We start from the raw sequence: 115343 nt of genomic DNA, 5'->3' as shown, positions 1-115343 counted from the left end.
AGACCTCCATCGCGCAAGGCAACGACTAGGCAAATTTTTACTCCGACATCACATTCATCATCCGTCCCATATGAAGAAGCGTTGGACAAAGATGTATCGGAAGTGGTTAGGAACACTTACCTTCGAGCGGAAGACGGAGCAAACCACATTTAACGAGTATCTGCATGCCATTTATGAAGTGGAACAACGGCAGCAACGCTTAGAAACCGCTATGTTAGAACAAGCCACTACCGGGACCAAAGCAGAGCTTGTCAAATTCGTACAGACGCTGCGCGGGATAGCTCGCATTACAGCGATTACGCTTGTCGCAGAAATCGGAAGTTTTGCGCGGTTTCCATCACCTACCCCGCTTATGGCTTATCTTGGACTGGTTCCCCGTGAGTATTCAAGCGGTCAATCCGTCAAACGTGGCAAAATGACGAAAGCTGGAAATAAGCTAATGCGGAAATCCATCATTGAATCCGCGTGGAGTTACCGTCACAAGCCTGCCATTAAAGGTGATTTAGCAAAGCGACTGGAAGGCATGCCTGCAGAAATCCAGGTAATATCTTGGAGGGCTCAAGAGCGATTGCATCGCAAATATATGCGAATGGTGCATAAAGGAAAGCCTGCCACTGTTGCGATCGGTGCTGTAGCCCGTGAGTTAGTCGGATTCTTATGGGCCGCTGCAATGGTTTCAGAGCGACCTGCTACAACTTAACCCCTTCCGTCCCCAAAGGGGATACGCAGGGGACTTGCCCCCTGCACCCCGACACTCGCCGTTTGGCGCCCCCCCAGCAAGCTGGAGGGAGTATTGAGTGTGTTACCTACCAGTCGCTTGTCAAGGAAACTGCTTGACAAGCTTACGCTAGAGCTTTGTGCCCGGAGGCAAAGGATAGGTATGAAGGTGAACCCACGGAATCGATATGCACTAGGGATGACTCCCAAACGTGCGCAGTTAGTTCGCGGACATCCTTCTGACGAAAGGCTTACCCTGTGGTATCCAACCCACGTATAGCAGTGTGCCAACCGTCGTTGACATTTTGCTTCCGTGCAGAGCGCTCTACAACTACCTTCGAATGCGAGAAATGACGAGGGCTTGACTTGTCACGTTCATAGCAGTCGATAAAATCGACTATTTCGCCAACAGGACACGGAAAGGCATCAAACGCCCCCCCCAACTTCTTCAGCCGATATTCCTTTGGAATCGAAACAAAAAAAGAAATTTTCCGTCTAAGTAAAAAAGGAGGGACTGACGATGAAAAAACCTTTTAAAGGCGGGATCCTCATGCTACTGGTAGTCTTAATTTTAATCAACTTAACCCTGAATGGTTGCAGTAATCAAGAAGGCCAGAGTAATACTAGTGAAGATGTTGTCGCTGGAGATACGTTGTATGTACCCGAAGGATATCAAAATAAATTAGCGTCTCTACAATTAAAGGAAGTAGTTGCCATGCCGTATTTTAGAAGCCCCTTTATTTCTGTAGCTCAAGATAGCAATGGAACCCAGTTTGCTGTGATATTTCGTGAATCTGGAGAAATTGATCGTCAACAACTACCCGTAACATACATAGAAATTATAAATCTAATTAAAAGCAAAGTAGGGTATAAAGTTTATCTTCCAGACGGAAATTTTAAAAATCTCCACCTATTTGAGATTAATGAAAATCTTGTTTGGAGCTATTATGACGGAAAAAATAAATTATATGTAGATAAAGAGGGTCGCGAAATCGAACCATTTATCAAGAAAAATTGAAGTTTTTTAGGCGTCAAAGTATTGTCTTGACTCTAGTTTTAGCGCTGATAAGTGCCATTCAGGCTGAATTGGTAGGAAGTGCATATGAGGATATGCTCACTTCCGAACCGACTTGCCAACCTAGCGGATTCGTCGTGCATACGTTTAGTTGGGTTATGCCTATTTTGTTAACGTCATCCGATTTTAGTGAAGTTGTCCAAAGGGCAGCCAATTTGGGCGGAGACTCCGACACGATCGGTGCCATTGCTGCCGGGTTGGCAGGTGGCATTTAAACTAACGAGTTTATAGTTGTATCACTGAAGGGGTGCGCGTGGCACCCCTTTCTTACGCTTTTTATGAAGTAAATCCACCATAAATAAAACTTTATTTCCAATCTATGTGTCTAATTTGTAAGACCTATTCTACAAATCAGTGCATGGGAGTGACCATGGTAATGGAGACCTATTGGAATCACAATACAGCATTTCACAACGAGTTAGTGGAAAGCGTGAAGATGCGCGGCGGGCGAGTACTCGACATTGGGTGTGGTGACGGACTGCTACTTCAGCGCATCGCGCCTTTTGCTCAAAGAGTTGTCGGTATTGATCCCGATTCGGAAGCTATTAAGCGCGCGCAAACGCGACTTGCTGGAGTATCGAATGTGTCGCCCGTTAGCGATGACTTCCTCGCCATGCCAGTCCCTTCGCAAGAGGATCGTTATTCTACAATTATCTGTGTAGCGACTTTGCACCATATGGAATTGCGAAGCGCACTTTCCAACATGGACCATTTTCTCGCGCCAGGCGGTCGGCTCCTCGTCGTTGGTTTAGCAGCGGACAAATCGATGATGGATAAAGTCATTTCGGGCCTACTGGTTCTCCCCATTCGTTTGATGGACCTACTTCATGGCGGCATGCAAGATCCAGCTGTTCGGATCGCAGAGCCGAAGGAGTCTTTATCAGAGATTCGCCAAGCGGCAAGTGAGGTGCTTCCAGGGGCCAAAGTCCGACGCCGTTTCTATTTCCGTTATGTCATGATTTGGGATAAACCGAGGGTTGAGCAGGCAATTCAGTTGTAATGGAAAGGAGGAGTAAACCATGCTAAAGGTACTTCGGGGAGTGCTGTTACTGGTCATAATGCTTCATATTTCAACCGCTTGTTCAAAGGATGCCTCATCAACCACAGAAAGTATGATGTATGAAAATAAGAAGTATAAATTCAGCCTTACGTTACCATCTAATTGGCGAGACAATTATGATGTCATTGAGCTCAAGCATGAAGAGATCATGGCGTTCAGATTTATTACAAAGGTTGGAAAAGGCGAATTGTTTAGAGTTGAGGTTTGGCCTAAAGATCAATGGGAAACCAAAGGGACGGAATTAGCCCAAATTATTCACATTTCTAAAATTGGTGAACTTGGCGATAATGTTTATGCATATGACACCCCAACGGACGTGCAATACGATCCCAATAATCAGAAGGATAAAGAGCAATACACCTTGTTAGCGAGGGATGTCGAACAGATAAAAGCTAGTTTTGAGGTTAAAAAGTAAACCTTGAGAATCGTTACTCGCCAGATGTAAAGGAAGAAATCATTGTGGCTATTGTCTACAAACTGGAAGAACAATAGCCACCTGATCTTTAGGAAATGGGAGGCGAGATGGACTGTGTGGAAGAACGAACAATGAGTTCCGATGGCAGCATAATTCTGCGAGACTCGTTGCTAACGTTTCCTTCTATGCGTTCTATCAGAAGCTGCATCCCAAGCTGGCCAAACTGATAGGCAGGTTGTGCAGCAACCGTGAGGAACGGGTTAATCGCACCAGCAGGTCCGAAGTCGTCGAAGCATACGACACTAATATCACCTGGTACTTGTAAGCCGCGCCGGCGTAGGGATTGAATGACTCCGAAGGCCAACATGTTGTTAGCTGCGAAAATAGCCGTAGGCGGATCTTCAAGCGAGAGCAGATCATCTAAGGCAGCGTCATCATGAAAATCGCGATAACCTAGATGAATAACGAGCGAATCGTCCACAGGTAGGCTATTCAGCAGAAGTGCCTCGCAATAGCCTTTGTACCGTAGGCGTGCTGTCGAGACGTCTTGCGAACCGTTCACTAATGCTATGCGTTGATGTCCTAACGAAAACAAGTGTTCAACGAGATTGCGCGCACCTTCCTTACTGTCACCCAGCACGACATCCGCATCAATGCCTGGAATTTCACGATCCAAGACAACGAATGGAATGTTATGCTTTTGCAGCTGCTGCAAATTTTCGAGGGAATGATCACCTGCAGGTGCAAATAAAACGCCGTCCACCCGTGTGGAGAGAATCATTTCGACGTAATCTTTTTCTTTCGCATAATCTTCATCACTATTAGCAAAAAGCAAGCGATAGCCCGCCTTTTTGGCAGCATCTTCGGCGCCTCGGGCTAAAGTTGTATAGAACGGATTCGTGATATCCGTAATAAGCAGGGACAATAGGTTCGTCTTCTGTGAAACTAAGCTGCGTGCCAATGCATTTGGGATGTAATGGAGCTCTTCCATGACTTTCCGCACTCGCTTACGCGTCTCTTCACTGATCCGGCCTGTATTATTGATCACTCTGGAAACCGTCATAGCGGAAACACCAGCCTTTTCGGCGATGTCATAGATGGTTATCACGTGGTATTCTCCTTTATGTGCTAGTTCGGTGTTCAACGTGTAGTCGTTTATTTTGTATTGTATAGAATTAAATGGTTGACAGCAAGATAAAAAATTGTTTATTTTGAGTTATCGGTAACGTATAATAAATATAAAATGATATAGGAGATGTTAATGATGTTAAGAGGGATACCTTCGATCCTTTCCCCTGAGCTTCTTAAAATATTGATGGAGATGGGGCATGGCGATGAAATCGTCTTAGCAGATGGCAATTTCCCTGCGGCGAGTCACGCGAACCAGTTGCTGCGTTGTGATGGTCATGGTGTTCCTGAATTATTGAAAGCGATTTTATCTTTATTTCCACTGGATACTTATAGCGAGCAGCCTGTTTCACTCATGGCTGTCGTTCCTGGTGACCCGGTTGCAACGCCCATTTGGGGGGAGTATGAGGGGATCATTAGTGAATACGCAACACCAGCCATTGAGTACGTGGAACGGTTCGCTTTCTATGAGCGGGCGAAAAAGGCATATGCAATTGTAGCAACGAGTGAAAAGGCGCTTTATGCCAATATTATTTTAAAAAAAGGCGTAATTTAATAGAAATTAATTTATCGATAACTCCAATTAATAAGCATGTAAAACTCAATCAATGAGAAGCGAGGACACTTATGTCAACTACATCCCTTTACTCGAATCGGCCAATTGGTCAAACAGGTCTGCTTGTATCTCCGCTTTGTGTTGGTGGAGCTCCATTCGGTGATATGCCGGAAGTTTTTAATTTTGGTGTACCAGAAGAAACCGCGCTGGATACAATTCGCACTGCGTTCGCAAGCCCGATTAACTTCCTCGATACGGCTGCAGCCTATGGCGAAGGCGAGAGTGAGCGCCGCATAGGCAAGGTAATTAAAGAGAACGGCGGACTCCCATCGGGTTTTGTGCTCGCCACCAAGGCAGACCGGTGTTTACGTACAGGCGACTTCAGCGGGGAGCAAATCAAACGATCGATTGAAGGAAGTCTAATCCGGTTAGGGCTAGATCGTCTGCAATATGTCTATATCCATGACCCAGAACATTCAACTTTTGAGAATGTCATGGGAGCAGGCGGGCCGCTTGAGGTGCTGAAAAATTTCAAGGATCAGGGCGTCATTGACCACATCGGAATATCTGGCGGGCCCATCGACTTGCTAATTCGTTATGTAGAGACAGGGGAATTTAGCGCAGTTGAGACCCATAACCGCTATACACTGCTCAATCGATCAGCTGAGCCTTTGCTTGATATCGCCAATCAATTGGGGGTTGCTGTCATTAACGCAGCGCCTTATGGCAGCGGCATATTGGCAAAAGGTCCAGATGCTTACGCACGATATGCGTATAGTGACGCACCTCCTTTGCTGCTTGAACGTGCACGCTCCTTAATGAACGTCTGCCAGGCATATAATGTGCCCTTAGCCGCTGCTGCACTCCAATTCTCCATGCGTGACCCACGCGTCACGAGCACTGTTGTTGGAATGAGCAAGCCGGAACGAGTAGCACAGACGTTGGAGCTTGCCAATTATCCAATTCCTCCAGAGCTTTGGACTGAGCTGGAAGACATTGAATATTCTACAGATGATCCCGAAGCAGAAAGATTCGAAGGGAGATAGATAGCGATGGGCGACATTTACCAATTTGATGAAATTGCTAGACTCCCTTTACCTGGGGATAACTGCGCCGTAGCGACGCGTAATTTGGACGCCGGCACCGTCATTCAATATGAAGGCCAAACCTTGATAGTAGATTATACGGTTATGGAAGGTCATCGTTTTGCTGTGAAGACAATTGATCCCGGTGTAGAACTGCTTTCTTGGGAAATGCCGTTTGGCGTGGCCCTGCAAGAGATTCAGCCTGGTCAATACGTGATAAATGAGGCGGTATTGGACGCACTTCGCGTGCGTCAGCTGAAGTTTGCTCTGCCAGAGGCGCCTAATTTTGCGGATCAAGTTCATCCTTACGTACTTGATGAGGAAAATTTTCAGCCTGCCCCAGCATCGCCGGCATACTCGGAAACTCGTACTTTTATGGGGTATCGCCGCCATGAAGCCCGCGGGGTAGGCACCCGCAACCACATCGTTCTGCTAGGAACCACCTCCCGAACAGGCAGCTATGTGAAGCAGCTTGCAGCCCGTTTGCAAGGCGAGCTGAACAATTACCCTAATGTGGAAGGGATTGTTCCAGCAGCGCACACGGAGGGCAGCACGGAAAATCCGAATAACTTGGAATTATTGTTGCGGACGCTCGCCGGATTTATGGTAAACCCCAACGTCGGTGCGGTTCTGGCTGTCGATTATGGCAATGAACCAGTAACCAACAAGATGGTTGAAGCTTATTTGCGCGAACATGACTACCCGATCGATGAAGTGCTGCATAAGTTTGTGTCCCTCCAAGGCAGCTTTGAAGAAAATCTGGTTCAATGCGAAGCGATTGTACGAGAATGGCTGCCTACGGTCAATGCGATGCAACGTACGCCAGAATCCATCAGCCACCTAAAGATCGGACTGCAGTGCGGTGGTTCGGACGCTTTTTCCGGTATTTCAGCGAACCCGCTGCTTGGCTGGATCTCAGAAGAATTAGTACGCTACGGCGGGGCTGCCAGTCTGGCGGAGACCGATGAATTGATTGGCGCGGAAGCCTTTGTCCTCTCGAAAGTACGTAACGTGGAAACCGCCCGTAAGTTTTTGGAGCTTGTGCAACGTTTCAGGGAACGCACGTCCTGGCATGGTGCCAGTGCGGAAGGAAATCCATCTGGCGGCAACATCTATCGCGGCCTTTATAACATTTATCTCAAATCCATTGGTGCTGCCCAGAAGAAAGATCCGATCACTCGCCTCGATTACGCCACAGAGTATGGGGAGCTCATGAAAGACGGCGGATTTTATTTCATGGACAGCCCAGGCAATGACCTCGAGAGCATCGCTGGTCAGGTGGCTGCAGGCTGCAATATGATTTTCTTTACGACAGGCAACGGCTCGATTACTAATTTCCCTTACCTGCCGACTGTTAAGGTTGTTACGACGACTCGTCGCTTCCAATTATTGTCCAATGATATGGATGTTAACGCGGGGCAGTATCTGGAAGGCAAGTCAATGGATGAGCTCGGCAAAGAGGTCTTCGATCTTACGATCCAAATTGCCTCCGGTCAGCGGAGTGTGGGGGAGAAGGCCGGTCATGCTCAGGTTCAGATTTGGCGGAACTGGCAGCAAAATGATGCGAGCCAGCTGGAGACATTACTTCATCCCCCTGTGCCGACGGGAGAGCCAATTGACATCCAAGAGGACGCTGAAGCGACGGTAAGCTCTATTCAATTCAGTCTTACTCGTCATCAGAACCGCATGGCTAGTGACAGCATTGGCTTGATCCTGCCGACCAGTCTTTGCGCTGGACAGGTGGCCAATATGATGACGAAGCAGTTAAATAACCAGGGTGCCGGACAACCCGAGGTCTCGCGATTTGTGGCATTGGCTCACACGGAAGGCTGCGGGAATTCGGGGGGACAAGCCGAGCAGATGCTTGCCCGAACGATGATCGGCTATATCACTCATCCGATGGTGAAACATTGTTTGCTGTTGGAGCACGGCTGCGAGAAAACCCACAACGATTTTATGCGCCATCAGATGGAAGAGAGCGGTGTGGACGCGAGTCGTCTTGGTTTTGCCAGCATTCAGCTTGACGGCGGAATTACGAAGGTGACGCAGAAGGTAGAAGCATGGTTTGCTGAACAATTGGCAGCGGCTGGAGCAGGTGAGAAGGTGACAGTCGGTCTGGCAGGACTGCGTATTGGCATCGTAAGCGATGGTTCCATCTCCGACGATGAAGGAGAGCAGCTCGCGAAGTTGACCAAAATGATAGTTAAAGCAGGCGGCTTAGTGGTTGTTCCTGCGAACAGCGGTCTACTTTCTACGGCTTCTTATAGCCAAAATTTATTTACTTCATCGAATGTCCTGCCATCCATTGCCTATGGAGAGCATGTCCGTCGCAATGGTTTCCACATTATGGAGACTCCAACCGAGCATTGGGTGGAAACAGTTACGGGCCTTGCTGCCACGGGCGTAGAGTTAATCATCGCGCTAGTCGGGAATCGTCCGATGCAGACGCATCCGTTCGTTCCTATGATGCAAATAGCATCGGATTCGGGCATGCTGCGCAACTATGAAAATGATTTGGATTTGCTGCTTAACGGTGATCCAGATGCGTGGACGAACACAATTCTCGAGCGCGTCAAGCAAATCATTGAGCATACCTATACACCTCGTCTCTACCAGAAAGGCAATGATGATTTCCAATTAACACGTGGCTTCTTGGGTGTTTCGTTGTGAGTAAAATTTCTATTCTATAAGACAGATCAACAAAGCAGGCGCTTCGGCGGCCTGCTTTTGTTTATTGATTCAATTTATGCTGCAAGTATGCTCAATCCTCTGGTACTATTAGAACTAAATAGTGACGATACAGAAAGTGGGGGGAAAGGTCCATATGATCTCTAGAAGACAGTTTGTCCAAAGATTACTTGCGGCCGCGTTTGCATTAACGGGTGGCGGAGCCCTGATCATGCAAATTTTGAAGAAAAGAGAGTCGAATGAAACTGTAGTCGAGGCCGCGGGACAGAAAGAGATCCCCCAAGCATCCGTTCAACCCGAAACGGTCGCTTCTGGCGGCAAAAGACTAGTGCTATCCTTTTTCCTGCTCAGCGATGTGCATATTTCAGACAATGGTACTACTACGATTACTGATAAGCTTCATTCGGCGTTGAAAGATATTAGTCGTTTCGAATCCCCGGTAGATACGATTGTTTTCGGTGGAGACATCACCGATGTTGGTCGCGAAGTCGATTACAAACTTTTTCGAAAAGTATTGGATAAATATAAACTGCCGCCTATGTACGCAAATATGGGCAATCACGACTTTTACGACATTTGGATCAACAGTAAGGGAGAATGGTCCGATGAAACGATGCCCAACGGCAAAACCGATGCGATGTCCCGCGAACGGTTCATGAAGTTTTTCGGTTATAAGGATAAGCCCTACATGGATGTCTGGATCAATGGTGTTCATCTAATTATGATGTCCCAAGAGGCCTATGTGCAGGAGAAACCAGAGGTAGGGGAGGGGGCGTGGTATTCGGATGAGCAGCTTGCTTGGCTTGAGAGTCTGATGAAATCACATGAGGATGGAAAGCCTGCTTTCGTCTTCATCCACCAGCCGCTGCCAGCGCCGGATATGGACGGAAAACCGCCGCAGTTGCTCAGGGCCAAGGAGTTTCGGGCCATTTTAGCGCCGTATAAAAATGTATTTGTACTGTCCGGGCATACGCATCGTAACTTTGCGACGGAGAATCACTATAATACGCAGAACTCATTTCACTGGTTCAATAATGCCTCTGTCGGCAAAACCCGAAGCGCTGACAATCCCAATGTAGCACAAGGCATGTATGTTCAGATCTACAACAACGAAGTGGTGGTTCGTGGCCGAGAGTTCTCCAATCAGACCTGGATTGAATCGGCTAAGTACAATGTAGCGTTAATCTGATGAAATAAGGAGAAGTTACGATGTCAGTAGAAGAGGTAGTACGGCTATTTTTTGAGAAGGTTCGATCAGGTCAAGAACCGGATGCCGCATTCAGTTTGATGGCGGAGCGTGTTCTAGCGCATCAGATTACATCGGAAAATGAAGTGACCGTCGAGCGATCTCCTGCCAATTACGTGGATCACGTTCATGAAATGCTAGAAGCATACGGAGCTTTCAGTTTAACTATACAGGAGTTGTTGGTACAAGGAGATCGAGTGTATGTGCGTTGGAAACAATCTGGCGTCCATATCGGAGAAGTAGACGGGTATTCGCCAACGAATAAACCAGTTGTAGAGATTGCAAGCGCCGTCTATCGTGTTGAAAATGAGAAAATCGTAGAATATTGGATACAAATTGATCGTGAAGGAATCCGTATTCAATTGGAGCGTAATAAGGTTATGTAGTTGAGGTTAAGGACTAAACATAGAAGGTCACCAATCGGGAGTACGATTGGTGACCTTTTTGACTGCGGTCACGCGTGGTGACTTTTTTATTTTTCCATTAAAAGGAACTTTTTATGCTGTCGAGGTGTCTAATCATTTACGGGAAAGAAATGGACGCTGTTTATTGAAAGGTTGGTTTTCGTTGTGAACCCATTGTTATCTGTAACACAGAAAGTGACTTCTATCCTGATCAGCAGCCTGTTGATCCTCAGTATGCCAAATTGTATTTCTGACGAAGCGAAGATGACAGCGTCATTACCTTCAACATCGATACCTTCAAATGTGAAAACAGAGTTTGAGACGATGGCTCCTCCATTTGCTGTTCGCTATATTCGTTCAGTGATGAGGCCAAGTATGCTTCCAGAGGATGTCGTGCAACTTCTTGGGAATACGTATAAAGAGGTTCAAACTCAATCTGAAATGAAATCAGTGACCTTATGGCGATATGATATTGGGGTAAAAGAAGGGTTCACTCCGACTGCAACACGGGATGATCAGGACTGGGCTGATGAAACAGGTATACAAGAGGGCAGCCTATACGCTCAATTCTTAATCCGTTGGGTAGACGGTAAGGCTGAAAATTACTGGTTAGCTTATCGCGGGGCTGATCATGAACGCAAATTTGAAGAAGTAACAGGGGAGTTTCAAGTGTCAGCATGGGCACTGGCTCCAAAAGAGCCACCAGAATCTTTTAATAAAGATATTTTTGGCTATAGCTATATGACTGATACCAGAAGCGGTTGGGCAGCTGGGAGAAAAGTATGGAACACAATGGATGGAGGCTTAACATGGGTCGATCATACACCTCCTAAGGAAGGGGGATCCTTCAATATTTTTGGTGTTGTGGATCAAAACACGTTGTGGACCCTCTTTCAACCGAAAGAGCTTGGCATGGAGATCTCAAATGCTAATGCTGAATCGGAGCTGAGTCAACAACCCGTTTATCTCACTTCAGACGGTGGGGATACCTGGGAGCAAGTAGAGCATCCACTAAAAGGTCATTGGGGCTATCACCCCGCGATTACTTTATACGATACACAATTTGTAGATAAGAATGTTGGCTACCTCTATGCATATGCCGAACCGGGTATGGTAAAGGAACGTAAAAGTTTATTTATGATGACCTCAGATAGCGGACGACATTGGACTGAAGTCAGCACAGATATAACGAATCAAGAGGATATCGGGTTTGCTATGCCTAACGGTATGGTGCTCCGAGATCTCAAAGAACCTTGGATTACTTACACCAACACGGGTAACGGAAAACCTACGGTATTTAAATCCATGACCAATGGTCGTTCTTGGGAACGAGTTAGATTGGAGATACCCTTGCAGGCAGTAGACACAACCACCTATCCGTTGACAAGACCCATGTTCTGGGGACCTCATCATAGCAATGGACTTATGACCTTTTCATTCAGCAAAGACAATGACTTGGAAGGGATCATATGGTATAAAACCACGGATGGCGGGATTAGCTGGACAAGTCAAGTATCGACTATTGAAAGTATACTAGGCAAGCAGCCTTCAGTGGGGCAGAAAAGTGGAACTTTTTCAATGTTCGCCTATGATCTTAATACCCTATGGCTCCTTCTGATTGAGTCAGGTGAATTGTATCGTTCTACCGATGGCGGTGAGAAATGGCAGTTTATTAGTTCATCTCCATCTTTTCAAAATGTTCAAGGGATCATTTTTACAAGTCCAGAGGAAGGAAGGGCTTATTCCCGCTTAATCAACCTATACACCAAGGATGGCGGAGTAACTTGGACGGAACAACGTTAGTGGATACATAAGAAAAAGTGAGATCACATGACGTTTGGTACGAGTTAATACTTTGTTAATAAACCATTTAGATGGATTCAATAGCCATATAGTAATATGAGTAGTAAGGAAACGTTTCCCGAATAAGGTGGTTAAGGAGAATTGAGATGAAACTTAGCAAAAAATCATTGACTGTACTTTCATTTACGGTAGGTGCTTGTCTTTTCGTATCTACGGCTTTCGCCGATGCGCTGCTGGGATCAGGGTATGACGGTTTGAAGAGTTCAGCCAAAAATACGGCAGCTCTCATGGAAAAGGATTTACATAGCTTCACGGCCGAGATGCTGTATACATTGAAGGATAATGATCAAACCTTGCTTCAATCGTCCAGCATCAACAAAACGGATACAGATAACCATGTAACAGAAGAGACCGAAGTGACGACAAACGCCAAGGGCGAAACGAACACCGGTTATTCGTATTACGACACGAAGCAAACGATTACTAGAAACAGTTCAGATAATACCTATTACGTCATGGAACGTCCAGCTGATGTGAACCGTAAAGGTCCGTCTGAATTCAGCAACCCGTTTAAAGAAAAGGGAGCAGCCGAGGTTGAGAAGATTGTTGACGCTGTAGTTGGCTCATTGAAAGATAGTGTACAAGTCGAGGAAGGAACGGACGGCGGCAAAGTGTTTACGGGAAGCTTGTCTGAAGCGCAAGTACCTGCGCTAGTGAATGCGGTCACCTCCTTTGGTATCAAGCGGATGCTGGGTAGGGAAAGAGATTTACCAGACATCGAGAGCGATATTTTTGTGAAAAAGGTTGTAGGCCAAGCTATTGAAAATAAAGCTGGCTACCTAGAGAATGTGACAGGAGAGGTCACGCTTTCAGGAAAAGATAAAAACGGTGTTCAGCACGACTTGAACCTTAATGTGATCGTCAAGCTGACGGCTATTGGCAGTACGAAGATCATTAAGCCGGATCTAACGAACGCTAAGGTAGAGAAGGTCAATCAATTCGGCGGTTTCAGCAGTAAATATGTGGGAACCTATGAGAATGATATCGTGATGGACAAAGACGGTAAGTTCGTGAAGATTGGCGAACGAAAAGTTGTAATCGCAAGCATTGAGGGCAGTAAAGTGACAGGAACCTATACAGAAACCGTTAATCCTGGTTTTGAGAGCGATTATCCGAACAAGGACGCCTTTAGCTTCGCATACAACCTGGCGGAATCACCTACATTTACTTACACCGATGCGAAGGGTGAGCAGAAGTATGGCATGATTCATCCTGGAGCTGCGGGCAAAATTTATTTTGATATGAACGTACAGGTGTCAGTGTCAGAGAGAAGTGTGTTCAAATCTAGCAGCAGCATAAAACCTTTCTTTGACGGTGAATTTAGCCGCGTATTTGAATAAAAAGATTCTCACTCAGGGGGCTGCAGATAGCAGCTTCCTGAGTATGTTTAGGGAGATGATGAATTGACAGTCAAGGCGATTGAAGTCACCAACTTAACGAAGTCCTTTAAGAACGGCCGCGGAATCAGCGATTTGAATTTAGACGTGGATCAAGGGGATATTTTCGGTTTCCTAGGACCCAACGGCGCTGGGAAAACAACAGCTATGAAGATGATCACAGGACTGATGAAGCCGGATCACGGCGATGTGAACATTTTCGGGGCGAGCATATCGGAAGACTATGTGAATGCGATGAAACATGTAGGCTGTTTGATTGAGACAGCGGAATCGTACCCTTATTTGACGGCGAATGACAACCTGAAACTATTTTCGAGGTTCTATCCAGAGGTGGATCAGCGAAGAATCGATGAATGTCTTGCGATCACGGGGATGCTGAAATATAAAAATGAGAAATCACAAAAGTTTTCACTCGGGATGAAACAAAGACTAGGGATCGCCGCGGCAATTCTGTCGAAGCCAAGGCTTTTAATTTTGGACGAGCCTTTAAACGGATTGGATGTCGAGGGGATGCTGGAGATGAGGAAGTTGATTAAGCAGCTTTCCCAGGAAGGCACGACTTTTTTTATTTCCAGCCACTTGATTCACGATGTGGAATTAACGTGCACACGAATCGGGATCATTTACGGAGGCAAGCTAGTTAACGTCGAATATACCCAAAATATCCTTTCGTATTATTCGTCGCTGGAGAATTATTTCGTTAGTGAGGTGGACAGGAATGGCAGGGTTTAAAGCCGCATTTATGAATGAAGCCGTGAAGCTGCTCAAAAAGAAAAAAATCATGGCAGCCGCGATATTGTCCATTCTTGCCGTTATGATTGGCCAAATTGCTGTAACGACAATCAAGCATGGCCTTGGATTACGTATTGTCGGGAGTGCCCAATTTCCCATCGCCGTATTGACGTTTGTTGCGTATACGATCTTACCTCTGTTTGCAGTATTTGTAGCGATCGATATGTTTAACGGAGAATCCGCATCGAATACGATGAAAATCACACTGCTTCGACCCGTCTCCCGATTCGGTGTGTTCAGTGCCAAGGTTTTGAATTTAGCGCTATTTATTGTTGGAAATCTTTTGTTTATCATGGTGCTTTCGTTGCTGGCCGGTTTTATTTTCAATCCTTCATCCGCAAGCCTAGTTGGGATCTTGAAGGTCATTGTGTCCTATGGCTTAACTTTTTTTCCTGTATTTGTGTTTGCACTTATCGTTGTGCTGTTATCCAATGTGATTCAGGGCGGATTAGCTGTATTCTTCCTCTCCATTCTGGTGTATATCGGTTTCAACTTTCTGGGCATTGTGTTCTCGTCCTATTCGAGTTTTTTTATCACGTCGATGTTTGATTGGTACACCCTGTGGATTTCGGAATCGATTAATGTGTTTAAAATTTGCCGTCAGATTCTAATCATGTCCGGTTGTGGTATCATGTTATTTACGACGGGGTATTATTTTTTTGACAAGAAGGATATCTAGCTAAAGAGTTTAGCTTTTGCTAATGTGGTTGGCAATATGGTTATTTTTATTCCTCTTGGCGTGTTAAGATTGCGCCTCTAGAAAGGAATCGACATGCACTTAACGAAACGATTCTTCACGATGAATACGCTGGCTATGCTGTTTGCTATTGGTTTGACGATGCTGGCCGTCATCATTTTTGTTGCTGCGTATATGAAAGTTTTTGGCCGCGGAGCCGATCTGAAGGAGTTTCAGAAGGAGTTCGAGGTCAGAGCGGCGATCAACGAGATCAAACGGGAAGCGCTGACCTTGAAGTTCGAGAAACTCTTAGATCCGAACTATCAGCAGGAGCTCTCTGATCGTGTGAACGTTTTGGATGCGAGTGCGATTATAGTAGTCAACCGAGAGGTTATCTATGCCACGCATCATTTTAATCAAATCGATATGGAGAAAAGCCTCATGCTGTCCAGCCAGCCCGATCGTGATGAGATCGAGCTTGGTGGTCGTACCTATATGTTTAGCCGAGCAGATTACAAACTTCCGTCTGGCGATGCGGGCATTCTCTTACTGCTTGCGCCAATCCAAGTAAAAACAAGCTTTTTTGTGGTGCTTGGCATCTTCACGGTTTGTTTTTTTACCGTGGTTTTTATGCTCATGAATGCTTGGATATCCTACAGGTTCTCCCGCGGCATCATATTGCCAATCTCCAGACTTAAGGACGCCGCGCTGCAAATTAGGGCAGGGGATCTGGGAAACGAGATTGCCGAGGAAGGCGAAGGCGAAATTCGGGAATTAGGCAGAACCTTGGAGCTCATGCGGATCAAGTTGAAGGAATCTGTTTATTTACAGCAAAAATATGATGATAACCGGAAATTTTTAGTGTCGAGTATTTCTCATGACTTAAAGACGCCAGTGACGTCCATTAAAGGCTATATCGAAGGCATTATCGATGGGGTCGCCAAGACGCCTGAGAAAATGGAGGAGTATCTGGAAACCGCGAGATCCAAGGCTATTCTGGTTAACGCGATGATTGATGATCTCCTTTTATATTCAAAGCTGGATTTGAACCAATTGCCGTACCATTTTGAAAAGAGTGACTTGGCGAGTTATTTCGAGGATTGCGTGGCGGACCATAAATATGAGTGTGAAAAGGCTCATGTATCCATAGCATTAATCAATGAATTAAAGGAACCTGCTACGGTATTAATAGATCGCGAACGATTAAAGCGGGTCGTACAGAACATTTTCAACAATGCGATCACCTATGCGGACAAGCCAAATGGCCAGATCGACATCATTCTCAGGGAAACGCGGACGTCGGCGATTATCGAGATGAAGGACAATGGGAAAGGCATCCCCGAGGACAAGCTTCCCTATATTTTTGATCGATTTTATCAGGCAGACCCTTCAAGAATGAGCGGCAGTGGACTTGGGCTAGCGATAGCTAAGCAAATTATCGAGGGGCACGACGGGAAAATATGGGCCAAGAGCACTGTAGGTGAGGGAACCGGCATTATGATATCGCTGAAAAAATTATAAGGATGTCTGGAGGTTATGATGAAAAGGATTCTGATTGTCGAAGACGACCAAAGTATTGCCAATTTGCAAAGGGATTACCTGGAGCTCAGCGGTTACTCGGTTAAAATGGTGAACAACGGCTCCGCCGGCTTGCGTGCGCTCAAAGAGGATGCGTTTGAGCTGGTGATCCTGGATATCATGCTGCCAGACATGGATGGGTTCGAAGTGTTGCGAACCATTCGTGAGCAGGATGATATTCCCGTGCTTCTGGTATCGGCGAGGGCAGAGGAAATTTATAAAATTAACGGCCTAGGCCTCGGTGCGGACGATTATATTACGAAGCCATTCAGCTCAGGTGAGCTGGTGGCGCGGGTTGGCGCCCATTTGAAAAAGTTCGAGCGGATGAAAGAGCGCTTTGGTAAGGGCACCGAGGGAAGCACGATCCAGATTAGGGGTCTTGAGCTGCAGAAGGATGCGAGACGGGTATTCGTGAACGGCAATGAGGTCGTGCTGGCCCAGAAGGAATTCGACCTGCTACTGTTCCTTGCGCAATCGCCCAATCGGGTATTTGGCAAGGAAGAACTGTTTGAGCGGATCTGGGGCATGGATGCGATGAGCGACGCCTCAACAGTAACCGTTCATATTGCCAGAATCCGGGAGAAAATCGAGGAACTCCCGTCGAAACCGCAGTACATCGGTACGGTGTGGGGATCGGGGTATAGGTTTATGGTTTGAATGGGGTGGGTGCTGTACGTAGTACAACATGATTGGGGTATTGCTTTTTAGAAATGTTGTACGCAGTACAACTTCCAGGCCGCCGAGGCTTCTCGATGGGACAGGAAAACTATATTTTAATCCCAAAGGCGAGGTTGAAACGGACCCATTTGCTCTCTCCATCCAATAAAAGCCTTCAGTGTTCAAGTTGAGGGGAAAGGTAGTATTTGGGATTTCCATTGGGGAATGAATATTTAGTACCAAGTCATAATACCTTGTAATATAATAATGGGAGAAAGTACCATTAATTGGGGGAGGACTTGAGCATGAAGAATTTCGAAGAAAATCTTTATTTTACAAGAGAGCAATTGATAAGTGAGATTTCGCATTTACCAAATGAAGTATTCAATCGAAAAAGTGATACAAATAAGTGGAGTATCGCCCAGATTTGTCATCATTTATGGAAGACGGAAACTTTGTTTACTAAAGCAATTCTTTTCGGGCTTAAACAAAACAAACGAACTAAAACAGAACGCAAGCCGATTGAACATGTATTAGATAGATCAAAGTTTATTCGTGCACCAGAAATTGCAGAACCAGGTACGGGACCTTTTTACGTAGTTCAGCTGATTCAACTATTAAATGATTCAAGAATAGATTTATTGGGTGTTCTAAATAAGATGGATGACAAGTCCATTTTGGAGGAAATAGCTGTTAAGCATCCCATGTTTGACGACTTATCATTAGATCAATGGGTTGAATTGCTTTATTTACACGAGCAACGACATATTCAACAAATAAAAGATCATAAAAGTCGCCCCGACTTTAAAATATAAACTTAGGCCCTCAGCTCGTCGCTGAGGGTCTCTTTTTTTGAATATTAAACTTTTATCAAATGTCATAAGCCAGTTTATTCAAGTTGGTTTAAATATGTTTGTACGGGCTATTATTAGCCACAGTAGATTATATTTCATTTTCGTGAACATCTCCTATATAAAACACAACCCTACCTAGAATTATCCCTTGTCTATTAAAGGTAATTTGATTTTATAATGAAGTTGTTAACACGATTGTCAATTGTTAGCATTTACTTGGATAGAAAAAGGAGCTGAGTGAGAAGATTTATACAGCATAAAGTTGCAAGATGATTTGCTTTGACAACTAGAAAGCGCATACATAAGAGGAGGCTCATATTCATAACTTCAGGAAATGAACACTAAACTTAAGGAGTGAACGTAAATGAAAATCGTAAAGTCGAAAAAGATGATTCCTATAGCACTCAGTTGTATGCTGTCACTTCCTTTACTTCCACTTGCGACACCAGCGTTCGCAGCAACATTGCTAAGTGATAACTTCGAATCCTACAGCAGTTTCCCATCGGGGGCGTGGACGAATGCTTCAGGGAACGGAACTTGGAGTATTGCCACGGATGGAAGTAAGGTCGCCACACAAACTTCGTCCACTTCCAATACGTATATCATGACAAATGGGACCTCCACCTGGACCAATTATACCTATTCGGCCAAAGTAAAAGTGGGATCTACGAGCGTACGTAATGGGATTGTCGCCCGATACACAAATGGGAATAACTACTATTTTCTAATTTTGTATAATGGGAATTTACTTCTGAACAAAAAAGTAAGCGGTTCCACAACGACAATTCAGCAGGTTCCCTTCACTGCGAACACATCTACCTTTTATAATTTGCAACTGGAAGTGAATGGAACGTCGGTCAAAGGCTATGTAGACGGGGTTTTATTGGTACAAGGGACAGACAGCAGTTTAACAAACGGTGTTCCTGGTTTATATGCGAATGGGATAGCGGAATTTGACGATGTTTCCGTGACGGACAGTGCTGTAAGTGATACACAAGCTCCAACTGTACCAACTGGACTTTCGGCAACAGCGGCGTCCAGCAGCCAGATTAACTTGAGTTGGACGGCGTCTACGGATAACGTTGGCGTTACTGGCTACGATATTTATCGCGATGGCTCGCTTGTGGGATCATCGGCTACGACATCGTATTCGGATACAGGTTTGAACGCTTCTACAGCCTATTCCTATACGATAAAGGCGAAGGATGCCGCAGGCAACATCTCAGCTGCAAGCAGTACTGCAAGTGCTACAACCCAAGCGAGTTCAGGTGATACAACACCTCCGACAGCTCCGACAGGGCTTACAGCTAATGCAGTTTCGAGTAGTCAAATTAACCTCAGCTGGACGGCATCCACAGATAACGTTGGCGTTACTGGCTACGATATTTATCGCGGAGGCTCACTCGTGGGTTCATCGGCTACAACTTCGTATAACGATTCAGGTTTGAGTGCTTCAACTTCTTACAGCTACACGGTGAAAGCGAAGGATGCAGCTGGTAACGTTTCCGTCGCAAGCAGTTCAGCTTCAGCTACAACGCAAGCAAGTGGAGGCGGCACGGTTGTAAATGTGTCGACATCTGCTCAATTGACAGCAGCCATTAGCAGTGCAACAGCAGGCACAACAATCGTACTTGCAAATGGTACTTATACCAATGGCGGTAATTTCAGCGTTAGTGGCAAAACAGGAACGGCTGCGAATCCAATTACAATTAAAGCAGCTAATACTGGACAGGCTATCATATCGGGTGGAGCTTATTTTGTGGTAACGAATTCGTCTTATGTTACGATTGAAGGCCTGAAGTTTACGAACACAGGAAATACAGCTGTAAAATTAGATCAAAGCAACAATGTGCGTGTAACCCGAAACACGTTTGCATTAACGGAAAATGGAAATTCACTCAAATGGGTCTATATTGGAGGCGCCAATAGCCATCATAACCGTATCGATCATAATGAATTCGGACCTAAACATGATTTGGGTAACTTTATTACCGTTGATGGATCTTCGACCCAAATTTCGCAATACGATACCATTGAGTATAACTACTTCCACGATATCGGACCTCGTGCGGTCAATGAAATGGAAGCGATTCGCTTAGGTGTGAGCACATTATCGATGTCGGATGCCTTTGCAACGATCCAGTACAACCTTTTTGAAAACTGCGATGGCGATCCTGAATTTGTCTCGGTAAAAAGCGGTCAAAACACCGTTCGATATAATACATTCCGCAACTCGCAAGGTGTACTCTCTTCTAGGCATGGACATGGTCAGAGTTTCTATGGGAATTTCTTCCTAGGGGATGGCGTGAAATCGGGTATCGGCGGTATTCGTTTGTATGCCAACGATCATAAAGTGTTTAATAACTATTTTGAAAATTTAACAGGCAGTGGCTTCGCAGATGCGATTAACGTTGACGGCGGGGATTTCGATGGAGGAACGAACGGGTCAACGTTCACAAGCTCCGATTTAAGCAAACACTGGCGAGTTTACCGTGCGCAAATTGTAAATAATACAATTGTAAACAGTACAACAGGGATCGTTATCGGTGGGAACTACACGCTAGCGCCAGTAGACAGCATCATAGCGAATAATATCGTGAAAAATTCAACGGGTACCCTGTATAATCAGGTTAAAACAAGTAATACCACGTTCCAAGGTAATATTGGCTACGGCTCTACTTTAAGTAACGTCACTAGAACAAGTGCTGAAATCAACAACGTGAATCCACTCTTAACTTCATCTGGGGGCTTACAAAAGCTATCTAGCTCAAGCCCGGCTATCAACGCTTCGACAGGCTCTTATACGTTTGTAACAACAGACATGGATGGTCAAAGCCGTTCAGGAACGAACGACGTTGGCGCAGATGAATATGCAACGAGTTCGGTTATAAATTCACCTCTCACAACATCGGATGTAGGACCGCTTGCTCCGTAAGTCATACGTAACAGAAACCGTAACCCCTAAAGTTCTGACGAACCATAACGGGCGGCGGTTTCTTTGTATCCAACTCAAATACACGTAAACGCTTAACTTTTGTAGAATTATATATGTAGGAGGATACTATGAGCATGTATGTTAACCCTAAAAGGATAACCCACTTATTATGTTTATCACTGCTCTTTTCATTTATTACTTATTTTCAATTACATGACGCATATGCCACCGGTCTAAGCTATTCATTGCAAGAAAGCTTTGAATCCTATGGTACAGCTGGTCAGCCTGGATCTACTGCACCTATCGGCTCCCCCGTCAACGAAACACAGCCTTGGAAAAACGATTTCGGCAGCGGGCTCTGGTCAATTGATGAGGAAATCATTCCAAGTACGACAACCAAGAATCATTTTATGAAACAAACCGCTCTAACCCCAACCGTGAGCACAAATGATTATTGGGGACAATCTTTGCCTGAAATCATAACTAGTAATATCACAATCTCAGCAAAGGTCAAAGTACTTGGTAGTAGCGGTACTTATGCTGGTCTCGCTGCAAGATATGCACCCGATGGCAGTAGTCATGAATATTACAGGTTTATGGTGAAAAAGAATTCCGCTAGCTATCAATTTTATATCGAGAAGGCATTCGGCAGCACGGGCAATTCCAAATCAGCAATCCCCCTAAATAGTAATTCTCCAAATACAAGCGGTGTCACCATTCCGAATACAACATTGGCTCAAGCCATGGACAACTTAGGTTACTTGCCGTTGAAGATGAACATTATTAATAATCTCGATTCAAGCGTAACGCTGGAATGTTATTACGGAACTACACTCGTTCTGTCCGCTACGGATCCTGCCAGCTCAGCACCGTATGTCTCAGGACAAGCTGGCGTATATAGTAATGCAGGCGCTACTGCGTTTGATGATTTTCAGGTTACTCCCTATTATCATCCTGTCATTACTCCTCTGGTCATCAACGATGACAAGGATAGTGCAGCTGATTTGAAATGGACAGTTGCTATAGACAACAGCTATGATATACGACGCCAAGGGCCCGGCGAGTCAACCTATACAGTCATTGCCACGAATGTTGCGCAAAATGCATTACCAGGACCGTTCACCTATACGGCGACTGGCTTATCAAATAGCTCCACCTACAACTTTATCGTTACTGCACGTAATGTTCCAGGCCAAACGTCTGATTCAGCACCCATTGCCGTGTCGCCTCATCCAATTGTAACGATACCTGCTGCTCCCACTTCCGTAACCACATCACAGACAAACAATACCGTACTGGTAAGATGGCCTAGTGTGAACGGTGCCCAAACTTACAATGTGTATCGCAGTACTTCATCAAGCGGACCCTTCACATCCCCAATTGCAACAGGGCTCGGTCTTGGAGATACAAGTCCTACCCTTGCTTATACCGACAACGGTCTGGTTCAAGGAACTTATTATTATGCAGTAACGGGGGTCAATTCGATCGGAGAAGGCCCCCTATCACCTATTACATCAATTCAAGTGAATCCTCCCGCACCGCCCGAATTAACCGCCATAGGTGGAACTCGTGAGGTGTTCTTGACTTGGACGGATGTAAATGACGCCTCGAGCTATAACATTTTGCGCAGCACGAACAGTGGCAGCGGATATACGTTTATAGGTACAAGTCCAACAACAACGTACACTGACACGACCGTTGCTAACGGGACAATGTACTATTACGTTGCACAATCAGCTAACGCTGTTGGCTCAAGTCCGAATTCAGCTGAAGTCAGTGCATCTACACAAGTACCTCCTAGTACGAATTTTGATCTTTCTCACTGGAAACTGACCATTCCGGATTCAACCGCTTCGGAAATCTCAGTGGCCCAGCTTGCAAATGGCTATACCAGCCCTTACTTTTACACAGATCCAAGTGATGGCTCGATGACATTCTGGGCTCCCGTAAACGGCGGCACAACGAGCGGCTCAAGCTTCCCGCGCTCCGAATTAAGAGAAATGTTAGTTCCTAATGACAATACGACCAACTGGATGTGGTCAGGCATTCATACGATGACGGCTACGGAAAAAGTAACTGTGGTTCCATCTACGGGGAAAGTGATTGCCCTACAGATTCATGGTGTTTCCCCTACGGGCGGAAATGCGAATCCACTTGTAAAAATGCAATACGACAGCAATAAGCATGCCGTAGACTTCCTTGCAAAGAATGCTTCCGTAGGCGGCAGCGACACCCACTTTGTTTTTGGCGGGATTCATGTAGGCGATACCTATAATGCCCAAATACAAGTTATAGATGGGGTTCTTTACATGACGGTCAATGGGGTTACTCAGTCCTATGACTTTATCGCGGCTGACCCAGGTTGGAAGGATCTTCAATTTTACTTTAAAGCAGGTGCATATACACAGGATAACGTAGGTCCCAGCACCGAAGGCGGTGTCGTCAAAATTTACAGTCTCCATGTTACTCACCAAGCCCAATCCATTAGCACCCCAACTGGTTTGACTGGGGCTGAAGGGATTTCTGGCGTGACCTTGGACTGGAATCCTGTAAATAGAGCCACGAGCTATAACATTCTGCGCAGCACGACAAGCGGCAGCGGCTATGTACCCATAGGTACTACGACTGGAACAAGCTTCACAGATTCTACGACTTCTGACGGCATAACGTATTCCTATGTGGTGACTGCCGAGAATGTTGGTGGTGTAAGCGGTACTTCCAATGAAGTATCAGTAACCATTGATCTCACACCACCTACGACAACAGATAACGCTCCACTAGATTGGGTTAACCATAACGTCGTTGTGAACCTCACGGCAGTAGATACTGTCTCCGGTGTAGCAGCAACTTATTATGAGTTGGATGATTCGGGACCCCTTATTGGAAACACGGTTGCCATTTCATCAGAAGGAATCCATACTTTGCGCTACTGGAGCGTAGATGTAGCAGGCAATGTAGAGACAGACAAATCCTTGACGATTAAGCTGGATAAGACAGCGCCGACGACACAACTAACCTTAGATACGGCTTCTCTATGGCCAGCCAACCATAAGCTTGTCACGGTTACAGCTACCTTAAATGCGATAGACAGCTTAAGCTCAATGGATCATATTGTTTTGACCTCCATTACATGTAACGATCCCAGCTTGGAGGCTACTGATATTCAGGATGCAGATTATGGTTCTTTGGATCTTACTTTTAAACTGCGGGCAGACAAAGCAAATCTAGATATAGAAAGGATCTACACCATAACTTACACGGCTACGGATAGAGCAGGAAACAACAAGTCCGTTTCGGCTACGGTCAAAGTGCCACACGATCATTCTGATACCAAGCCGCAATGATAAAGAATGAAAGTAAAAAGATCTCCAAGATCAGGAGATCTTTTTGCTTTGCGGTGAGTTCATAAAATTATGATTTGAATGCATGTCTCCTTTTTCATTGTGGATATTCGTTTCCAATACTTGTAATAACACAAGTGAACCTAAAGAAAACGTTAACGGGAAAAGGAAATTATTTACTATACTATTTTTGTAAAGCGCTTACAAAATTGATGCATAAAGAGGAGGTTTTTATCAAATCGTAATTGTTTAATCGCCAGAATTTGAAATGCAGCTGCATAAGTCAGAAGAATGGCCAACCTTATTTTATACTAGGAGGATAATAGGATGAAATTGAATTTGAAAAACTGGAAGCCGATTCATTCCATTGCGATACTTTCCTTGGTTGTAACCTCAACCTTCATTTTCACAGGAATTACTTCTGTACAGGCTGCGCCGATTACAATTACAAATCCAGGCTTTGAAAGCAATGCAACTGGCTGGACCAAAGTTGGATCTGTTTCGATTTCTTCAAGCGATACACATACTGGTGGATATTCTGCAAAGGCTTCTGCAGTTGGAGGAGAGTTCAAACAAGCCATATCTGGTTTGACTGCGAATACGTCATATACCTTAAAGGCTTGGATACATGGCAGTGGTATTATTGGCGCCAATACGTATGGTGGCAGTGAAGTATCCGCAGGCGGTAATGCCGCCACATGGACACAATATACCGTTACCTTTACCACAGGAGCTTCGAATACGTCCGCTGTTATTTTTGCAAGAGGAACAACTTCTAGTGATGTCCGTTTCGATGACTTTACGCTGGATAGCGGTGCAGGGACAGCAACTCCGACGCCTACAGCAAGTAGTTCACCATCCCCTTCACCTACAGCTAGCCCTTCACCAACGCCAACGCCACCAGCTAATCCAACTCTGCCATCAGATATCCTATATTTGAAAAATTGGAAGATCACGCTTCCGATTCCTAAGCAGTCCGGCTCCACAAGCCCGCTTGAAGTGCTGCAACCTGCTTTAGATACATATTCCATAGATCCATGGTTTAAGGTTGTTCATGATGCAGATGGTGATGCCGTACAATTCCGTGCGAATCATGGCGCGGTGTCAACGTCAGGATCCAATAATCCGAGAAGTGAACTGCGTGAGATGAAGGATAATTACACGGCTGGAACTACAGCGGATCAAGCGTCCTGGGGCACGAATGATGGGAAAACACATACGATGTTTATTAAGCAAAAGGTGACGCATTTGACCACGATTAAGCCGCATACCGTCGTTGGACAAATCCATGATGCCGGTGATGATGTAACGGTGTTTCGTGTAGAAGGAAATAATCCAGGCGGTGTTTCGACGACTGCCAAAATTTATATCACAGATGGCGATAACACGCATGGGTATTTACTGGATAGCAATTATACGTTAGGTACAGTATTCACGGTTAAAATCATTGTAGCTAATGGTGTCATTCACTATGAGTATAATGGGCAGACTGTCCCATACACACAAACCAAAAATACAACAGGCTGTTTTTTCAAAATCGGAAATTACACACAATCCAATGACTCAACAGCACCTGGAGAAAGCCCGGATGCTTATGCCGAGAATTTGGTGTATGCGTATTCCGTTACACATCAATAAGTTTCTTACAAGGGACTTAGCCAAAGGGCTAAGTTCTTTTTGTCACGTGGAAATATGTCAATGCCTAAAAAAAACACTCCAACTGCTAAAATTACTCCATAGTGTCCCATTATCAGTATGCATTATGATAAAGGCAACACATATTGATAGCGCTTACAATTAAAAAATCATGGGATGAGGGATTTCTATGAGAAAGTGGAAATGGATGGCGAGTACAATGGCGGTTGTATTTAGCATTGGCGTGATCGGTTGCTCGAATGACACTGACACTAGCAAGCCGGCTAATACGAACCCTGCAGAGTCGGCTAAGTCCGCAGCAGAGACGCCGAAAGCGCAGCAAGGCCCAACGAAGTTTAGTATCTCGTTGCGTACGCTTAACTTTGACTATGTAGAAAAAGCGGCCAACCTGAACGAGGACAAATGGGTGAAAGAACTTGAGAAAAAAACGAATACCGACCTTGATATTCAACTGGTCCCTCATGCCGAATTCGAAAAGAAAATGGTCCAAATGTTTGCCACAGGCGACATTCCGGATGTTGTGCAAGCTGGCGCCGGCACCAGCGGGAAAGAGCTAGCAGGCTCCGTGCAAGCAGGCGTATTTCTGGAGCTGAACGATCTGATTAAGCAGTATGCGCCGAATTTGCTGAAGGTAATTCCGCAAGCGGCTTGGGATGAAGTAACGCTTAACGGCAAAATCTATGCGATTCCGGAATTTATTTCTCAGCCATCCCGCAGAGCGACTTGGGTACGTGAAGATTTAATGAAGAAGGCAGGTATTACGAAGGATCCGAAAACGGTTGACGAATACCTCGAAATGCTGCGCGCCTTCAAGAAGATTGGCGTCGAGCACCCGTTCATGGGACGTCAGGATTTTAAATACGCCGATTTATTCTTCGGGGCTTATGACGTATATCCGTATTCGAGCCAATATGAAGTCGTTGACGGCAAAGTTCAGCCGAAATTTTTCGATACCGAGAATATGCAAAAAGCGTTGACAACGTATAAAACGATGTTTGACGAAGGCCTGATCAACAAAGAATTCGCAACAATCAATCCGACGAATTTCAAAAATATTATTTTGAGCGGTAAAGCAGGCATGTGGGAAATGAATGCTCAGGAGCTCATTCAATGGGAAACACAATTGAAGTCAGCTGTGCCTGATGCGAAAATTAAAATTATTCCTTCCCCAGTAGGAACAGACGGCAAGGGCGGCGGTTATTTATATTCCTCCGGAGCGCGTGCATACTTTATTAACTCCAAAATTAATAAAGACAAAATTCCGGGCATTCTGAAGTTCTTTGAATGGCAAGTATCGGAAGAAGCGGACAAATGGTTTGACACAACCCTTCCGATCAACCCGAAAACGGATGCGGAAGTTTCCGAGCAACGCTATTTGAGCGGATTCCTTCATATGGTGAAGGACGATGCTTACCGTAAGCAAATTTTGAATGCAACACCGGAAGGGCAATCCTTACTCAAAACGTTCGAAACGATTTTACCGAATGAAGGACGCGGAGGTCTAGAGTTCGATACGGCGCTTCCAGCTATGGTAAAAAACCCGGATATCGCCGCTTTGTCTGATACAGGAGCTCCACTACTAATTGGGCACATGGTCAAAATGGTGTATGGCAAAGAGCCGATCTCGGATTGGCCGAAGGTTATCGAAGAGTGGAAGTCGAAAGGCGGAAACGATGCATTGAAGGAAGCAAATGACGTTTACCAAAAGAAAAGCGGCTACAAGCTGCGCGGTCCAGAAGCGCAAAAGTGGAAGCAATAACATGGATAAAAGCCAGCAGGAGGGACCTCCGTCTTGCTGGCAAAAAAACCATAAACTTGTCCTGAAAAGTATAGTATCTTAGATTTACATATAGGAGGCAGCTTAGTGAAAGGGATTACGCAGCAAAATCCTCAACTGGCTTTGGCAGAAGACGGATTATACCGTGCGGGCGAAACTAGTCCGATTATCAATGCGTTGAAAAACGGGGCTTACTCCGTAGAAAAGTGCCAACAATAATACGATTTGAAAAGCCCATGCGAATGGGTTTTTATTTTATTTGTAGGAACTTTCTTATCTGATTTCCCTAAATTTAGTTCTTGATGCAAGGGTACATCCTGATACTGCTTACTTCCTAATCCCCTTTTTAGTATGTTCATACGGATTCTGTACTGCGTTTTCTGTTTCGTTATATCAAGCATATAAACTATTAACCTACATCGAAAAGAACATTGCTTTCTCTGACTTATCTCTTAAAGCTTTGAAGATTATTAAGAAATGTGCATTTGCCGTCATTTTCCTCATTGTGATAGCGATCGTGAGCTTGAGGGTGCTTGCTAGTGCTATAGATAGTGATGATCCAGCGGGTCCTACCTCATTATGTCTAATGGGTATTTTAGTAACAAGTATCTTCGCAGCCATTGTGGACGCGCTTCAAAAGCCATTAATAAATGCCCCAGATATACAGTCAAAAAATGAATGATGAACGAACCGAAGTTGCACTCCCCCTCAGAAAGGTATACATTATGAAGTTAAAAAGTAAGATAACATATAGCCCTATTCAATTCATTTGCATAAAAGGGGAATGACACCGATGACGTATACAACACAACGAAATAAGCTAACGGATGTAAGCCGCACCTTGGCCAAGGTGGCCTTGGGAGAATTGCCGGCTGACCTGGTGATCACGAACGGAACGCTCGTGAATGTGCACTCTGGCGAGCTCATCCCGCACATGGATGTCGCCATCTCGAGTGGTCGCATCGCCTACATCGGTCAGGCGCAGCATACGATTGGCGAGCAGACAAAGGTGATCGATGCCGCAGGCAAGTACATGACGCCCGGCTTATTGGACGGGCATATGCACGTGGAGAGCACGATGCTCTCCGTCACGGAGTTCGCGAAGGCAGGTCTCGCCAAAGGGACGACCGCGATCTTCATGGACCCGCACGAAATTGCCAACGTGTTTGGCGCGGAAGGTGTTCGCCTCATGCATGAAGAGGGGCAGGGGCTGCCGCTCAAGGTGTTTACGACTTTCCCATCCTGTGTGCCGGCAACGAGTGATTTGGAAGACGCGGGGGCGAGCCTGGAGGTAGCCGACATCGAAGCGGGCTTGCAATGGGACAATGTCAGCGGGCTCGGCGAAGTGATGAATTTCCCTGGCGTCGTATTCGGCGATCCGAAAATGTGCGGAGAAATCGCAGCGACGATCGCGAGCGGGAAGGCGGTTACAGGCCATTTTCCAAGTGAGGATGATCGCATGCTGCAGGCCTACCTCGCTTCTGGTGTAACGTCCGACCACGAAACGGTTACAAGGGAGCAAGGTCTGCATAAAGTTCGCATGGGCATGCACTTGATGATTCGTGAAGGGTCAGCTTGGCACGATGTGAAGGAAGTCATAAAGATTGTCACTGAGGATAAGGTCAAAACTGCGAATATTTCCCTCGTCACCGATGACGTTTCCCCGCAAACGCTGGTGGAGAAAGGACATCTAAACCATGTGGTGCGCCGCGCCATCGAGGAGGGGGTTGACCCCGTCACAGCGATCGAGATGGCGACCATTAACGTGGCCCGCTATTTCAGACTGGAGCAGGATCTTGGGAGCATCGCGCCAGGTAAATGTGCGGACATTGTGTTGATCGACGATTTGCAGAAGATGGAGCCGTCGACTGTTATCACAGATGGCACCGTAATTTACGAGGCAGGCCAGCTCACAGTGGAGTTCCCGACATTCGTTTACCCTGAGCACATCCGCAATTCCATGCACGTGAAGCGGGCTTTGACGCCTGAAGATTTCCGATTAGCGAGTCGCTCCACAGTAGAGACAACGACAGTGAACGTGATCAGCATCATTGAAAATAGCGCCAGAACGGCGAAAATGACTGCTGCACTTCCCATCCGCACAGGCATCATTCAACCCGATATCGCCCAGGATATCGTACGCCTGGCGTGCATCGATCGGCATCATGGCAGCGGCGATATTTCGTTGGCTTTCGCCCATGGCTTCCAAGTGAAGTCAGGTGCGGTTGCCTCGACGGTGGCGCACGACAGCCACAACTTGCTTGTGATGGGCATCAATGAGGATGACATGGCCTTCGCGGCAAATGAGCTGATCCGACTAGGCGGCGGAACGATCGTCGTTGAGAACGGCGTTGTGCTGGCGCAGGTGCCGCTCACCATCGCGGGCTTAATGTCAGAGAAAACATTGCCTGAAGTTGTAGCTGAAGTCGCCCAGCTGGATCAAGCCTGGAAGCACATTGGCTGCAACATTAACGCGCCGTTCATGACGTTCTCCCTAATTGCCTTGCCGGTCATCCCAGAAATTAGAATTTCTAACCGCGGACTGGTGGACGTGACGCAGTTCAAGCTCGTCGACGTAGAGTTAGTCTAGCAATCAATACAATTCAAACCTTTTCTGAACATTAGGTCATTATCCTAGTGTTCTTTTTTTATATAATTCGATTATTAAAGCGCTTCCATAACCAATGAGAAAGAGGGTAAATTATGCGAAAAAAACCTTGAGTCCCACGAACGTGGTTCTGAAGGCTTTTTGGCTACTGGAAGTCAGCTGACGGAGCGAGTTAGTCGGAAAAATCGACTAACTCTGCTGCACCCCAGCACAGCTACCTCACATTAACAAGTAAACGATTCGATGAACCGTAGATCCGTGCCGAAATACATCCACGAGAATCCTGTCCAGCGGTATCCAGCTACGGAGTGACGCCCAACGAAGATTGGGAAATACCAGAATTGCTGACCATTTCTCAGCCAAACATAGGTGAATCTAAATAAGCAGCGGGAGATGCCGCCTGGGTCAACCGCATACGCACCTGGCGCTTGAAGCGGCTTTTGCGGTGTAAAGGACGGCGGCGCCGATGTTGGCGGCTGCTGTCCGCCAGCTCCTGGAGGCGGTCCACCTGGTCCACCCGGGAACCCGCCTGGTCCACCAGGCATGCCCGGAAATCCACCTGGCCCGCCCGGGAACCCGCCTGGCATGCCAGGGAATCCACCAGGCCCGCCAGGGAATCCACCAGGCCCGCCCGGGAACCCGCCTGGTCCACCAGGGAACCCTCCTGGCATACCTGGGAACCCTCCTGGCATACCAGGGAAAAGACCGCGCGGATCATAAGCCGGCACCCATGCATACGCTTGCGGAACAGGGTATCCGTAAGGGTAAGGCACATTTTGTGGATAATGGGCATCGGATGACGCACTTTGTATAATTTCATTCTCAAGTTCTGCATCGCGCAATTCTTGTTTTTTATTTGTTGCCATTCAATGAAGTCCTCCTTAGGTAAATGCGGATTGTCGATACTTACTATATGCAAAGGAATAGACGGATGTCACGATCATGCCACACGAAAAATAATTTGATTTATGTAATATATTTACTACACAAATGGACGAATATAGGTTAATATTCCCATATGTTTATCGAATCTTGTCGTATATAATTAAAATTGGTACTATTTTCAAACAAACGGAGTTGGATTTCTTGAGAGAGCTGCTGGGTAAAACCTTAAAGTATGATGTGACAACAAGCTACGGGCTCGTCTTAGTTCCAAGCCGAACGGTGCTTAATCAAGAGCACCTGGATTTGTTTCGTCATCACCGCATTGATGCGATGGATATCGTAACAACATCACAAATTGATACGCCGCAAGGAACTGCTCTCTCTAATGATTCAACAGGGCGTCTTGTCCAGAAGGCGACACAATATGCCAAAGATTTATTTGAACGCATTCAAACGCAGAAGAAAATTCCGCTGCTGGAGATCAAGAATGATTTGATCCCCATCGTGCAGGAGGCAGCTGAAAATCCAGATTTATACAAGCTTTTCCAAGCTGTGAAAGCGAAGGATGAGTATACGCATCAGCACAATATTGGTGTGGGCATTCTTTCGACGCTGATTGGCAAATGGCTGGACTTAGCCGATCAGGAGGTTGCCTTGCTTTCGCTGGCAGCTACGATGCATGACGTTGGCAAGATTAAGGTATCCCAAGAAATTTTGTTGAAGCCAGGGAAGCTTACGACCGAAGAGTACGAGGAAATTAAGAAGCACACGATCCTAGGCTACAATATGCTCCGCGAGACTGTCGGCATTAACTACCGTGTCGCGCTTGTTGCGCTGCAGCATCACGAGCGGGCCGATGGCAAGGGCTATCCGCTCCAGCTGCAGGATCATCAATTGGATAAAATGAGTCGTATCGTCGCGGTGGCCGATGTTTTCCACGCCATGTCCTCCAAGCGGCCCTACCATGATGTAATGCCATTTTACGAAGTCGTCAGCCGATTAAGAAAAGGTTTCTTCGGAGAGCTGGATCCGAATATCGTGTCCGTTTTCCTTCAGAATATGATTTGCAATCTTGTCGGGCGCCAAGTCCTGCTCACGGACGGACGTTGGGGCGAAGTTGTCTACATCAACCCCACCGATGATACGCATCCGCTCGTAAAAATTGAGAATACATTCCTCGATCTCAGCAAGGAAAGACACATTCACATCAAAGAAGTGGTCACCTAACGTCTACGACCGCTAGAAGACAAGGATTTCGCCAAAGCAGATACGCCTCCAAGCGGGGGAAGGATCTGCTTTTTTTGGCGTTCTATTAAACGATTGTAACGATACGATTTGGAACCAAATTTAAAGAATAATATGTTGACATGATACAAAAAGTATCTTAAAGTAAGAGTAACAGGAAGATACAAATAGTATCAAACAGTTGGAGTTGCAAACAGTCAAGGAGGGAAATCATGGAGATTAATTTGAAGGAATATTTCATGCTAATAAAAAAACGTTGGTGGCTGATCGTACTCGTTGTTAGTGTATGTACGCTGTTAACAACGCTCTACTCGCGCTCGAATTATGTTCCCATTTATCAAGCTTCAACGAAATTAATAGTTAATAAAACGTCTGAGCAGGGGCAGTTGGGCAAAGAACAAATTGACTTCGGTGCCATAGGCGTGAACATGTCGCTCATCAATACATATAAAGAAATTATTAAAACCCCAGCCATTATGGATAAAGTCGTGCAACGAAACCCCGATTTACACGTAACCACCGATCAACTAATATCAATCGTTAATGTCACCAATTTAAATGAAACGCAAGTCATGTCCGTCGTAGTAAGGCACCTATCACATGAAAGAGCTGTTCGGATTGCGAACGCTGTCTCCGATGTCATTCAAACCGAAATCCCCAACATTATGAAAGTCGACAACATTACGATTTTGAATCGAGCGAAGGTTCAGGACAACCCTACCCCCGTGAATCAGAAATCCAATCAATATATTATTCTCAGCTTCGTTGGGTCATTGGCTGCTACAATCGGTATCATTCTGTTATTAGATGCGTTAGATGATACGTTGAAAACGGACGAGGATATTCGAGAGATTTTCGAACTGGCGCCGCTAGCTTATGTGCCGAAAATGAAGAGCAGCCTGCTCTATGCGAAGCGAAAAAGAAAAGTGAAAAACAGGGAAGAGGAATTAGCTTATGCGAAGACCATCTACTAATACGAGTCATGCGGTTATGACACCAATTCTTCCGAATTCCATGGCCTTAGAAGCATACCGCTCCTTGCGATTTAATATTGAATGTTCCGTATTTGGCCGCGATGCGAAGACGATTTCCATTACATCTTCCAGTCGCGGCGAAGGAAAAACAACAACAGCCGTTCATCTCGCTGTGGCCTATGCGCAAATTGGCAAAAAAGTGCTGCTGCTAGATGCGGATTTGCGCAATCCCTCGATTCACTTCGTTTTTGATATGGAGAATCGACGCGGATTGACGAATTACCTCGAGGGACAGGCGACGCGTCATGAAATTGTTCGAGAGACCATCGTGGATCATCTCTCCTTTATTTCAGGGGGGCCGCTTACCCAGAATCCTTCAGGCCTCTTGGCTTCACAGCGCATGGATACACTGCTTGCTGAGCTGAGCGAGGAATACGATGTGATTATCGTGGACACCCCTTCGCTGCTGACGATTTCGGATGCCAAGATTATGGCGACCAAGTGCGACGGTGTGCTCTTGATTATTGAACATGGACAATTGAAGCGCAATGTGGCGAAAAAAGTAAAAGAAGAGCTCGCCTTAGCGAATGCGAAGCTAATCGGGGTTGTTCTTAATGAAGTGACGAATCATCCAGCCAATGCCTATCTCTAGCAGGGTTAGTACGAAATCGAGTAAGGGGAGCGAGTTTATAGCGAATGAGACAAAAAAGACGAAAACCGCAAAGGCGAGCCTTAAAAATGGTCGGTATTTTGACACTTAGTGTGGTCATTCTTGCGGGTTGCTCCGATACAGCCCTCGAAAATTCCAATGCTAAGTCGGTCTATAATGATCAGGCTATGAAGAGTGTGAAAGTGTTCAAAGTCATTAAGCAAAAAATCGGTGATCCAGGGGAACGCGTGGCCGAAGTGCTGTCTTCCGCACAATTCAATGTCACGGCCAAGGCCAGCGGTGAAATTGAGCAAATTCTTAAGAAGCGCGGCGAAATGATTCGCGAGGGAGAACCGATCCTCAAATTGAAATCAGCCGATGTGCAAGCTCAGCGCGATGCGGCCGCGACGGCGCTGAAAAATGTGCAAGACGCCATGGATAAAGCCAAAGCGAAAGCCAAAAAGGAATCCGATATCCAAAAGTCCGAGATGAATAATTCGATACAGAAGATGGAATTAGGGATGACGACCCTTTTGCGCAGCTATAACAAAATGAAAAACGATTATGATATTGGCCTTGCAACCAAAGCGCAGCTGTTCCAAATGGAAACACAGCTGATGAACGCACGCTTAGATCTCGATCAAGCCAAACAGCGTCAGAGCATCTACGAACCCGTAGATGTTGCCGCGGAGTTCGAGACTCAGCTCAAAGGCGCGCAGCTAGCACTCCAACAAGCGGAACAAACGCTGCAAAACCTGGAAGTGAAAGCGACGGCTAGTGGTCTTTTGATGGACATGCCATTGGATACGGGAATGAGTGTACAAAATGGAACGCAAATTGCCACCATCCAAAGGCTCGATCCGATTAAAATTAAGGCGCAGCTCTCCGAAGAGGAGTCCAAGCTGGCTAGCAGTAAAACCGCGATGAACTATTTGCTGCCTAGCAGTAAAACAAAATTCAGCGGTCCGATCAGCTACTTGGCAAAGGTTGTTGATCCTCAAACCAAAGCGTATGAGATCAACCTGGAAGTGCCAAATAAAGATGCCGCCTTGCTGCCAGGCATGAAAATAAAGCTGCAGCTCTCCGACGAGAGCGATCAGATCGTGTTAACCGTCCCTACTTACAGTATCGTTAAAGAGGGCGATAATGCGTTCGTGTTCGTCCTTTCCGGCGATACGGTAGAGAAGCGCAGCATCAAGTTGGGCAGACTCAACGAGTCGAACCAAGAAGTGCTGACAGGGTTGAAAGAAGGGGATTTGGTTGTGAAAACGAATCCAAGTGCATTAATGGATAAAGAGCGAGTGCAAATGACGGCCATTGAAGAGCAATAAACGATAATGGAGTGACTTGACTTGAAAATAAATTGGAAAAAAACGACGATCATGTTCATTCTCGCAGCCTCTTTAGTAATTCCCTCTGCCACTTTCCAAGCTGCTGCGGATGCGAAATACACTCAGGCTTCGACACCAACGAAATATCAGCTTACGGATTCTCTTCAAGTAGAGGTTAAGAGCATCCTCAACGAACCAACAGCGAATGGAACACGATTAGGCGCCGTTGTTCGTTTATCAAATGTAGGCTCTCGTTTAGTTGGCGTCCCTGAGTATGAAGTACGTGTAAAAACGGATGAAGGCTTGGAATATATCATGCGTCCGAGTCAAGCGAATCCACGAAATATTCAGCCTAGAGAAACGATCGAGTTAAGCTACATGAATACGATTGATCGCTATGACGAGTTCTCGTTAAGTGAAATCTCTTGGTTAGATGTTGATGAATTCGTGTATCCGAAACAAGTTAATCGCGTAACGTCTGTTCCGATCGCTGATCAGGAATGGAAAGGCGATAAGGCGGACGTAACAGATCTCGAGCATATTAAAAAGTGGGACGAGTCGTTCACGATTCCAGCTTTATCGGACGCGATTGCGTATACGCCTGTAAGCCTTGGCGAACAGAACTCCGCGGAAGGCTTGGTAACTGTCGTCGGCATCATGGCCACGAACGTGGGCACGAAGAAAACAGCTTTGCCCGATTTTCGAGTAAATGGAAAGTCAGATGCCAAGGTTTTCAGTGGCAAACGACTGGAACAGGAGTCTGTCCTGCTAGGACCTGGGGAGAAAACGTATATTCACTATGCACTTCCCGTTAAGAATAAAGCGGATCTGAAGAGCTTGCTCATTTTGACACCAGAAACATTTGTCTCTGAAGATAAAACCGTCAGCTCCTTCCTCATTGGACGCTTGTCGATTGGACTTGGAGGCGTTGCGAGCACGCAGCGTTTTATGAATAGCTTGCCGTCGTATACATGGAATCGACCGATTCAATTTGACCCGTTAAGTGACTTCGTCCAGTCGGATGTTGAGGTCTCTCTGGTTGATTTGCGCATGAGTGAGAGCACTGGCGGTGGCTTCAAAGCAGTTGTTGCAAAGTTCAAAATGCTGAATAAAAGCGGTGGCCCTGTTCAAGTGCCTCATTTTGATTCCTTGCTAACGAGCAGCAGCGGCAAGAAATATGCAGGGATCCGGCAGGATACGAAGGTAGACACGTTGATCCCGAATATTGGGTATGTCATCTATTATTCGTATATCGTGCCTAACTCAGAAACGGGTGATGGGGTAGCGATGGAGATTCTGGATAGCTCCAAAGTGGCATCCTTTAAATTTGCCGTTGCCGCTTTCAAGACCAAGGTTGTCTCGGATGTTGGCGATTCTTCACTTGCCTTCTATCCGTTCGACGTGAAAGTGAACAACTGGACGATCGATTCTTCCTATAATAGTGGCAAAGGCAGCTCATATACCTACAAGTTGAATATCGATCTTGATGTTGGGATGGGGGATGAAGCGGTCGTTGATCAAAGCTACTCCAAACTTAGATTTGAAGCCGTTGATGGCAGCAATCGCGTCATGACGTCTAAGCTTCTAACGTTTACGGGCGATAATAAAGTCGTTAGCGGCATGCAGACGCTGAATTTTGATTTGGATCGCTATGAGAGCTCGGTAAGCCTTCGCATGTATGAGATTATGGATACACCTTTTGGAGAGGTGCGAAGACTAGTCCAAACATGGAAACGATAGGAGAGAGTTACAATGGATCATGAAATCACCACACAGCGTAAAGTATATACGCGTCCCATGGTCTTAAGTCAGCAGCCCGTCTCTGTAGACGGTGCTGCTGCAACCAAACGGAATCAGGCGGATTTATTTCGCATGAATGACTATGAGTCTATCCAGCTGGATAAAGAATGGATTATTTTGAACACCGATGCGTATAGCTTAACGAAGCTTAATGGCGTTGGGGGGTTCTGTTGGTCTATGCTTCATACAACCCAGACGGTGAGCTCGATTAGCGATGCTGTACGTAAAGAATTTCAATTTGTGGATGAAACCGTGGAAGCGGATATTGAGGCGTTTCTGCAGGATCTGATCGATCGCGGTCTGGTTCAACATACGTAAAAGCGGCAATGGTCAGGCTAAAAACTTCAAACAGAAAATACAAGATAAGTTGTTGACAGGCTGAAAAGAAGATGATATTCTAAAAATGTTCTTTATAAAGAACGTTTTCGAGAAATGACACACGTTAGCGTTTCCTTCAAAGAACGACGCGGAACAGAAGTCGGAGGATCTATGAGTGCGATAACCGGTATTTTTCAAATGAAAGATGCACCCGTTTCGATCGAGCATGGTGCACTCCTCATGAAGGCGCTAGAGAAGTTTCCTTCTGATGACAGTCGGGCATGGTGCGATGATCACGTTTTCCTAGGATGCCATGCGCAATGGATCACACCAGAATCGGTCGGGGAAATCGTACCTTTCTACGATCATGAAAGAGGGCTGGCCATTACGTCGGACGTCATCCTCGATAATCGCGATGAGCTGTTCAATCAGCTCCAGGTAGAACGAGGCAGGCGCTCAGGCATGACCGATAGTGAACTCCTTCTCCTTGCGTATCGCAAATGGGGAGGGGAAACACCGAAGCACTTAATCGGCGATTACGCCTTCATGATCTGGGATCAACGAAACGCGTTGTTATTCGGAGCTAGAGATTTTACAGGCAGCCGAACCCTCTATTACCACCAGAATCAAGATTACTTCACGTTCTGTACCACGATAGAGCCTCTGCTGACCTTGCCTTATATTGAGCGAAAATTAAATGAGGATTGGTTGGCCGAGTATTTGGCTATCCCCAATATCATTGATACGGTGGATGTTATGTCATCGGTGTACAAGGAAATTAAACAGATTCCGCCTGCACATAGCATCCTCGTTGCCAATGGATCTATAACGCTAACCAAATACAACTCTTTTACGAATGAAAAACCATTGCAGTTGAAATCCAATGAAGAATATGAGGAAGCATTTCGTGATGTCTTCCGAAGCGCAGTAACAGCGAGGCTGCGAACTCACCATAATGTGGGGTCTCAGCTAAGCGGTGGTCTGGATTCCGGCTCCGTTGTAAGCTTTGCGGCTAAAGCGTTGCAGAAGCAGAATAAGACGTTATATACGTACAGCTCAGTTCCGGAAGATTCATTCACAGACTGGACTCGTAAATATCGAGTGGCAAACGAGAGGCCATACATTCAATCAACAATCCATCATGTTGGCAATATATCCGATCAATATTTGGACTTTCCAGGTAAAAGCGCGCTGTCCGAACTGGATGAATGGCTTGATATTATGGAAATGCCCTATAAATTTTTCGAGAATTCGGTTTGGATCAAAGGGATTTACGAAAGAGCCCGTGAGCAGAACATTGGCATTCTTTTGAGCGGTGCGCGGGGAAACTTTACTGTTTCGTGGGGGCCAGCAATGGGCTACTATGCTTCACTTATGCGCAAGCTCAATTGGATTCACCTTTATGACGAAGTGAGCAAGTACAGTGAGAATATCGGCGTGGGCAGGGCACGAATTTTAAAAGTCACAGCCCAAAAAGCTTTCCCAGGCCTTCAAAGATTGTTTACGAATTCAAATTTAGTTGAACAAGAGACGCTGCCAGTGCTCATTAGTCCTGAGTTTGCTCGAAGAACAGGAGTCATGGATAAGCTTAAATCGCAAGGTTTAAGCACGGGAACACTGGAATCTCGTAATGTGCACGAGGAACGCGTGAAACATTTTCAACAGTTGAACTTGTGGAGTACAAGTACCACAAGCAGCTCAAAGCTCGCGCTGAGATACAAAATTCACGGACGGGACCCCACGAACGATCTAAGAGTTGTCCGTTTCTGCTTATCGCTTCCCCTCGAGCAATTCGTTCAAAAGGGATATGATCGTTCGATCATTCGCAGATCAATGAAACACCATCTGCCGGATAACATTCGATTAAATCAACGTACGCGAGGTGTTCAAGGAGCGGATGTGATCCATCGCATGCGGCCATCCTGGCGAGCCTTTATCGAGGAGATACAGCAGCTAAGCCATGATCCGCTGGCTTCCGAAGTCTTAAATGTGCCGTTGCTACAGAATGCTCTATCGAAGTATCAAGAGCCTAAGGCAGATTACGCCTTTGATGCAGATTTTAAAATTTTGATGAGAAGCCTTATTGTATATAGATTTCTCAGGAAACTTTCGTAAAGGAGGTGATAGTATGCAAAAAGTATGGTCGAAACCAGAATTAGAAACATTGGATTTGAGCATGACAATGGCAGGGCCTGGTCTTCAATTCTTAGATCAATTCGTATCTGATCCAGATGAGTTTGGTGAATTGCACCATAGCTAGTCAACTTTCCAAGTAGTTCGCAAGCGATCGATGAGCCCTTATACGAATTAAAAGTATAAGGGCTATTCTTACAAATTTGACAGAGCAGTTGGAGTGAGCTTAATGATAAAAACACAAGAAAGAGTCAAATTTCAGGCATTTGGGTTAAAAATTGTAAGCGACATTCATTTGCCAGAATTGCTGCCAGCCAGTGATATTCACGACGAGGAAGAAGTTATCATAACCTTCGGTGATTTAACCGAGCAATGGGCAGAACAAGTTGCTCCTCATCAAACTATTTGCATTACCGAGGATCGCGTGATGTTCCGAGTCGCGGATACTGCGATTTATGCCATTCAAGATGGGAAATATATAACCGTTTCTCCTGTCAAGGAAGCGGAAGAATCGAAGATTCGACTCTATCTCCTCGGCACTTGCATGGGAATTATTTTACTCCAGAAGCGTATTCTGCCCTTGCATGGCAGTGCGATAGCAATCAACGGCAAGGCCTATGCCTTCGTCGGACATTCAGGCGCTGGCAAATCGACACTGGCTTCAGCCTTTATTAACCAAGGCTATTCCCTTCTTAGCGATGATGTTATTCCAGTCTCATTCTCGTCTGCCTCAATACCATTCGTAACACCCTCCTATCCTCAGCAGAAATTATGGCAGGAAAGCTTGTCCCATTTCGGGATGGATGCGAGTCAATTCAGCCCCATTTACCAGAGAGAAACCAAATACACGGTGCCTGTAGTTTCGAGTTTTTCATCGGAACCTATTCCATTAGCGGCTGTATTTGAACTTGTGAAATCAACAGGCGATGGTGTTAACCTACGACCCATTCCACACTTAGAAGGCTTGTATCGGCTGTATAATCATACGTATCGTCAATCCTTACTAGGAAAGTTAGGATTAGTGGATTGGCATTTTAAAACATCTGCCAAACTATCCGAGTATGTGAAAATCTTTCAATTAGAACGCCCGGTTAACGGCTTTACTGCAGGGCAACTTGTCTCATTGGTACTAGACACCATTCAAAAGGGGGAATCATAATCATGCTTAAACAAGCCGCAATTACAATCGTTGATACCGTTGAGCAGGGTAAAGGAAACATCGTTAGCGATATGGGTGGAGAGAAAGTGATGTTACATGTGGCCAATAGCAAGTATTACAACTTAGGGGAAGTCGGGGGTCGCATCTGGGACCTCATTGAAACACCTATTGCTGTATCACAACTCGTATATGTTTTGACTGCGGAATATCAAGTTGAGAAAGAACAGTGTGAGGAGCATGTTCTTAGTTTTCTGAATCATCTGTTGAAAGAAGAACTTATTCATGTTGATGAAAAGTAGGAGATTATCCCTTCACAAATTTAAATTAATGTTTCAATTGGATACGACAACAATGCTTTTATTTATGGAAGCTTATATGTATCTGGGATGGGCTCGGATACTTAAATCATTGCCATTCGCAAGAGTGGTACAAGGAATGGGCCTGGAGATGGGTGAGTCCCCCTTAGAAGTGCCTTATTTGGATAAAAGAGTCGTTGCAAAAGTGGCAGTCGCTGTTCAGACGATGAGTTCGTATACGATTTGGGATAGTAAATGCCTAGTAAGGGCTCTGACAGGTATGAAAATGCTGAGCAAGCGTAAGATGCATAGTACATTGTATCTTGGCACAGCCAAGGATGAACATGGACGAATGATTGCGCATGCATGGCTGCGATGCGGTCCCTACTATGTCACGGGTGCTGAAGAAATGAAAAGGTTTACAGTGGTAGGTACATTTACGAAAAGGTGAATGGTAAAGGATAACCCTTGAATGGAGGTGATACGATGCAAAAAAATTGGCAAAAACCTGAGTTAGAAACATTAGATGTTGGTATGACGATGGCTGGTGAGGGCGGAAACGATGTTGATGGTTTTTACATAGATTGTCACTTTCCATTTTTACATTTAACGCACGATAGTTAGGAATTGCACGTTATGACATCAGCCCTTATACCTAACAACGTATAGGGGCTATATTCAGGTGAGCGAGGTTTGTATAGGGGGTCAGGAATTGAAGCAACTCTTACATTTTGCAAGAGAGCTGCATGTGTTTGCAGGGAAAATACTATATCTGAATGTCATTGGCATGGTCATAGTCAGTTTACTGGAAGGAGCGGGTATCCTTCTCTTACTTCCTCTAATTAGTATAAGCGGTGTTATTAGCATTAGTAACAGCTCGAACCCAATCTCAAAGCTAGCTGGCATTGTGCAGCATATGCCTGTTGCTTGGAGTCTTGCCATTCTATTAGCGGCTTATCTGCTCTTAATTACTTGTCAAACCCTGCTCCAGCAAAACTTAAATCATCGAAATTTACGCATCCTTATGGGATTTACCAATCATATTCGTATGGAGACCTATCGCTCCTTATTACAAGCGAATTGGGCTTTTTTTATGAGCAAAAGAAAATCGGACCTCATCAACGCCCTGACGGAAGAGCTAAGTCGCGTTGTGAGAGGGACGAATCTCCTTCTTCAGTTCATAACCGCTGTTATTTTTACAGGGATTCAAATTGGAATTGCTTTTTGGTTATCTCCATCGATTACGTTATTTGTCATCGTCGCTGGCACGATTCTCGCCTATTTCTCACGAAGATGGATTAAAAAATCAAGAATGGTTGGCACAGAAAGCACGGAAATTGCTCAAAGCTATCTCGGCGGCATATCGGATCATTTCAACGGCGTTAAGGATATTAAAAGCAATTCTTTAGAAGCATCACGAATTGCTTGGTTGCGTGATTGGTGCAAACGAATTGAAGCGGAACAACTTAAAATGAACGCCATTCGAAATCATTCGCAAACGTTTTATAAAATTACATCAACGTTTCTCATTGCATCCCTTATTTTCGTTTCTATTCAACTATTTAAGGCACAACCTAGTCAGTTGGTATTAATTATTTTAATTTTTTCGCGACTTTGGCCGCGGTTTACAGGCATTCAGTCCAATTTGGAGCAAATTGCCTCCTGTATCCCTGCGTTTCAGTCTATCCTTCTGTTACAGGAAGAGAGTGCAGGCGCAATGGAATATAACGAGAAAGAACTTGTGAAGCAATCAACGCCAATGCCAGTTCATCAAGGAATCTCGTGTCAGAATGTCTATTTCCGCTACAATAAGCAAGAATTGGCGTATCAACTTGAAAATATCCAAGTACACATTCCTGCGAACCAAACGACCGCGATTGTTGGACGTTCAGGTGCAGGGAAGAGTACCTTGATCGATATTGTGATGGGACTTTTACAGCCTGACCAAGGCCAGGTTTGTATCGATGGCGTTCCGCTGACCCGCGAAAACTTGCTGGCTTTTCGACGATCTATCTCCTATGTGCCGCAAGATCCTTTTCTTTTTAACGGAACGATTCGCGAGAATTTGCTTATGATTAAACCGCAGGCGACCGAAGAGGAACTGTGGGAAGCGCTGGAGTTCTCGATTTCAGCCGAATTCGTCAGACGCCTGCCGCAAGGCATGGATACGCTCATTGGTGATCGGGGCGTGCGGCTGTCCGGCGGTGAACGACAACGGCTGGTGTTGGCCAGAGCCATTCTGCGTAAGACGTCGATTCTCGTCCTGGATGAAGCGTCCAGCGCACTTGACACGGAGAATGAAGCGAAAATTCTTGCTGCCTTAGATCAATTAAAAGGTAAAATGACGATCATCGTCATTGCCCATCGCCTGTCGACAATTCGGAATGCCGATCAAGTGATCGTTGTAGATCGCGGAGTCGTTGTTCAGAACGGCAAGTTTGGGCAGTTAGCGACAGAGAAGAAGAGTCTGTTGAATCATTTGCTGGAGCAGCAGGTTATTGTGATGCCGCATGGGTAATCGAGGCTATAAAGTCTTTCGGATGAAGGAAGAGACGGAGGTTTGAGTGAGTCCTATGAACAATGATTTTCAGTTAGACTTATCGCAACTCCCGCAAGAGCTGCGCGTTATGTTATCGCTTCTAACCTGTGACGGCCATCTATCGCCTCTTGAGCAGGCGAGAATGGTGAATATCGATTGGGACCTGTTCATGAAACTAGCGATGCATCATCGCGTGTATCCTGATCTCTATCGGAAGATGAAGATGATGAAAGTACCTTGGGTACCTTCCCATGTCTTGGACGCATTGCGCAAGCACTATCAGAAGAATGCGTTTCAAATGCTGCATCTCAGCGCCGAAATGGAGCTGCTCAGCAAGGAAATGGCAGGCGGCGGCATTCCTTCCATTGTGCTGAAAGGACCCGTCTTGGCCGCAGACTTGTATGGGGATGTTTCGCTGAGAACTTCCAGAGATCTGGACATTCTTGTCCCTTTTCAGGATCTGGATCGCGTAGATGGTCTGCTTCGACGGATGCACTACGAGAAGATCGAATGTCCGCTCATGGTACTGGGCGATTGGAAATGGCGGCATCATCACATTACCTACTTTCATGCTGGCAAGCAAGCGACGGTAGAAATCCATTGGCGCCTAGGGCCTGGACCTGCCAAAGAGCCCAGCTTTCAAGAGCTGTGGGAGCGCAAACGCCTCTCCTCGATTACGAGCAGCCCTGTATACTATTTGGGCAAAGAGGATTTATTCGCGTTCCTGGCGATTCACGGCTCACGTCACGGCTGGTCAAGGCTGCGTTGGCTCGTCGATATGGACCAAATGGTGAAACAGAAGCTGGATGCGGCTGAGCTGATTCAAGCGTTCCACCGATATGGCAATCTACATATCGCCGCTCAAGCGCTGCTTCTCACCTCACAGCTGCTGCGCACATCCTTGCCGCCAGAGCTGTATGCCCTTACCGATGGCAAGCGTCCGCGCCAGTTAGCGAAAGACGCCCTATTCTACCTGCGCCAAATGGTCAATCTTCATACCGATCCCGTGCCTGTGGACGTATCAATCTATCATAAGCGTCATCTCTTCTCCCTGATGTCGACTTCGAACAAAGTATGGTTCATTCTGAGCTTTATGTACCCTTATCCAGAAGATGTCGAAACGTTGGCATTACCGAAATTTGCACAGTTCTTGTACTTCCCGTTAAGGCCTTTCTTATGGGCATGGAGAAGGACTAGGAAGCAAACGGTCACAACGTGAGCAGTAGAAAAGACATTGGTTGACATGTTCTCTATAAAGAACTATTATAGGGATATGAGTTGTTTGATTCTTTTTTTTCTATGTTTGTTCTTTATAAAGAATATTTCCGCTAATTTAACTGGGGCAAGGAGCACTTGCTTATGACAATTCCGAAAATCATTCACTATTGCTGGTTCGGAGGCAAAGACAAGCCAGATATCGTGCGACGGTGCCTGGCCAGCTGGAAGCAGCATCTCTCTGACTATCAAATCATTGAATGGAATGAAACGAATTTGGATATTATTGCACATCGTTATACGAGAGAAGCGTATGCTGCTGGAAAATTCGCATTCGTCAGCGACTATGCGAGAGTCTACGCGCTCTATCACCATGGCGGTATTTATCTGGACACGGATGTGGAAGTTTTCCAATCCTTTGACAATCTTCTGCACCACGAAACGTTCTGGGGCTTCGAGCAAGCGAATTATATTGCGACAAGCACGATTGGCGCACAGAAGGGAAGCAAGCTCATTCAGTTGTTTTTGGACTCCTATGAGGATAAACCATTTCTTAGAGCGGATGGCAGCTTCGACTCACTAACGAATGTAGCAATGATTACAAAGATGCTTATCGATCTTGGGCTTCAAGCCGACGGGCGATTTCAAGAGCTGCCGGGCATCGGGGCCTTTTACCCGCAAACGTATTTCTCCCCTTTCGACTACATCAATTGCCAAACCTTCATGACTTCACACACATACACCTTACATCATTTCTACAAAAGCTGGCTCCCACCGAAAGAGAGACGAAAGACACAACTGAAGATGATGCTGGCTAGACTGATCGGCGGACATAATATTGCCAGAATACGAGGGTATTTGAAATGACACTACTTCGGAAAATTGTGAACACGCTGGCCGCAGAGAGCCGCGGCAGAGGCTTATACTACACGTTTCTTATGTTTCTGTCGCATGCGGTAGGCATCTTGAGGGCCTATCTGAATAAGCTGGTTTATTTTCCAAATATACAATCGACGATCTTCTCCCTTGAATCGAACAGCCGAATCGTCGCATTCAGCAAGCATGCCAGAATCACTATTGGTAAATTCGTGTTCATTCGCAAGCATACAAGCATTCGTGTTGATCAACATGGCGAGCTGCGGATCGGAGATAAGGTATTCATCAATGACAGCTGCCATATCAACTGTGCGCATCGCATTTCGATCGGCAAGATGACAAAGATTGCTCCGCACGTCAGCATTAACGATCACGATCACAACTATCGGCACACCGCAGGTGATCATCTGATTCGTGGCGAGGTCATCATCGGTGACAACGTGTGGATCGGATCGAATGTCGTCATTCTGCGCGATACGTATATCGGCGATAACGCCGTCATTGCGGCAGGCAGCGTGGTGAAAGGGCATGTGCCAGCGAACACGGTCTTTCTAAATAAACGAGAAAAGAGTTATATCCCCTATGCGAACTAAACTATTCATTTCTGTTTTCGATATGGAGATTGGCGGCGTAGAGCGCAGTTTAATTAATATGCTGGAGGGATTGAATTATGAAAAGGTAGAGGTCGATCTCTTCATCTGCCATCATTCCGGTGACTTTATGAGTTTAATTCCGGCAGAAGTGAACGTTCTGCCCGAAATTCCAGCCTATACCGTCTTTCGCAAATCGGTTCGCCAATGTGTACGGGAAAGACGCTACTCGGCGCTGCTGATCCGAATGCTAAGCAAATCGGTTGCAGGGACGCAGGCGCGGAGACGCCGCCTCAAAGAAGGTCCTGGCTATATTCAGATGCAGCTGGATTTGAAGTGGACGACACGCATTTTGCCCCCAATTAAGAAGCATTATGATCTCGCGATCAGCTATGCATGGCCTCATGATATTGTCGCCAGCAAGGTATCGGCGAAGAAGAAGATCGCCTGGATTCATACCGATTATAGTGAGCTAGAAATCGACAATGGCATTGATCTAGCTGTATGGAACAAGTACGATGCGATTGCTTCCATCTCAGAAGCTTGCACGGATGCGTTCCTAACGACGTATCCGATGCTGCGCGAGAAGATCATGTTGATTGAGAATATTTCCTCACCAACGTTCATTAAGAACATGGCGAATGACGTTACTCCTCTTGCGGAGCAAGTGGATCAAGCGGACCAAGCAGCTTTTACACTCGTGTCGGTGGGCCGGTTGTCGTATGTCAAAGGATTTGATATGGCGATTGCCGCCTTACGCAAGCTGCATGATAAGGGCTACACCCATATTCGTTGGTTGGTCATCGGGTATGGCGGTTATGAGTCCGAGCTGCGCAAGCTGATTGCAGAGAACAAGCTGGAACGCAGTTTCCTGCTCGTAGGGAAGAAGACGAATCCGTATCCCTACATCCAGGCGTGCGATGTCTATGTGCAGCCTTCGCGTTATGAAGGGAAAGCCGTAACGGTGACCGAGGCCAAAATCTTAGGTAAACCGATACTGATTACGAATTATGCAACAGCTGGCAGTCAAATTATCGATGGCGTTGAAGGCATGATGTGTGAGTTGAGTGCTGATGGCATTGCCGATGGGATTGAGCGGTTGTATCGCGATGCAGCGTTAAGAGCGCAGTTCTCAACATATTTAAAGGAGCAAGACTTCAGTAATGTGAATGAGCTGGAGAAGCTGTATGGGGTGATGTAGCGAATGAAACCATGTCCACTAAGTGTCATCGTGCCAGTCTATAATGCTGAAAACTATATCATTGCTTGCTTGGATTCGATTGTGAATCAGAGTTTGCCAGCGATCGAGATTATTTGCGTAAACGATGGTTCCACCGATCGAAGCGAGGAACTGATTGAAACATATAGGCAAGATAAGCCTCAAATTACGTTGATCAATCAACCGAATCAAGGTGTGAGCGTGGCCAGAAACACCGGGATGCAGGCTGCAATTGGGGTGTATATCGGCTTCGTGGATGCGGACGACACGATTGATCAAGCGATGTTTCACACGCTTTATGAAGCAGCCGCGAAGAGCGATAGTGATGTGGTCATTTCCAATTTCGTCAGTGAGCTGGATGGCAGGCAAGTCCTGATGACGTTTCCTTTTCCCACAGATACCGTTCTCGATAAAGCCTATATGGAGGAAGAAATCATGGCCTATTTCTTAAAGTCCGATGATCTCAACTCCGTATGGAACAAGCTGTATAAACGCAGCATCATTGTGGAGCAGGATCTGAAGTTTCCACAACAAGTCGCTTTAGGCGAGGATGGCGTGTTTAATCGAAAGTTTTTTAGTCACGCATCGCGTGCCATGTATATGAACTACGCGGGCTACCATTACCGTGATGTTGTAGGGAGCGCAACGCGCAACTTACGAAATAAGGACTACTTCCAACGAGCTCTGGAAGTGTTTGCACAAGAGACCCCAGAGATTCGCACCAGCACGATGGATCCCGCAAAAATGATGCGGCTAAAATCGTTCAAGCTGATTCAAAGCGTGTTGGGCATCATCTCCATGTACGCGAGAGCTTCCAAGGAAATAAGCCTCATTCAAAGATTGCGTTACGTTCAGCACATGATTCGTAATCCACAAGTAAGAGAAGCCTTACCCTACTTCTGGGAGGAAGCGAACGGAACGTTAAACCGTTATGAGAAATTTATGATCGAAATGATTCGCAGACGATCCATACTAGGTCTGTATTGTGCGACAACGTATAGCAGGTTGAGAAATCACTTTTAGACTAAAGGAGTTTCGATGATGAGAATTATGATGTTCGCCCACAATGGCAGCTTAAACCGAGGCTGCGAAGCGATTGTACGATCTTCCACAAACATAATTAAAGAGAAAATGAAGGGCGCTCAAGTGTATCTGGCCTCTGCCAAACCGGAGACTGATCACATTTTAACGAAATTAGACGGGATTTATGATGGCTCCACCCAGCACATTCGGAAATATTCATTTGCCTGGCTTCGCTCTTCGCTGCAAGTGAAATTGTTCAAGGATGAATCCTATGCCCTCGGCAAGATGAACTCCAACATCGTGAAACATATTCCAACCATGGACGTGTGCCTATCGATCGGCGGAGACAACTACTGCTACGGTGAGCAGCCAGGGTGGTACGAAATTAACCGTAGAGTGAAGGCACAAGGGAAGAAGCTCGTTCTGTGGGGCTGCTCGATCGGTTCAGAGGATATGTCGGAACGCAAGCTGGAAGATTTAAAATTGTTCGACCTCATTCTGGCTAGAGAAACGCTAACCTATCATATGCTAAGAAGCCGCGGTCTCAAGAATGTTGAATTATGTGCAGATCCTGCTTTTACGATGGAAAAAGAGGAACTGGCACTGCCGCAAGGCTGGCAAGCCGGCAACACGGTTGGACTCAATTTCAGTCCCCTCGTCGCAGGCAAAAATCCACAAGCCGGGCAGGCGGTTCGCGATCTGATTCATCATATTCTCGCGACGACCGAGATGACGATTGCCCTAACGCCTCATGTCATCGAAGGAGGAAATAACGACTACGAGATTCTTGAGGAATATTGGAAAGCATTTAAACATACAGGACGTGTGATCCTGCTGCCTGGCAATCTGACAGCAATTCAGTATAAGGGGTATATCGCTAGGATGCGATTTTTTGTCGGAGCTAGAACGCACGCAACGATCGCGGCGTACTCGAACTTCGTTCCGACGCTTGTCTTAGGATATAGCGTCAAGTCAAAAGGCATTGCTAAGGATATCTTCGGCGAAGAGAAACTCGTTCTCAGCATTGATGACATCTCGGACAGTCGGAAGCTGATTCAAAGCTTCAACGAAATGGTGATCGAAGAGGAAGAAATCCAGACGACGCTGCGCAGTGCGATTCCTCGTATGAAGATGATGTCCTACAAAGCCGTCGAGTATTTACACGCATTAGCGAAATAAGATGTGAAGACCGATGAGGGATACCATGAAAAAAAACGTATTGTTTGTGATGCCAAGCTTACTAGCCGGCGGCGGTCAGAAGAGTCTCATTAATTTGTTGTCGCAAATTGATTACACTCGCTTTCACGTTGATTTACTCTTGTTCAGCCAAACCGGCGCCTTCATGAAATCGATCCCGCCCGGTGTACATATGGTGAACTTGCCTAATCTCCACCCTGCATTCTCGGAGCATATCGTACCTTCGATGTTAAAGTTGCTGGCTCAGCGGCAGTTCAAATTGGCGTATGCCAGGCTGATGTTCGCTGTAACGAACCGTTTGGTGAGAAATACAGCAAGCTCTGAGCAGTATTCCTGGGCCTATATGAAGCGATCCTTCGGTACAATGGAAAAGGAATACGATGTGGCGATTGGCTACCTCGAGAAATCCTCCATTTACTACATCGTGGATCGCGTGAAGGCGAAGAAGAAAATTGGTTGGATTCATACCAATTATTCGAATTCTGGCATGATTGCGAGGCTGGATGCGCCGTATTTCAAACAATTAGATAAGTTGGTGACAGTTTCCGATGAGTGTGCTAAATCGTTGAAAGAAACGTTTAGTGAGCTGACGGACAGAATTACGGTCATTCAGAACATTGTTTCTCCGCAGAGGATTCTGATGGAATCGCTTCGGGAAAGTGTCACTTCGTTACCCTTTGATAAGCGCTTTACGAATGTGGTGACGATCGCTAGATTGAGCAGCGAGAAGGGCATTGATCTTGCGATTAAAGCTTGCGCCTTATTGAAAAGTCAAGGTCATGTCATCAAGTGGTATGTGTTGGGTGACGGTGATGAACGGGAAGCACTGGAGAAGATGATCACCCAGTTGAATCTTCAAGATACTTTCATTCTGTTAGGCATTAAGGAGAATCCCTACCCCTTCATCAAGCATGCCGATATGTACGTGCAGCCCTCCAGATATGAGGGGAAATCGATCGCGATTGATGAGGCCAAAATCCTGCACAAGCCGATTGTCGTCACGAATTATGAATCAGCGAAGGATCAGATCACAGATGGCGTGAATGGGCTGATTGTGGACATGAATGAACAGGGCTTAGCTAACGGAATTATTGAACTTCTTCATCAGGGAGAATTAAGAGAAGCACTCATTCACAGCTTGTCGCAAGAGAAGATGGGCACAGAAGAAGAAGTCAATAAACTATACGAAATTATCTAGTAGGATGGTCGGATAATGAAGAAAAAAATTCTGTTTATTATGAACAATCTCAATTGTGGCGGAGCCGAAAAGGCGCTCATTTCGTTATTAGAGACACTCGATTACTCGCAGTATGAGGTCGATGTGTATCTCCTACGGCATTCGGGGTTATTCCTGTCCAAGCTGCCCCCTGAGGTCAGGCTGCTCCCAGAGCCTGCGGAGTATCGGTTTTTCGATATGTCGATGCGGAAAGCAGTGCTTCATTGCCTGAGGAGGGGCCAGTTTAAGATTGCCATTTTGCGATTGCTGGCAGGCAGTATTTATGTGAGTGAAAAAAATCGGGTGAGATGCGAGCAGCGCGTATGGAAGTACTTGGCGAACTCTTTAAAAAACATTGATACCAAGTATGATATCGCGGTCGGTTATCTGGAGAAGAACCCGATCTATTTCTGCATTGATAAGGTTCAAGCTACCAAGAAAATCGGCTTCATTCACAACGACTACGACAAGCTGGGCATGGATCCGAAATTGGATCAAGTGTACTTCAACAAACTGGATTATCTGGTCACAGTATCGGAAGAGTGCGGTCATATTCTGCGTGAACGATTCCCAAACCTCAGCGATCATATCGAAGTCATGCATAACATTGTCTCGCCTTCGGCAATTCAGAAGCTTGCGATGGAACAGGTGAATCTGAAGGATCGGGATATCACGATTGTATCCGTGGGACGATTGAATGTTCAGAAAGGGTTTGAGCTCGCGATTGAATCTTGCCAGCAGCTTGTTCAACAAGGCTACCCCGTAAAGTGGTATATCATCGGTGAAGGGGAGGAGCGAGAACGGCTAGAGAAGCTGATTGAGCAGCATAATCTCCAAGAGACGTTCATTCTCCTAGGTATCAAAGAGAATCCGTATCCCTACATTCGCGAAGCGGATATTTATGTGCAGCCTTCGAAATTCGAGGGTAAATCGATTGCGATTGATGAGGCGAAAATTCTTCAAAAGCCGATTGTTGTCACGAATTTCACGACCGCGAAAGACCAAATCAAAAATAAATTCAACGGCATCATCGTCGCAATGACACCCGCTGCTGTATGTGAAGGCATCAAAGAAATCATCGAGAACGAAGAATTACGGAAACAAATCGTCTTCAATCTCGGCAAGGAAATGCTAGGCACCGAATCCGAAATTTACAAACTATATCAGTTATTTATGTGATAGAGAGAGGAAGCGAAGGCGTGATGTTGCAATGGATAAGTGGAATTGTGGTGGTCATCATTGCCGTAGTTGCCTTGATCGATCTCGTGCCCAAAGGGCTGGACTGGGTCAACCGCATTCATATCGGCAGATATCAAGATAAACAGATCTGGAATCAATCAATCACGTCGATCGGGATCAAATGGTTGTCACGCACACCGAAAATCAAAGTCACGGATCAAACCAGGCTGATTGCCATTGATATGATGCAAGGAAACTATACCCGGACGTCCATTCAGCATTGGCAAGAAGCGGCGTTGCTTCTCGGGTTAGCGGAATATGTGAAACGCAACGACGCTCCTGCGGACACAACGAAGAAAATCAAGGATTTCCTTGCCAGCAAGATGGATGCCGAAGGCAACTGGCTTAAGAAGCCGGAGCATGTGGACACCGCGATTCTTGCGTATGCGATCATGAAGTTGGACTTCATCGATGTAGATCGTTATCGAGGCGCATTAGATGCTACCTGGGAGCTCATTCGCGCCCATATCGGGCAAGAGGGTTCTGTGCTTTATCGTACGTTTATGGGGAAATACCGCTATGTGGATACCATCGGTTTCATCTGTCCCTTCCTCGTCGCCTACGGGATCCGATATGGCAAGGAAGAATGCGTCGAGCTTGCCGTTCGTCAGATTAAACAATATGAGCAGTATGGCATGCTAGAAGGTCACCATATACCAAGTCACGCCTATCAAGTGGATAGCAAAATGCCGCTAGGGCTCTACGGATGGGGAAGAGGACTAGGATGGTTCGCAATCGGTCTGATCGACGCCTGGAACGAACTTCCAGAAGGCCACGAGAGAAAGCCGTTGCTGGAAGCGAGCATCATTCAATTCGCGAAGTCCGCCGTCGTGTTTCAGCAGAAGCAAGGCAATTGGAACTGGACCGTGACGCGGGAAGAAAGTATACCAGATTCTTCAACCACGGCCACACTTGGCTGGTTCATGTTGAATGCTTCGCAAATTCCAGCGATATCGGAAATGTGCAAGGCGAGCGCAAATCAAGCGATTCAGTACTTAATGAAAGCGACCCGAAGAAGCGGAGCCGTCGATTTCTCGCAAGGAGACACGAAGGATATTGGGGTGTACTCCATGTTGTTTAATGTGCTGCCTTTTACCCAAGGCTTCTGTATTCGCTTAATGAATGTCCAAGTTCATTCAAAGGTTGGGTGACGCTCGTGCTGAACAGATTGCTAACATCCGTGAGAGTTCGTGTGAAGAACAAATTATTTCCCAAAACTGAGCTAGAGCTGTTGAAGGAAAGAGGCTTGAAATACGGGAAAAATTTTGGCTTCTACAATAGCTTGATTGATCAGGGACACTGCTGGCTGGTTGAGATCGGAGATGATGTTACGATCACCAATAGCACCATTCTTGCGCATGATGCCAGCACCAAAGCGTACATTGGGAAATCGAAAATTGGGAAAGTGATCATTGGGGATCGCGTATTTATCGGTTTTAATAGTGTGGTGCTATGCAATGTGACCATCGGGAACGATGTGATCGTGGCTGCTGGCTCCATTGTGACGAAGTCGATTCCTGATAATTGCATCGTTGCGGGGAATCCAGCTCGTATCATCGGCAAAACGTCCGATTACATCGAGAAGCACCGCGCGAACCTACAGGTGAAGCCAGTCTTCGATACATATTGGCCGTACAAGACGCAAGAACAAATTAGTGAGATTCAAGCGCAATTGCAGAATGATTTTGGCTATGATGAATGAGTAGCAGTAGAAATATGATATAGAAACGCGGAGATCCTCATGAGAGTGAAAAATTCGATCATTAATATTTCAGTAGGCATCGGAAATCAACTGATCATTACGTTGTTAAGCTTTTTCTCCAGGACGGTGTTTATCCAAACCCTAGGTCTCGATTATCTGGGGATCAATGGGCTATTTACGAACATACTCGCGATGCTCTCCTTGGCAGAGGCAGGCATTGGCTCGAGTATTATTTATAGTTTGTATAAACCGGTAGCGGAAAATGATGAGCACAAAATTAACGTTCTGATGAAGTTGTATAAAAAGACGTATACAATCATTTCCTGTATTATTCTTCTGTTAGGTCTAATGGTGCTTCCTTTTCTTCATCTCTTTACGAAAGATACGAGCATACAGCATCTCTATGTCATTTATATCCTATTTTTACTAAACACAGCGATCCCTTACTTATTTACATATAGAACAAACTTGTTGAATGTTTATCAGAAAAGCTATATTGCAACAGGCATTTTCTCCGTTTCATCTATTTTGTCGACCTCATTGAAAATCGGCATTTTATATCGAACGCAAAATTATATTTTATTCCTCATCATCGACAGCACGATTACGGTCATTAATTCAGCCATTCTTTTTTATGTCGTTGGACGGATGTATCCTTTCTTGAAGCAGAAAGTAACCAGCAAGCTGGACCTAACATCCAAGCGTAGTATTCTCAAAAATGTCAAAGCAATCGTGCTCCAAAACATTGGCACTTATCTGATATACAGTACGGACAACCTCATCATTTCGTATTATGTGAATGTGGCGGCGGTCGGATTATATTCGAATTATTTCATGTTCATTGAGATCTGCCGGACGTTTATTAATCAGGTGTTCAATAATATCTACTATAGCATTGGCAACCTGGTGGCCAAGGAGAGCAAAGAAACCATTTTTCAAGTGTATAAGGTTACGATGCTGCTTAATTTCTGGCTGTATTCGATGTTTGCCATTGTGTTGTACGTGATCATGGAGCCTCTGATTACGATATGGATTGGGCCACAATTCCTCATGGACAACTTCGTCTTGCTTGTTCTTGTGGTTACCTTCTATGAACGAGGCATGAGAAATTCTATTAGCGCTGTAAAAACTACGGCAGGCATTTTCCATGAGGATCGTTATGTACCACTGCTGCAAGCGGCAATCAATCTCGTCTGTTCGATTGTGCTGGTGCAATACTTAGGGATTGCAGGTGTATTCATCGGCACCCTAATCAGTGCGATGCTCATACCGTTTTGGACAACGCCTTACTTCGTCTATAAACAAATTTTTCATAAGTCGATCTTTCATTATTTCTTTAGTTACGGGTATTACGCGCTCATCGGCGTTGGCACAAGTATCGTGACCTACTATGTGTCCAGTTTCATCGGTGGAGAGAGCTGGCGCTCATTTATACTGAAAGCAGCGGTCAGTCTCGTGCTTCCGAATCTGATCTACATCATTGTATTCTATAAAAGAACAGAGTTTAAATATCTATGGGGAATTTGCTTAGGGCTTTTGGGTAAATTCCATGTTAAGAAGAAGGTCGTGGTTGGATGAAATGTCGTTTGAATATAGCCAAACGTAAAGGTGATGGACATATCAGTCAGATCCTTGCTGGTTTCATCATGCTTCATGAACAGAAATTGATTGAGCTAGACATTCATCAATCGGACGAGTTCCCGTTCGTCTCCATTGTCGAAGCCACTATTAATAATGACATTAAGGTTTTATACGATATGGCGGATGGATATACGTTTGATCAAGAGCGTGTAGAAGCCTATGCTGCAAGAGCGGATTATTATTTTAAAAGAAGTTTTAATCAAGAACTGCATCACCAGTATCCTTTCGCTTCACGTATACATCCGTTAGGTCTAAATTATCACGTTACGGTAAAAAATAATATTTTGGATAAACCTCTTGACGGAAGTATACTAGAAAAGACAAAATGGTATTTAAAGGAAAAAATAGGAAAAAACTATCATCAGAAATTTTATGTCGAGCACTTTGAAGATCAACCCAAAGAGCAAACAGGTGAACCACGTATTTTATTTGCTACCCGTACCTGGAGTGAGGAGGTGGACGATCTTTCAATGGAAGAAACGAAAGTGATCGATGATAGACGAGCACAATGCATCCGCGAATTACGTAACCATTTTGGGCCTAGATTTATTGGTGGATTTTCACAAAGGGAGTATGCCAGAAAACATTACTCGGATTGCCTCCTAGACGATTCGAAGACGAACCGCACACACTTTATGAAGCTAGTGAAAGAATCGGACATTTGTCTTGCTACGATGGGTTTGTTCGGATCGAACGGCTGGAAATTAGGTGAATATGTAGCTGCGAGTAAAGGGATCGTTTCCGAACGACTGCGCTACCAGGTCCCTGGGTTCAAATCGAATGACCATTATTTGGAATTCACAGATGTAGAGGAGTGTGTCAAGCAAACCATTGAATTAGCCAGTAACCCCGCGTTGCTCTTACAAATGAAAAGGAATAATTATAACTATTACCACGCATTTCTTCGGCCAGATCAGCTTATTCTTAATAGCTTTGCTACCATGCAAGTGATTTAAACGATGGCTGAGGCAACCAAATATGATGAAAGATAGGTATGTTTAAATGTTAAAAATGTTAGTACTGTTTTACGCTGCATGTATCCTTTTTTTGCAATCCTTGTCGAACACACCGAGCTCATCAAGCTCGTCAGAAACAGCATTGCCCGTCACCGCTGTGCCGCAGCAAGAGGAGGAAGTAAAAGAGCAGGAAGGAAACGTGTATGCGCTCGAATTGGAGCGCTGGCACATTTACAATGATAACTCACATCCCACCGAGACAACGGATGGTCTGAATCAAGCGCTGCAATGGGCGCATGATCAAGGCTATACCGTTTTTCGAGTTCCTGCGGGTACCTATCTCATTGCAAAGGGGCAAAATGGCACGATCGATCCGCATGGGCGGATCAATATGGTTAGCGATATGACCTTTGAGTTGGATGATCAAGCGGTTATCCAGAAGGAAACGAATGGCTTCCAGGATTATTCGACGCTGCATCTTGGCGTAGGTGTCAAGAATGCCGTGATCAAAGGAGGTACTTATCGCGGAGATCGGGACACGCACGATTATTCAAGCGGCGGCACGCATGAGAGCGGCTATGGCGTTTTATTCCAAGGCGCGATCGACTCCCGAATTGACGGCGTGAAGACTTATAATTTTACAGGGGACGGGCTATGTGTCGGCGGAGGCGGCGACTTCATGCAAGACGTCTATGAGGCGGGATTTGAGACAGGTGGCGTCGACGAAACGGGCGATCTAGTCAACGACGCTTCCCAAATCAGGACCAAAGTGAGTTATGCGATCACGCATCCGACTTTTGATTTAACCCATACCTTAATTGTCGACAATGGGAGTAAACTTCCTCATGAATATGACCTCTTCTTCTATAGAGGGGACGGAAGCTTCTTGTCCCATGTGAAACAGCAAAGCCAAGGGAAATATGTAAGCATTCCAGATGGAGCTAAGGCTGTTCGGTTGACTTTCAAAGGGCAGACGCAAAGCGGTCAATATGTGGAAATATGGAATCGGGTGCAATCGACCAATGTGACGGTGCAGAACTCCGAATCCTCCTTTAATCGAAGACAAGGATTAACGATTAATGGCGGCAAAAACATCCTCGTCGAGCATAATTCTTTCCATGATATCGGCGGTTCCAATGGCACTGCGCCAATGGCTGGCATTGATGTGGAAGGCGGTGCGGGAGATAACGGAAATATTAATGAGAATGTCAAGATTAGGAACAACGCTTTCTATAACAATACACGATATGATTTGATTCTCTATGATGGATCGGATGCTCTCGTGGAGAACAATCATTTGGCGTCTAAAGGGGCAATCGGGCTTGCCGTATCGGATCCTTTCACAGGAGCCGTCATCAAGGATAATCATTTCGACGGTACGACGATTCATGCGAGTCATGACGTATCGTTTATCGGGAATACGATGAACGATGCTATGACGCATTTCGATGGGACACACATCAATATCCAAGGCATGGTGTTTACCAACGCTCTTCTATCGATCAGCAGTTTAACACCATATGGTGTGACCGCTTCAGATATTCAAATCAACATCACAGACCCTGCGGCTGATGCTGGATTGACGATTTGGAAAAATCCCGTTCATCTGACGAATGTCACGATTCAAGGAGCACCTAAGCTGAGAGCCGTAACAGGCGAAGCATTGGAAGGGAATATTTTCGATAATCTCAAAGTCATCGGCTATAATGCCACGTACGGTATCGATCTTCCGCCAGGGACCTATAATCATTGTGTGTTTGAGGCGCCAGAGGGTAAAGGTGTAGAGGGACCTGCCTTGGTAAATGGAAACACCTATCTCTTCAATGGCTGTACCATAAAAGGAAATGGCTTGCGCGCGGATCATGCCTTGCTGGACTTCACCATCCGCAACTCTTCCTTCGCGATTTCAGGAAATAAGTCGGCGATTGCTGTTCATGCAGCCAAGTCGGTCAAAATCATCGACAATACCCTGGAAGCCATGAGTCTGTCAGCAGATTATCCAGCTGCCGTGATTGCGCTAAATGATCTCTGGCAGAAGGATAAGCCTAGTGATATTCTCCAGGCGATCATCACAGGGAATACGATCAGGACGAATCGAGCGGCGGCAGGCATCTCCTCCCTCTATGCAGGCGTTGGCGCGGGGCCGTATACCATCGAGAACAATACGTTGTATAACGCGAAATTGCAGCTCAAGTCCAATGATGTGCGTGGGAATAACAGCGAAAAATAACATACAAAAAAGGAAGAGTATGGGGTTGGTTGGCGTCCCTAATCTTCCTTTTTTTTGTGAGGCTAGATAACGAGGTTATCGAGCATTCGCGTATTCGCGTTGACATCAGTGGCCACATTACGGAAAATGCTTCTCGCAATCGTCATGGAATTGGCATGGGTTAACCAATGCATATTAATGTTCGAATCTTCTAGATAACTATTCGTAATGACAGCCGCATTCATGTTATCGGATTTCCCAATGTTGGCTTTAAGAAAGGTGCTGCGATTGTTCGTCACATTGCCGTTATAGTTCACGCCAACATTTTGGAACATACATTGATCGACTAGCACTTTTCTCGTATATTGAGCGTCTGTCGTTCCTAGATTAATGTCTCCGCCAAGAATCCCGGTTTTGATACGCAGAAAAGAACTGTTGCTCAGTTCACAGCTCTCGAAGTTTGCCCCGCCTTCAATGACGGTAACGCCGTCAATGATGATAGGTCTGCCCACATAATTGGCGGGTGACACGATTTCGAGTTCATAGTTTTTGACGGCAATATTTCGAATGACGCCGCCGCTGACTAATAAAGAGAAGTTCTTACTCAAGCTGTTATCCGCTCGCCAATCCCGTTCGACGACAATATCCGATATATAGAAGCGGCCATAATTATAACGGCTAATGTTAAAGCCTGTTGTTCCAGCGTCCGTAAGCGTAATAGCCGCACCGTTCGCGCTTTCAGATACTTTGAAACTAGTAGGGGTCACACTCACTGTATAGTAAAGTTTATCCACACTGATGCCAGTCGGAACCTTACCCAGCCACTGTTCAAATACAATTTTGGCCCCATTACCCATACCATGCTCAGCCCCATAAGTAAAAGTGGACGCGGCGACGTTGACAGTCGGTGTACCGAAATATCCAGTCAGTGCGGAGCCAGTGAACGCGCCATTTTTAATTTGGCAATTCGTAATGACAGCACCAGAGACATCGGCGATAGTAAGGTTGGCATTATTAAAAACAGCCCCACACAGGAAGTTATCGCCTTTCACCACTAGTTCACAGCCCATGAACGTGTTGTTTACATACTTAACATACATATTGTTGGGGTAGGAGCTAATGCCGCCAACGTTGTATCCGCTAAACGTATTATTTTCCACGACGATATTAATCCCATCCGCATTGACGAAATGCCCGCGGCGATTGTCGGAGATGTAATTATCTTTGATATAAATACGTGTGTTCAGTTCCAATCCGCTCTGATTCAATTCGGGACGCCAAGTCGGGATATTCGTTTCTGACCACATGGATTCAATGTCAATGCCGAACATCGGAGAGATACCGTCTTCCGTTACGCCATCATCAGCATATCCAATGTGGTGAATCTTATTATTGCTGACCGTTACATCGGTGGATCCAATGAGGGAGATCCCTTGCCGTCTGCAATGATGCAGGTTGCAATTGTGAACTGTGATGAAGGAACCCATTTGCTCTTGTGTATAATCGCTAGGGTTTAGCTTATATTCCAACCAAGTCGTCACTACACCATCGCCTGTACAATTGCTTATATCAACATCCAAAATTTGAACGTTATTTGCGCCGAGCAGCTGAATGCCATGACCCCATTCATGCGTGTAGTTCTGAGCGTCGACCTTCGCATTAATTTGGGCAATTTGCGCATCCGTTAACGGGGAAGAGGTAATATCAATGGCGAAAATCATCTTGTTCGCATTCGCGATGTCAGCAAACCAACCACGTCCTGTTGGTGCAGCAGGCGCGAATTGTCCGTTGTTGCGGGAGCCAGCCAACGTCGCCGCCGAAACCGTGTCTTTATACTGATAGAAGCTGTAGCCCGTTGTGGTTACACCAGGAATGGACCAGAGACGGAAGAGCTGGAGCAATCCAGGATTGCTGTAGCGATCAATGGTCTGACTACGTATGAAATTGGGATTGGAGTTGAGTGATCCGTCTGCGTTCACCCCACCCCGTACAAACTTGATGCCTAACTGATAAACATGCGTTTTCTTATCACCGATGATCGTTCCTCCGGAAATAATGGAGTCATTGACACCTTTTAAGTAAAAGATGCTGTACCAAGGCGATGAATTCGTTTCCAATTGCATTTTACACCCATCCGCCATCTCCAGGTGCATGCCGCTTGGCATCAAGATACAGGCATAAGTCGTACTATCCATCTTCAACAGATAAGTGCCTGATGGCATAACACAGTGCGTGATACCTTGAGCTTTTGCCCATGACAGTGCATCGTTAATCCCTTTGGTCGTGGCGGCGGAATTCGTGCCATCATTCTTAATTCCCCATTTGTTTAGATCAATGATATAAGAAGCGGAGGCATAAGTGGGGGCGGAGATGACAGGTTGTTTAGGAACCCAAGTGGCTAGCGTGCCGTCATAAGTCAATACATCATTCGTAACGGGCAGCTTGGAAGTTAAATTTACATCGTCTAAATCTTTTAAATACGCGCGTATCATACAGATTCACCTCTTTCTATGAGTTTAATAGGACGTAACATAGTGTATGAGTTGATAGATCAAAGAGATCGGGGTTAGCGACTAGGGAATGGCACAATATTTTGTATTGACACGTTCTTTATAAAGAACTACAATGGATGTAAGTTCTCCTAAGAAGTTTGCGGTCTCTTTTTTTTTTATAAAGTTGTTCTTTATAAAGAATAACACTTAGGGAAATGTTCTCTATAATAGGAAAATGGCACATTTATCACACGCCGTTCTTTATAAAGAACCACGTGTTTGGCCCTTCCCGGTGATGTCTCCTAACCGTTATCAATGGAGTCACTCGATCATGCTGTGGGTTGATGAAACCTTAGACGCGAGTCGTCAAAAGTGTGTTGCGAGGCAGGGTTAGATGCCCTACTGACATGTAAAGTTTTTAATTATAAGGTCTTCTCGAAGGCCCTATACTTAAGCACTTTAAAGAGAGGGTGGATGGTTGTGTCTTATCGCCAACGATTGTCTTTATTAATCTTCATAGACTCTTTTATCGTCATCATGTCCATTTTTGTAAGCTGTTTTCTGTTGAGTGCAGATCTTCATGTGATTACGGCACCTATGGTCATAAGTTCGCTTACGTTATTAGCGAGTCATCATGTCTTTTCTTTCCGGTATAAGCTGTATAAGAAAGCGTGGGAATACGCAAGTATCTCTGAGCTAGTGTTCATCGTCAAAGCGGTAAGCTTCTCCATGATCGCTGTGGCATGTGTGCAACAAATTATTGTACACGATATCCCTTTCCGTTTATTAGCGGTCACTTGGATGATTCACATTCTTCTGATCGGCGGGTCGAGATTTTGCTGGAGACTGTTTCGCACGATGGAACGGCCCACTGCGGTTAAGAAACGCACATTGATCGTGGGTGCTGGTTCGGCAGGCATCATGGTTGCTAGGCAGCTTATTCGCAACCACGAGGGAGAGCTTGAGCCTGTCGCCTTCATTGATGACAATCCGCGCATTCATCAACTGGACATCCTAGGGATCCCGGTTGTTGGCGGGGTGAATCGTATTGAGCAAACGGTGAAAGATTGGCATATCGATCATATTATTATTGCGATCCCGTCCCTTGCGAAGAAGAACCTAAATCTTATTGTGGAGGCTTGCGCGAAGACAACAGCGAAGACACAAACACTCCCCATGCTGGAGGATCTCATTACAGGTAAGCTTTCTGTTAATCATTTCATGGACGTACATGTGGAAGACTTGCTGGGAAGAGAGCCGATCGAACTGGATATCGCGGGTATTTCCGAATTCATCACGAACAAGGTTGTGCTTGTGACTGGAGCGGGCGGATCCATTGGATCAGAAATTTGCCGTCAAATTGCCAAGTTTCAGCCTGACAAACTGATCCTGCTAGGCCATGGAGAGAACAGTATTTACTCCATCGAAATGGAGCTCAAAGATAATTGTGAATTTGCGCGGACCGAATTCATTACAGAAATTGCAGACATTCAGGATTCGCGAAAAATGATGGCTGTGATGAATCGTCATCGCCCCGACGTTGTCTACCATGCTGCAGCACATAAACACGTGCCGCTCATGGAGCGAAACCCGGAAGAAGCGGTGAAGAACAACGTGATGGGTACGATGAATGTAGCCATAGCGGCAAGCAAGTACGATGTGAAGACGTTCGTCATGATTTCAACGGATAAAGCTGTGAACCCCACGAGTGTCATGGGTGCGACGAAACGGATGGCCGAGATGATCATTCAGGATATGGATCGAACCAGCAATACGAAATTCGTTGCCGTTCGATTCGGGAATGTGCTTGGCAGTCGAGGAAGTGTCATTCCAAGGTTCAAGCATCAGATTGAGAAGGGCGGTCCCGTATCCGTCACGCATCCTGAAATGATTCGTTATTTTATGACCATTCCCGAAGCGTCCAGGCTTGTCATTCAAGCGGGAGCTCTAGCGAAGGGTGGCGAAATATTCGTCTTGGATATGGGCGAGCCTGTTAAAATCGTCGATTTGGCGAGGAACCTCATTAAGCTTTCGGGTAATTCGGTGGATGATATCGGCATTGAATTTACTGGGATGCGGCCGGGCGAGAAGCTGTATGAAGAGCTGCTGAAAGCAGACGAAATCGAGGAACAGCAGGTGTATCCGAAGATTTACGTTGGCAAAACAGCCGAACTTTATATGGATGAAATCAAAGAAATGATCGCCATGTACGGCACGTTAGATAAAGAAAGCCTGAGACAGCGGCTGCTCGATATTGCCAACAGCAATCTCATTCCTGTCACTCAGAAACTATTTTCCGTCGGTTAAATAAACGAAAAAGGAGCTTACCAGATGAAAGTGAGAAAAGCGATTATTCCAGCCGCAGGTTTAGGAACCAGATTCCTGCCTGCAACGAAAGCGATGCCCAAAGAAATGCTGCCAATCGTAGATAAGCCGACCATTCAATACATTGTTGAGGAAGCCGTTGAATCGGGCATTGAAGACATTATCATTGTCACGGGCAAAGGGAAAAGAGCCATTGAGGATCACTTCGACAACTCGTTTGAGCTGGAGCAAAACTTATTGGAGAAACAGAAGTTCGAGCTCTTATCCGAGGTGAAGAAGTCGTCGAATGTGGATATTCACTATATTCGGCAAAAGGAACCGCGAGGACTCGGTCATGCGATCTGGTGCGCGCGCAAATTCATCGGGAATGAGCCCTTTGCCGTGCTTCTAGGCGATGATATCGTACGAGCCGAGCAGCCGTGCCTCAAGCAAATGATGGATCAGTATGAGTACCACAATGCCTCCATTATCGGCGTGAAACATGTGTCCGACGATGAAGTCTCGCGTTACGGAATCGTAGATGGCATCGAAATTAGACCGCGCTTTCACAGCCTTAATCATCTGGTGGAAAAGCCTTCTAAAGAGCTGGCCCCCTCGAATCTAGCGATTATGGGACGTTATATTTTGACCCCACGCATCTTCGAGATTTTGAGCAATCAAGCGCCTGGCGCTGGCGGCGAAATTCAGTTAACGGATGCAATCGCGGAGCTCAACCGTTACGAATCCGTATATGCATACGAATTTGAGGGAACACGGTACGATGTCGGTGAGAAGATGGGGTTCATTCAAACGACAATCGAGTATGCGCTGCAGCGGCCTGAATTAAGATACGGCTTACTGACCTACCTTTCCGAATTGATGGAGAAAGAATTAATAGAGCAGAGAGACTTTTGACTACGTCAAAAGATCCCTATATTAGGAGACGCCGATGCCAAGAAAAGTACTGTTCTGTGCAACCGTCGATTATCACTTTAATGCCTTCCATCTACCCGTCATGAAATGGTTTAAGGAGATGGGCTGGGAGGTACATATTGCCGCCAATGGACAAATGGACTTGCCGTATGTAGATGCAAAATTCGACATCCCGATCCAGCGATCGCCGCTGAAATGGCGCAATGTGCAAGCCTATTCCGCTCTAAAAGCGTTGATCGATGCCAACCAATACGATGTGATCCATGGACATACGCCGATGGGAGGCGTGCTGGCAAGGTTGGCAGCGCGATCAGCTAGGGGGAAGGGGACGAAAGTGATCTACACGGCGCATGGCTTCCATTTCTGCCAAGGCTCACCGCTGCTGAATTGGCTGGTGTATTATCCGCTTGAGAAAGGCTTAGCCTATCTGACGGATTGCCTGATCACGATTAATGACGAGGATTACCAACTCGCCGTCGAGAGAAAATTCAGAGCCAATCGCATTGCACACGTGCATGGCGTAGGCGTGAATACGGAGCGTTTCCACCCGCTGGGTGACCAGGCCAAGGCAGATCTGAAAATATCCATGGGCTATCTGCCAACGGATATCCTTCTCTTCTATGCAGCTGAATTCAACGAAAATAAAAATCAGCAAATGCTCATTCGCGCACTAGCCGAAATTGGCGAGGAAGCTCCGCATGTGAAGCTGCTCTTAGCCGGTGAAGGCCCCTTGCAGGACGCTTGCCGAGCGCTCGCTTCGCAGCTTGGCGCCAGTGATCGCGTTACCTTTCTCGGCTACCGCTCGGACATTAGCCGATTGCTGCCGATGTGCGATATCGCAGTTGCCTCCAGCCTGCGCGAGGGCTTGCCCGTGAATATCATGGAAGCGATGGCCTGCGGCCTGCCCGTCATTGCGGGTACGAATCGCGGACATAAGGAACTGGTTCAGGATGGTGTAAATGGTTGGCTCACCGATCCGAATGACCATGAAGACATGGCCGAGAAGTTGCTGCTGCTAACCTGGCATACATCCTCAAGGTTGCAGATGGGCATCCGTGGCAGAGAAATTATTGAAAGAACCTATGCCATTCGGCATGTGCTGCGAGAACAAAGCACAATCTATACCTCATTTATGGATGAAAAGGTGGAAGTCATGTGGGCAGTCCAATAAGAATCTTGCACATTGTCGTGAATATGAATCGGGGAGGCGCCGAAACGCTCCTTATGAACGTCTATCGGAACGTGGACCGCACGAAGGTTCAATTCGATTTCCTAACGGGCAAGCCTGGGGTTTTCGATGCCGAGATTACGGCAATGGGCGGGGTCATTCATCGGATTCCTTATGTCTCGGATGTCGGCCACACCAAATACATTCAAGCGTTAGATCACTTTTTCGCTGCGCATACGGATTACCGTATTGTTCATGCCCATATGGATAAAATGAGTGGATTCGTACTGCGTGCGGCTAAGAAAGCAGGTATCCCGATCCGGATCGCACACAGCCATAATACGAGCAGTGAAGGCAGTGTGGCTGCCAAAGCGTATAAATGGTTGGCTGGGACCTATATTGGTTCCTGTGCCACGCACTTCCTGGCCTGCTCGACCAAGGCGGCTCAGTGGTTATTCGCTGGCAAAGAGAGTCGCGCTGTTGTGATCAGGAATGGGATTGAAACCGAGCAGTTTGCCTATTCACCGAACGTCAGAAAGCAAGTTCGCCAGGAGCTTCATCTGCCTGAGAATGCCTATGTGATTGGCCATGTGGGGAGATTCTTTCACCAGAAAAATCATGCTTTCCTTCTTGACCTGTTTGCTCGTTTGCAGGAAGAGAGGCCGGAAGCGGTGCTTGTATTAGCAGGCGACGGGCCGCTGCGAGAGGAGATGGAGAAGAAAGTGAAAGCTCTCCATTTGAAGAAAAAGGTCAAATTCCTTGGGGTTCGCAGTGATATTTCACGATTGCTGCAAGGATTTGATATTTTCGTATTTCCCTCACTCCATGAAGGCTTGCCAGTTACCCTCGTCGAGGCGCAGGGAGCGGGCTTACCCTGTCTCATTTCCGATACGATTACATCGGAAGTGGATATGGGCATTCAATTGGTAGATCGACTGTCCTTAGACGATCAAGACGCCTGGATCCAGCACATTAAGCGGATCATGGCGAGAAACGATTCAAGAGAAATTCCAACGCTGGCGTTATCGAACCAAGGCTATGATATTCGGAATACGGCCGCTTGGACGGAAGGCTTTTATCTGGGCATTTCGAGGTGAGGATATGGAAATGAACATGAAGACGTTAACGGTGTTTACCCCTACTTATAATCGAGCGTACTGCTTGTCGGTCTGTTATGAGAGCTTGAAGAAACAAACGTCGCAAGATTTTGTTTGGCTCATCATCGATGATGGTTCCACAGATGATACCACGCAAATCGTCGCGGGGTGGATCGCCGAGCAGGCGATCACGATCCGCTACCATCGCCAAGACAATCAAGGCATGCACGGCGCGCATAATACCGCTTATCGCCTCATCGATACCGAGCTGAATGTATGCATCGATTCCGATGACTACATGCCGCCGAATGCGGTGGCGAAGATTCTTTCCTTTTGGGCAGCGCATGGTAGCGATCAAGTTAGCGGCATCGTCGGGTTGGACGCTTTTTCTGATGGACGAATTATCGGAACTTCACTCCCAGACGGACTAGACCGTTCAACCTTATTCGAATTGTACAGCAAGCATCGGGTAACCGGAGATAAGAAGCTGGTGTACCGGAGTGAATTAACACGACAGTATCCCTACCCTTTATTTGAAAATGAGAAATATGTAGGCTTGGCCTACAAGTATTATAAGCTCGATGAACACTACGAATTGCTGCTTCTGAACGAAGTGCTGTGCTGTGTTGAATATTTACCCGATGGGTCCTCGATGAACATGCTAAAGCAATATCGGCGGAATCCGAAGGGGTTTGCTTTTTACCGCAGGGAACTGATGAAGCTTCCGTTTGGCAGTCTGCTCTTCAAATTTAAGCAATCGATCCATTATGTATCCAGCTCTATCATCTCAGGCAATCGCCGTTTTATGACAGAAACACCTGCTAAGCTCCTCACGCTTCTCGCGATTCCACTTGGTGTTCTCCTCTATTGGTATGTCAGCCGAAAAACAAGACTCTCTTGAGCTCCCGAAAGGAACCTCCGATGGCTATTTTGTGGGTTAATCTGATTGTCGTATATATCGCCTCTTACTTCTCAAGACATATTGCTAAGCCGATCCGCAGCGGTTCGGGGCTTGTATGGATGAAGCCCAATGCTTGGCTGACGGCCATCGTCATGGCCACCTTTGCGCTCGTAGCAGGGCTTCGGAATAACATTGGGGATACATTCTTCTATATGTACTCCTATAAGCTGAGTTCCTTTACTTGGGCCGAAGTGATGGCAGAGAAGGACATTGGCTTTGGTATTTTACAGAAGATACTCAAGTCCTTTACCCAGAATCCCCAGCTGCTTATTTTTCTGACCGCAGCGGTAACGAATATCCTCATCATCTATGTCCTATACAAATATTCCAAACTGTTTGAACTTAGTATCTACATTTACATTACATCGGGTCTTTATATCGTTTCTATGAACGGAGTTCGACAATTCCTAGCTTCTGCCATCGTCTTTGCTGCTACAACCTTTCTGTTTCAAGGCAATTGGAAAAAGTACTTCCTGGTGGTCGGCTTTGCCTCTTTATTTCATGGCAGTGCCTTCATTCTGATTCCCATCTATTTCATCGTCAGGAGAAAAGCTTGGACCTCCTCCACATTCATGCTAGTGATAGGCGCGGTCGTGCTGATCATCGGCTACGGCGCGATCTCCAATGCGATCTTTACCGCCATTGCTGATACGCATTACAGCGAATATCAGAATTTCCAAGAGGGTGGCGCCAACATGATTCGTGTGGCGATCAGTGCGGTACCTTTGGTACTTGCCTACATCGGCAGGCATAAGCTTCGTGAGATTTTCCCATACGGTGATTACGTGGTGAATATGTCCTTGTTGAATTTCATCGTGATGGCGGTAGCGACGCAGAACTGGATTTTCGCCAGATTTACGATTTATTTCGGACTATACAATGTGCTGCTCATGTCGTGGGTGATCAGCTTGTTCATGAGGAAACAGCAAAAGCTCGTGTACTACGCCGTGTTAGGTTTCTATCTGGTCTATTTCTACTATGAGAATGTGGTGACGTTAGACATTATTTACAAAAGTGATTTTATCAAATTTTGATAGGTGAACAGGAGGCTATTCGTATGGCTATTCTCGTGACTGGTGGAGCTGGATATATCGGAAGTCACACGTGTGTGGAATTATTAAATGCCGGTTATGACATCGTTGTCGTTGATAATTTGATTAACAGCAGTTCCGAGTCGTTGCGGCGTGTCAAAGAATTGACAGGAAAAGATTTCGAATTTTATCCAATCAATCTACTGCATAGACAAGATCTGGAGAGTGTCTTCCGACGCCACCATATTGAAGCTGTGATCCACCTGGCTGGACTTAAAGCTGTCGGTGAATCGGTCTCGCTGCCGCTTCGCTACTATCAGAATAATATCTCAGGTTCGATTGTCTTATGCGAATTGATGCAGGAATATGGCGTTAGAAACATGGTGTTCAGCTCATCGGCGACGGTTTATGGAACGTCTGAAAGTGTGCCGATTGGTGAACACGAACCGCTTGGTGCAACCAACGCTTATGGACGTACGAAGCTCATGATTGAAGAGATCATGCGAGATCTTCATGTGAGCGATAATCGGTGGAGCATCGCGCTGCTGCGATATTTCAATCCCATTGGTGCCCATAGCAGCGGACGGTTAGGGGAGGACCCGAATGGAATCCCGAACAATCTGATGCCGTACATTACCCAAGTTGCGGTTGGTAAATTGAAAGAGCTTCAGGTGTATGGGAACGATTACGACACGTTGGATGGCTCTGGCGTGAGGGATTATATCCATGTTGTCGATTTGGCGCAGGGGCATCTAAAAGCGTTGGAGAAAGTGCTGGCAAGCTCAGGCGTTGAAGCGTATAACCTGGGAACAGGACAAGGCTATAGTGTGCTAGAGATGGTTGCTGCGTTCGAGCGCGTAACGGGCAGACATGTGCCTTACCGGATAACGTCACGGAGACCTGGCGACATCGGTGTATGCTATGCAGATCCGACGAAAGCTAGGCGCGAATTAGGTTGGGTTGCACAGAAAGGGATTGACGAAATGTGCCTCGATTCCTGGCGCTGGCAAGTTGTTAACCCGCAGGGGTATTTGGAAGAGAACGAAATTGCAGCTAACTTGTAATTGCCATACATGCAAATAGAAATCATTCATTCGATCATATCCTTCACGGAAATGACTATAAGGAGGAACAGTTTTGGCAATCGTTAGTGCACTGACGTTGAAAAGATTTCAGAGTTGGTTTTCATTGCTGCGAGAGGGTATGCAGGTATCGACGTGGTCCATATCGGTATTCCGATCTGATTGGTTTCTGTCGGATGCGCCTATGCATCATAAATTAACAACACCAAGCTTACAAGCATCTGATGTCACGGATGTGCCGGCGGAGTTCGTCGCAGATCCTTTCTTGCTCGAACATAAAGGTGAGTTTTACCTTTTCTTTGAAATCTTGAACAAAGCTTCAGGACAAGGAGAAATCGGTGTCGCAACGAGTACGGATGGGATAACTTGGACTTATCGTCAAGTGGTGCTGCGTGAGAGCTTTCATTTATCATACCCGCAAGTTTTTATCCATAATGACAACATTTATATGGTTCCTGAGACGGCCGAATCAAATCGCGTGCTCTTATACAAAGCCAAGAACTTTCCGTATGAGTGGGAAGTAGCAAGTGAATTGCTCGAAGGGAAATATCTAGATCCTTCCCTAGTTGTCGTAGATAACAAATGGTGGATGTTCTCTGGTTCGGAGAAAGGCGATTTGCATATTTTCCATTCGGAGCAGCTAGAGGGGCCATGGGTGGAGCATCCGCAGAGTCCAGTGATTACAAGCAACGATATGATTAGCCGGCCAGGCGGAAGACTAGTCGCCTCCGATGGTCACGTTTATCGCTATACGCAAGCGGATTATCCGCATTATGGGGATTCCGTCCGTATGTTCCGTGTAAATACGTTGAATGAACTTCACTATGAGGAAGAGGAAGTTTCACTTGTCTTAAGCGGTTCGCAGAAAGCGGATTGCTGGCGCAAAGATGGCATGCATCATATCGATCAACTGAAGCTCTCTGATCAACAATGGTTGGTAGCGGTTGACGGACACACCTTTAAAAATGTCAATTATGTATTCTGGAAGCTGGATCGATGGAAATCCAAATATTTCGGCTAATCCCCTAGGAGAAGATGAAGAATGAAGCGTCTATTCGATTTACTTGTAGCCATACCCGCCTTCCTGCTGCTCCTGCCCATCATTGGCGTGGTCGCCATCTTGGTGAGAGTGAAGCTGGGATCGCCAATCCTATTCAAGCAACAGCGGCCAGGTCTATATGAGAAGCCAATTAACGTGATCAAAATTCGAACCATGACAGATGAACGCAATCGCGATGGTGAGTTATTGCCAGATGCGCAACGATTGACACCTTTCGGTCAATTCCTGCGGAAGTACAGCCTGGATGAGTTGATGCAATTGGTTAACGTGATCAAAGGTGATTTAAGCTTGGTGGGACCAAGACCGTTATTAATGGACTACCTGCCGTTGTATTCAGCCGAGCAAGCAAAACGCCACTGGGTTCGCCCAGGCATCACGGGTTGGGCACAAGTCAGCGGACGGAACGCGATTTCATGGGAAGAGAAGTTCAGACTCGATATTTGGTATGTAGAGAATAGAAGTTTTCTCTTGGATTTGAAAATTTTGTTGATGACCGTAGGTAAGGTAGTGAAGTCGGAGGGAATTAGCCATGGCAATCATGTGACGATGGAGAAGTTTTCCGGCTCTAATCTCTCATGAAAGATGTGAATGTTCGTGGATCATGAAATCATTGTAATTGGTGAAGGCGGGCACAGTAAAGTTATTCGGGAGATCATTCAATCTCAGCAAAACTATCGCATTCATGCCATTTTAGATGATAAGTATGCGGAGCTTTATGAGCATGAAGGGATTTATAAAGGACCCAGCACATCCTTCCATACATTGCTAGCGCGCAATAAGCAGCTTAAATGTGTGATCGCAATCGGAAATAACGAGATACGAAAGTCGATCATCGATCGATTAGGGCTCACGAGCGAGCAATTCATTACCCTCGTTCATGAGACGGCGGTTGTGAGTGCAACAGCCATTATTGGCCAAGGCACCGTAGTCATGGCTAACACCGTCATTCATGCAGATGCCCACATCGGCGATCATGCCATTATTAACACAGGAGCAATCGTGGAGCATGATTGTAACCTAGCAAACTATGTGCATCTAGCACCGAGGGCAACCTTAACGGGAGGCGTTGTAATCAAGGAGGGCACTTTCGTAGGTGCGGGAGCAACGATTATTCCTGGTATAGCAATTGGCGAATGGACGCTGGTCGGCGCTGGAGCTACCGTCATTCATGACGTGCCTGCTTATCGCACGGCTGTTGGCACACCAGCGAGAATCATAGATAAAGCGAATCGATCATCCTAGTGAAAAGGTTGTGAATGTTTATCATGTTATCGAAACCGAAAAGAATCTATTTATCCCCTCCCCACATGAGTGGCAACGAAGGGTTGTTTATCCAGGAGGCTTTTGATACAAATTGGATCGCTCCGCTCGGACCGCATGTTGATGCCTTCGAGAAAGAGCTGGCTTCGCATGTTGGAACGAAAGACGCGGCGGCAGTTAGCTCAGGAACAGCAGCCATTCATCTCGCGTTGAGACTGCTTGGCGTCGAAGCAGGCGATACCGTTTTTTGCTCCAGCTTAACGTTCGTTGCTAGCGCAAACCCGATTGTGTATCAAGGGGCAACCCCTGTATTCATCGATTCGGAATGGGATACGTGGAACATGTCGCCGCAAGCATTAGAACGGGCTTTATGCGAAGCGAAGCAGAAAGGGCAGCTGCCCAAAGCCGTCATCGTCGTGAACTTATACGGTCAGAGTGCTAAGATGGACGAAATTTTGTCCATTTGCAATGCGTTTCTAGTTCCCGTGATCGAAGACGCCGCGGAATCCCTAGGCTCGACTTACAAAGGTAGAGCAAGCGGATCTTTCGGTCGATACGGCATCTACTCGTTTAACGGGAATAAAATTATTTCAACCTCTGGCGGAGGCATGATCGTTTCGAACGATGCAGAGTCGTTGAATAAAGCGCGTTTCCTTGCTACGCAAGCTAGAGATAACGCCGTCCATTATCAACATAGCCAGGTTGGCTATAACTATCGGATGAGCAATGTGTTAGCAGGCATTGGTCGAGCGCAGTTAGAGGTTTTGGAAGAACGAGTCGAAGCGAGGCGCGCCGTCTACGAGCGATACGTGCAAACCCTGGGCGATATGCCAGGTATCCAATTTATGCCTGAGCTTCCGAATTCGCGTTCGAATCGCTGGCTGACGGCGATTACCATTGATGCGACACAATTGGGCATCACGGTTGAAGGGCTTATTGATTTGCTCGCGGAGGAAAATATTGAAGCTCGTCCAGTTTGGAAGCCGCTGCATTTGCAGCCTGTGTTCAAGGGGGCAGCTTACTACCCGCACAGTGAACATGAGAACGTGTCGGAACAGTTGTTTTACACGGGACTATGTTTGCCATCTGGCTCGAATCTAACCGAAGATGAGCAAACAAGGGTGATAACCTGTATTCAAAAAGCCACGGTGCAGTCGAAGATTATTAGCGCATAGGCTTAAGCTCGTTCCTTCATTTTTGCCAGGTGGTAGCTCACTTTCACTTCTAGTCTTTGTTTCATGTCAGCATCGATACAGTCTCGGTAGAGGATGCTATGGTAAGCATGCATAACACGATGGTACGTAGGTTTGACCTTGTTCCATACATTCGTCCAATAGGCATACATGACAGGCTCCCCTCCCTTTTGTACAAATTATGAGAAAACCGATTGATGTATGCGTCGATCATAAACGACTGTCTGATTGTTCGTTATTAAGAATCACGAGGAGGAACAGGTATGTGTGGAATCGTTGGCTATATTGGTCACCAAGATGTGAAAGACATCCTGGTGAAAGGGTTAGAGAAGCTGGAATACCGCGGATATGATTCCGCAGGAATCGCTATTTTGAATAACGAAGGGCTGCATATCTATAAGGAGCAAGGTAGAATTGCAGCACTCCGTGAAGTGATTGACTGGGAGCAGGGGGCGAGCCTTGGCATCGGTCATACCCGATGGGCGACACACGGCAAGCCGAGCCGCAGGAATTCCCATCCGCACACGAGCACCAGTGGCCGCTTTACTGTTGTACATAATGGTGTGATTGAGAATTATCAAGAGTTGAAGGAGCATGATTTGTCGCATGTAGCTTTTGCTAGTGATACCGATACCGAAGTGATCGCGCATTTAATGGAACATTTCGTGGAGAATGGTCTTCGGATCGAGGAAGCCTTCCGCCAAGTGCTTCTGACCATTAAAGGCTCCTATGCGATCGCTTTATTGGACAGTCAAGATGAAGATACAATTTATGTTGGCAAAAATAAAAGCCCCCTGCTAATTGGTCTCGGACAGGACTTCCATGTCATTGCCAGTGATGCGATGGCGATGCTCTCGCTTACGAACCAGTTCGTGGAATTAATGGATGAGGAAATGGTCATTCTCCGTCGAGATAACAAAACGATATTGAATTTGCACGGAGATATTATGCAAAGAAGGCCTTTCCAAGTCAAGTTAGATGCCAGTGACATGGAGAAGGGGCTTTATCCGCACTACATGTTGAAGGAGATCGATGAGCAGCCGTTGGTCATTCGGAAGGTCATTTCGAAGTATCAGGATAGCGAGGGGAGCATTCGGATTGATGCCGGGCTGCGAAATCGTTTGAACGAAGCGGACCGGATCTATATCATGGCGTGTGGAACCAGCTATCATGCGGGCCTAGTAGGTAAGCAGCTGCTGGAGAAAATCGCAGGTATTCCAGTGGAAACGCATATCGCCAGCGAGTTTTTGTATAATCGACCGATTCTGTCGTCGAAGCCATTCTTTATTTTTATCTCGCAAAGCGGTGAAACCGCAGATAGTCGAGGCGTGCTTGTTACGATTAAACAGCTTCAATATCCAACCTTAACGATTACGAACGTCCCAGGTTCCACGCTATCGCGCGAAGCGGATTACACGCTGTTAACATATGCTGGACCTGAAATCGCGGTCGCTTCCACCAAAGCATACACCGCGCAGATTGCGGTATTAGCGATTCTGGCTTTCGATGTGATGAGAGAGAGGGAGAGAGCACCACACGTCAACCCATTCCACGAGCTAAGTATAGCCGCGAATGCGATGGAGATTATGATTAATAAGAAAGAAATGATGGAGGAGATCGTTTGGCAGTATTTGAATGCATCTCGTAATTGCTTCTTCATTGGGCGAGGTGTGGACTACTATGTGTCCTTAGAGGGGGCATTGAAGTTGAAGGAAATCTCCTACATACAAGCCGAAGGATTTGCTGGCGGAGAGTTGAAGCATGGAACCATCGCGTTGATCGAAGAAGGAACGCCAGCCATAGCGATACTTACCCAGGCACATGTTCGAGCGAATATGAGAAGCAATGTGCAGGAGATCAAAGCGCGCGGCGCACATGTATGTACGATCAGTATGGAAGGCCTGGAGGAGAGCGAGGATCACATGGTTCTTCCCGTCGTGCATGAATTGCTGACACCGCTCGTTTCCGTTATTCCTCTACAATTAATTGCCTATTATGCTGCTAAGTATCGCGGTTGTGATATTGATAAACCAAGAAATCTGGCCAAAAGCGTCACTGTGGAGTGAGGATAACGATGATCGGTCATAACATTTCCAATTTGCGCAAACAACGAGGGTTCACCCTGTCTGAACTCTCGGAGCGCACGGGCATTTCTAAATCGTATTTAAGTAATATTGAAAGAAATCTGAAGCAGAATCCCTCCATCCATGTGATGGAGAAGATTGCTTTGGTGCTAAAGGTGGATCTCAAAACCTTGCTGAAAATTGCCGTTGAAGCCGAAACCAACCAGCAACTCGACCAAGAGTGGCTTGAATTCATCGCGGATATAATGAAATCGGGCATCGATAAAGCGAGTATTCAGGAGTATAGAATTTTAATTGAATTCATGAAATGGCACCATGAAAAAGTGAAAACGCTCTCTTCTTCGAGCTAACGGTGCGTATTGAATACACTAGCCCCATCAGGGGCTAGTGTTGTTCTTTATTAGGAACAATAATTGTTCTTTACAAGAAATTCTGTTATAATTAAGGGAGCAACTACTACTTCTATACAAGGGAAGATCTCATATGATTGGTAAACGAGTACAACAATTGCGCAAAGAAAAGGGCTTGTCCTTAACAGAACTTGCTGAACGGGCAGGCGTGGCAAAATCGTATATTAGCAGCTTAGAGCGAGATATCCAGAAAAATCCTTCGATTCAATTTCTAGAGAAAATAGCTGCTGTGTTAAAGGTGCCCCTCGAGAGATTGATTGACGATCAACAAGATGAGACTGCGATTAATGAAAGTGAATTAGATGAGGAATGGTTCGATATTATTCGGGAAGCAATGACCTCTGGCGTGGATAAGCAGCAATTTCGCGAGTTTCTGGATTTCAACAAGTGGAAGATGAAACGTCCGAACGAAGAATAAGGGCAGGCAGATGTTGTCCCATATGCTTACGTGGACAGGCAAGGATCGTTCTCATTCGAGCCCATACCATGCTTCTTTATTGTAAAAGGGTTCCGGAGGAAAGCTCGAATGTCTTCCATTGTCAACCCCATCTTACGAGCGCTTACGATAAGGTGAATCCACTCCGCATCAAACTCTTCGCTTTCTAGTTGGTTTACCATGTTCACAAATGACCCCTCCAAAACGTTTCTTTATCAGATACAATTTGTATCGTTACAAGTATTATCGCACGTTTTTTCCGTGAAATCAATCACTTTAATATTAAAATTATACAAATTGTATCATGTCAAATCTTGCAGATTTTTGACACACCGCGAAGAATCCTAATTCTAAAGCACTAGAAGTCAGACAGCTAGGGGGGACGCAATCATGACGAATAAACCCTTAAGTCGCAGAAACTTTCTTAAGCAAGGACTACTGGGGGCGGGCGCCGTCGGCATGATGCTGGCAGCTGGCAGCGGCTTGTACGGCATCTTTGGCGAGCGCAACTGGATTCAGACAACCAAGATTCATCTTACATTTGGACGTTATCCCTTAGCGCTTGCAGGTGTGCGGATCGTCCAATTCAGTGACACGCATATTGGCAGTTACTATAATATCGGGCATTTAGCTCAACTGGTAGATCTCCTTCTGCAGCATGAGCCTGACATCTTATGCTTTACAGGTGACTTATTTGATTCCAAAGTAGGGCGAATTACCGATGAAGTGATTCCATTGCTGTCCCAACTGCAAGCGCCAATGGGGAAATTCGCTGTGCTGGGGAATCATGATATGCGAATGGGCTCAGCTCGCATTAAGACGATCTTAGAGAAGTCTGGATTTACCGTACTCGTGAATGAAAGTCAGCGGGTTAAACGCGGTGACGGGAGCATCCATGTCGTTGGCGTAGATGAAATGCTGCACGGTAGGCCTGACCTGCCTCGTGCGCTTAAAGATGTTAGCAAGGACGAATTCGTCCTGTTGCTCGCACATGAACCTGATTTCGCAGACATCGCATGGAAATATCCCGTTGATTTGCAGTTATCAGGGCACAGCCATGGCGGCCAAATACGAATCCCTTTCTATGGCAGTCTATTTATGCCGGAATTGGGGCAGAAGTATTCGCTTGGTTTATACAAGTTTGAGGGCAGCGACTTTCATGTATACACGAATCGCGGTATCGGTACAACGCTGTTTCCTATTCGATTCAATTGTCGTCCAGAAATTAGTGTATTCGTGCTAGATTCGGTACATGCATAATAGTAAATTGGCATAACAAATAAACTCCGCAGCAGGGGCCACGGAGCTCGCATAACTTAATAGCAAAACCATTTTTTCCAAATTTCCAACGAACTCTGATGTTCCTCATCGTCCCAATTGATCGAATCGAAATCTTGTAAATTCCAGCTCGCCACCAAATCATTATATTCGGTATTGATTTTCTTGTGATCGTTGAAGAAATAAGTGAAGAAGTGATAAATGGATTGCGACTTACTAGGTGCGCCATTCTCTGAAGAAGTGCTGGTGGATGCGAACGAATAGGCAGGAAACAGGATGGCACTTGCGAGTAGTACCATAAAAGGTAGTTTAAAAAACTTAAACATGCATTTGGCCTCCCTTCACGGTTATTCCAAGCAGAAAATGTTCGTTATTAAGAATCATACATCAAATAATAGCTTTTGAGAACGTAAAAGCATAGATCATTTGCCAAAAATATGATACAATATGTAACATAACAGATATTCTGGAGGTGGTTTTGCCAATCATAAAAGCCTTTCCCTATGGAGGTTGATACAATTCGTAACTTAATTCTAAGAAACTGATAAAGGTCAGGTGAGGTGCTACTCATGCAAGTTGTTCAACCAATTAGAGAACAAGAGAAAATTGAGCAGATTCAGGAAGTGTTGAGGGAGCAATCGATTCGAGACTGGCTTCTTTTTACAATTGGAATTAATTCAGGTCTTCATCTGAGTGATCTTCTCTACTTACGAGTGAAAGACGTGGTAGATCGAAATGTTGTGAGCGTACGCGAGGAAAAAACGGGTAAAGTGAAGACGTTTCAGTTGTCAGCCCAACTTAAGGCGTATATTAAAGAATATGTTCAGTATATGGACGCGGATAGCTACCTGTTTCCATCCCAGCGAACAGGCAACCCCATCAAACGCATTCGCGTTTATCGCATTCTTAATCAGGCTGCTAAGCAGGTGGGACTAACGGATATCGGCACACACACGCTTCGTAAAACGTATGGATATCACTACTATTTGAGAACGAAAAATGTGTCCGTGCTGAGAGATCTGTTTAATCAATCTGCGCCATCAGTCACGTTGAAGTACATTGGCGTCAATAATTGAAAATCAGCTGAGCGTTAGGAGCTAATTTGTAAATTTTTACTTACAAGCTTACTCCAACGAACGCTCAGCTCTAACAAAGGCTATGAATCTTCTAGCTTCTTCGGAAGACAGAGGTTTGCCATCAACCGTTAAAGAGAATTTCTGAAGGATGCCCTCATCGGTTAAATCTAGATTTTCGACAAAATCACGCACATCATGGTCTAGAACGGCATCTTCCAGCTTCGTACGACCAAGCAAATAGTCAATAGAAACATGAAAGAAGTTCGCGATCTTATTAATCGTTTCGTAATCAGGTTCGCGGCGGCTTGTTTCATAATGAGAAAGGGATGCTCTGGAAATACCTATCTTAATGGATAGTTCTTCTTGGGTCAGTCCTCTTTTTTCACGTAAAAGTGCAATGCGATCTCCGTACTTCAGCTTGATCAGTCCTCACTGTTCGTATTAACTTCTATCATTATATCCACGATAAATAGCGAAATATACCAGAAGACTATTATATCAAAGCAGAGATTCATTTGACTAGATACAAAATGTATTCAAAAATCGATTTTCCCTCTTGCTAAGTTACGTAATGTATCATATAATCATGGATATATACATATTGTAACATGATACGACATTTAGTCATAGATAAGGGGTAATGAAAATGGTGAATTTTGAAAAGGTATTTTGTGTCGAATGTTATCAAATGATGGATAAGAGTCATGCGAAGAAAATATTTAAAACGGGGTATTATCATACCACAATTCGGTTAGCTCATTGCTTGAAATGTGAGACGATTCCCCACGTTTACATGCATAGCTTTGAAGAAATGTCTGCAACTGAAAGCTGGATATAAGGAATAAGGCGGGATTAGTTTGGTAGACGTTAATAACAGCTGCAATGCCCCATAAGCCACAACTTCTTTGGTCTCAAAGAGGATGTGGCTTACTTTCGAATAATACGTATAAATTACCAGTTGACAATATCGAGATTAGGTTGTAACTTAAAGGTACGTTCTTTATAAAGAACATTTTTGAAAGCGCTACCGAACAAAACGAACACCAAATAAAGTGACCATTTATTGCAATCAAAATGATAAGGTGGGAAAATCTTGAGCGCAATCAGTGGGGTTTATTATTTCAACCACGAGGCTATGAATATAGAAGATGGAATGATTTTAATGCAAGGCTTAAGGCAATATCCATCGGACGATATTCGAATTTGGCACAGTGACAACGTATTTTTCGGATGTCATGCGCAGTGGATTACTCCTGAGTCGGTCGGTGAAAGGCTGCCGCGATTTAGTGAAGAAAAGTATCTGGCGATTACCGCAGACGCGATCATTGATAATCGACAAGAATTGTTTGAAAGACTCCAAGTAGATCATACTTTAAGAAAGAATATGACAGATAGCGAATTAATTTTACTCGCTTACTTAAAGTGGGGAGAGGAAGTTCCAAAGTATTTAATTGGTGATTTTGCGTTCATGATTTGGGATCTCAGGAGAAAGCTGCTATTCGGAGCTAGAGACTTTTCTGGGACGCGGTCGCTTTACTTTTATCGGGATCCACAACGGTTTGCCTTTTGTACAACCATTGAACCTCTGCTCGATCTTTCCTATGTTTCAAAAAGCATTAATGAGCAGTGGTTTGCTGAATTCCTGGCTATACCAAGCATGGTTGATACCGTAGATACATTGTCGACAGCTTACAAAAACATTGAACAAATTCCTCCTTCTCACAGTATCACAATATGTGATGGGAAAGTCAGACTTTCAAGATATTGCAAAATATCATTTCAAGAGCCGCTGAAGTTCAAGAAAAATGAAGAATACGAAGAAGCCTTTCAGTCGGTATTCCAAGAGGCTGTTACAGCTAGAACTCGTACTCATGGCGAGGTTGGAGCACAATTAAGCGGAGGACTAGATTCTGGTGCTGTCGTTAGCTTTGCCGCAAAAGCATTAAGTGCGAGAAATAAACAGTTACAAACCTTCAGCTACATACCAGAAGATCATTTTAAAGACTGGACCTCCCATAGTTATGCAGCTGATGAAAGGCCTTTTATAAAAGCAACGGTAGATTATGTAGGCAATATTTCGGATCACTATCACAATTTTGCAGGGAACAATCCCCTAACTGATTTAGATGATTCACTAGAGCTTATGGGGATGCCGTATAAGTTTTTTGAAAACTTCTTTTGGTTAAAAGGAATTCATGAGAAAGCCCGTCACAAAGGGGTAAAGGTACTGTTAAGCGGAGCAAGAGGCAATTACTCCATTTCATGGGGATCTTGGAACATGACAGTTAACTACTATGCGTCTCTTTTTAAAAGGTTAAAGTGGACTCGGCTTTATCAAGAGCTTAATCAGTATTGTACGAACTTTAAAACAGGAAAATCAGTCATGCTTCCCGTCGTCATAAAAAGAGCATTTCCATCCATTTATCGTAATTCGTCCATACATAATTCTTCTGACAATCCCAATCAAACACTAATTAGTGATTCATTTGCACAAAGGACAAATGTTTACGCCAGGCTTCTGGAATATGGTGTAGATATAACAGGAACGTCTGCTGAAAATCCCTATGAAATCAGGAAAAGGCACTTTGAACAGCTGTATCATTGGAATAAAAACGGAATTGTCGGTACGAAACTATCTTTACGTTACGCAGTCTGGGATCGTGATCCTACCAATGATTTAAGAGTCATACGCTTTTGTCTGGCGGTGCCGGAAGAGCAATATGTTAAGGATGGCTTACAACGATCGCTAATTCGAAGATCAACGAAGAACATGCTGCCTGATAAGGTCAGATTAAACCAACAAGTTCGCGGCATTCAAGTGGCCGATGTCATACATCGTATAGCTTCAAATTGGCATGCTTTTATTGAGGAATTAAACCAGCTTGTACGAGATCCAAGCGTTTCAGAGATGCTTAATATAGGTGTAATAAAAAAAGCAATTACAAAAATGGGGAATGAGCCTCGTCCGGAACTCGTGTTTGAAAATGAATTTAGAATATTAACGCGAAGTTTAATGGTTTATCGGTTTATAAAAAAGTTTACATGAGAGGAGGTGAGTACATGAAAAATAGTTGGGTAGCACCAGTATTGGAAGTGCTTGATGTTAGTTTTACAATGGGTGGTCCTGGGAACGCGATCGCTGACAGTTACTGCACGAATAACCAGGATTTCGAAAATCATGATGAGATGTCAAATAACAGCTGTCATGGCAGCTAAGAAGAATCGTAATCAAGCCCTTATACCTTTAAAAAGTATAGGGGCTTTTTAACTACAACCATCAAAATCGCTTAGGGAGAATAACCTATATGATACATACACGCGAAAAAGTCATGTATAAAGCGTTTGGACTGAATGTAAGCAGCGAAATTAGCTTACCTGAATTGACGACAGCAGATAATAAGAATCAATGTGATGTGACGATCGAAATTGGTGATTTATCGGGGTTATGGTCAATGTTAGCTGTCCCTAACGAGTCTTATGTTATTAGGGGAAACTTAGTTATGTTTGAGGTTCCCAATACCGCTGTCTATGCCATGGAAAATGGAAGCAAAATTACAATTCAACCTCAGGCAGATTGTGACGAGGATGAGCTCCGCCTCTATTTGCTCGGAACTTGTATGGGGGCGATCATGATGCAGCGAAAGGTTTTACCGCTGCACGGGAGTGCCGTTGTTGTTAATGGAAAGGCCTATGCCTTCGTAGGTGAATCAGGTGCAGGTAAATCTACATTATCCTGGGTAAAATTGAGGTATACCGGTTATGCCGTCCTGTTACTCGCTTCACCGCTCATGATCTTGCTTCCTTAGTCATAGATACAATAGAAAACGAAAATCAAGCCAATTGATCTAGAGGCTTTAAATAATAAGCAGGAAGGGAACGAAAATATGAAGGAAACGTTCTTTTTTGTAAAAAAATTACACGTTCTATCAGGGAAAATATTATATATCAATATCCTTGCCATGATTTTCATTAGTCTGCTTGAGGGAATTGGAATTTTGTTTTTAATTCCAATGATAACGGCAAGCGGCATTGTAAAGTTAGATGCAACAGGGATTCCCCTTTCGCATTGGCTCCAGATCTTTCATAAGGTTCCCGCTTTACTTGAATTACCCCTAATCTTAGGCATTTATCTCTTATTAGTGATTGGGCAAACCGTATTTCAAAATAAGATATCAATTCGTAATGCCAAAATACAGCATGGCTTTACCAGACATTTACGATTAGAGACCTATGGTTCCATACTTCAAGCTAACTGGGATTTTTTCATGAAAAGTAGAAAATCTGATTTAATAAACGTGTTAACGGCAGAACTTGCCCGTGTTAGTGCTGGAACAAATACCTTTTTGCAATTTATTGCATCCATTATTTTTACGGCAGCTCAAGTGAGCCTTGCATTTTGGCTTTCACCTAGAATCACTGCTTTTGTTTTGGTTAGTGGATTGTTATTGATCTTCGTATCTCGTAAATTCCTTAAAAGATCTCTGAAGCTAGGTAATATGACAGTTGAGTTAGGGCAAAGTTATCTTGCAGGAATAACAGACCAAATCAATGGCATTAAAGATATAAAGAGCAATCGATTAGAAAAAGCGAGGATGAAGTGGTATCATGCCCTGACGGAACGGATGGAGCATGAACAAGTGGAATATACCAAGCTGAAGGCTGGATCGAGTATACTTTATAAAGCTTCATCGGCTGTATTAATCGCGGTGTTTATCTATTTTTCTGTAAACCTGTTTCGTTCGCAGCCTGAACAGTTGTTGTTAATTATTATCATTTTCTCTAGGCTATGGCCTAGATTTATTGGCATTCAGTCAAGTATGGAGCAAATCGCTATGGCAATGCCATCCTTTAAAGCGTTGGTAGAACTACATGAGCAATGTGCGGATGGGAGAGAGTTTAAAGAGGGCATGGATCATGAGACCAAAGAGCAGAGGATCCATATGAAACGAGGGATAAACCTCGACAATGTCAGCTTCCGCTATAATTTGGGGGAACCTGTGTATGCTCTTCAAAAGGTCAACTTGCATATTCCCGCTAATCGCATGACAGCCATTGTGGGCCATTCTGGTGCTGGGAAAAGCACCTTAGTAGATGTAGTAATGGGATTGCTGAAACCAGAAAGTGGAAGTGTCATGATTGATGGCATTCCCCTAACAGATGATATCGTAGTATCGCTAAGAGAGTCTTTAGGCTATGTTCCTCAGGATCCCTTTCTGTTTAACGCGAGTATAAGGGACAATCTGCTCATGGTTAAACCGCATGCGAAAGAGGAACAATTGTGGGAAGCTTTGCAATTCGCATCCGCAGCCGACTTTGTAAGGAAATTACCGAAGGGACTTGATACGCTTATTGGTGATCGAGGAGTTAGACTCTCAGGCGGAGAGAGACAGAGGCTTATCCTATCTCGAGCGATGCTAAAGAACCCTTCGATTTTGATTTTGGATGAAGCCACGAGCGCATTAGATAATGAGAACGAAGCTAATATTCAAAAAGTCCTTGAACAGCTAAAGGGTAAAATGACGATTATCGTCATTGCCCACCGATTATCGACCATAAGGAACGCGGATGAAGTTATTGTTATGGAAGAAGGTAAAATTATTCAAGTTGGTGACTATGATAAACTGGCAAAAGAGAGAAAGGGCGTGTTCAGTTTTTTAGAAAACCATGAGTTGATGACGGTTCAAAAAGCAGCAAATTTCACTTGAGGGGACAACCGATAGCCACATCTTCTTTAGTCCAAAGGAGGTGTGGTTTATTCTGCTTGTAATTGTATCTCTGCAATGATACAATACGTATCTAATAAATAGAGAAGTTAAAGGGAGTGACTACATGCGACGTTGGGTAGTTTACACTGCAGGCTTTCTTTTTGTTGGATGTATAAGTATAGGGGGTGTAGTTTACTGGAAATATGAACCGAGTCACCATTGGAATGGCATGGAAGTGCCCGTACTAAGTGTGCCCGCATTGTCGAGAGATGACACATTGACCGATCATGAGCCCTCAACCTCCTCCGTAACTGAACCCGTTCCTGAAGCAACGACGCCTTCTACCCCAGAAGTTTCAACGAAGTCCATTTCCGCCTTTAATGTCTTAGTACTTGGAACAGATGCCAGAAAAGAGGAGTACGCACGCTCGGATGTCATCATGGTGCTGCACGTCATGCCAGAATTACGCAAGGTGAACATTGTATCGATTCCCAGAGACAGTCGTGTGCTGATTGACGGTGTAGGTTATACGAAAATTAATCATGCCCACATGCTTGGCGAGCTGAAAGGAGGCAACACCGAAGGAACGCGAACTGCGCTGCAAACTGTGAGTAACTTTCTGGATGTTCCCATCAATTATTATCTGAAGACGGACTTCAAAGGCTTTGAGGATTTCATTGATACGATCGGCGGTGTTGATGTAGAGGTGGCCAGCGATGTTTACTTATACCATGCCCAAACAACCCTCGCGAAAGGACCCCAGCATATCGACGGGAAACTGGCCCTGAGCTTAGTAAGGGAGCGGTATGCGTTTCCAGATGGCGATTTCGGAAGGCAATATCAGCAATCGCAGATTTTAAAAAATGTCGCGCAAGAAATATTAAGGCCCGAGCATATCAGTGAAATCGCTGGTTTATTGACGAGAGTGAAGAAAGATATCGTGGATACCAATTTTCAAGACAGCGACTTAATTAGCTTGGCTTGGTTATTGAAAGGGATGAGCACGAATGACTTCACGACGAAACAAATTCCAGGTCATAGCGGTTATGAAATGGATCCCTTAGAACATTTGCGATTATATTATTGGATTCCGGATAAAGTGAAAGTCATGGAAATTAGCCAATCATTGCTCAAGGATCCATTTTGAAAAAAAGATTGCCTTGCAAGCAGCTTGATGTAGTTGTACTGTGCACGCTTACAACTCTATTTTTACAATTTTGTGAGAGGTTCATAATCATATTCGATGCTGGGCGGGCATAACTTTGAAAACACGTGATGTTCGTTTCAGAAAACGCCAGATTTAAAATCATCTTGACAAGATACGAGATGTATCATAAATTGTAAACATGAATAGTGAGTTGAATGTCAGAAAACATAACACAGTGGGAGTGATATCCGTTATGGTCCATGATAAGCCCAAGTCACTTGACATCCGAGATGTATTAAGACAGTTAGAGTTGGATTTAAACACCTATCAGCTATGGCTGGAAAGTCAGACCAGCACGAAAACCCACCCAGATCAAGTTCCTGTTCCTGCCCCCCTAGTCTCGAACAATAATAGCTAAGTCCTCACTGGTAATGAACACCCTCCCCCTCTTTGACACAAATTTTCTCCAAGAGCTTTTTTATTCAAAAGGTACCAGTTCTCATCGTTGCAGTACCATACAGTCACCCCTGTCGTCTAACTCGCTATGATACATTATGTAACATAAAGGAGGGAAAGAGATGACAACACGTGACCGCTGGAATTTTGATTCTATCTCTTATTTTAGTCTACCCAGAATTGAAAATGAGTTGTTGTGTTTTCTGAAAAGAAAGATCATCCCATGCTGATTGATACCCATTGTCATATTTTACCTTGGTTAGATGATGGTGCTGAAAGTATGCAAGAAGCGATCGCCATGGCGAAGTGCGCTGCCAAGGAAGGGATTAGAACGATCGTTGCCACACCGCATTATGGTGATGGAAAATATGACAATCCCGCTGAATTGGTCGATCTTGCTGTCCATCAGCTGAATGCTGAGCTTGAGAAACAGGAGGTTCCCGTTCAAATACTCCCAGGGCAAGAGGTGAGAGTGTACAAGGAACTTCTGGACGATCTGGAAGCGGGGTATATTCAAACATTGAATAAATCGCAATACCTGCTCCTTGAAATGCCGCATTCAGGCATTCCTGACTATTTCGATGACTTGTTGTATGAAATACACGTGTTGGGTCTCACTGTCATTATCGCTCATCCAGAGCGCAATACAGAGTTGATGAAAAATCCGCGCCGTCTCCACTACCTGATTGAGCAGGGCTGTTTAAGTCAGGTTACTTCACAATCGATCACTGGATTATTTGGAAGAAAGATTCAGAAGTTTGCCATTCACTTATGCAAAAGAAATATGGTCCATCTCATCGCTTCGGATGCTCACAATCTGACGACAAGGCCTGGAACCTTATCTTTGGCACTAGCTGATTTGGCATCGCAATTGAATCATCAAATCGTCGAGCATTACAGCGTTAACGCACTGCGTGTCGTGCGAAATGAAACCATATTGCTGGAGCCTATATCATATCCGCGCAGAGTGTGGTTGTTCATGTGATTTTGCAGAACATTACATTACCAATGGGAGGTCATCATGGAGATTGAATTGAAACAATATGTTGCGCTCGTTCAGAAAAAATTGTGGTTTATCGCAAGCCTTGTGCTGCTAGCGAGTGTTGCAGCAGGGTTTGTCAGCTACTATGTCGTCACACCGCGCTATGAAGCGAGCTCCAAGCTGATTGTGAACAAATCCATTGAAACGCAAGGGAGGGATGACATTAATTTCGACTCGTTAAGAACCAATGCGATGTTAGTTAAAACGTATAAGGAAATTATTCAGACGCCAGCCATTTTAGATCAAGTTGTGGTGAAATATCCAGAGCTCGGACTGACTGCCAAAGATCTGCTCGACATGATTCGTGTTAGTTCCACGATTGATACACAGGTCATGACGATCTCCATTACAAGTCTATCCTATGAAAAAGCTGCCAAAACCGTTAATGCGGTATCTGAAGTATTTAAGAGTACCATTCCTTCCATTATGAAAGTAGACAACGTTGTAATTCTCAATGAAGCTAAGCCAGATGAGAGCGTCAAGCCTGTGTCACCTAATGTAAAAATCAATGTAGCGATTGTCTTCGTCATTTCGTTCATGCTAGCTCTTGGATTCGTGTTTCTACAGGATTATTTGGACGATTCGATTAAGTCGGAACGAGATATTGAATTGTTCCTCGGGTTACCTACACTGGCCACGATTTCTATGGTAAGACCAGATGAACTGATCGGTAAAACGGCTGCCAAATCCACAAGAATGGTAGGTGATACGGTTTATGCCAACGCTAATCAATAAGCATCAACTGATTACGGACATTCATCCCAAATCGCAAGTATCGGAATCCTATCGAGCGTTGCGAACGAACATTCAGTTCTCGTCTATTGATCGTGTCGTAAAGACGATCCTCGTTACCTCGGCGCAGCCGGGTGAAGGGAAATCGACGACTGCTGCTAATTTATCTGTTGCTTTTGCGCAAGAGGGAAAGAAAGTATTGCTCATTGATGCTGATTTAAGGAAACCGACGCTTCATCATTACTTCGGCATGTCGAATCGATACGGACTCACGAGTACGCTTGTGAATCGCTCCGATCTCCCCGATGTGATGTTTGAAACGTCAATCGAGCATCTGCATTTGATCCCGTCAGGTCCTATTCCTCCTAATCCTTCCGAGCTGTTAACCTCTCAGAAAATGAAATCGTTCCTGAACACGTTGGCTGCCAAATTCGATGTCATTATTATTGATTCTCCCCCTACACTTGCGGTTGCTGATTCTCAGATTCTTGCTAGTCAGTGTGACGGTGTTGTCTTGGTTGTTTGTGATGGGAAAACGAAGCGAGATACAGCCAAGAAAGCCATTGATAACCTTGAGCGAGTACAGGCGAAGATACTGGGTGTTGTCCTGAACAATAAGCGCCACAAGAAAGGTGACGCCTCCTATAACTACTATTATGGGCAGAACGAATAGGATTGGCTAATTGATCTTTCATGGGTAATGTCTACTACACCCTTATCATTGTAGGCACTCGTTCATGCTGTGGGCTTCGGCCTTAGACGTAGATCGTCAATGGTGTGAAGTGAGGAAGGGTTCAATGCCCTGGTTTAGAGAGAAATAGATATGAGGAGGAGCAGTATGGAGAGAATTGTTAGAAAGGCCATCATCCCTGCAGCTGGTTTAGGAACCCGATTTTTACCTGCGACGAAAGCGATGCCGAAAGAAATGCTGCCGATCGTCGATAAGCCTACCATTCAGTACATCGTGGAAGAAGCCATTGAATCTGGCATTGAGGACATCATCATTGTAACGGGTCGGAGCAAGAAGCCGATCGAAGATCATTTTGACAAGAATTATGAGCTGGAGTTGAACTTGGAGAGTAAGAAGAAGAATGATTTATTGCAAATTGTGCATGATTTAACGAATCTTGTTGATATCCACTATGTGAGACAAAAGGAAGCCCTAGGACTGGGACATGCGATCTGGTGCGCGCGTAAATTTATTGGCAACGAACCCTTTGCCGTATTGCTAGGCGACATGATCATTAATAGTAAAGTGCCTTGTTTGAGGCAAATGATGGATGTCTACGAGGAAACAGGCGGCTCCAACGTGATTGCCGTTGAACCTGTCGCTTGGGAAGACGTTCATATGTATGGCGTCATTGAGGGTAAGCAAATATCGGAGAAGCTTTCGATTGTTCAAAATCTTGTTGAGAAGCCACAGAAGAACCCGCCTTCCAATCTGGCCATTATGGGACGTTATATTTTAAATCCAGAGATTATGGATATTCTGGAACATACGCATGCAGGTGTTGGTGGGGAAATTCAACTCACAGATGCGTTACAGCAGCTAGCCAAACTGCAAGACATGCACAGTTATATCTATGATGGAAAGCTCTACGATGTGGGCAGCAAAATTGGATTTTTGAAAGCTACCGTTGAATATGCCTTGCGGAATCAGGAGTTAAGTATGGAGTTCGAACATTATTTACATGAGTATGCGAAAAAACAACAAGCCATTAGAGCGATTGTATAAGAGGAGGTTGTGCCCGATATGGAAATGGTCAGAGTCTCTAGTTTTTCTGCGCCTAGCGGGATCTATGTGCAAGTGGTGAAACCACTGTTTGATCTTGTTCTAGGTTTAACGCTGCTGCTGCTCACTTCTCCGCTCCTGATTGTTGTTCCTATCCTGATTAAACTAGACTCCAAAGGTCCCGTCATCTTCAAGCAGCAAAGGTATGGCAAGCATGGGCGGATATTCGATATTTATAAGTTCCGCACGATGTATACCGATGTGCCGAAAGAGGGAAGATCTCCCGTTTCGGGCAAGGATCCCAGGATTACATCGATAGGCCGTATGCTGCGGAAAACGAGTATCGATGAGCTGCCTCAGCTCTTTAATATTTTGCGTGGAGAAATGAGTTTTATTGGTCCTAGACCCGAACAGCGATCCATTGTGGAAACGGAGTACTCCGATTGGGAGCGTCAGCGCTTCTGCGTAACGCCAGGCATTACGGGATTGTGGCAGATCAGCCCTGAGCGGATTCATCCCATTCATGAAAACCTGCATTACGATTTCAAGTACGCGCGCGAAGTATCGTGGAAGATGGACGCCAAAATTATTTGGGGCACGCTAGCGGTCGTGATTAAAAGTAATACGGTGTAACTTCCATGACTTAAGGAGAATAGGTACCTGCATGAAAACAAACAAGTTCAGTAGCGTGCTTAGGCTAAAAAACAATGCGTTAACCCGGAACACGTTATGGATGTTTTTGGGTCACGGCATGAAAACAATTCTGCAGGCTGTGTATTTTGTTTTTATTGCACGTACGCTCGGCGTTGAAGGCTTCGGGGCTTTTGTAGGTGTCGTTGCGGTGACGTCCATCTTCGCACCCTTTGCCAGCTTTGGTACGGGAAATATTCTAGTGAAAAATGTGGCGAGAGACCGCACGACGTTCAAGGAGTCCTGGGGAAATGCGTTAATCGTCACGATTCTCTCGGGCTTCCTATTCGTGGTCCTCATCGTCGCTGTGGCTGATCTGTTTTTACCTCACAATATCCCCTTTCTGCTTATTCTAGCTGTAGTTATTTCCGACATGCTGTTTGCAAGACTGCTCGATGTCAGCGGTCAAGCCTTTCAAGCTTTCGAGAGGCTTGGCTGGACGGCGCAGCTGCAAGTTTGCCAGAGCTTTTTGCGGATGGCAGCTGCTTGCAGCCTGTTCTTTTTCGTTTCCAACCCTACGCCCGTGCAGTGGGGCGGCTTATACCTTCTTTGTACAGTGCTAACGACAGTGATGGGGGTAGGTTTAGTCAATTGGAAGCTAGGCGCTCCCCATATGAGACTTACCGTTAGCAAGAAGGATATAGTAGAGGGCTTCTATTTCTCGATCAGTCTATCGGCGCAAGGTGTCTACAATGACATCGACAAAAGTATTCTTGCAAAAATCGCCACACTTGAAGCAACAGGCATTTATGCAGCAGCGAGTCGGATCATCGATGTCGTGTTTACGCCGATACGTTCGTTGTTAGCAGCGGCCTATGGGAAGTTTTTTCAACATGGCAGCAAAGGCATTCAAGGGAGCTTTCAATTTGCCAAAAAGTTAATGCCCGCAGGCTGTGTCTACGGTGTACTTTCTGGCATTCTGCTGTATATCTTAGCACCCGTTATTCCGTATGTACTAGGCTCCGACTACAGCAATGCGATTGAAGCGATTCGATGGATGGCGATCATCCCATTGATTCGAGCGTTGCAATACTTTGCGGCTGATCTGCTCACTGGAGCGGGCTTTCAAGGCTATCGCAGCATGCTGCAAATCGTTGCAGCCTTCATCAGCGTTGTACTGAATGTCATCCTGATACCTCTTTATTCCTGGGAGGGGGCGATCTGGTCTGGCATTCTAGCGAATACCGTGTTGGGGATGAGTTTATGGTTGGTTGTATGGCAAACCTATTCAAAAACCAAACTGAGGAAGGACATACCGGTCAGTAGTTTGGAGGCGTAAATGATAAAGCAACAGATTCAAATTCAACACGATCAGAGGATGATTTTAAAGAAAGCTTTAGTTGTGCTTGTCGTACTTATCTTGATTTCTCCGATCTTGAATAACTTAACCAGCCCAAGAGTGTTCAACCTAGAGCAGATTATGGTTGTAACGATGGAAAAGGATCCTACTGCACTGCTGATCCGATCCGCCATGACGGCGCTGCTGTTGTTTTTCAGCTTTCTATTAATCTGGCCCGCCATGAAGCAGAAGTTTGCTAAACCTGAGCTGCAATTATGGGTTGCTTCTTGTATGTTCTCATGCGGTCCGATTCTATCATCGGTTCTTGGTTCCAAAGCTACATTGTCTCCACAATGGTTTGTACTGCCTTTATGTTTCACAGCACTGCTGCTATTGAGAGGCAAAGATTTAAAGTGGTTCGTTTCACTAATAAGAATGATTGCCTTAGTGTATCTGTACGGAAGTCTGATTGCAGCGCTTGTAGATCCTGCATTCGCTATTGAAGAGTACTATAAACTAGGCTATTTCTATTCGTTTCGTTTGCATGGGATTGCGAATTTAGCGAATCACTTAGCTCCTATGGTCATAGTATTTTGGTTAACGAATCGTATCTATGAGAAAAAGAATACCTACTTCAATATCGTTCATTGGTTGGTAAGCTTCACGGTCTTGCTGTTAACACAATCGAAGACAACATGGGTTACTTTTGTAGTCTTATTCATGTTTGTTTTCCTGGCAACGCGGACCCGGGCAGCGCGCCATATGTACATCGTGATAACAACCGTCATCGTGCTTTGCGGCTGCTTATTTATCATCAACTCGTCCGCCAGCTACGCATTAGGCTTGCAAAGCCAAGATATGGAGCTGATTACGAGCTTAACGGGTCGCAATTTTGTTTGGAGCTATACGATCGAAATATGGAAGCATAACCCGCTGTTCGGGTACGGACTGGATCTATGGAAAGATCAAGAAACGAGACTTCCTTTTTTAGATATGTACAACTGGGCTCCAGGTCAGGCACATAATCAATTTTTTCAAACGTTAGGTGAATCAGGTCTTATCGGTGTGGCTGGGCTGGTTTTCTATGTGGGTATCCTGATTAAATTGGGCTGGCGATACGCGAAGGAAAGTAAGTATTTGACGATCATGATGGTGTTGCTTCTACTCATTCGAGGCATCACGGAATCTACACTGGAGAGTAATTTATTTAAAGAAAACTTCTTGTACCACTTCATGACGTTCGCCTTGCTGATGATTTATGTGAAAAGGGAAAAAGAAAGGACTGGGCAGCAATCCATTGCTGAATAAGGAGATGTGGGTGCCATGGATGGGAAGAAGAATGTCGTGATCTATAAAGATCACCTGCTATCACCTTCTGAAACATTTGTTAAAGCACAGGCAGAGGCGCTTCAAAATTTTACTCCCTACTATGTGGGCTCAAGGCAAATTGCTGGAATCAAGCTGCCGGACGAACGCGTCATTGTGATGAATGACCAGAGTGTGTTCGGCTGGGGAAAAGAAACGCTGTACAAACTTGTTGGTAAATCGATTGGTTTTATGAATAAAATTGCACGTCTGAAGCCCTCCTTAATTCATGCTCATTTTGGGTTTGGCGGTGCCCTGGCTTTGCCTTTAGTGAAATATTTGGACGTCCCGCTCGTCGTGACCTTCCACGGCTTTGATGCCACGGTCAAGGATGAATTCGCTAATTTCTACAGTCATAAGTTGTATATTCGCAAACGGAAAGAACTGCAACGGCAAGGCACACTGTTCATAGCGGTCTCCGATTTTATTAAGCGCAAAATGATCGAACAAGGCTTTCCAGAAGAAAGGATTGTCCGGCATTACATCGGGATCAATCTCGCTTCATTTACGCCTGATGAACAGGTCAAACGCAAACCGATTGTTCTTTTCGTCGGGAGACTTGTGGAGAAGAAAGGAGCAGAGTTTTTAATTGATGCGATGCATCTGGTCCAACGGGAACTGCCAGATTGTGAGCTCGTGTGTATCGGCGATGGACCGCTTAGGGGGCACTTGGAGGAGAAGGCGGGGCGATTATTAACCAAGTACCAATTTCTCGGCGTACAACCACCCGAGGTTGTAAGGACATGGATGAATACAGCGATGCTGTTCTCGGTTCCAAGTGTCATTGCGGAGAATGGCGATGCAGAAGGATTTGGGATGGTTTTCGCCGAGGCGAATGCGATGGGGCTTCCCGTTGTCAGCTTTGCGACAGGCGGGATAACAGAAGCGGTGGCGCATGGCGAAACGGGTTATTTGGCGCCTGAGAAGGACAGCCAGATGCTCGCGATTTACATACAGGCCTTGTTGACTAACAAGGCGGTGTGGGAAAGCTTCAGTAAACAAGGGAAAGCACGTGTTCAAAACCTCTTCAATATTGAGAAGCAGAATCAGGAGCTTGAAGCTTTATATGAAGCGATTATTCGTGATTTTAAGAGGCGTAGAATCAGTTGAGAAGGGCATGAGGATGAATGAAAATAAAAATCGTTTACTTTCATGTAACAGGCGATTTGTATGGTTCAAGCCGATCACTTTTATCCATCATCAAGGGGTTGGAAAAGGAAAAGTTCGAGCCGATCGTTGTTTTACCCGAGGAAGGTGACTTGGTCGATGAGCTCGAAGCGCTCGGAGCTACAGTGTGGATTAGGAAAGATCTACTGATTCTGAGGAGACAAACGTTCAAAAGCCTGGTTAGTTTGCTGCTTTTCGTCAGTTATTTTTGTCTAGCTCTACCTCGGCTTTACAGGCAATTGAAGCATGAGAAGGTGAGTTTGGTACATAGTAATTCAGCCATTGTAATGTCTGGAGCCATCGTCGCTAAATTACTCGCGATTCCTCATATTTGGCATATGCGAGAAGTGTTCGATGACTTTCCAAAGCTGCTATGGCGGATGTATCGATACCTAATTATGCGGTTGTCGTCGAAAGTCATCTGTATTTCAACGGATGTCAGAAAGCGATTTGCGCCGTATCAGCAGCAGGATAAGCTCGTTACGGTCTTCAATGGCATTGAAGAGGACTATCCCTTTTTTCCAGGTCAGAGGAATGCCCGAGCGGATTTGCGTGCACAATGGGGGATCCCCCAAGAAGCCGTCATCATTGGCAATGTAGCGCGAATCAGCACTTGGAAGGGGCAAGATGTGCTCATTCAATCTTTCGCTGCGAGCAGTAAGGCGAGAGATACGTACTTGGTATTGGCTGGTGATTGCTATCCAGGCAATGAGTATGTGTTGAGAGCACTCGAACAGCTAGTGAAGGAGTTGCACGTGCAGGATCGCGTCATTTTTGCTGGATTTATGAAGGATAGTCGGCAGGTCTACGCAGCGATCGATATATTCGTTCTAGCTTCTACAACACCTGAACCGTTCGGTAGAGTGCTGATCGAGGCGATGTATTGCGGGCTTCCTTCCATCGCAACGAACTGGGGAGGTCCTGTTGATATTATAACCGATGGAGTAGACGGATTACTTGTTGCAGCGAATAAGGAGGAGATGCGTCGAGGATTAGAAAGCCTGCTCGCCGACGAAGAGAGGCGGAAACAGTTGGGTGTTGCTGCCACGGAATCCATTAGGACAAAGTTTCTCGCCCACCACACGGTTCATGCGATTAAACTCGAATACCAGAATCTGCTAGCAGTCAATAAGGCGAATCAAGAGAAGCGGCAAATTTTTGTCAGCTAATAAGAAGGAGCGTGTATGGGTATGTCTATCGTTATTATTACAGGGTCCGCAGGATTAATTGGTTCGGAAGCAACGGAGTTCTATGCAAGCTTAGGCTATAAAGTGATTGGCATTGACAACAATATGCGGGAAACGTTCTTCGGGCCGGAAGGCTCAACCATTTGGAATCGGAACCGATTAGAGGGGGTTCTGGGGAAGAAGTATGAGCATCATATGATGGATATCCGTCAAGCCGATCAGCTTAATGAATTATTCAGTTTGTATGGGAAAGAGATTTCATTAATTATCCATACCGCTGCGCAGCCATCGCATGATTGGGCCGTGAAGGACCCATTCACCGATTTCGGAGTCAACGCGAATGGGACATTAAACCTGCTTGAGGCGATGCGGCATCATTGTCCTGAAGCTGTTTTTATTTTCACCTCAACGAACAAAGTTTACGGCGATCGACCGAACACGCTGCCTCTCATTGAGCTCGAAACACGGTGGGAAATCGATCCTGCGCATGCCTTCCGAGAGGGAATCTCCGAAGAGATGAGCGTTGACCAAAGCATGCATTCGCTATTTGGCGCTTCCAAGCTGGCTGCGGATATTCTCGTGCAGGAATATGGACGCTATTTCAACTTCAAAACAGTTTGCTTCCGTGGCGGTGTACTAAGCGGATCGAAGCAATCGGGCGTGCAATTGCATGGCTTTATTAACTACCTCATGCGATGTGCCATCACGGGGACGCCTTACACGATTTTCGGCTATGAAGGGAAACAAGTTCGTGATGTCATTCACTCGAGTGACGTCATCTCAGCCTTCCATGCCTTCTATCTCAATCCTCGACGAGGCGGGGAAGTTTACAATTTAGGAGGCGGAAGAGACTCCAATGTTTCCATGCTGGAAGCGATCCAGTTGTCGCAAGAGATTACAGGTAGGGAATTTGTGTACACCTATTCGGATACAGCCCGAGCTGGTGATCACCAGTGGTATGTGTCAGATTTGGCGAAGTTCAAGGCACATTATCCCGAGTGGCAGCAAGCTTATAACCATATTCGACTCATTATGGAGGGCATCTACGAAGAAAATAAAGATCGTTGGAGGGTAGCGATATGATGAATCAAGGCAAACACGCCATCTGTGGCGTGAATATTGCAGCGGTCGACTATGAATCCGCTGTTCACTTCATCATGGATGCTGCTCGCAGGCAACAACCCTACGCCGTTTCAGCGTTAGCTGTGCATGGCGTAATGACGGGTTACCTGGATCCCGAGCATCGCAGGCGGCTGAATGGCTTGGACCTCGTCGTTCCGGATGGTCAACCCGTGAGGTGGGGCTTGAATTTGATCTACAAAACAGGACTGAAAGAACGCGTTTATGGTCCTGAATTGACCTTGCGTGTAGCCCAAGCGGCAGCCAAACAGCGCATCCCGATCTATTTATATGGCAGCAAAATGGAGACGCTGGAGCTGTTCGAGCGGAATTTGGCAGAGAAATTCAAAGGCTTAGTCATTGCAGGTAAAGAGCCTTCGAAATTTAGATCTCTAACGCCAGAGGAGAAAGCGGAGGTCGTTAGCAGAATTAAAGCGAGCGGAGCGCAAATCGTCTTCGTTGGGCTAGGTTGCCCAAGGCAGGAGGTGTGGGCCTTTGAATATAGGGAGTTGTTAAATATGCCGCTGCTTGCGGTCGGTGCAGCCTTTGATTTCCATGCGGGTACACTTAGGCAAGCGCCCCCCTGGATGCAGCGAAGAGGGCTGGAGTGGTTGTACCGTTTTATCCAAGAACCAAGTCGTCTGTGGAAGCGATACATGTATTTAAATCCGCTGTACCTCATTACCTTATTCGGAGAATTTACGGGGATCAGGAAGATTCCTAATCTTCATCCGACTGGCATGGAAACAGAGAGATCTTTCGGATAGGAGAAGCATTCATTAAAGGATGGAGGGAGAAAGCCCAATGAGCAAAATACTGATTACGGGTTCCGCAGGGTTCTTAGGTTCACACCTAACAAAAGAATTACTTGGAAGAGGTCATGAGGTCGTTGGTGTAGACAACTTGGCTACAGGAAGACTCTCCAATCTGCAAGACGTGATGGAACATCCGAATTTTCGATTCATCGCGTATGACGTTTCGGATAAATCGGTGATCGATCTGGATGGCGTTCAAGCCGTTGATGAAATTTATCATCTCGCCTCGCCAGCCTCGCCAAAGCTGTATCAGGCAGCTTCGCTTGAAACGATTTATGTGAATACGATCGGAACCCAGAACATGCTGGAACTTGCCAAGACCTATAATGCCAAGGTGCTATACGCGAGCACAAGCGAAGCCTATGGGGATCCAGAAGTGCACCCGCAGCCCGAGGAATATCGAGGAAATGTGAACACGTGGGGACCGCGTGCCTGCTACGATGAAGCGAAGCGGCTGGGGGAAGTATTTTGCTATGAATACCATCGGTTATTTCAATTAAGAACGAAGGTCGTTCGGCTGTTCAATACGTATTCAGCTGGATTGCGTAACGATGACGGCAGGGTGATCTCGAATTTTGTCACCCAGGCTTTGACAGGGGAAGATATCACGGTCTATGGCGATGGCAGCCAGACACGTTCCTTCTGTTATGTCGATGATACGATTCGTGCCCTCATTTTAATGATGGAGATGGATGAAGCGACAGGGCAAATTATAAATATTGGCAATCCGACCGAGCATTCGGTGTTAGATGTGGCGCTGCTCGTGAAACAATTAACGAATACGCCAAGCAAAATCACGTTTCATCCCCTACCCGAAGACGATCCGAAGGTTCGTAGACCTGTGATTCATCGCGCGACCGATATTTTGGGCTGGTATCCAGAAGTATCGCTGGAAGATGGGTTGAAGCGAACCATTCAGTCCTACCAAGCGAAGCTGGCGCTGATTTAGTCTAACCGAGAACAATTATAGCTTATGCTTACGATGCCAGTTTTGCAAAAGCAAAACTTTTAGGAGGGAACTATATGAACATTGTTTGTATCGGATCGGGTTATGTGGGAAGTGTGACGGGAGCGGCGTTCGCGGTACTGGGGCATCATACGACGGTGCTCGATATTGACCAGACGAAAGTGGATTTGATGAATGCTGGCAGGAGTCCTATCTACGAACCTGGCCTAGACCATCTCATCGAGAACTATATTGGCAAAACGTTGTTTGCAACAACGGATTACTCGACCATCTCGCAAGCGGATGTTGTCTTTATTGGGGTGGGCACCCCGTCGAAGGCGGATGGAACGGCCGACTTGCGATACATTCGCCTTGCCGCGCAAGGCATTGGACAACATTTGAATCCCGATAAATTCACTGTGATTATTAATAAATCGACCGTCCCCGTCGGTACGGCGGATCTCGTAGCGTCCATCATTGAAGAATCGTCCGGTTTGGCGGCTGATACCCATTTTGCGATGGCGAGTAATCCCGAGTTCTTGCGGGAGGGGTATGCGTTGGAGGACGTATTTTTTCCAGATCGGATCGTGATTGGGACGGAAAATCCAAGGTCTAAGCAAGTATTGAAAGAGCTGTACTTTAATTTGCTGAATCGCGTGCAGTATGAGGAGAAATCGCGCGATTTTCAATTCGCCTTCAATCCGAAGGCGCCTTTACCGACCTATTATGAAACGGATATCAAAAGCGCCGAAATGATTAAATATGCGTCCAACGCTTTTCTAGCTGTGAAAATCAGCTATATTAATGAGATCGCGAGGCTGTGCGAAACGCTGGGCGCGAACGTGACCGATGTCGCGGCTGGCATGGGGATGGATTCAAGGATCGGCTCCAAATTCCTGCAAGTATCCAGCGGCTGGAGCGGCAGCTGTTTTCCGAAAGACACCGCAGAATTACTGGCGACGAGCCAGAAATATAGCTGCGAACTGACGGTCGTCCAAGCGGCCGTGGAGTCGAATCAACAAATGCACGATTACGTCGTAGATAAGATCAAGCGGAAATTAAAAACGTTGAATGGGAAGCATATCGGCATCCTCGGCCTTACCTTTAAGCCGAATACCGATGATGCTCGGAAAACGCAGGCGTCTGTGATCATCAAAGAATTAATCGATGCGGGCGCGCGCATAAAAGCGCATGATCCGCATGGCATGGAGATGTTTCAGCAATTGAACGCAGCTTTGGATGTGCAGTATATGCCGAACGCGTTGGACGTAACGAATAACGTTGATGCTGTCGTGCTTTTGACCCATTGGGATGAATATTTGCTGATCGATTGGTCGCAAGTCAAGACGAATATGCGCAGCCCGTATGTCTTGGATACACGGAATGTGCTGAAGCCAGCGTACATGCAGGAATTAGGCTTTGATTATGAAGGACTGGGCATTAATTCGTTTAGGAATCAAACCCGTTTTGAAGGGATTTCTGCGTAATGACGTAATCACGTTTCCAAGAGAGGCTTCCCTTTTCGACGAGGATTAGGGGGCCTCTTTTTGGTGTCTGCGTGGGCAAATGAAGGGGTGTGGACGGATAAAATGAAAATAACGCGATTCATACGGTTTGCACTTCCGACGTTTCTCTGGTTCGGCTTGATTTTCGCGCTCTCCTCCCAAACGCATCAAACCCAGGATCTTAGACCTTGGATCCATAAAGAAATTCCAGATCAAACGGTGAAAAATGTTTTCGCTGGCACCAGCTTTCATTATGGACACTCGCAAATAAGTGTGAAAAGCAGCAGCCCCAGCGGATTCATCGAATTCTTCATCCGAAAAACAGCACATATCTTCGTTTATTTCGTGCTTGGTCTCTTGATCGCTCGCACTCTCAAAGCCTATACAAACTGGTCGATCTATCACGTTTCGCTCGCCGCGGTTAGTGTGAGTGCGCTGTACGCAGCATCCGATGAATTTCACCAACGTTTCATTCAGGGCCGAACGGCACTGCCTATTGATGTCCTTGTGGATACAGCTGGGGCGATGTTGGGGATCGTCTGTTTTCTGGCTGTGGCACGAAAATGAAAAACGCCCGTCAGTTCACGTTGAACTGCGGACGCTCTCTTTTAACTCAACAAATGCTTAAACGCACTATAATCAATCTCTTGCTTCTCCAAAAAGCTCGTCAAACTTCGATAATCCCGCTTAGGCGTTGCAAGAATATACCCCTCGATACAGTGCTCCCGCGTCACTTCTGTCGCGTTCGCCTCTAAGGCAACTTGTCCGATTCGCGCCGCGATCGAATGCTTCGCAATATCACGGAAGGCCGTCGGCACAGGTGATACCAATTGGTTTAGGAAGGCCTTGGAATCCTCGGTCCATAAATGCCTTGAGCTGTCTACATAATAATTTTGCCAATCCAGCTTTGACTTGCCGTCCTCTTTGGGAAGAACTTTAATGAATTTACGAAACATGAAGTATCCGCCTACCGACATGAAGAAAAGCAGGACGCATACCCAGAAAATGATGAACCACATGAAAAAATCATTTGCCATCTATTTTGTCACCCCGTTTATTTAAATCCAATCGTTGATAAGAATTATACCTTATTTCTAGATTTCTTGCGACAATACGAGTAAAATAGGAGGGTAGTAGTTACCTATAAAGGAGTTATGAACTATGCCCAAAATTGGCTCACACGTCTCGTTCTCAGATAAAGGTTTGTTAAATGCAGCTGAAGAAGCCGTTTCCTACGGATCATCCACCTTTATGATATACACAGGCGCGCCGCAGAATACGCGCCGTAAGCCGATCGAAGAGCAATACGTCGAAGAAGGCAAAGCCGTGATGGACAAGCACGGGATGAACGAAATCGTTGTTCATGCGCCTTACATTATCAACCTAGGTTCTTACAAAGACGATACTTACGAGCTTGCTGTTAACTTCTTGCAACAAGAAATTCGTCGCACAGATTACCTAGGTGTTCGTAACATCGTGCTGCATCCAGGCGCTTACACAGACAAGGATGCCGACTACGGGATCGGGAGAATCGCCGATGGCTTGAATGAAGTGCTTGCCGGAGTTAAAGACACGAATGTCAACATTGCATTGGAAACGATGGCAGGCAAAGGGTCGGAAATCGGCCGCAGCTTTGAAGAGATTGCGGAAATTATCGAACGCGTGGAGTTTAACAATAAAATTACCGTCTGTATGGATACGTGCCACATTCACGATGCCGGCTACGATATCGTGAATGATTTGGACGGAGTTTTGCGTCATTTTGACCGTACGATTGGACTGGAGAAGCTTGGCGTCATCCACTTGAATGACAGTAAAAACCCTCGCGGAGCGGCCAAAGATCGCCATGCGCCGCTTGGATCTGGCTGGATTGGCTTCGAGGCGATGAACAATCTGGTAAATCACGAGAGTTTGCAGCATTTGCCGATGATTCTCGAAACGCCGTGGATCGGGAAAGAAGACAAAACACAGCGTCCGATGTATGAAGCGGAGATTGCTCTGCTTTCAGGCAACCTCAATGGCCGTTTTGGCGGCGAGTTCCTAGATCATATTGAGCGAATTGACTTTTTGATGAACAAAAAAGACATTCATTATCGTGATTTCGTTCTTAAGACGTGGGAACTGCTTAAAAATGATGCCAAAGCGAAAAAAGCGGATGGCCGCGAGCCGCTGGAGCGCTTGTATGATATTCTTCATGAAGAGAGACTTTTCGCTGATCTGAGCGAGGAACAAATCAACCAACGTCTTATTGTCTGGCTTGCAGGCAACGACATCTTGAAGAAAGCCTAATCTGCAGGCAAGAGAAGATTATCGTTAGGGGGATATACATGGAAGCAGCAAACGTGAATCATTCAGTTCGCCGGGAGAGCGAATTGAGCAACCGAGCAAGAATGTTGATTTCTTGCCCAGATCAGCCAGGAATAGTTGCGGCGGTGTCGCAATTTTTATTCGAATATGGTGCGAATATCGTTCAATCCGATCAATACACGATGGATCCAGAGGGCGGGATGTTCTTTATCCGGATCGAGTTCGATTTGGCGGAACTGGCGGGTCGCGTGGAGACATTAAGAGCTGATTTTGCTGTTGTCGCTGAGAAGTTTACGATGGATTGGAGCTTGTCGTTAGCTAGTAAGAAGAAGCGAGTCGCGATTTTTGTGTCCAAAGAAGATCATGCTTTGCTTGAGCTGCTGTGGCATTGGCGCGCAGGCGATCTGAACGCGGACATCGCGATGGTCATCTCCAATCACGATGATATGAGATCGCTCGTGGAGCCGTTCGGCATCCCGTACCATCACATTCCAGTTACCGCGGCGACCAAAGCAGAGGCTGAGCAGCGCCAGTTAGAAGTCATTGGTGATAACGTCGATACGATTGTACTCGCACGGTACATGCAAATCGTTTCTCCAACGTTCATTAAGCACTATGCCAATCGTATCATTAATATCCACCATTCGTTCCTTCCTGCGTTCGTAGGCGGGAAGCCTTATGCGCAAGCGCATAACCGCGGTGTGAAAATTATTGGCGCTACCGCGCATTATGTAACCGATGAATTAGACGCTGGACCGATTATCGAGCAAGACGTTCAACGCGTGAGTCATCGCGATAATGTGGAAGATTTGAAGCGAATCGGTCGTCATATCGAGCGTATTGTGCTTGCAAGAGCGGTTTCTTGGCATGTTGAAGATCGAATCATCGTTTATAATAATAAAACAGTCGTGTTTAATTAAAAAGGCGAATCAGGTTGTACCCGTTTATGGGTACAGCCTATTTACATATAGGCGAGAAGTATAACATTTTAAGGGTTTATTGTGGCAAAGCCTTAAAGCAAATGGTACAATAATGCAAGCGAGAACAGTCACTTGTATGTACAAGTTGCGAACAGATCAGACGACAATATAGAAATAATGGAGGGAATTTTCGAATGACTGCAACAAACAAGACAATTGAACAATTAGCCGTCGACACGATCCGTACACTCGGTATCGACGCGGTTGAGAAAGCAAAATCAGGCCACCCTGGTATGGTAATGGGAGCGGCTCCAATGGCTTACGTGCTGTGGAAACAGCATATGAAGCACAATCCTTCGAATCCTAAATGGGTCAACCGTGACCGATTTGTTCTATCAGCAGGACACGGATCCATGCTTTTATACAGCTTGCTTCACTTGTGCGGATACGATCTGCCAATGGAAGAAATCAAGAACTTCCGCCAATGGGGAAGCAAAACGCCTGGTCACCCAGAGTACGGTCACACAGCAGGTGTTGACGCTACAACTGGTCCGCTTGGACAAGGTGTAGGGATGGCTGTGGGTATGGCGATGGCAGAAGCTCACTTGAGAGAGACTTACAACAAAGAGAACTTCCCAGTAATCGATCACTACACGTATGCGATTTGCGGCGATGGCGATATGATGGAAGGCGTTTCCGCAGAAGCCGTTTCCCTTGCAGCTCACCTGAAATTGGGCAAATTGATCATGCTTTACGATTCCAATGATATTTCCTTGGATGGCGAATTGAACATGGCGTTCTCTGAAAATGTACAAGCACGCTTCGAAGCTTACGGCTGGCAAGTATTGCGCGTAGAAGAGCAGAACGACCTTGCTGCGATTTCCAAAGCAATTGCAGAAGCGAAAGCAGACACAACGCGTCCTACGTTGATTGAAGTCAAAACGACAATCGGCTTCGGTTCCCCGAACAAAGGCGGTAAAGGCGGGCACGTTGGACCGCACGGTTCACCGCTTGGCGGCGACGAAGTGAAATTGACGAAACAAGCATACGGCTGGCCGGAAGACCCAGACTTCTTAGTTCCGGACGAAGTGCGAGCGCACTATGCGGAAATTGCGAAAGAAGGCGCTGCAGCGGAAGAAGCTTGGAGCCAATTGTTGAACGATTACATCAAAGCGTACCCAGAGCTTGGCAACCAATTCAGCGCTGCTGTGAATGGTGAACTGCCAGCTGGTTGGGATTCTGATCTTCCTAAGTACACAACTGAAGACAAACCGATGGCTACGCGTGTTGCTTCTGGTAATGCGATCAATGCGATTGCAGGCAAACTGCCGCAACTGATCGGTGGATCCGCGGATCTTGCAAGCTCCAACAACACAATGATCAAAGGCGAGTCCAACTACAGTGCGACGAACTACGCGGGACGCAACGTATGGTTCGGTGTTCGTGAGTTCGGTATGGGAACTGCAATGAACGGTATGGCGCTTCATGGCGGGGTAAAAGTATACGGAGCCACTTTCTTCGTATTCTCTGACTACCTGCGTGCATCGATCCGTCTTGCAGCACTTATGCAATTGCCTGTTATTTACGTGCTAACGCACGACAGTATCGCGGTTGGTGAAGACGGCCCTACGCATGAGCCAATTGAGCAATTGCCTGCGCTTCGCGTTATTCCTGGCATCACGGTCATCCGTCCAGCTGATGGTAACGAGACGTCTGAAGCTTGGCGTTATGCGATTACGAATAGCAATGGTCCAGTTGCGCTCGTACTTACGCGTCAAAACTTGCCTATTCTTCCAGGTACCGTTGAAGGTGCCAAAGAGAACCTAAGCAAAGGCGGATACGTGGTATCCGAAGCTGCGAACGGTAAGCCAGACGCTCAAATCTTGGCGACAGGTTCTGAAGTGCAATTGGCAGTCGCGGCACAAAAATTGCTGCAAGCCGAAGGCATCAACGTTCGCGTTGTCAGCTTGCCGAGCTTGGAATTGTTCGAGAAGCAATCCAAAGCGTACAAGGATTCCGTCATTCTGCCAGAAGTTAAGAAGCGTCTAGCTGTTGAGATGGCGTACCCGCTTGGCTGGGAGCGTTATGTTGGCGACGAAGGTTCCATCCTAGGCATCTCGACATTTGGAGCATCCGCGCCTGGAGATACGGTTCTGAGAGAATACGGCTTCTCACCAGAAAACGTTGTAGCTAGAGTTAAGGCTTTGTTAGGCTAATTGGGAGAGGGCTCAGCAAGTCTGGGCCCCGACTTGTCATCATTCGTAGTCATTTTAGAGGGGGAAATACGAACCATGTCCAGCTTTGAAAATGTAACCGTACTTACGAAAGCCAATGTATATTTCGATGGAAAAGTAACAAGCCGCACTGTGCAATTCGCGGATGGCACGAAGAAAACGCTCGGTATCCTGCTTCCAGGCGAATATGAATTCGGAACAGATGTGAAAGAAATCATGGAAATCCAAGCGGGCGAGTTGAACGTCTTGCTTCCAGGCAGCAGCGAGTGGATCACGATCAGCGGTCAAGGTGAATTCACTGTACCAGCTAATACGAAATTCAAGCTCGATGTGAAAACAGTGAGCGACTACATTTGCTCCTATATCAGCGAGTAATTCCGCAGATGAATTGGCTCTCGCCTCCCTTGGTTGATGTACCGAGGGGAGGCGGGAGTTTTTGTTTTTGGGGTGGTGCGCCTCAACATCCGATATAGTTGCCACCTGCGTTATTTTCTCACTTGTTCCCATGGCGATAGGCCGATCTGTAGGCGGAGGGCTCGATTTAGAAGCGGTCAACCGCTTCTAAATCGAGAAGTTAGCCAGTTTTGGCGGAGTTAAGAGCGGTTGACCGCTCTTAAACCTGTGCGAAAGCCCGATTCGTAGGCGGAGGGCGCGAGCTAGAAGCGGTCAACCACTTCTAAATCGAGAAATGAGCCAGTTTTGACGAAGTTAAGAGCGGTTGACCGCTCTTAACTTGCACGGATAGTAGGCCGATACCTCCGCCTACAGCCAATTCAGCTCTGCCTTCGCATTAAGCACATAGGCTCTCACGCGATGTTCCCCGCTAGCTGGATGAAGCATCCCCTTCGCATGCAGCCGACGCAACCAGATGCGTGCTGCTTCTGGGCGGACACCGAGAAAGTCCGCAACTTTCTTTGTTTTCAGCGGTTCAACAGATTGCGCCGCCAACTTCAAGATGCTTTGCTCCTGATGTGTCAATAAAACGGACACAGCCTCTTCTCCATACCAACGCCCCAGCATATGCAGAATGAGCTGCTGACAGCGTCGCTTTTTATACGTGAGGTCATCGTAGGAAAATCGCAGGATTTTCCAGCCATCCAGAACAAGCTGGTTTTGTCGCATTAGATTGTCACCAAATCGTCCGCGATCAATATCGCGGGCATGGGGGCTAAACCCATCAATTTCGAATGCGAAGCGATGGGCACCCCGAACATAGGCGAAATCGAGAAATCGCGTTCCATCTTGAAAGTCTTTGACCTCATACTCAGGGTGCAAGTGTTGGAAGTGACCTACAACCGGCCACCACAACTGCTCAAGAAATAACTTCTCAGCGTGTCCATGCCCCTCTTGCAGTCTGTGAAGCCTTTCTCCCGAACGCCTTGCTTGATGCCAACTGACATAGGCCTCATGCTCCTGTTGAAAATCCATCCCATCATTCCTCCTCAAAAATAAATAAAACCGCCTCTCCCTTGAAGGGAAAGACGGTGTGCTTCACTCGTCACTTGGTATGTAATTATGTCTATCTTAAACCGTACTCGCAATATGCGCCTCAATGTACTGCTCTAACTTAATCCGCACATAAGGCGGCAAGCCTGACAGCATACAGCCGTAGCGATAGCTTCGACCTTCAGTCACGATGCGTATAACGCGGCCTGTGATTGGAGGCAACTCTGCTTCCTGCGGGAAGTGAATCACAACGAACATATCGGGTGCGAGTAGTACATCCGTTGTAATTTGTAGACCACTCTCGGATAAGTCGAAGAGTGTTCCGTCAATATTTTGGCCAGAGAACGAGCCTTCTTGCTCCCATTGATAAATCGAGAGCTTTAAGGAGATATCCAGCTGTACACGTGTGTTTTTGCGGCGTTCACGCCCAGAAAGAGGCGAAGCCGATTTTCTAACTTCGATCGCAGGCTCGCTAGGTTTAACAACCTGCTGCCCATTCCATTCCTCATAACACTTAATGAGCGCGCTAAGATCCTCTTCACCTAGGCCTTTGCTAAGGCCGATTTGGAACAGATTCGTTGCCGATTGAAGCATGGGAACTGGTGATTGGAACTTGCCAGCCATTTCTTGTGCAAGCAGTAAATCCTTCAACATCAGCTTCAACGAGAATTGGTTGCTGAAATCGCGATCTAGAATTTTCTCGCCTTTGAGCTCAACCATCCGACTATTAGCGCCGCCAGAACGCACAATTTCCAAAAATTTCTCGGGGTTAATGCCAGCTTTCGCCGCGAGTGACAAGCCTTCAACAAGGCCTGCTAGGTTGATGCCAGCCATCGTATTATGCGCAAGCTTGGCATAGGAGCCAGAGCCGCTCGGTCCGAGGTAAATGGCTTTGCTGCCAAGGGCAAGGAACAACGCATAGTGCTCTTCGAACACTTCTTGGCTGCCGCCAACCATGAACGTGAGCGTACCTGCTTCAGCGGATGGCTTCGACCCCGTCACAGGCGCGTCGAGGAAATCAACGAAATGCGACGCGAGCTCTTCGCTAAGCTTTTGACTCGTTTGGGGAGAAACGGTACTGGAATCAATCATGGTGAGCGCTGGGTGAATCCCGCTGAGAATGCCCTGTTCACTGTAAAATGTGTCGAGAAGCGCAGCGTCATTGCTTAACATCGTAAATAGGACATCGGAGTTGCGCGCAACATCCCCTGGCGACAAGCCGACTTCAGCGCCCAATTGCACTAGCTCGTCCGCTTTCTCCGCAGTGCGATTATACACGGTTACGATAAAACCTTTTGTGATCAGGTTAGCAGCCATGGGTTTACCCATTGTGCCAAGTCCAATAAAGCCGATACGTTTCATGCCCATCACCTCTTCCTTCATAATAGCATGGTAATTAATGCCTGTGAATCGCTTCTTTACTTGCTTTTAGACATTCAAATAAGTATGCTAGGAAAAGGTAAAAAATAGAGATGGAGGCGAACCTAATGAGTACAAAGCTTCAATTTGATTACAGTAAGGCATTATCCTTTCTATCCCAGCATGAAGTTGATTATTTGGCGGCTCAAGTTGAGCTAGCGCATGATCAATTGCACAACAAGACAGGTGCAGGTTCCGATTATTTAGGTTGGGTTGACCTTCCGGAAAACTACAATCGCGAAGAGTTTGCTCGCATTCAAGCATCGGCGAAACAAATTCAATCCGACTCAAATGTGTTAATCGTGATTGGAATCGGCGGCTCCTATTTAGGCGCGCGTGCTGCGCTCGAAATGTTGTCTCATTCTTTTTATAACATTCTGCCAAAAGACAAACGTAAAGCACCTGAAATTTATTTCGTGGGAAATAATATTTCTTCTACATACGTCACGCATTTGCTTCAGCTAATAGAAGGCAAAGATTTCTCCGTGAATGTCATTTCCAAGTCGGGTACGACAACAGAGCCTGCGATTGCTTTCCGTATTTTCCGTGAATTGCTGGAGAAGAAATACGGGAAAGAAGCGGCTCGCAAGCGTATTTATGCAACGACAGATCAAGCTAGAGGCGCTCTCAAAACTCTCGCAACAGCAGAAGGCTACGAGACTTTCGTTATTCCTGATGATGTTGGCGGCCGTTATTCCGTGCTAACGGCAGTAGGTTTACTTCCGATTGCAACAGCGGGTATCGATGTTGAAGCGATCATGAAAGGCGCAGCTGACGCACAGCAGGAGTTCTCGAATCCCAAGCTAAGCGAAAATCAAGCGTACCAATACGCTGCCGTTCGAAATTCGCTTTACCGTAAAGGGAAAACGATTGAAATCCTCGTGAACTATGAGCCATCCCTTCACTTCGTATCGGAGTGGTGGAAGCAATTATTCGGCGAGAGCGAAGGCAAGGATTATAAAGGGATTTACCCAGCATCCGTTGACTTCTCAACCGATCTTCACTCCATGGGTCAGTTCGTTCAAGATGGTAACCGGATCCTATTCGAGACCGTTATCCAAGTAGATCAAGTGGCTGATCACATCACCATTGGTACCGATGCGGATGATCTGGATGGACTGAACTTCCTAAGCGGCAAAACGATGGACTTCGTGAACAAGAAAGCTTTCGAAGGTACGATGCTTGCGCACACAGACGGGAACGTACCGAATCTGATCGTGACGCTGCCAGACATGACGCCATACACATTTGGCTACATGGTGTATTTCTTCGAGAAAGCATGCGGCATCAGCGGCTATTTGATGGGGGTTAATCCTTTTGACCAGCCTGGCGTTGAAGCGTATAAGAAAAACATGTTTGCCCTTCTAGGCAAACCAGGTTATGAGAAAGAGAAAGCCGAGCTTGAGGCTCGCTTGCAGCAATAATTGTAACAATTGTTGATAAAAAACGATCAATCCTCGCGGATAGGTCGTTTTTTTGCACCTATTTTTCCATTATTTATGTGGTAAATTTTCTTTCTATATTGTGGATGGTAGAGGTTGTGTGTAAAATATAATGAAACAGTTGAAACCTTCTACCGAGAAAGGTTGGCTATGCTAGCACATTATCGAACAGTCCAAGCTTATGGCTCGTCTGAGATTATCATCAAGAAGTCACGTTTTATCGGTCATGCCAAACCCGTAGAGTCAGAAGAAGAAGCAATCCAGTTTATTGAAGCCATTAAGAAAGAGCATAAATCGGCGACGCACAATTGCAGTGCGTATGTCATCGGTGAGCGGGATCAAATCCAGAAGCAATCCGATGATGGAGAACCGAGCGGAACCGCTGGGAAGCCGATTTTGGAAGTCATCAAGCATCAAGGGCTAAAGAATACCGTTGTCGTAGTTACTCGTTATTTTGGCGGCATCATGCTGGGGGCTGGCGGACTCATTCGTGCTTACACGGATGGCGCTGTCACAGGCATAGAAGCTGGAAAGCCGATTTATAAGGTAAATCATCAGTTAGTGCTGATTGAAGTCGATTATACATGGTATGGTAAGCTGGAAAATGAGCTAAGAAATCAAAGGATGAAGCTAGGCGAGATCCTGTTTACGGACAAGGTCACGGTTCCTTGTTATCCTTTGGCTGCGGAAGCGGAAGCATTCATGAATTGGGCAACTGATGTAACACAAGGTCAAAGCGTGATCACCGTTGGAGAGAGCGGATATATCGATCATGAGAGCTTACCTGAGTAGGTGAGCTCCAGACAGACAAACCAAATTACATATGAGCTGAGGATGCGGAGGGATAGGAATGGCTAGAAAAGCAGTCGCGCAAGAACTTAGCAGAGAACGAATTCTTACAGAGGCGCGGGAATTATTCGCTACTTTCGGCTATCGCGCTTTAACGATGCGAAGCATTGCTAAAGCAATGGGGTACAGTCATGGAGCGTTATATTACCATTTTAGTGAAAAAGCAGAACTATTTTATGCCTTAATTAAAGATGATTTTGCCTCCCTGCTGCAACGCCAGCGGGAACTCATTATTCGTGAAAGTGATGAGTTTAGCGTGAACTTGCTTCAAAAGTTAATGATGGAATTCGTCTGGTTCGGATTAAGCAACCCGAATCACTACGAAATGATGTTTATGATTAACGAGCCTGAACTCCAACAATACTCGCGTACGGAACAAGCGCAGTGCTTGGATATGTTTGCAGTTGTGATTCGTGAAGTTTTGACAGAACAACCTGGTGTTGAAAGCCGTCGCTACACACTTCCGTGGAACATATTCATGTCCCTTCATGGCTTCATTTCCTACTGTATTCAATTCAAGTTATCCTATGAGGAAGCGCGTAGATTGGCCGAGGAGCACGTTCGTCTGATCTGCATTAGCTTGGATGTAGATTCCTATGAATTGCAGCGTCCGATTGTCAAAATGGTTGGGAACAATGTACGGAAATCATTCGTAATTTAATAGATTTATAGGAAGCGGGACGATTCGTCTTCGCTTCTTTTTGTGTCTTGGGCAAACTGTATTTTACAATAACCAAGCTGTGCATTAAAATGATGGAAAGACAACGAGGGAAGGATGAACGAACACGATGGATTTAAATACATGGTCGGAAGCGAACGTAGAGTTTATGTTTGAGGAAATTAAGAAGAAGCTGCGCATGGCAACAGGAGGCTCTATCAAGGCTTCGAATGTGAAGGAAGAAGTATATGAGGATCTGAAGGATCTGTATGATATGGTTGCGAGTAAGGATCGTTTCAGCATCAGTGAAATTGATGCCATTACGACGGAGCTGGGGAAAATTCGTAAGGCGTAATATACTCACCATTAGCGTGCCGCTTTTTCTGACCTAAGTCGGAATGGCGGCAAACCCCAAACCCCAAACCCCAAACCCCAAACCCCAAACCCCAAACCCCAAACCCCAAACCCCAAACCCCAAACCCCGTGAACCCGCTGCCCGCGCCTTTTTGAAGCCTGCAAAGCAAAATAACTGGATTTTCTGTAACTAATTTTTGCAAATTAACCATTATTGAGTAAATAACTGCATTTCTCCATTTAATTCAAGCAAATCTCGTTAAATTGGCGTATCTAGTCATAATTAGCTGTAGATATCCAGTTAAACTCCAGTAAAGGTACATTTTCCTGAAAATAGCTACTTGAAATCCAGTTAATCTGTAGAAGCTGGCCAATGGTACCCTCCAGTTTATCCGCTCCTCATACATACTAGCCTCTCCTCAGGGACAAAATAGGTGGAAATTGGAAACAAGGAGAACCTACAATGATGCAACCTGGAGAGGCTTCTAGAACCACAACCACGACTACCTTACCGCAATTTCCTAAGTCATTCTGGCTCGAATCTGTGGATGCGATCCCGCAGTTTCCCAGTCTTACCGCCGATTTGAAGACCGAAGTCGTCGTAATAGGTGCGGGTATAACAGGCATCACCACTGCGTATTTACTGGCTAAGCGAGGCGTGAAAGTCGTTGTCCTCCAAGCAGGCCGCATCCTAGAAGGCACGACAGGACACACAACCGCCAAATTGACCACACAGCATGGACTTATTTATCATGAATTTCTTTCCCATTTTGGCGAGGAGAAGACCCGTCTGTATTATGAAGCGAATCACGAAGCATTGATGTTCATCAGACAAACGGTTGAAGAGCTGGGCATCGAGTGTCAATTTACCGAAGAAGATGCGTATCTGTATACAAGTGAGGATGCTTATCTAGATCAGATGCAAAACGAATATATGGCTTATGCGAAGTTGAACATTACCGCCGATTATCTGCTATCCAACCCGTTGCCTTTCGAGACGAAAGCAGCCATCCGAATCAAGGGGCAGGCTAGATTTAATCCAGTTCCCTATCTGCTCCGACTCATTCAGGAGATCACACAGCTTGGCGGTCAAATCTATGAAGGGACAACCGTCGTTGGGGCCACCCACGAGCAGCCATCCATCGTCAAAACCAAACAGGGGCATCAAGTTACTTGCAGCCATGTGGTCACGGCCTCCCATTATCCGTTCAACGATATTAAGGGCGCTTTCTTTACTCGGCTGCATGCGGAGAAGTCGTATGTGATTGCTGCGCGCACGAAGAAACCTTTCCCTGGCGGGATGTACATCAACGCAGAGCAACCGACGCGCTCTCTCCGTGCTGTCACCATTCATGGAGAACCGGCGGTTCTCATTGGCGGCGAGGGACATAAAACGGGGCAAGCCTTATGCACCCATCAGTTTTATGAGAATCTACAGAAGTTTGGCGAAGAGACATTTGGGCTCACGGAGATTCTGTACCGGTGGTCGGCCCAAGATGTATTTACGTTGGATAAAATGCCCTATATTGGCCAGCAATTTTCCGATGCGCCTCATCTCCTCATGGCGACAGGTTATCGCAAATGGGGAATGACGAACAGCATGGTAGCCGCGATGCTGAATATGAAAATTATTCTGGGTGAGAAAAGTCCCTACGAAGAAGTATTTACGCCGCATCGGTTTCACGCGGATCCTAGCATCAAGACCTTTATTCAGCAGAACGCCAACGTTGCGCAGCATCTCATTGCAGGCAAGTTCAATTTGCAGCATAAGCAGCTAGAGGAGCTGTCGCCGGATGAGGGGGCTGTCGTCCAGGTGAAAGGCAAGCGAGCGGGCGCGTATCGAGATCCGAATGGGGAGCTGCACGTGGTCGATACGACGTGTACCCACCTGGGCTGCGAGGTCGAGTGGAACGATGCGGAACGTACATGGGACTGCCCATGCCACGGATCCAGATACACGTTCCAAGGCGAAGTGATTGAAGGACCTGCGAAGAAGGCGTTGACGAAGCTCGCGGCAGAGTAATCGCCAACAGGACAACAGCGTATTTTTAAGGGAAAATGGACAGCTATCCATGCGATGTTACCCCAAGGACCATACACTGTAGAGCAATGTATCTCTACTTATCTGAAGGAGGTGGACGTTCGTGGCATCCAGAATTCGTAAAGAAGACGTTCGTAAATTGATCGGAAAAGACATTTATGCTATGAAAAAAGATGGTTCACAAGTATCAGGCAAATTAGTGCGAATCAGCGGCAACACGTTGATTGTAGCTCCACAAAACGGTAAAAAGGTTCAAGTTAAAGCGATTGTGCCATTGGTTTTATTTGATTTGTTAGCAATTGGCACAACACCTTTTGGCTTTGGCGGATTTGGTGGATTTGGCCCTGGTTTTGGTGGCTTTGGCCCTGGATTTGGTCCTGGCTTTGGTGGCTTTGGCGGCTTCGGCGGCCCTGGACTCTGGTTCTGATGTGATCGTGACCATGAGTGTGATAGAAAACTCTTTCCTTCTCAACAAGGAAAGGGTTTTTTATGTTGCACGGACGGCACCATTTAGCTTCCTGTTGAATAGGCTAGCATACAGGTTTTCGGCGGAGTCTCCCACGGAGGGAGATGACGGGGGCCAACCGCGGACAGGAGTGAGAGCATGCCGAGTTCCATTGTTTTTAACATGATCAACATTAATAATCAGAATACGAATGCAACCGTCGGGATCGGAGAGAATGCGCAATCCAGCTGGGATTCCCATAGCAAAAACAACTACGGTACAGGCGAGTTCATTGGCAACTCGATTTCGTGCAACATCGTGAATTTAATCTTTGATAATGACTTTATTGATGCACCGATCAATGATCAGGATTTTAAACCAGCCGTGAACAATCAAGTGTAGGGAAGGTGGTCAGAAACGATGCAGAACTTGCCAGGACCGCTAGACCCGCCTTTGATTCAATTCGATGCGATTCATGTGAACGCCATTTCGCGTGCTTCAGGAATTTTCATCGGAACGAATGCCCAAATCCATTGGACCACCAGTGCCAAGTCGAACAGTGGCCTAGGCGATGTGAGCGGCGAGCATAACCTCGTCTGGAACAACATCAACACGGTATATGACAATGACATCATTGATGCTCCTTATACGAAGGGCGATTTAATCATTGGTCGTGTATGAAACAAAGCTCCTCAGCAGCCTTAATCGGCTGTTTGGGGAGCTTTAGTCGTTGGGGCAGCTGCTTCGGCTGCCGCGTTATTCATAAAGCTTGACGTTTGCGCTTGTGCGGTAATCATCTCTTGCAGCCATTCTGGCGTCTCATTATCGCCGACATTCAGCATGTCGAGGAAGTCGGAATCATTCAGCATCGAGCGAGTGCCGACTAATTGGTTATGATCGCCTTCCACGGCGCCAAAGCCTTGGACTGTTTTCTGATTGCTTTGAAAATCCGTCGGCCAGTTGTTGCCCATATTGATACAAGATGCACTTTCCACCGATCCAATTCGGATCGATCCGATGATGAACGTCGGAGACATGAAGGAAGACAACGTGTGTCACCTCATTTCTACTCTTTGGACTGGGGGGGCGAGTAACGATAACCTGTCGAGGTGCGTTCGGGTCCCGCGGCAGCATCATTCTGTTTCGTCTCAGGCGGCTTCGCCTCGGGTTGCCTTTTATCAGGGACATGTTGAAATGGTTTCGTCCCACCTTCGCCAATCCCGCCAGTATTGGGCTTAGCCCCGAAGTTATTCCCTAAATTCAACGAACCGCTAAGCTCCTTAATATCAAGCTGGTCCAATCGAAAGGTCAAATTTTCGAGCACGGGTTGATGGACGTGAAGATGATCGATATGTATATTCGGATGTTTGGTTGTTAGACTCGAGAGCTGCTCTTCCAGCTTTCGCAGACGTTGTTCTAATAACCGTACAGTTTGCTCATGAGCGGCGGCGAGGGATGTGTCGTTTTTGGCGGCAGCAGGAGCAGATGGAGAGGATCGGGAAGGAAGCGGCGATGATTTCTTTTTTTGAAACCACATAAGCGTTCTCAGCTCTTTC

The 115343-nt window shown here is 45.9% G+C and carries 110 protein-coding genes (2 of these 110 running past the window's edge); 97 read left to right on the top strand and 13 right to left on the bottom strand.

From position 1 onward, the window contains the following. The 5 genes from MJB10_RS22520 to MJB10_RS22500 form a co-directional block, all read left to right on the top strand. A protein-coding gene (locus MJB10_RS22520) for an IS110 family RNA-guided transposase (RefSeq protein ID WP_314798719.1) crosses the window boundary here: on the top strand, positions 1–700 show its 3' portion. The gene continues 416 nt to the left of window position 1, outside the view; 700 of the gene's 1116 nt are visible here — the last part of the coding sequence; the start codon falls outside the window, past its left edge; its stop codon occupies positions 698–700. Between the two features lie 537 nt (positions 701–1237). Continuing rightward, entirely contained in the window at positions 1238–1735 is a 498-nt protein-coding gene (locus tag MJB10_RS22515; RefSeq protein ID WP_314798718.1) for a hypothetical protein, read from the top strand. A gap of 26 nt (positions 1736–1761) precedes the next feature. Then, positions 1762–2007, top strand: coding sequence for an ADP-ribosylglycohydrolase family protein (locus MJB10_RS22510; protein WP_314798716.1), 246 nt, complete (start codon positions 1762–1764; stop codon positions 2005–2007). Positions 2008–2168: 161 nt separating this feature from the next. Further along, positions 2169–2792, top strand: a complete 624-nt coding sequence (locus MJB10_RS22505) for a class I SAM-dependent methyltransferase (protein WP_314798714.1) — start codon at positions 2169–2171, stop codon at positions 2790–2792. Positions 2793–2811: 19 nt separating this feature from the next. Next, positions 2812–3267 (top strand): hypothetical protein, encoded by a 456-nt coding sequence (locus MJB10_RS22500; protein WP_314798711.1) that lies wholly within the window; start codon positions 2812–2814, stop codon positions 3265–3267. 88 nt (positions 3268–3355) lie between these two features. Here the strand turns inward: MJB10_RS22500 and MJB10_RS22495 are convergent, their stop codons facing one another. Continuing rightward, a complete protein-coding gene (locus tag MJB10_RS22495; RefSeq protein ID WP_314798708.1) occupies positions 3356–4375 on the bottom strand; it encodes a LacI family DNA-binding transcriptional regulator in 1020 nt (339 codons plus the stop codon). 156 nt (positions 4376–4531) lie between these two features. On the opposite strand from MJB10_RS22495, the gene fucU reads away from it, so the two are divergent. From fucU to ade, 19 genes are all read left to right on the top strand, one after another. Further along, the gene (fucU, locus tag MJB10_RS22490) at positions 4532–4951 is read left to right on the top strand and encodes an L-fucose mutarotase (RefSeq protein ID WP_314798707.1); all 420 of its coding nucleotides are present in this window, start codon (positions 4532–4534) and stop codon (positions 4949–4951) included. A 71-nt stretch (positions 4952–5022) separates the two neighbouring features. Next, a complete protein-coding gene (locus MJB10_RS22485; protein ID WP_314798704.1) occupies positions 5023–5997 on the top strand; it encodes an aldo/keto reductase in 975 nt (324 codons plus the stop codon). Positions 5998–6003: 6 nt separating this feature from the next. After that, the gene (locus MJB10_RS22480; protein WP_314798702.1) at positions 6004–8706 is read left to right on the top strand and encodes a UxaA family hydrolase; all 2703 of its coding nucleotides are present in this window, start codon (positions 6004–6006) and stop codon (positions 8704–8706) included. A gap of 154 nt (positions 8707–8860) precedes the next feature. Then, positions 8861–9913: a metallophosphoesterase family protein gene (locus MJB10_RS22475; RefSeq protein WP_314798699.1), complete on the top strand. Its 1053-nt coding sequence runs from the start codon at positions 8861–8863 to the stop codon at positions 9911–9913. A 20-nt stretch (positions 9914–9933) separates the two neighbouring features. Next, positions 9934–10356, top strand: a complete 423-nt coding sequence (locus MJB10_RS22470; protein WP_314798698.1) for an ester cyclase — start codon at positions 9934–9936, stop codon at positions 10354–10356. A 183-nt stretch (positions 10357–10539) separates the two neighbouring features. Next, positions 10540–12177, top strand: coding sequence for a WD40/YVTN/BNR-like repeat-containing protein (locus tag MJB10_RS22465; RefSeq protein WP_314798695.1), 1638 nt, complete (start codon positions 10540–10542; stop codon positions 12175–12177). A 146-nt stretch (positions 12178–12323) separates the two neighbouring features. Further along, positions 12324–13577 (top strand): hypothetical protein, encoded by a 1254-nt coding sequence (locus tag MJB10_RS22460; RefSeq protein WP_314798692.1) that lies wholly within the window; start codon positions 12324–12326, stop codon positions 13575–13577. A 63-nt stretch (positions 13578–13640) separates the two neighbouring features. Then, positions 13641–14366 carry an ABC transporter ATP-binding protein gene (locus tag MJB10_RS22455; RefSeq protein WP_314798689.1) on the top strand — a complete coding sequence of 242 codons (726 nt, stop codon included), beginning with the start codon at positions 13641–13643 and terminating at the stop codon, positions 14364–14366. Then, positions 14353–15105, top strand: coding sequence for an ABC transporter permease (locus MJB10_RS22450; RefSeq protein WP_314798687.1), 753 nt, complete (start codon positions 14353–14355; stop codon positions 15103–15105). The genes MJB10_RS22455 and MJB10_RS22450 overlap by 14 nt, the downstream gene beginning before the upstream one ends. A gap of 93 nt (positions 15106–15198) precedes the next feature. Further along, the gene (locus MJB10_RS22445) at positions 15199–16623 is read left to right on the top strand and encodes a sensor histidine kinase (protein ID WP_314798684.1); all 1425 of its coding nucleotides are present in this window, start codon (positions 15199–15201) and stop codon (positions 16621–16623) included. A gap of 18 nt (positions 16624–16641) precedes the next feature. After that, entirely contained in the window at positions 16642–17337 is a 696-nt protein-coding gene (locus MJB10_RS22440) for a response regulator transcription factor (protein WP_314805828.1), read from the top strand. 305 nt (positions 17338–17642) lie between these two features. Continuing rightward, entirely contained in the window at positions 17643–18152 is a 510-nt protein-coding gene (locus tag MJB10_RS22435; protein ID WP_314798681.1) for a DinB family protein, read from the top strand. Between the two features lie 403 nt (positions 18153–18555). Next, a complete protein-coding gene (locus tag MJB10_RS22430) occupies positions 18556–21126 on the top strand; it encodes a chondroitinase-B domain-containing protein (protein ID WP_314798679.1) in 2571 nt (856 codons plus the stop codon). Between the two features lie 134 nt (positions 21127–21260). Continuing rightward, positions 21261–24470, top strand: coding sequence for a polysaccharide lyase family 7 protein (locus MJB10_RS22425; RefSeq protein ID WP_314798677.1), 3210 nt, complete (start codon positions 21261–21263; stop codon positions 24468–24470). Between the two features lie 324 nt (positions 24471–24794). Further along, positions 24795–26105 carry a polysaccharide lyase family 7 protein gene (locus MJB10_RS22420; protein ID WP_314798675.1) on the top strand — a complete coding sequence of 437 codons (1311 nt, stop codon included), beginning with the start codon at positions 24795–24797 and terminating at the stop codon, positions 26103–26105. A 187-nt stretch (positions 26106–26292) separates the two neighbouring features. Further along, positions 26293–27882, top strand: a complete 1590-nt coding sequence (locus MJB10_RS22415) for a type 2 periplasmic-binding domain-containing protein (RefSeq protein ID WP_314798672.1) — start codon at positions 26293–26295, stop codon at positions 27880–27882. Positions 27883–27987: 105 nt separating this feature from the next. Next, positions 27988–28119, top strand: coding sequence for a hypothetical protein (locus MJB10_RS22410; protein WP_314798670.1), 132 nt, complete (start codon positions 27988–27990; stop codon positions 28117–28119). Between the two features lie 58 nt (positions 28120–28177). Then, complete coding sequence (locus MJB10_RS22405) at positions 28178–28582, top strand: DUF2975 domain-containing protein (protein WP_397386646.1); 405 nt, start codon at positions 28178–28180, stop codon at positions 28580–28582. Between the two features lie 111 nt (positions 28583–28693). After that, a complete protein-coding gene (gene ade, locus MJB10_RS22400) occupies positions 28694–30490 on the top strand; it encodes an adenine deaminase (protein WP_397386553.1) in 1797 nt (598 codons plus the stop codon). Positions 30491–30732: 242 nt separating this feature from the next. On the opposite strand, the gene MJB10_RS22395 is transcribed toward ade, so the two are convergent. Then, entirely contained in the window at positions 30733–31374 is a 642-nt protein-coding gene (locus MJB10_RS22395) for a hypothetical protein (RefSeq protein ID WP_397386552.1), read from the bottom strand. Positions 31375–31540: 166 nt separating this feature from the next. Between MJB10_RS22395 and MJB10_RS22390 the strand changes: the two genes are divergently transcribed. From MJB10_RS22390 to MJB10_RS22265, 26 genes are all read left to right on the top strand, one after another. Beyond that, positions 31541–32620 carry an HD-GYP domain-containing protein gene (locus MJB10_RS22390; RefSeq protein ID WP_314798666.1) on the top strand — a complete coding sequence of 360 codons (1080 nt, stop codon included), beginning with the start codon at positions 31541–31543 and terminating at the stop codon, positions 32618–32620. 230 nt (positions 32621–32850) lie between these two features. Next, the gene (locus MJB10_RS22385) at positions 32851–33612 is read left to right on the top strand and encodes a YveK family protein (protein WP_314798665.1); all 762 of its coding nucleotides are present in this window, start codon (positions 32851–32853) and stop codon (positions 33610–33612) included. Beyond that, a complete protein-coding gene (locus MJB10_RS22380) occupies positions 33593–34264 on the top strand; it encodes a CpsD/CapB family tyrosine-protein kinase (RefSeq protein ID WP_314798664.1) in 672 nt (223 codons plus the stop codon). Before MJB10_RS22385 ends, MJB10_RS22380 begins: the two co-directional genes overlap by 20 nt. Before the next feature lie 44 nt (positions 34265–34308). Further along, entirely contained in the window at positions 34309–35592 is a 1284-nt protein-coding gene (locus MJB10_RS22375; RefSeq protein ID WP_314798662.1) for an efflux RND transporter periplasmic adaptor subunit, read from the top strand. A 21-nt stretch (positions 35593–35613) separates the two neighbouring features. Next, positions 35614–37332, top strand: a complete 1719-nt coding sequence (locus MJB10_RS22370; protein WP_314798660.1) for a hypothetical protein — start codon at positions 35614–35616, stop codon at positions 37330–37332. A gap of 12 nt (positions 37333–37344) precedes the next feature. Beyond that, positions 37345–37710: a PqqD family protein gene (locus MJB10_RS22365; protein ID WP_314798658.1), complete on the top strand. Its 366-nt coding sequence runs from the start codon at positions 37345–37347 to the stop codon at positions 37708–37710. Between the two features lie 171 nt (positions 37711–37881). Beyond that, positions 37882–39825 (top strand): asparagine synthase-related protein, encoded by a 1944-nt coding sequence (locus tag MJB10_RS22360; protein WP_314805822.1) that lies wholly within the window; start codon positions 37882–37884, stop codon positions 39823–39825. 13 nt (positions 39826–39838) lie between these two features. Continuing rightward, entirely contained in the window at positions 39839–39970 is a 132-nt protein-coding gene (locus MJB10_RS22355; protein ID WP_314798655.1) for a paeninodin family lasso peptide, read from the top strand. Between the two features lie 102 nt (positions 39971–40072). Continuing rightward, complete coding sequence (locus MJB10_RS22350; protein ID WP_314798654.1) at positions 40073–41002, top strand: aldolase; 930 nt, start codon at positions 40073–40075, stop codon at positions 41000–41002. A 2-nt stretch (positions 41003–41004) separates the two neighbouring features. Continuing rightward, positions 41005–41301 carry a lasso peptide biosynthesis PqqD family chaperone gene (locus MJB10_RS22345; protein ID WP_314798652.1) on the top strand — a complete coding sequence of 99 codons (297 nt, stop codon included), beginning with the start codon at positions 41005–41007 and terminating at the stop codon, positions 41299–41301. Between the two features lie 28 nt (positions 41302–41329). After that, complete coding sequence (locus MJB10_RS22340; protein WP_314798649.1) at positions 41330–41749, top strand: lasso peptide biosynthesis B2 protein; 420 nt, start codon at positions 41330–41332, stop codon at positions 41747–41749. 35 nt (positions 41750–41784) lie between these two features. Beyond that, a complete protein-coding gene (locus tag MJB10_RS22335; protein WP_314798646.1) occupies positions 41785–41922 on the top strand; it encodes a paeninodin family lasso peptide in 138 nt (45 codons plus the stop codon). An 88-nt stretch (positions 41923–42010) separates the two neighbouring features. Further along, complete coding sequence (locus tag MJB10_RS22330) at positions 42011–43816, top strand: ABC transporter ATP-binding protein (RefSeq protein ID WP_314798644.1); 1806 nt, start codon at positions 42011–42013, stop codon at positions 43814–43816. A gap of 55 nt (positions 43817–43871) precedes the next feature. Continuing rightward, a complete protein-coding gene (locus MJB10_RS22325; RefSeq protein ID WP_314798641.1) occupies positions 43872–45056 on the top strand; it encodes a nucleotidyltransferase domain-containing protein in 1185 nt (394 codons plus the stop codon). A gap of 140 nt (positions 45057–45196) precedes the next feature. Continuing rightward, entirely contained in the window at positions 45197–45919 is a 723-nt protein-coding gene (locus MJB10_RS22320) for a glycosyltransferase family 32 protein (RefSeq protein ID WP_314798638.1), read from the top strand. Continuing rightward, the gene (locus MJB10_RS22315) at positions 45916–46521 is read left to right on the top strand and encodes an acyltransferase (RefSeq protein WP_314798635.1); all 606 of its coding nucleotides are present in this window, start codon (positions 45916–45918) and stop codon (positions 46519–46521) included. Before MJB10_RS22320 ends, MJB10_RS22315 begins: the two co-directional genes overlap by 4 nt. Beyond that, positions 46511–47719 (top strand): glycosyltransferase, encoded by a 1209-nt coding sequence (locus tag MJB10_RS22310; RefSeq protein WP_314798633.1) that lies wholly within the window; start codon positions 46511–46513, stop codon positions 47717–47719. The genes MJB10_RS22315 and MJB10_RS22310 overlap by 11 nt, the downstream gene beginning before the upstream one ends. A gap of 3 nt (positions 47720–47722) precedes the next feature. Further along, positions 47723–48760 carry a glycosyltransferase gene (locus MJB10_RS22305; protein ID WP_314798631.1) on the top strand — a complete coding sequence of 346 codons (1038 nt, stop codon included), beginning with the start codon at positions 47723–47725 and terminating at the stop codon, positions 48758–48760. Positions 48761–48778: 18 nt separating this feature from the next. Further along, on the top strand, positions 48779–49939 hold the full coding sequence (locus tag MJB10_RS22300) for a polysaccharide pyruvyl transferase family protein (protein ID WP_314798629.1): 1161 nt from the start codon (positions 48779–48781) through the stop codon (positions 49937–49939). 25 nt (positions 49940–49964) lie between these two features. Then, a complete protein-coding gene (locus tag MJB10_RS22295) occupies positions 49965–51155 on the top strand; it encodes a glycosyltransferase (RefSeq protein WP_314798626.1) in 1191 nt (396 codons plus the stop codon). A 15-nt stretch (positions 51156–51170) separates the two neighbouring features. After that, positions 51171–52352: a glycosyltransferase gene (locus MJB10_RS22290; protein ID WP_314798624.1), complete on the top strand. Its 1182-nt coding sequence runs from the start codon at positions 51171–51173 to the stop codon at positions 52350–52352. A 20-nt stretch (positions 52353–52372) separates the two neighbouring features. Next, complete coding sequence (locus tag MJB10_RS22285) at positions 52373–53563, top strand: glycoside hydrolase family 88 protein (RefSeq protein WP_314798622.1); 1191 nt, start codon at positions 52373–52375, stop codon at positions 53561–53563. 29 nt (positions 53564–53592) lie between these two features. After that, a complete protein-coding gene (locus tag MJB10_RS22280) occupies positions 53593–54114 on the top strand; it encodes an acyltransferase (RefSeq protein WP_314798619.1) in 522 nt (173 codons plus the stop codon). A 39-nt stretch (positions 54115–54153) separates the two neighbouring features. Continuing rightward, complete coding sequence (locus MJB10_RS22275; protein ID WP_314798618.1) at positions 54154–55692, top strand: lipopolysaccharide biosynthesis protein; 1539 nt, start codon at positions 54154–54156, stop codon at positions 55690–55692. Further along, positions 55689–56711 carry a glycosyltransferase family 1 protein gene (locus MJB10_RS22270; RefSeq protein WP_314798616.1) on the top strand — a complete coding sequence of 341 codons (1023 nt, stop codon included), beginning with the start codon at positions 55689–55691 and terminating at the stop codon, positions 56709–56711. Before MJB10_RS22275 ends, MJB10_RS22270 begins: the two co-directional genes overlap by 4 nt. A gap of 46 nt (positions 56712–56757) precedes the next feature. Next, entirely contained in the window at positions 56758–58941 is a 2184-nt protein-coding gene (locus MJB10_RS22265) for a right-handed parallel beta-helix repeat-containing protein (protein WP_314798614.1), read from the top strand. A gap of 62 nt (positions 58942–59003) precedes the next feature. Here MJB10_RS22265 and MJB10_RS22260 read toward each other — a convergent pair whose 3' ends face one another. Further along, positions 59004–61412, bottom strand: a complete 2409-nt coding sequence (locus MJB10_RS22260; protein WP_314798612.1) for a right-handed parallel beta-helix repeat-containing protein — start codon at positions 61410–61412, stop codon at positions 59004–59006. 480 nt (positions 61413–61892) lie between these two features. Here MJB10_RS22260 and MJB10_RS22255 point away from each other — a divergent pair, with 480 nt between their 5' ends. The 11 genes from MJB10_RS22255 to MJB10_RS22205 all read left to right on the top strand — a co-directional run bounded on the left by MJB10_RS22255 (position 61893) and on the right by MJB10_RS22205 (position 73483). Further along, positions 61893–63719 (top strand): polysaccharide biosynthesis protein, encoded by a 1827-nt coding sequence (locus tag MJB10_RS22255; RefSeq protein ID WP_314798610.1) that lies wholly within the window; start codon positions 61893–61895, stop codon positions 63717–63719. Between the two features lie 24 nt (positions 63720–63743). Beyond that, positions 63744–64631: a UTP--glucose-1-phosphate uridylyltransferase GalU gene (gene galU / locus MJB10_RS22250; protein ID WP_314798607.1), complete on the top strand. Its 888-nt coding sequence runs from the start codon at positions 63744–63746 to the stop codon at positions 64629–64631. 34 nt (positions 64632–64665) lie between these two features. Beyond that, entirely contained in the window at positions 64666–65820 is a 1155-nt protein-coding gene (locus MJB10_RS22245) for a glycosyltransferase family 4 protein (RefSeq protein ID WP_314798605.1), read from the top strand. Beyond that, on the top strand, positions 65805–66914 hold the full coding sequence (locus MJB10_RS22240) for a glycosyltransferase family 1 protein (RefSeq protein WP_314798603.1): 1110 nt from the start codon (positions 65805–65807) through the stop codon (positions 66912–66914). The genes MJB10_RS22245 and MJB10_RS22240 overlap by 16 nt, the downstream gene beginning before the upstream one ends. A gap of 16 nt (positions 66915–66930) precedes the next feature. Continuing rightward, positions 66931–67815, top strand: coding sequence for a glycosyltransferase family 2 protein (locus MJB10_RS22235; protein ID WP_314805820.1), 885 nt, complete (start codon positions 66931–66933; stop codon positions 67813–67815). Between the two features lie 20 nt (positions 67816–67835). Further along, positions 67836–68909: an EpsG family protein gene (locus tag MJB10_RS22230; protein WP_314798600.1), complete on the top strand. Its 1074-nt coding sequence runs from the start codon at positions 67836–67838 to the stop codon at positions 68907–68909. A 23-nt stretch (positions 68910–68932) separates the two neighbouring features. Next, a complete protein-coding gene (galE, locus tag MJB10_RS22225) occupies positions 68933–69970 on the top strand; it encodes a UDP-glucose 4-epimerase GalE (RefSeq protein WP_314798597.1) in 1038 nt (345 codons plus the stop codon). A 73-nt stretch (positions 69971–70043) separates the two neighbouring features. Beyond that, the gene (locus MJB10_RS22220) at positions 70044–71009 is read left to right on the top strand and encodes a glucosamine inositolphosphorylceramide transferase family protein (RefSeq protein ID WP_314798594.1); all 966 of its coding nucleotides are present in this window, start codon (positions 70044–70046) and stop codon (positions 71007–71009) included. A 21-nt stretch (positions 71010–71030) separates the two neighbouring features. Then, complete coding sequence (locus MJB10_RS22215; RefSeq protein ID WP_314798591.1) at positions 71031–71627, top strand: sugar transferase; 597 nt, start codon at positions 71031–71033, stop codon at positions 71625–71627. A 9-nt stretch (positions 71628–71636) separates the two neighbouring features. Beyond that, entirely contained in the window at positions 71637–72290 is a 654-nt protein-coding gene (locus tag MJB10_RS22210) for an acetyltransferase (protein WP_314798588.1), read from the top strand. A 23-nt stretch (positions 72291–72313) separates the two neighbouring features. After that, entirely contained in the window at positions 72314–73483 is a 1170-nt protein-coding gene (locus MJB10_RS22205; protein WP_314805818.1) for an aminotransferase class I/II-fold pyridoxal phosphate-dependent enzyme, read from the top strand. A gap of 2 nt (positions 73484–73485) precedes the next feature. Here MJB10_RS22205 and MJB10_RS22200 read toward each other — a convergent pair whose 3' ends face one another. Continuing rightward, complete coding sequence (locus tag MJB10_RS22200; protein ID WP_314798586.1) at positions 73486–73653, bottom strand: hypothetical protein; 168 nt, start codon at positions 73651–73653, stop codon at positions 73486–73488. A gap of 111 nt (positions 73654–73764) precedes the next feature. Here MJB10_RS22200 and glmS point away from each other — a divergent pair, with 111 nt between their 5' ends. From glmS to MJB10_RS22185, 3 genes are all read left to right on the top strand, one after another. Beyond that, positions 73765–75567 carry a glutamine--fructose-6-phosphate transaminase (isomerizing) gene (gene glmS / locus MJB10_RS22195; RefSeq protein ID WP_314798584.1) on the top strand — a complete coding sequence of 601 codons (1803 nt, stop codon included), beginning with the start codon at positions 73765–73767 and terminating at the stop codon, positions 75565–75567. A gap of 8 nt (positions 75568–75575) precedes the next feature. Continuing rightward, complete coding sequence (locus MJB10_RS22190; RefSeq protein WP_314798582.1) at positions 75576–75935, top strand: helix-turn-helix domain-containing protein; 360 nt, start codon at positions 75576–75578, stop codon at positions 75933–75935. 133 nt (positions 75936–76068) lie between these two features. Then, on the top strand, positions 76069–76413 hold the full coding sequence (locus MJB10_RS22185; RefSeq protein ID WP_314798580.1) for a helix-turn-helix domain-containing protein: 345 nt from the start codon (positions 76069–76071) through the stop codon (positions 76411–76413). A gap of 26 nt (positions 76414–76439) precedes the next feature. On the opposite strand, the gene MJB10_RS22180 is transcribed toward MJB10_RS22185, so the two are convergent. Further along, the gene (locus MJB10_RS22180) at positions 76440–76613 is read right to left on the bottom strand and encodes an anti-repressor SinI family protein (RefSeq protein WP_314805815.1); all 174 of its coding nucleotides are present in this window, start codon (positions 76611–76613) and stop codon (positions 76440–76442) included. 208 nt (positions 76614–76821) lie between these two features. Here MJB10_RS22180 and MJB10_RS22175 point away from each other — a divergent pair, with 208 nt between their 5' ends. Beyond that, the gene (locus tag MJB10_RS22175; protein ID WP_314798577.1) at positions 76822–77691 is read left to right on the top strand and encodes a metallophosphoesterase; all 870 of its coding nucleotides are present in this window, start codon (positions 76822–76824) and stop codon (positions 77689–77691) included. Between the two features lie 56 nt (positions 77692–77747). Here the strand turns inward: MJB10_RS22175 and MJB10_RS22170 are convergent, their stop codons facing one another. Continuing rightward, positions 77748–78035 carry a hypothetical protein gene (locus tag MJB10_RS22170; RefSeq protein WP_314798574.1) on the bottom strand — a complete coding sequence of 96 codons (288 nt, stop codon included), beginning with the start codon at positions 78033–78035 and terminating at the stop codon, positions 77748–77750. A gap of 243 nt (positions 78036–78278) precedes the next feature. Between MJB10_RS22170 and MJB10_RS22165 the strand changes: the two genes are divergently transcribed. Next, positions 78279–78785: a tyrosine-type recombinase/integrase gene (locus MJB10_RS22165; RefSeq protein WP_314798571.1), complete on the top strand. Its 507-nt coding sequence runs from the start codon at positions 78279–78281 to the stop codon at positions 78783–78785. Between the two features lie 48 nt (positions 78786–78833). Here the strand turns inward: MJB10_RS22165 and MJB10_RS22160 are convergent, their stop codons facing one another. Further along, positions 78834–79202, bottom strand: a complete 369-nt coding sequence (locus MJB10_RS22160) for a helix-turn-helix domain-containing protein (RefSeq protein ID WP_314805813.1) — start codon at positions 79200–79202, stop codon at positions 78834–78836. A gap of 676 nt (positions 79203–79878) precedes the next feature. On the opposite strand from MJB10_RS22160, the gene MJB10_RS22155 reads away from it, so the two are divergent. From MJB10_RS22155 to MJB10_RS22065, 19 genes are all read left to right on the top strand, one after another. Then, positions 79879–81831, top strand: coding sequence for an asparagine synthase-related protein (locus MJB10_RS22155; RefSeq protein WP_314798569.1), 1953 nt, complete (start codon positions 79879–79881; stop codon positions 81829–81831). 14 nt (positions 81832–81845) lie between these two features. Next, positions 81846–82001, top strand: a complete 156-nt coding sequence (locus MJB10_RS22150; protein ID WP_314798566.1) for a paeninodin family lasso peptide — start codon at positions 81846–81848, stop codon at positions 81999–82001. An 89-nt stretch (positions 82002–82090) separates the two neighbouring features. After that, a complete protein-coding gene (locus MJB10_RS22145; RefSeq protein WP_314798564.1) occupies positions 82091–82591 on the top strand; it encodes a hypothetical protein in 501 nt (166 codons plus the stop codon). Positions 82592–82669: 78 nt separating this feature from the next. Then, positions 82670–84490, top strand: a complete 1821-nt coding sequence (locus MJB10_RS22140) for an ABC transporter ATP-binding protein (protein WP_314798561.1) — start codon at positions 82670–82672, stop codon at positions 84488–84490. Positions 84491–84614: 124 nt separating this feature from the next. Further along, positions 84615–85637 carry an LCP family protein gene (locus MJB10_RS22135; protein WP_314798559.1) on the top strand — a complete coding sequence of 341 codons (1023 nt, stop codon included), beginning with the start codon at positions 84615–84617 and terminating at the stop codon, positions 85635–85637. A gap of 679 nt (positions 85638–86316) precedes the next feature. After that, positions 86317–87078: a tyrosine-protein phosphatase gene (locus MJB10_RS22130; RefSeq protein ID WP_314798555.1), complete on the top strand. Its 762-nt coding sequence runs from the start codon at positions 86317–86319 to the stop codon at positions 87076–87078. A 36-nt stretch (positions 87079–87114) separates the two neighbouring features. After that, a complete protein-coding gene (locus MJB10_RS22125; RefSeq protein ID WP_314798553.1) occupies positions 87115–87870 on the top strand; it encodes a YveK family protein in 756 nt (251 codons plus the stop codon). Continuing rightward, complete coding sequence (locus MJB10_RS22120; RefSeq protein WP_314798550.1) at positions 87851–88540, top strand: CpsD/CapB family tyrosine-protein kinase; 690 nt, start codon at positions 87851–87853, stop codon at positions 88538–88540. The genes MJB10_RS22125 and MJB10_RS22120 overlap by 20 nt, the downstream gene beginning before the upstream one ends. Before the next feature lie 165 nt (positions 88541–88705). Further along, positions 88706–89602, top strand: coding sequence for a UTP--glucose-1-phosphate uridylyltransferase GalU (gene galU, locus MJB10_RS22115; RefSeq protein ID WP_314798546.1), 897 nt, complete (start codon positions 88706–88708; stop codon positions 89600–89602). Between the two features lie 18 nt (positions 89603–89620). Then, a complete protein-coding gene (locus MJB10_RS22110; RefSeq protein ID WP_314798544.1) occupies positions 89621–90232 on the top strand; it encodes a sugar transferase in 612 nt (203 codons plus the stop codon). Positions 90233–90263: 31 nt separating this feature from the next. Beyond that, on the top strand, positions 90264–91568 hold the full coding sequence (locus tag MJB10_RS22105; RefSeq protein ID WP_314798541.1) for an oligosaccharide flippase family protein: 1305 nt from the start codon (positions 90264–90266) through the stop codon (positions 91566–91568). Further along, on the top strand, positions 91569–92876 hold the full coding sequence (locus tag MJB10_RS22100; protein ID WP_314798539.1) for an O-antigen ligase family protein: 1308 nt from the start codon (positions 91569–91571) through the stop codon (positions 92874–92876). It begins immediately after the preceding gene. Between the two features lie 15 nt (positions 92877–92891). Continuing rightward, a complete protein-coding gene (locus tag MJB10_RS22095) occupies positions 92892–94043 on the top strand; it encodes a glycosyltransferase (protein WP_314798536.1) in 1152 nt (383 codons plus the stop codon). Between the two features lie 17 nt (positions 94044–94060). Then, on the top strand, positions 94061–95269 hold the full coding sequence (locus tag MJB10_RS22090) for a glycosyltransferase (protein WP_314798532.1): 1209 nt from the start codon (positions 94061–94063) through the stop codon (positions 95267–95269). Between the two features lie 21 nt (positions 95270–95290). Next, positions 95291–96370, top strand: a complete 1080-nt coding sequence (locus MJB10_RS22085) for an NAD-dependent epimerase/dehydratase family protein (protein ID WP_314798529.1) — start codon at positions 95291–95293, stop codon at positions 96368–96370. Continuing rightward, positions 96367–97173 carry a WecB/TagA/CpsF family glycosyltransferase gene (locus MJB10_RS22080; protein ID WP_314798526.1) on the top strand — a complete coding sequence of 269 codons (807 nt, stop codon included), beginning with the start codon at positions 96367–96369 and terminating at the stop codon, positions 97171–97173. The genes MJB10_RS22085 and MJB10_RS22080 overlap by 4 nt, the downstream gene beginning before the upstream one ends. A 37-nt stretch (positions 97174–97210) precedes the next feature. Continuing rightward, on the top strand, positions 97211–98170 hold the full coding sequence (locus MJB10_RS22075; RefSeq protein WP_314798524.1) for a UDP-glucuronic acid decarboxylase family protein: 960 nt from the start codon (positions 97211–97213) through the stop codon (positions 98168–98170). A gap of 74 nt (positions 98171–98244) precedes the next feature. Continuing rightward, positions 98245–99654 (top strand): UDP-glucose dehydrogenase family protein, encoded by a 1410-nt coding sequence (locus MJB10_RS22070; protein ID WP_314798521.1) that lies wholly within the window; start codon positions 98245–98247, stop codon positions 99652–99654. A 63-nt stretch (positions 99655–99717) separates the two neighbouring features. After that, positions 99718–100239, top strand: coding sequence for a VanZ family protein (locus tag MJB10_RS22065; RefSeq protein ID WP_314798518.1), 522 nt, complete (start codon positions 99718–99720; stop codon positions 100237–100239). A gap of 41 nt (positions 100240–100280) precedes the next feature. On the opposite strand, the gene MJB10_RS22060 is transcribed toward MJB10_RS22065, so the two are convergent. Beyond that, entirely contained in the window at positions 100281–100709 is a 429-nt protein-coding gene (locus MJB10_RS22060) for a DUF2621 domain-containing protein (protein WP_314798516.1), read from the bottom strand. A gap of 124 nt (positions 100710–100833) precedes the next feature. On the opposite strand from MJB10_RS22060, the gene MJB10_RS22055 reads away from it, so the two are divergent. From MJB10_RS22055 to ppnP, 4 genes are all read left to right on the top strand, one after another. Continuing rightward, positions 100834–101961, top strand: a complete 1128-nt coding sequence (locus MJB10_RS22055) for a deoxyribonuclease IV (RefSeq protein WP_314798513.1) — start codon at positions 100834–100836, stop codon at positions 101959–101961. A gap of 38 nt (positions 101962–101999) precedes the next feature. Then, entirely contained in the window at positions 102000–102899 is a 900-nt protein-coding gene (purU, locus tag MJB10_RS22050; RefSeq protein WP_314798511.1) for a formyltetrahydrofolate deformylase, read from the top strand. Between the two features lie 194 nt (positions 102900–103093). After that, a complete protein-coding gene (gene tkt / locus MJB10_RS22045; protein WP_314798509.1) occupies positions 103094–105115 on the top strand; it encodes a transketolase in 2022 nt (673 codons plus the stop codon). Between the two features lie 75 nt (positions 105116–105190). Then, positions 105191–105508 carry a pyrimidine/purine nucleoside phosphorylase gene (gene ppnP / locus MJB10_RS22040; protein ID WP_314798506.1) on the top strand — a complete coding sequence of 106 codons (318 nt, stop codon included), beginning with the start codon at positions 105191–105193 and terminating at the stop codon, positions 105506–105508. A 387-nt stretch (positions 105509–105895) separates the two neighbouring features. Here the strand turns inward: ppnP and MJB10_RS22035 are convergent, their stop codons facing one another. Continuing rightward, the gene (locus MJB10_RS22035; RefSeq protein WP_314798503.1) at positions 105896–106561 is read right to left on the bottom strand and encodes a DNA-binding response regulator; all 666 of its coding nucleotides are present in this window, start codon (positions 106559–106561) and stop codon (positions 105896–105898) included. A 96-nt stretch (positions 106562–106657) separates the two neighbouring features. Further along, positions 106658–107962, bottom strand: coding sequence for an NAD(P)-binding domain-containing protein (locus tag MJB10_RS22030; RefSeq protein WP_314798501.1), 1305 nt, complete (start codon positions 107960–107962; stop codon positions 106658–106660). Positions 107963–108066: 104 nt separating this feature from the next. Between MJB10_RS22030 and MJB10_RS22025 the strand changes: the two genes are divergently transcribed. From MJB10_RS22025 to MJB10_RS21990, 8 genes are all read left to right on the top strand, one after another. Further along, complete coding sequence (locus MJB10_RS22025; RefSeq protein WP_314798499.1) at positions 108067–109422, top strand: glucose-6-phosphate isomerase; 1356 nt, start codon at positions 108067–108069, stop codon at positions 109420–109422. A 168-nt stretch (positions 109423–109590) separates the two neighbouring features. Continuing rightward, entirely contained in the window at positions 109591–110232 is a 642-nt protein-coding gene (locus tag MJB10_RS22020) for a YigZ family protein (RefSeq protein WP_314798497.1), read from the top strand. A gap of 58 nt (positions 110233–110290) precedes the next feature. Further along, positions 110291–110950: a TetR/AcrR family transcriptional regulator gene (locus MJB10_RS22015; protein ID WP_314798495.1), complete on the top strand. Its 660-nt coding sequence runs from the start codon at positions 110291–110293 to the stop codon at positions 110948–110950. Between the two features lie 127 nt (positions 110951–111077). Next, complete coding sequence (locus MJB10_RS22010) at positions 111078–111302, top strand: DUF1128 domain-containing protein (protein ID WP_314798492.1); 225 nt, start codon at positions 111078–111080, stop codon at positions 111300–111302. Between the two features lie 462 nt (positions 111303–111764). Continuing rightward, positions 111765–113324, top strand: a complete 1560-nt coding sequence (locus MJB10_RS22005) for an FAD-dependent oxidoreductase (RefSeq protein ID WP_314798489.1) — start codon at positions 111765–111767, stop codon at positions 113322–113324. Between the two features lie 121 nt (positions 113325–113445). Beyond that, entirely contained in the window at positions 113446–113769 is a 324-nt protein-coding gene (locus tag MJB10_RS22000) for a hypothetical protein (RefSeq protein ID WP_314798488.1), read from the top strand. Positions 113770–113946: 177 nt separating this feature from the next. Further along, entirely contained in the window at positions 113947–114189 is a 243-nt protein-coding gene (locus tag MJB10_RS21995; RefSeq protein ID WP_314798486.1) for a spore germination protein, read from the top strand. An 18-nt stretch (positions 114190–114207) separates the two neighbouring features. After that, positions 114208–114468, top strand: a complete 261-nt coding sequence (locus MJB10_RS21990; RefSeq protein WP_314798484.1) for a hypothetical protein — start codon at positions 114208–114210, stop codon at positions 114466–114468. A 20-nt stretch (positions 114469–114488) separates the two neighbouring features. On the opposite strand, the gene MJB10_RS21985 is transcribed toward MJB10_RS21990, so the two are convergent. The 3 genes in view from MJB10_RS21985 to MJB10_RS21975 are tightly spaced (at most 17 nt apart) and all read right to left on the bottom strand, a layout consistent with a single transcriptional unit that may run on beyond the window. Then, positions 114489–114836, bottom strand: a complete 348-nt coding sequence (locus tag MJB10_RS21985) for a hypothetical protein (RefSeq protein ID WP_314798482.1) — start codon at positions 114834–114836, stop codon at positions 114489–114491. 17 nt (positions 114837–114853) lie between these two features. Next, positions 114854–115324 carry a hypothetical protein gene (locus MJB10_RS21980; RefSeq protein ID WP_314798481.1) on the bottom strand — a complete coding sequence of 157 codons (471 nt, stop codon included), beginning with the start codon at positions 115322–115324 and terminating at the stop codon, positions 114854–114856. Positions 115325–115332: 8 nt separating this feature from the next. Next, positions 115333–115343: the final stretch of a hypothetical protein gene (locus MJB10_RS21975; RefSeq protein ID WP_314798478.1), read on the bottom strand. It continues 208 nt past the right edge of the window; the window shows 11 of its 219 coding nt (coding positions 209–219); its start codon lies beyond the right edge, outside the window; it ends in the stop codon at positions 115333–115335.

Origin of the sequence: Paenibacillus sp. MBLB1832 (assembly GCF_032271945.1) — a bacterium.
GTDB classification, from domain to species: domain Bacteria; phylum Bacillota; class Bacilli; order Paenibacillales; family NBRC-103111; genus Paenibacillus_E; species Paenibacillus_E roseopurpureus.
The sequence above is the reverse complement of the archived record's forward strand: the minus strand, read 5'-3'. Positions and strand labels throughout refer to the sequence as shown.

What these genes read in the sequence shown, in the direction of transcription:
- MJB10_RS22515 (WP_314798718.1), top strand. Translation starts at nt 1,238, where the DNA reads ATGAAAAAACCTTTTAAAGGCGGGATCCTCATGCTACTGGTAGTCTTA.
- MJB10_RS22505 (WP_314798714.1), top strand. Translation starts at nt 2,169, where the DNA reads ATGGAGACCTATTGGAATCACAATACAGCATTTCACAACGAGTTAGTG.
- MJB10_RS22500 (WP_314798711.1), top strand. Translation starts at nt 2,812, where the DNA reads ATGCTAAAGGTACTTCGGGGAGTGCTGTTACTGGTCATAATGCTTCAT.
- fucU (WP_314798707.1), top strand. Translation starts at nt 4,532, where the DNA reads ATGTTAAGAGGGATACCTTCGATCCTTTCCCCTGAGCTTCTTAAAATA.
- MJB10_RS22485 (WP_314798704.1), top strand. Translation starts at nt 5,023, where the DNA reads ATGTCAACTACATCCCTTTACTCGAATCGGCCAATTGGTCAAACAGGT.
- MJB10_RS22480 (WP_314798702.1), top strand. Translation starts at nt 6,004, where the DNA reads ATGGGCGACATTTACCAATTTGATGAAATTGCTAGACTCCCTTTACCT.
- MJB10_RS22475 (WP_314798699.1), top strand. Translation starts at nt 8,861, where the DNA reads ATGATCTCTAGAAGACAGTTTGTCCAAAGATTACTTGCGGCCGCGTTT.
- MJB10_RS22470 (WP_314798698.1), top strand. Translation starts at nt 9,934, where the DNA reads ATGTCAGTAGAAGAGGTAGTACGGCTATTTTTTGAGAAGGTTCGATCA.
- MJB10_RS22460 (WP_314798692.1), top strand. Translation starts at nt 12,324, where the DNA reads ATGAAACTTAGCAAAAAATCATTGACTGTACTTTCATTTACGGTAGGT.
- MJB10_RS22450 (WP_314798687.1), top strand. Translation starts at nt 14,353, where the DNA reads ATGGCAGGGTTTAAAGCCGCATTTATGAATGAAGCCGTGAAGCTGCTC.
- MJB10_RS22445 (WP_314798684.1), top strand. Translation starts at nt 15,199, where the DNA reads ATGCACTTAACGAAACGATTCTTCACGATGAATACGCTGGCTATGCTG.
- MJB10_RS22440 (WP_314805828.1), top strand. Translation starts at nt 16,642, where the DNA reads ATGAAAAGGATTCTGATTGTCGAAGACGACCAAAGTATTGCCAATTTG.
- MJB10_RS22435 (WP_314798681.1), top strand. Translation starts at nt 17,643, where the DNA reads ATGAAGAATTTCGAAGAAAATCTTTATTTTACAAGAGAGCAATTGATA.
- MJB10_RS22430 (WP_314798679.1), top strand. Translation starts at nt 18,556, where the DNA reads ATGAAAATCGTAAAGTCGAAAAAGATGATTCCTATAGCACTCAGTTGT.
- MJB10_RS22425 (WP_314798677.1), top strand. Translation starts at nt 21,261, where the DNA reads ATGTATGTTAACCCTAAAAGGATAACCCACTTATTATGTTTATCACTG.
- MJB10_RS22420 (WP_314798675.1), top strand. Translation starts at nt 24,795, where the DNA reads ATGAAATTGAATTTGAAAAACTGGAAGCCGATTCATTCCATTGCGATA.
- MJB10_RS22415 (WP_314798672.1), top strand. Translation starts at nt 26,293, where the DNA reads ATGAGAAAGTGGAAATGGATGGCGAGTACAATGGCGGTTGTATTTAGC.
- ade (WP_397386553.1), top strand. Translation starts at nt 28,694, where the DNA reads ATGACGTATACAACACAACGAAATAAGCTAACGGATGTAAGCCGCACC.
- MJB10_RS22395 (WP_397386552.1), bottom strand. Translation starts at nt 31,374, where the DNA reads ATGGCAACAAATAAAAAACAAGAATTGCGCGATGCAGAACTTGAGAAT.
- MJB10_RS22385 (WP_314798665.1), top strand. Translation starts at nt 32,851, where the DNA reads ATGGAGATTAATTTGAAGGAATATTTCATGCTAATAAAAAAACGTTGG.
- MJB10_RS22380 (WP_314798664.1), top strand. Translation starts at nt 33,593, where the DNA reads ATGCGAAGACCATCTACTAATACGAGTCATGCGGTTATGACACCAATT.
- MJB10_RS22375 (WP_314798662.1), top strand. Translation starts at nt 34,309, where the DNA reads ATGAGACAAAAAAGACGAAAACCGCAAAGGCGAGCCTTAAAAATGGTC.
- MJB10_RS22365 (WP_314798658.1), top strand. Translation starts at nt 37,345, where the DNA reads ATGGATCATGAAATCACCACACAGCGTAAAGTATATACGCGTCCCATG.
- MJB10_RS22360 (WP_314805822.1), top strand. Translation starts at nt 37,882, where the DNA reads ATGAGTGCGATAACCGGTATTTTTCAAATGAAAGATGCACCCGTTTCG.
- MJB10_RS22355 (WP_314798655.1), top strand. Translation starts at nt 39,839, where the DNA reads ATGCAAAAAGTATGGTCGAAACCAGAATTAGAAACATTGGATTTGAGC.
- MJB10_RS22350 (WP_314798654.1), top strand. Translation starts at nt 40,073, where the DNA reads ATGATAAAAACACAAGAAAGAGTCAAATTTCAGGCATTTGGGTTAAAA.
- MJB10_RS22345 (WP_314798652.1), top strand. Translation starts at nt 41,005, where the DNA reads ATGCTTAAACAAGCCGCAATTACAATCGTTGATACCGTTGAGCAGGGT.
- MJB10_RS22340 (WP_314798649.1), top strand. Translation starts at nt 41,330, where the DNA reads ATGTTTCAATTGGATACGACAACAATGCTTTTATTTATGGAAGCTTAT.
- MJB10_RS22335 (WP_314798646.1), top strand. Translation starts at nt 41,785, where the DNA reads ATGCAAAAAAATTGGCAAAAACCTGAGTTAGAAACATTAGATGTTGGT.
- MJB10_RS22325 (WP_314798641.1), top strand. Translation starts at nt 43,872, where the DNA reads ATGAACAATGATTTTCAGTTAGACTTATCGCAACTCCCGCAAGAGCTG.
- MJB10_RS22320 (WP_314798638.1), top strand. Translation starts at nt 45,197, where the DNA reads ATGACAATTCCGAAAATCATTCACTATTGCTGGTTCGGAGGCAAAGAC.
- MJB10_RS22315 (WP_314798635.1), top strand. Translation starts at nt 45,916, where the DNA reads ATGACACTACTTCGGAAAATTGTGAACACGCTGGCCGCAGAGAGCCGC.
- MJB10_RS22310 (WP_314798633.1), top strand. Translation starts at nt 46,511, where the DNA reads ATGCGAACTAAACTATTCATTTCTGTTTTCGATATGGAGATTGGCGGC.
- MJB10_RS22305 (WP_314798631.1), top strand. Translation starts at nt 47,723, where the DNA reads ATGAAACCATGTCCACTAAGTGTCATCGTGCCAGTCTATAATGCTGAA.
- MJB10_RS22300 (WP_314798629.1), top strand. Translation starts at nt 48,779, where the DNA reads ATGAGAATTATGATGTTCGCCCACAATGGCAGCTTAAACCGAGGCTGC.
- MJB10_RS22295 (WP_314798626.1), top strand. Translation starts at nt 49,965, where the DNA reads ATGAAAAAAAACGTATTGTTTGTGATGCCAAGCTTACTAGCCGGCGGC.
- MJB10_RS22290 (WP_314798624.1), top strand. Translation starts at nt 51,171, where the DNA reads ATGAAGAAAAAAATTCTGTTTATTATGAACAATCTCAATTGTGGCGGA.
- MJB10_RS22275 (WP_314798618.1), top strand. Translation starts at nt 54,154, where the DNA reads ATGAGAGTGAAAAATTCGATCATTAATATTTCAGTAGGCATCGGAAAT.
- MJB10_RS22270 (WP_314798616.1), top strand. Translation starts at nt 55,689, where the DNA reads ATGAAATGTCGTTTGAATATAGCCAAACGTAAAGGTGATGGACATATC.
- MJB10_RS22265 (WP_314798614.1), top strand. Translation starts at nt 56,758, where the DNA reads ATGTTAAAAATGTTAGTACTGTTTTACGCTGCATGTATCCTTTTTTTG.
- MJB10_RS22260 (WP_314798612.1), bottom strand. Translation starts at nt 61,412, where the DNA reads ATGATACGCGCGTATTTAAAAGATTTAGACGATGTAAATTTAACTTCC.
- galU (WP_314798607.1), top strand. Translation starts at nt 63,744, where the DNA reads ATGAAAGTGAGAAAAGCGATTATTCCAGCCGCAGGTTTAGGAACCAGA.
- MJB10_RS22245 (WP_314798605.1), top strand. Translation starts at nt 64,666, where the DNA reads ATGCCAAGAAAAGTACTGTTCTGTGCAACCGTCGATTATCACTTTAAT.
- MJB10_RS22235 (WP_314805820.1), top strand. Translation starts at nt 66,931, where the DNA reads ATGAAGACGTTAACGGTGTTTACCCCTACTTATAATCGAGCGTACTGC.
- MJB10_RS22230 (WP_314798600.1), top strand. Translation starts at nt 67,836, where the DNA reads ATGGCTATTTTGTGGGTTAATCTGATTGTCGTATATATCGCCTCTTAC.
- galE (WP_314798597.1), top strand. Translation starts at nt 68,933, where the DNA reads ATGGCTATTCTCGTGACTGGTGGAGCTGGATATATCGGAAGTCACACG.
- MJB10_RS22215 (WP_314798591.1), top strand. Translation starts at nt 71,031, where the DNA reads ATGAAGCGTCTATTCGATTTACTTGTAGCCATACCCGCCTTCCTGCTG.
- MJB10_RS22210 (WP_314798588.1), top strand. Translation starts at nt 71,637, where the DNA reads ATGTTCGTGGATCATGAAATCATTGTAATTGGTGAAGGCGGGCACAGT.
- MJB10_RS22205 (WP_314805818.1), top strand. Translation starts at nt 72,314, where the DNA reads ATGTTATCGAAACCGAAAAGAATCTATTTATCCCCTCCCCACATGAGT.
- MJB10_RS22200 (WP_314798586.1), bottom strand. Translation starts at nt 73,653, where the DNA reads ATGTATGCCTATTGGACGAATGTATGGAACAAGGTCAAACCTACGTAC.
- glmS (WP_314798584.1), top strand. Translation starts at nt 73,765, where the DNA reads ATGTGTGGAATCGTTGGCTATATTGGTCACCAAGATGTGAAAGACATC.
- MJB10_RS22190 (WP_314798582.1), top strand. Translation starts at nt 75,576, where the DNA reads ATGATCGGTCATAACATTTCCAATTTGCGCAAACAACGAGGGTTCACC.
- MJB10_RS22185 (WP_314798580.1), top strand. Translation starts at nt 76,069, where the DNA reads ATGATTGGTAAACGAGTACAACAATTGCGCAAAGAAAAGGGCTTGTCC.
- MJB10_RS22180 (WP_314805815.1), bottom strand. Translation starts at nt 76,613, where the DNA reads ATGGTAAACCAACTAGAAAGCGAAGAGTTTGATGCGGAGTGGATTCAC.
- MJB10_RS22175 (WP_314798577.1), top strand. Translation starts at nt 76,822, where the DNA reads ATGACGAATAAACCCTTAAGTCGCAGAAACTTTCTTAAGCAAGGACTA.
- MJB10_RS22170 (WP_314798574.1), bottom strand. Translation starts at nt 78,035, where the DNA reads ATGTTTAAGTTTTTTAAACTACCTTTTATGGTACTACTCGCAAGTGCC.
- MJB10_RS22165 (WP_314798571.1), top strand. Translation starts at nt 78,279, where the DNA reads ATGCAAGTTGTTCAACCAATTAGAGAACAAGAGAAAATTGAGCAGATT.
- MJB10_RS22150 (WP_314798566.1), top strand. Translation starts at nt 81,846, where the DNA reads ATGAAAAATAGTTGGGTAGCACCAGTATTGGAAGTGCTTGATGTTAGT.
- MJB10_RS22145 (WP_314798564.1), top strand. Translation starts at nt 82,091, where the DNA reads ATGATACATACACGCGAAAAAGTCATGTATAAAGCGTTTGGACTGAAT.
- MJB10_RS22140 (WP_314798561.1), top strand. Translation starts at nt 82,670, where the DNA reads ATGAAGGAAACGTTCTTTTTTGTAAAAAAATTACACGTTCTATCAGGG.
- MJB10_RS22135 (WP_314798559.1), top strand. Translation starts at nt 84,615, where the DNA reads ATGCGACGTTGGGTAGTTTACACTGCAGGCTTTCTTTTTGTTGGATGT.
- MJB10_RS22130 (WP_314798555.1), top strand. Translation starts at nt 86,317, where the DNA reads ATGCTGATTGATACCCATTGTCATATTTTACCTTGGTTAGATGATGGT.
- MJB10_RS22125 (WP_314798553.1), top strand. Translation starts at nt 87,115, where the DNA reads ATGGAGATTGAATTGAAACAATATGTTGCGCTCGTTCAGAAAAAATTG.
- MJB10_RS22120 (WP_314798550.1), top strand. Translation starts at nt 87,851, where the DNA reads ATGCCAACGCTAATCAATAAGCATCAACTGATTACGGACATTCATCCC.
- galU (WP_314798546.1), top strand. Translation starts at nt 88,706, where the DNA reads ATGGAGAGAATTGTTAGAAAGGCCATCATCCCTGCAGCTGGTTTAGGA.
- MJB10_RS22110 (WP_314798544.1), top strand. Translation starts at nt 89,621, where the DNA reads ATGGAAATGGTCAGAGTCTCTAGTTTTTCTGCGCCTAGCGGGATCTAT.
- MJB10_RS22105 (WP_314798541.1), top strand. Translation starts at nt 90,264, where the DNA reads ATGAAAACAAACAAGTTCAGTAGCGTGCTTAGGCTAAAAAACAATGCG.
- MJB10_RS22100 (WP_314798539.1), top strand. Translation starts at nt 91,569, where the DNA reads ATGATAAAGCAACAGATTCAAATTCAACACGATCAGAGGATGATTTTA.
- MJB10_RS22095 (WP_314798536.1), top strand. Translation starts at nt 92,892, where the DNA reads ATGGATGGGAAGAAGAATGTCGTGATCTATAAAGATCACCTGCTATCA.
- MJB10_RS22090 (WP_314798532.1), top strand. Translation starts at nt 94,061, where the DNA reads ATGAAAATAAAAATCGTTTACTTTCATGTAACAGGCGATTTGTATGGT.
- MJB10_RS22085 (WP_314798529.1), top strand. Translation starts at nt 95,291, where the DNA reads ATGTCTATCGTTATTATTACAGGGTCCGCAGGATTAATTGGTTCGGAA.
- MJB10_RS22080 (WP_314798526.1), top strand. Translation starts at nt 96,367, where the DNA reads ATGATGAATCAAGGCAAACACGCCATCTGTGGCGTGAATATTGCAGCG.
- MJB10_RS22075 (WP_314798524.1), top strand. Translation starts at nt 97,211, where the DNA reads ATGAGCAAAATACTGATTACGGGTTCCGCAGGGTTCTTAGGTTCACAC.
- MJB10_RS22070 (WP_314798521.1), top strand. Translation starts at nt 98,245, where the DNA reads ATGAACATTGTTTGTATCGGATCGGGTTATGTGGGAAGTGTGACGGGA.
- MJB10_RS22060 (WP_314798516.1), bottom strand. Translation starts at nt 100,709, where the DNA reads ATGGCAAATGATTTTTTCATGTGGTTCATCATTTTCTGGGTATGCGTC.
- MJB10_RS22055 (WP_314798513.1), top strand. Translation starts at nt 100,834, where the DNA reads ATGCCCAAAATTGGCTCACACGTCTCGTTCTCAGATAAAGGTTTGTTA.
- purU (WP_314798511.1), top strand. Translation starts at nt 102,000, where the DNA reads ATGGAAGCAGCAAACGTGAATCATTCAGTTCGCCGGGAGAGCGAATTG.
- tkt (WP_314798509.1), top strand. Translation starts at nt 103,094, where the DNA reads ATGACTGCAACAAACAAGACAATTGAACAATTAGCCGTCGACACGATC.
- ppnP (WP_314798506.1), top strand. Translation starts at nt 105,191, where the DNA reads ATGTCCAGCTTTGAAAATGTAACCGTACTTACGAAAGCCAATGTATAT.
- MJB10_RS22035 (WP_314798503.1), bottom strand. Translation starts at nt 106,561, where the DNA reads ATGGATTTTCAACAGGAGCATGAGGCCTATGTCAGTTGGCATCAAGCA.
- MJB10_RS22030 (WP_314798501.1), bottom strand. Translation starts at nt 107,962, where the DNA reads ATGAAGGAAGAGGTGATGGGCATGAAACGTATCGGCTTTATTGGACTT.
- MJB10_RS22025 (WP_314798499.1), top strand. Translation starts at nt 108,067, where the DNA reads ATGAGTACAAAGCTTCAATTTGATTACAGTAAGGCATTATCCTTTCTA.
- MJB10_RS22020 (WP_314798497.1), top strand. Translation starts at nt 109,591, where the DNA reads ATGCTAGCACATTATCGAACAGTCCAAGCTTATGGCTCGTCTGAGATT.
- MJB10_RS22015 (WP_314798495.1), top strand. Translation starts at nt 110,291, where the DNA reads ATGGCTAGAAAAGCAGTCGCGCAAGAACTTAGCAGAGAACGAATTCTT.
- MJB10_RS22010 (WP_314798492.1), top strand. Translation starts at nt 111,078, where the DNA reads ATGGATTTAAATACATGGTCGGAAGCGAACGTAGAGTTTATGTTTGAG.
- MJB10_RS22005 (WP_314798489.1), top strand. Translation starts at nt 111,765, where the DNA reads ATGATGCAACCTGGAGAGGCTTCTAGAACCACAACCACGACTACCTTA.
- MJB10_RS21995 (WP_314798486.1), top strand. Translation starts at nt 113,947, where the DNA reads ATGCCGAGTTCCATTGTTTTTAACATGATCAACATTAATAATCAGAAT.
- MJB10_RS21990 (WP_314798484.1), top strand. Translation starts at nt 114,208, where the DNA reads ATGCAGAACTTGCCAGGACCGCTAGACCCGCCTTTGATTCAATTCGAT.
- MJB10_RS21980 (WP_314798481.1), bottom strand. Translation starts at nt 115,324, where the DNA reads ATGTGGTTTCAAAAAAAGAAATCATCGCCGCTTCCTTCCCGATCCTCT.